Source organism: Paenibacillus sp. FSL R7-0340 (assembly GCF_038002205.1).
Classification (GTDB): Bacteria; Bacillota; Bacilli; order Paenibacillales; family Paenibacillaceae; genus Paenibacillus; species Paenibacillus polymyxa_B.
Genome location: NZ_JBBOBY010000001.1, coordinates 576,715 through 692,057, shown reverse-complemented (window position 1 = coordinate 692,057; position 115,343 = coordinate 576,715). Strand labels below are relative to the sequence as shown.

Sequence of the window (115,343 nt, the reverse complement as noted above, 5' to 3'; positions counted from 1 at the left end):
CTGTCCAATCAGCAGCGTTTTATTGCCCTTGATGGTGAAGCCTTTGAGCGTTCCTTTAGGAGCATTGGTATATACCCCTACTCCATTTACAATACTACGTTGCTCTGTACCATATTCTGTATTGAACGTAAGCCCCGCTGTCGTATCTCCCAAATCACGTGTCACCATAGTGGTAGAGCCGCCCCCGTCAAGGTTCATCCCCTTCCAGACGCCAATATCCTTCATCAGCGTTTGCAGCTCGCTCAGGGATACACCAACGCTGTTCCCATTCTTCTCAACAGCAATGACATAAGCGTAACGCTTGTCACGAGAATATCCCAGAGCTGTACGCGCACGTGTCCCGCCTATGCTTGTTGTGCTCCGGGAAAAAGAGGTTTTCTGGCCGTCATTTACTAATATGGTATGTCCACCAATCATCATCTGAAGGTTAGAAGGATCTACTTCACTCCCTGTCGATTTAACACGAAGATGATAGCTCGTTTCTACGGTTTGTCCCACGGTCAGATGCGCTTTGGCATAATCAGCGGCTTTACCATGAGTACGTAAAATATAGCCATCCTGCGGAACGGTCATATTCAACGTAGCATTGTCGGAGACTTGTGTAACTACACCATTTTGTACCAAGATCTCGGTGGGCGTTGTCGAACTGTTTTTGGGGCGCTCAATTGCTTTCCAAGCAGATGTATAAATATACATAGCATTAGAGTGACTATAGTTGCCCCCACTCGTCTCAGGGGAATACGAAGCCTTGTTCATCCCCGCCAAAGAGAAGGACGACCCATCTCCAGCTTTCACTGTACCTTCAAAAGTAAACTGCTCCACCATCGGAGAACCATCCTTGGTTACAGCAAAGGCATACATACCCGTTAAATCAGACGGAGTAGACATCAACACACCCTTGGATACTTGTCCACCGATCGGCGCTCCCTCGCTGGAAGTATTAAAATAATCCCCGTTTACACCAGCAACCGCCCCGGTCTCTTTTGCCATGCCACCTGTGCTCTGACGGGTCGTAAACTGTCCATTCTTCCCCGTCATGACATCCAGCTTAACGTACGGATTTTGCAAGTCCACTCGAATGATATCAGCCAGCGCTGTTCCTTTGGAACCTTTAAAACGATATTTCAATAATGTTGCACCCGAAGTAATGATCTCTTCGCCCAATTTTACAGTTGAACCAGAGGCTGCACTTGCGATTGGAGCAGACATCCAACCATTCAAGGGGATTAGAGCCCCAGTTCCAGCAACCGGACCGACCCATAATACCCCTGCCAGTGTTAACACGGCCCATCTTTTAGCCATTCCTCTGCCATTAACTTTCACTTCACTCTGTTTCTTATTACTTAAAAACATTTGGATAATAGCTCCCATCTTCAATGTATTCAAACGGTTTTGTTCCGCGCGTGTACTCTATCAATAAACAAAAAAATCCTCTTATGTTAATAGACTTATTATATAGGCAAAAGTTACGAAAATCCCGTCAACTAATTCATAAAATCTAAAACGATGAATTGACGAATGCAATATCGGCGCACTATAATACATTTGAACTTATTAGTTCAAATAATACTGGTTAGTTCACAACTCCAATTATGACCCTATCGGAAGGATTGATAATCATGAATAAACAACGGGCCATCATCATATTCACTTTATCCCTGAGCATCGCACTCACCGGATGTTCTACAGAAAAAAAAGATGCCGCTCTAGGTTCATCAGCACAGCCAACCGTTGTGCGCACTGCAATCGTCAAATCCACACCCCTTCATACCGTCTATAACTTGTCAGGCACTCTTCAGGCTTATGAGGAGAACACACTGGCTTTCCAAAATGGAGGCACTGTAGCCAGTGCATATCTCACTGTCGGTACTGCTGTACAGAAGGGCGCCGTTATTGCTAGTCTGGATGACGCTGACTACAAACTTCAGGTGGCACAGGCGACAGCCTCCATCTTGGAAGCACAGGCTGGTATTGATAACGCACAGGCTAATTTACAGGCTGCTACCTCCGCGATTCAATCCGCCGATGCAGGCATTACAGGAGCTCGCGCGAATGTTAACAAGGTCAATAAAGGCGCACGTGCTCAAGAGAAACAACAAGCGCAAGCTACTGTAGATAAGGCACAAAGCGCTTATAACAAGGCCAAGACGGATAGCGAGCGTACACAGAAGCTGTTTGAGGCAGGCGCTGCTACTGCATCAGATAATGAAAATGCTCGCCTGAATGCTACCGCAGCCCTGAAAGACCTGGAACAAGCCAAGGAATCCCTGTCCCTTTTGCTGGAAGGGGCCACAGCCGAAGATCATCAATCCGCCCAAGCTTCCTTTCAAGATGCGCTTGCAGGTAAAAGCAAAGCCCTTGCGGCCAGTGAACAGGCTGCGGCTTCCCAAAAACAAGCCCATGCCAACTACGAAAAAGCCCTTGTCGCCAAGGGTCAGGCAGAGCTAGCACTATCACGCACCCGTTTAACCTCTCCCGTGAACGGCGTAATCTTAGACAAAATCGTGAATACAGGTGATTTGGTCGCGTCAGGGCAAGCCGTCTATCGCATAGGCTCCATCGACCGCCTCAAAGTAATGCTTCCTGTACCAGACAGTGAAATTAAGGATTGGAAAAAGGGTCAACAAGTAGAATTGGCGCTCTATGAAGAGACTCGTCAAGGTACGGTGTCTAACGTCTATCCTTCAACCAGCACCGACACGGGAAGGGTTAACGTAGAGATTGTTATAAACAATCCACAGCGAGACTGGTTACCCGGTCAGGTCATTAAAGCTGCTCAACAGGTGACCGACAAGAATGGGATTCTCGTTCCTGCCGAAGCAGTCATTAACACGGGAAGCAAGCCTTTTATTTTCAAAGACATTCAAGGAAAAGCTGTTAAAACCCCTGTGGAGCTTGGTAATCAGGTTGTAGATAATCAGTTGCAAATCGTATCGGGACTTCGTGAAGGCGAACGTATTATCGTTAAAGGGGCAGAAAACCTGTTTGATGGAAATGCGATTCAGTCGGAGGAAGGCGGACGCCCATGATTGAGTACATCGTAAAAAAGCGAAAAATTACATTGCTGTTTTTTGTCATGCTGATTTTGGTCGGAATCTTCGCCTTTTTCCAGTTACCACAGCAGGAAATGCCGGATGTCACCATACAGAATGCTATGGTAACAACAGTCTACCCTGGTGCTTCACCACAAAAAGTAGAACAAACCGTAACTAAAGAGCTGGAGAAACGCATTAAGGAAGTTGAAGGTGTTAAAACGATTAGTTCGACTTCTGGTAACGGATTCTCCTCAATTTTAATCGAATCCAAAAACGGAGTTGATCCTCAAACGGTTTGGGATGATATGCGTAAAAAAGTGCAAGATGCACAAGCTGATCTTCCTCAAGGTGCTGAAGTGCCTGTTGTAAATGACAAACTAACCAGCTCTTTTATTGGCTCCTATGCCCTAACAGCTGACTCTTCCGCACCACTGTATAAACTAAATGATTTAACAACAACTTGGAAAGATCAGCTTAATACCATTTCTGGCGTATCTAGCGTCAAATTCAATGGTCTCCCTGATCAAGAAGTACGTGTCCATATTGACAACCAGAAGCTTCAGCAATACCAGCTGTCATGGGGACAAGTAGCTCAAGCGATCCAGTCTCAAATTGATCGGGTTCCTACCGGCAATATTGAATACAACGGACGTACCTATCAACTTATTGTTCGCGAGACCGAAAAAGCTGATGAATTGAATCAGGTCCTTTTGACACGCACCAAAGAAGGTAATCCTGTATATTTGAGAGATGTCGGCACAACGGAGCTAGCACATCCTAATGCAGAATACTTTGCCTATGTAGAGGGTAAACCGGCCATTACGCTAAGTATTGGAGCAGAAACAGGCACAGACATCCCTTCTATGAGTGAAAAGGTCAATACCAAGCTCAAAGAGCTGGAGAAAACACTCCCCGCAGGTGTCCACTTTCAAACTCTTTTTGCACAAAAGGATCAGGTAAGCCATATCTTTGACGACTTAAAGCGTGAAACGATTCTTGCGATTGCGGCCGTTATTCTCGTTTGTATGTTGGGGCTGAATTTGCTCACCTCTGCATTTGTTGCACTGGCCATTCCTATTTCGGTTTCGATTGCCATTATCTTTTTGCCTATGTTCGGCATCACTCTAAATCAGATTTCCGTTGTCGGTCTGATCATCGTACTCGGCATACTCGTGGATGATGCCGTAGTTGTAAATGATAATATTGAGCGTAGACTTACGGAATTAGGAGAATCACCCTCAGTCGCAGCTGTAAAAGGTACCAAAGAGGTCATGCTTTCTATTTTGGTTGCAACTCTGGCCACCATCTCAGCTTTCGCGCCATTGTTGTTTCTTCCTGGAAATGTAGGTGCCTTTATTAAACCCATTCCTGCTATTGTCTCCCTGACCATGCTTGCCTCTATGATTATGTCGCTCACCATCATCCCTATTTTTCGAGAATGGTATGAGAAGCGCAGACAGGCTCGTCACCCTCAGGGTAAGTCTAAACCAGCAGGCTTGCTCGGCCAGCAGATTCATTCTTTAAACAAGCTCTATTCACAAAAACTGATGCCTAAGGTCATTCAGCGTCCCTTGTTGACAGCCATGGTCGGACTCATGCTTGGAACAGCCGCCTATGGATTAGTCCCCTTTACCTCAGTTGAACTTTTTCCTGAGTCGGAAGATCCTCATGTTGCACTAAATGTAAAAATGCCTGTAGGCACTTCAATTGCGGAAACCGACCAGGTCGTTAAAGACCTTGCAGGCTGGGTGAAAAAGCAACCTGAAACTTCCAAGGTCGTCTACAGCGCTGGAGGGACTGCCCCACAACTGTTTAGTGACATTAATAGTATGGGTGGAGATATTAGTTATAACGAAACGGTGGGGCAGATTGCTGTCGTCGGCAAAGAAAACGTATTCGATCTCAATACGACAGTGGATGCTTGGGAACAACATGTTAAGAAATCCTACCCTGGAGTTACAGTGACGATGTATGTTCCTCGTCTCGGGATTCCAGTGGGTAAGCCCGTTTCTATTCGTATCTCAGGTCAGGATCTGAATGAACTGCAAACCCTTGCCCAAAAAGCAAAGGAGCAGATCGCGACAGTAGAGGGCACAACAGGCATCGTGGATGATATAGGAATTGAACGATATGCACTGGAGCTTGAGGTCAACAAGCAAGCAATGGATCAGTACCTGGTAAGCTACACAGATTTGACTCGTACCCTGCTTCTATTAAAAGAAGGAGCTCAAGTCAGCCAATTTGATACTGGAAACAGTCTGGTTGATATTAAAATGTATTTGAATCACAGTGACGAGGAGCCAAGTAAGCTTTTCCAACAATTAAGTGTAGTTAATACAGCTGGTAAGCAAATACCATTAAACCAGCTCGTCCAGATTAAGCCTTCATTTGCTATTCAGCAAATCAAGCATTACAATATGGAGCGGACGATTACGGTGGAAGCCGACTTGAACGGACGAACTGCAAGCGAAGCGATGGTTGACGTTGAAAGTAAGCTGGCGCAAATGAAGTTCCCAGAAGGCTACAAATGGGAGGTTGGTGGAGAAACCTCTGACCAATCGACCATATTCAAGGACTTAGGACAGCTGGCGATCGTTGTAGTCTTGCTCATTTTACTCTTGATTACCATGCAATTTTATTCCCTCTCCATTCCTATTATTATTATGACGACCGTGTATCTGGCAGCAGCCGGCGGGATTATTGGTATCTTCTTGACCGGTATGCCTATCGGTTTTATGAGCATCATGGGAATTATTGCTCTCGCGGGCATTGTTGTGCGGAATGGGATTGTGTTAATTGAATTTATCGAGGATGCACGCCATGAAGGAATGGAATTAAAGGAAGCCGTGATACAGGCAGCCGCCGCTCGCTTCAGACCGATTTTATTGACATCTTTGGCAGCTATTGTAGGTATGATTCCGTTAGCACTATTGGGAAGCCTGCTCTTTAAGCCACTGGCTTTTACCGTCATTTTCGGATTGTTATTCTCGACCTTGTTAACCTTGTTTGTCGTACCGTCCTTGTATATGATCATGGCCAAGTACAAGATGCGCCGTCAACTCAAAAAACAGCAGCACACAGTTATCACACGTGACCAACCTTTGTGAGGTATGAAGTGAATTCGCATGCTGTCGAGTTGGTCGGTCCCTAGGGGGAAGTATGTATGGAAAGTAAAAAAAATGATATTTTACAGGCGGCCATTCGGCTGTTCTCCAGAAAAGGCTATTATTCAACATCTGTTGAAGAAATCGCCAAAGAAAGTGGGATGGCGAAGGCATCCTTCTATAAATATTTTCAAGGAAAAGAAGAACTCCCTCTAGAAATGTGTATCATTCTGGAAAATAACATTGAACAAGACATCCGAGCTCTCTACAGTAAACCTGATCTTTCTAAGCACGATAAACTACATGGTTTTATTGTACTTTACTTGAAAAATCTCGTTGAAAACAAAGTGTATCTCATGATGGATCTTCCTGAGCCATCCATGCTTATTTTTCAGAATGAACATCTCAATTACGCGTTCGAGAATCATGAATACAAATTGTACAAATGGGTTCGCGACTGCCTGATTGATATTTTTGGACCGAGCATTGAAGATCATGCATGGGATATGACCTTTGTACTTAAAAGCATTGTGTTTGAATATATTCGCTTCTTTGCCGATCGGATGAATGATGAAACGATTGAACATCTAACGCAGTTTATCATCTTCTTATCCAGTTCCTTGGCAACCAGCCTGAACAATGCTGATTCAGCTCCACATTTGTTCTGGAGCAAGCAAGGCTGGTTGCCTGAAAGTGCTCTAAGTAATCCCTTTGACCAAGGCCGTCAAATTAACAGCCTTCTCCACTCCTTGGAAGACAGTATACTGCTGTCTTCGTGGAGTTCAGAGGAGAAACAGGAGTGTCAGCAAATCTACGCTCATTTAAAGGAAGAGGCTCTGAAATCGAACCCTCAGAAAGGCCTCCTGAAAGCCCTTTTTGCGTATTTGGAGCAGTACAAGGAACTGCAAAAGGTTTGTCGTTTACTTAAAAATTTATTGGACCATGCACCGATATCCGAGTAGTCACTCAGCATTCGGTACATCTGAGCAAATTCATACTTAACAGTGAAACACATCAAAAAAAGACTGTTCATGCAAAGCATGAAACAGTCTTTTTGGGTTATTACTTTTATTTTGATAACATACGAGGAGTTACAGCCCCGCTTGTTCTTTTAGAATTTCAGCTTTATCTACGCTCTCCCATGGTACATCCAAATCTGTACGGCCAAAGTGACCGTAGGCAGCAGTTTGCTTATAAATTGGACGACGCAGATCCAACATGCGAATAATGCCTGTTGGGCGCAGATCAAAGTTATTTCGGATCAATTCAACCAGCTTCTCATCACTCACTTTACCCGTACCGTATGTATCGACGTTAATCGAAACAGGCGTAGCTACACCGATGGCATAAGCAAGCTGAATTTCCACTTTGTCTGCCAATCCTGCTGCTACGAGGTTTTTCGCTACATAACGAGCAGCGTAAGCAGCGGAACGGTCCACTTTGGTCGGATCTTTACCGGAGAATGCTCCCCCGCCATGACGTGCATAACCACCATACGTATCCACAATAATTTTACGGCCTGTCAGACCTGCATCTCCTTGAGGGCCACCGATAACAAAGCGTCCTGTCGGATTAATGTAATACTTGGTTTGCTCATCCAATAATTCGGCAGGGACAATTGGCAAAATAACCTTTTCTTTGATGTCTGCTTGAATTTGCTCCAAAGTAGTATCCTCTGCATGCTGCGTAGAAACCACAATAGCATCAATACGAACAGGTTTACCATTTTCATACTCTACCGTTACTTGGGTTTTACCGTCTGGACGAAGGTAATTCAGTGTTCCATCCTTACGTACTTCAGACAAGCGTCGTGCAATACGGTGAGACATAGCGATAGGCAAAGGCATCAACTCAGGTGTCTCGTTCGTAGCAAAACCAAACATCAAGCCTTGATCCCCAGCCCCAATGTTTTCCGTTTCTTTATCTACTTCAGCAGGATCACGGCTTTCCAAGGCAGCATTAACCCCTTGAGCAATGTCAGGCGACTGTTCATTCAAAGAAGTCAATACAGCGCAAGTATTATAGTCGAAACCGTATTTCGCACGTGTATAGCCAATTTCCTTAATCGTATTACGTACAATGGATGGAATATCCACGTATTCCGATTTGGAGCTGATTTCACCAATGACAAGAACGAGACCAGTAGCTACCGATACTTCACATGCTACCCGTGCATTAGGGTCATTAGCCAGAAAGGCGTCCAATACAGCATCGGATATCTGATCACAGATTTTATCCGGATGGCCTTCTGTTACAGACTCGGACGTGAACAAATGACGGCCTTTTACAGACATGAATTTCAACCTCCCACAATTAAAATACATGAGGATTTATAAAAAAATCCTGACATGGCAATGGTATTATTCAGATACCTTCAAGCCAACAAATGGCGGGAGATATCTTGTTACACCTGATTAATAAAAAATGAACCTTTTCCGGTAGGAAAAGGTTGCGTACAAGCCTCAAATGCCATGATATCCTATTTAAAACAAGGTGTCAATTCATACAGCCCAATTACAACTTTCGAAATTGAGGTAAGTTTACATGCAGACCATTTTCGATTCACATGTAAATAACCCCAGTTTATACGCTAATATATAATCAAAAACTGTAAAATTATTGCAATTTACAATGTACCATATTCAGATAAGCTACGTTCAGCAGATTGTATCAATCGCTTAGTAATTTCACCACCAACTGAACCGTTCTGTCTTGAAGTTAAATCACGCCATGCTACATTTTCGCTCCCCGCAAACTCCCCCAATTCTGCAGCAAATTCACTGTCAGCCTTAGGTTGTATATGTGTATATTGGGGATTATAAACAGGCAGCCCAAATTCAGCAGCGATCTCATACTTCAAATCATCTAACCTGGCACGGCTTTCAGGAATTAATCGTCTTTGACCTCTTGATGCCATCGTATACACCCTCCACTAAACGTATTGTCTTTCATGGGGGTAGTGTGCAGCGATTAGGTTCAACTTAGCCAAGAACAATTTGCTATCCCAAGCAGTATTTAAGAAAAAGAGCCACCGAAAGCAGCTTATATACAAAACAGTTTACTGAACAGTATAACCGCCTCGTACCATAACGACCAGACCAAACTTCTGACCTTCTTTTACTTGAATACCTCTTCCTTCTCTAGGAAACGATAATAAATGATTTTTCTCGAGAGCCTGATTATGAACAATTTCCGTTCCAGAAGTAATATCAATAGCACCACTGGCATCCATACTATACACAACGGCATAACCATTACGTAAAATAAATTCCGAGCCTGCTTTGGCAATCAGTTTTTGACCAGGCTTTACATCAACAACCTTTAAAGCCTCTGTCTGCTCTGGTGTGGAAGCTTTTCCTGCACTAGAAGTTCCTGACGCCGTTGTGTTAGAAGTAGTATTTGTTGCTGGAGCATTCGAACTAGTCGTTTTACTACTCGTGTTACTTGCTGGTACTCCACCTTTAATTGCCTGAGCAATTTTTTGGTCGACATAGCTTTTGGTTACGACTGGATCATCAGCTGTACCAGGTTGTCCAGAACTGGAGGCACCATTAACTGAATTGTTCATTAAGGAGCCAGCAACAATTCCTCCTCCAAGTAAAACAGCAGCCAACGATACTTTATAGCATGATTTCATGAAGTCCTCCTACAGCAGGTTATAGCAAGTATAGGTTAAGCTTTAATTATTGTGCGCTAGCTCCAGAAGAACCCTGCATAGCCCAAGGCTTATCAAAAGCCAACTTCAAAGTATCAATATTTGTAACTATATCCTCAGCCTGTTGCTCAGCAGTAGTCACTTTCAAATTAGCTTCATAAACCTGAAGCTCTGTAGCCAACCCAACATCAAACTGCTTCTTAGCCATATCAGCTGCACTTCTTGCACTCACCAAACCAGCTTGAATCTGTGAGTACTGGCTTTCTAATGCTTTGATGTTGTTATAGATTGTTCTTACTGCTTCTTCGAGTTGTCTCTTTGTGCCTTCTGTTGCATACTGAGCTTTTTCAACATTAAGTTGCTCAGCTTCGTAAGGTGTGTTTCCTGGCGTACTAAAATTGTAGAGCTTCAGGCTCAATTCAGCTAAATCCACTTTTTGCTCGCTCAGCCAAATGGCCGTGCTACTAGTAAGTACTTGGCTTACTTTTGTCTCTACATTATCTTTAAATTCAGAATAAACAGGTTTATCCTTCAATTCATAACGTTGCTCTGGTTTGTAGCCAATCACTTGGTTCAAAGACACATAAGCACTATCAAGGTCCTTTTTAGCCTTCTCTAAAGCAGCTTGATTTTGAGTCAACTGATTGGTTGCTTGTGTAACCTCATAATCACTCGACATTTGATTATCTCTTTTAATTTGTGCGACTTTTAGCTTGCGCTCCGCATCTTCGATATTCAATGCAGCAAGCTTGACGGCATTCTGCTTTTGAAGGAGCTTGTTATAAAGATCCTTTACGTTATATTCAATACCTTCTTTGGTCATATCCAAGTTCTTTTTAGCAGCCTCATAGTTAAGGTTCGTTTGAGCATAACCTTTGAAAGCTTTATCAGAAGCCTCATCACCTGCTTCTGCTGGAACAAAGTCAATATTCTTGCCAGCTTCCTTCATGATTTTCCCAGTTTGATCAATATTCGTTGCTGCTGCTTTAACTGTAGTACTATCAGCTATAGCCAGTTTAACGGCATCATCATAGGCCAAGGAATCATTATAGTAGGTATCATAGGTAACCTTTGTCACAGGAGCTGTGAGAGGCTTACTGGACAAGCTATTGGCTTCGCCAGTTGTACTTCCATCTGCTTGGTTTGAAATAGTAATTGTACGTGTACTTTGATCCCAATTTACTTTGGCGCCTAATGATTGGCTCACAAAACGTAAAGGAACAAGTACTTGACCCTTTTGAATTTGAGTTGCCGCATCGAGTTGTACAGGAGCACTATTCTTATAAGCAAGCTTGGAACCAACATTCAAAGCCAATGTATCTTCATTTTTAGAAGCAGTTACTTTTTTAGCTTTGCTGTCCCAATCGACTTTCGCACCCAAGCTTTCAAAAACACCACGGAGAGGCACCAAGGTTGTATTTTGGCTAACAACTGGGGACTGGGTATATTGCTGAGTTACACCGTTAATAATAACCTTTATATCACCTGCTTGAGCTCCTGCAAAATTGGCAAATGCAGAAGAAAGAACTAATGTAGAAAGTGCTGCCACTCCAAAACGTTTCATAATTTCTCTCCTTTGTCAATATGACTAATAAAAGAAAAGGGCTCCAAAAGGAACCCTCTTCTCATCTAATTCAGTTAACTCAAAAGAGTTGCTCTTAAATTAGTTGTTGTTTTCAACAGTTACTGTTTTAGCAGTTGCATCGTAGTTGATGGATGCATCCAACGCTCTGCTCACCCAGAAGATAGGCAGTACAGTACGGTTTTTGTTAGTTACAGCTTTAACGTCCATACGAATCACAGAACCGTTAACAGTCAACAGGTTAGTGTTCAGTTTGATTTGAGCAACGCGGTCACCTTTAATCAGGGTAACTGTGGAAGTTGCTTTGTCAAACAGGATGTTTTGTGGGGATACACCCAAAGCTTCAGCTGCATAACGTACTGGCAAGTAAGTGCGTCCGTTTTCAGCATAAGCAGCTACATCAGAAGTTTTACTTTCGCCGTTCACAGTGTAGGAAGTGCTTCCCAGTGTGAAGACAGCTTTAGTTTTAGTAGCACCTGGAGCTGGAGTTCCAACAGTTGCGATTGCTACTTCAGCAGCTGCAGTGTTGTTGTCTTTCCAGTTTTGAGTGTTGTCAGTTGCGCCTTTGTAAGCAGTGTAAGAAACTGCGCTACCTTTCAGCTTAGCAACGATGTCGCCTTGAGCTACAGTACGGTCAACAGTCAGCTTAGGAGCCGAGATTGTGATTGTACTTGGAGTAGCACTTTCGCTATCGATGTAGAAGCTCAGACGGCCTTTGTTGCTTTCGCCGTAAGTATCAGTAGATACGCTCTTCACTTTAACGTCACCAGCTGTAACTTTTACTTCTGGAGTAGAAGCAAAACGTACGCCTGTTGGCAATTCCAAGATTACTTCACGGCTACCGTCTTTCTTAACGAAAGCTTCTTTAGCAGCTTCAGTGATTGTGATATCGCCAACTTGTTGGTCGCCCAGACCAATTGTCAGGGTTGGTTTGGAAGCAGCAGCCAGAGTAACTGCTTGTTTCACAGTTGCAACCTTAACAGTACCGCTCAGACCTTGGCTACCAGCAACATCAACGTTCAGATCGCCAGAGAAACCTGGTTGCGTAGCAACTTCAACGTTTTTCAATTTCAGACTACCAGCATCAGTTGTGCTGTTAGCGTTGTTGAAAGTCAATTTCAAAGTACGTTTGTCAGAGTCAGTATAGGAAACCTCTGCTCCACCCAAACCGTTAGTGTTCTCCATAGAACCGGAGAAGTTGCTTCCTGGGTTATTGCTTTCAAAAGTTGACTGCCAACGAGCACCTTCAGGCAGACGCAAAGTTACAGTACGTCCTTTTACGAAAGAACCAGCAACAGTTTCTTTAATTGTAACATCACCAATTTTTTGCTCATCATGACCAGCAAGAATTGTTGATGGAGTAGCAACGGAAACGCCACCACCGATTTGACCATAGCTACCAACTACGAGGGAGCTAACATCAGTTGTTGCATTACCAGAGATACTAACTGTAACGTCGCCTTCTTTTGCACTGTTTTCATCATCAACATAGAATCCTACAGGCAATTGGAAAGATGTTTGGTCGTCACTTACTTTTTTCAAAGACAAAGTAAGCGTATCGCCATCAGTAGAGTAGTTCACATCTGATGGTTGAATTGCTTTGTCTGTCTTAGAAGTAAACAAAATAGTGGCTGGGCTTTTAGGAGCGGAATCCCATTTGAAACCACTAGGCAATTTCAACTTAATGTTGCTATTACCCAAAGAACCAGCTGTTTCTTCTTTAACTTTCAAAGTTGCAGTAAAGTTTTCTTCACTGGATACTGTATCAGCAGCAGACAAAGATACTTGACCGGAAGAAACTACGTTTGCAATTGTTGCTTCACCGCTAGTGAAACCACTTGCAGAAGCTGCATCAAAAGTAGCTTTTACAGGTCCATTGCTAGGTCCGTTAACATTAATTTTACCAAAGTTCAGGTAAAGATCAACGCTATCTTTAGAGTTAGTAAAGTTGAAAATCACTTTTGCAGAGTTATTAGTGAGCTTCTCTACAGTCACACCTTCGCCCTTAACGTATCCAGTTTCTGCACGAGCTGCAGCATCTTCATCGTTATCGCCTGGAGCAATGTAAACACCCAAACCATAAGTAGAATCAATAGCAGTAGGGACAACACCAGGATTAGTAGCAAATTCAAAACCTTTAGGCAATGTAACAGTGAAAGATTCACCTTTACCAACAGAAGCTTGGCTTATGTTAACTTTTACTCTACCCAGAGTACTGTTAGTAGTTTGGCTTGAACCAATGCTAGGAGTATTAACAGCAGAGTAGCTAGAAGCTGCATGGATTGCAGTTGGTGCAGTCAATGCTGCGATTGGAGCTGCTACACCAGCAACCAATGTTGCTGTTGCCAGCACGTTGATCATTTTTTTGTTAAACTTTGTCATAACCTTTTTTTCTCCTCCTTGAATATAACCAGAAATATTATTTTTGTCTTTTTGTCGGATCTTGTCACTCATCAGTCGTTACACCTCCTTTCCGAGCTTTATGAGAACCCTTATAAAATGATATCTGTGACAATATCACAGAAGCTTGGAATCTAGTTGAAAGAAAGCGTCCATTTATGACGTACTCCAGTATTATACAATGTGATAACAATGCAGTAAAGATTTTTTTTAGCGAATTTTGTCTTTACGCTTTTGTACCCCTTTGTTTCATACTCACCCAATTAGACGTAGCATGGGTTCAAAAAGTTGCGCCTGTTTCAAAAAAATTTTTTTATTTTTTTGATTATGTATTCCGCTTTCCACAGTCATAATTATACTATTGAACCTGTTCCTCCGTCATCCTACAACTTTTACCTTATCAACCTTAAATGTACAAGGATTATTTCCGTACATCTGAGTCGGTCTTTAATGGAGTATATTCGTTAAGAATTATCCATAGAATATATAAAGTACATAAAGTCTATAGATTCTCTTGAAATCTAATACTCTAATACACTTTAAGTAGTAGGAATGACGGAGTAACAGTGATTTACAGTATATATAACCGAGACAAATTACTTCACTACATTAATCTTCGCGCCATCCGTAAGCAGACTAACGCCCTTAACGACAACATTTTGCCCTTCAGCAAGCCCCTTGGTTACCTCAACCTGTTTGGCACTTTCCTGGCCTGTCTGCACTTCTACCCGCTTAGCAACAGTTCCCTCCACTACATAAGCATACTTCTTCCCTGCCTGCTCCGTAATGGCATCCTGCGATACCAAAATGTTTTTAGGAGCTTCTGATTTCATGTATACAGTTACAACCATCCCTGATTTTAATTCGCCAGAACCATTAGGGACTGAAATCTCGACAGGATATGCCTTGAGATCATTATCCATTACCGGATTGACGGCCGATACTCTGGCCTCAATTCGCTTGTCTAAGGAGTCCACACCTACAGTCACAGATGAACCCACCCGCAACTTAAGAAGCTCAGATTCAGAAACGTTAACTTTGGCAATAATAGGATTGGTATTCGCTATTGTAGCAACCGCAGATTGTGCACTAACCATTTGCCCTTGGGTTCCTGTTACTACCGATATCGTGCCGGAAATCGGAGCTTTGACTACAGTATCCACTAATTGACTACGAGCTGTGTCTAAACTGGACTTAGCCTGATTGACAGAAGCACGAGCTACGTCAATGCCCGTTTTCTGTTGTGCAAGACGTAATGATTTTTGAGCATTATTATATGTTGTTTGCGCACTTTCCTTAGACGTTTGCGCATTATGAAGTGTGATCTGTGCATTCTCCACCGCAGTTACAGCCCTTCTATGCGCTATTTGAGACTGCTCTAACTCGGATTGAGAAAGAGCACCCGCACTAAACAGCTGTTGGTTGCGATTAAGCGTATTTTGAGCATCACGCACAGAACTCTGAGCATCTACCAGACTGGTCTGAGCTTGAGTGATCGTGTTGTCTTGCTGGACAAGCGCACTTTTGGCTTGATCCACGCTGGATTCTGCCTGCTGCACCGATTGCGCTGCACCTGACTCTGCCTGCTTTAAATTGGCCAGGGCAACCTGGTACGATTCCTGGGATTGCTTAATCGAGTCCCGCAAGTCCTTTTGGTCTATAGTAAACAATGTGTCGCCCTTATTTACTTTTTGCCCCACTGTAAGGTTAATGCTTTGAATTTTGCCACTAATTTTCGGAGACACCTGAGCCGTCTCTTTAGGAGCAAAGCTTCCAATAATACCTGTTGAATCGTTAATACTACCTTTGGTCACTTTTGCCACTTGGACCGGAATGGCTTGCTGCGCCGTAGTTGGTGCGGCAGGGGCCTCCCCCCCACCGCAACCCGCTAATGCAACTGATAAAAGCAAAGTTGTAGCAATCAGAGCACTTTTTTTATTCATTATGTTTCTCCACCTCACCTTATATATGAACACTTTTTTGTAGTTTCGCTTCTTTTTTTTGTTCTCTCTTTGCTTGTCTTTTTAATTTCCGATTCTTACGTTTTTCTATCATATTATCCATGATGACGTAGACTACCGGAATAAGAATCAATGTAATAACAGCTGCGAAGGATAACCCGAATACAACAACAACTGCCATCGGTGCTTGTGTCTCGTTACCACTGCCTGTAGCGAATGCCATTGGGAGTAAAGCTAGTACCGTAGCCAGCGTGGTCATCAAAATCGGACGCAACCGCTCAGACGCTCCATGAATAATAGCTTCATCCCGATCTTGGCCGTCTTTTCGGAGCTGAATTATAAAGTCAATCATAACAATGGCATTGTTGACGACCAAACCGACGAGCATGATGTAACCTGTCAAAGCTGAAACGCTGAGACTCGCCCCGGTTACAGCTAAACCGATAAGCACACCAATTACCGTAGGTGGAACGGAAAACATAATAACAAACGGTGTGAGCAACGATTCGAACTGTCCTGCCATAACCATATAAATGAGCACGACAGATAGCAAAATAGCTATCGCTAAGTTCATGAAAGACTCCATCATTTGTTCATTTTGGCCGCCACCCGTATCTGCACTGTAGCCCTCTGGGAAGTGAGTAGTCTTCAATAGAGCATCTATTTTTTGATTAATAGTAAGAATATCCCCTGTTCCATCAATATCAGCTGTAATCTGCACTTGACGCGTTTGGTCTTCACGAGTAACAGTATCGGGTACAGTCCGTTTATCAATACTTACTACGGAAGACAAAGGTACATCAATACCTTGCGAAGTGGTGATCCGTAAGGCTTTTAGATTTGACAAATCATGGCGGTTTTTCTCTGGCAACGATATCTTCACATCAATCTGATCTTCACCTGTACGATAGCTTGTGGCGACTGATCCATTAAAAGAAGTATTCACTGCAGATAAGATTTGGGTCGCTGATAAGCCATATCGACTTGCAAGTTCACGATTAACGGTAATCTCATATTCTTCGCGAACAGCACTCAAGGTACTTTTCACATTGACCGTACCCGGTATGTTTTTTACGTCCGCAACGAGATTGTCCGAGAGTTCTCTCAGGACGTCAATATCGTCACCTTTTAAGTTAATATTAACAGCCGCTCCGCTTGAAAGGCCTGTTGTAGACGCCATTGTAATCTCTGCATCTGGAATGCTATCAAATTTTTTACGAAGGCCATCAACTATAACATCTGTTGCCTGATGTCCATCCTTCAGTGTTACACTTAGATCTGCTGAGTTGGTTGGAGCTGCCCCTGAATAACCAGAATTGCCACCAGAACCAACAGTCACTGTCATTTTATCTAGATCCGGAACTTTCAAAATTTCTTTTTCTATATCTTGAACAACCTTTTCCGTTTCTTCCAAGACCGTTCCATTAGGAAGTTTCACATTAATTGTGAATTCCCCAGTATCGGATGCTGGGATAAATTCAGCCTTAACGAAAGGAACTAGAGCCCCAGCTGCCACAAACATTAATAAAGTAATAATTAACACAGATTTTCTATGGTTAATTCCCCACTTCAGTATACGGCGATACCCACTCTTAAATTTCTCGAAACCAATATTAAACCACACAATAGGGTTAACACCCTTATAAGTACCTGAAGAATAAATGGATTCATCTGGCACGGTAGGTAGCCAACGTGATCCCAGCATCGGCACAATCATAAGGGATACAAGCAAGGCTGCAATGTGAGAGAAAATAACTGTTAACGCCAACGGTTTAAATAGAACTCCCGCAATTCCGTCAACAAAAACAACTGGTAAAAATACTACGATCTGCGCAAGTGCAGATGCCATAACGGCATTACCCACCTGCTTGGAGCCATCAATAGCCCCTTGTAGCATGCTTTTCCCTTCATGTCGCTGTCTAAAAATATTCTCAATAATAACAACCGCAAAATCGACAAAGGATCCTAACCCCAGAAGCAAACCGCTCAGTGAGATAATATTAATGGTTTGTCCGGTGAAATACATCATCATAAACGTAGCTACGAAGGAAATTGGAATAACGATAGTAGCAATAATGGTAGAACGTATACTATTCAAAAATAACAGCAACACAATAGCTGCGATAATAAGTCCCAATATAGCATGCTCTACTAGTGAGTGTACGGAGTCGCTAATCGGTTTGGATGCATCTGTTACCATCTCCAATTGAGTTCCCGGAGGCAATTCCTTCCGTATCGAATCTAAACTATCCTTTACAGAATCGGCGATTGAAAGGGTATTCCCCCCTGTGGCTTTAGTAACAGAAATATTGATACTTGGCTTTCCGTTATAGGTAGAAATGGTTGTAACATCATCCAAGGAATCTTCAACTGTCGCGATGTCCTTTAGCTTAATGCTTCCCTTCCCTACTGGAATTGGCGTTTCACCCATTTCTGAAACAGCTTTGTATTCACCTTGAACCCGAAGTTGGATTTCTGTATTACCTCGGTACACCGAACCAGCAGAACCCGCTACGTTATTAGACGATAGCGCTTGGCTGATTTGATCTAGCGTAATGCCATAGCTTTGAAGTTTGGCTTGGTCTACAGTAATCTTCACAAGCCGAGCTTGCCCACCTGACATGTTGGCTGCAGCTACTCCCGCAATTCTTTCAAGCCGCGGCTCAATAATATCTTCAGCAATAGGCTTCAACTTGTTAATATCCTGGTCTCCTGTAAGAGAGAGCGTAATAACCGGCGTTGCGTTGAGATCCACCTTAAGGACACGCGGCGAATTAGCCGCCTTGGGAAGAGACCCTTTAACCCCATCAACTTTATCTCGCATGTCGAGGGTTGCTTGATTGATATCTACTCCCCAGTTAAATTGAATCATGACCATAGATGTTCCTTCTGAAGACTCGGACATGATTGTGTCCACGTTCTCAATAGAAGCCAGACTTTTCTCAATAGGTTTAGTAACCAATTCCTCAACTTCTGTAGGCGTTGCATTTGGAATACTAGTCACCACTGCAGCGAATGGCAGCTTCATATCCGGCATTTGCTCTACAGGAAGTCTTAACGCAAAAATACCGCCCCCGATTAACAAAGCAATAATTAACATAAATACTGTTACAGGACGGCGTATTGAAAACTGAGACATCTCATCACTCCCCACTCACTTCTCTATGTAATATTAAAACACACACATCCTCTACTACGATGAAATAGGCGTAAAGTTTCAGATAAATGTGCAAAAAAAACATATAGAAAAATAATAAACACATTTTGAGATAAATACTTAAAAAAAAGCAATTAATTACAGACGTTTAAGCCAAATCCAAAACCAAAACCATTGTAAGGCTAATCCACAATTTTTACCTCATTGATATTATGGCATAGGCCCTTAATCCCAGTCAAATAGCTGATTTATAAAAAACATCCCTCTCATGTATATGAAAGGGAATTACCATTTCGCATGGAGGGATGTTTAATAATTTCAGGTGTTTTGTTGATTAGATTTTAGGAAGCAGCTTTTTATCAGCCATAACTTTAGCTACAATAATCGCTGCATCTCCGCGCAAGGTCAAGGAAGTAGGATTAAACATATATCCCTTTTTCAGATCGCTTGCATCCACAGGTGACCCTGTGATAAAGCCTTTTTTGGCAATAGCCAATATAGATGCTTGCGCATAGTAATCAATCTTGTCCGCATCTTTAAAGGTCTTAGACAGGTTCTTCATGATCTTGTCATGATCTGTTTCCAGCTTCAAATTCAATGCCTTGGCAATAATGACTGCTGCATCTTGGCGTGTGATTACATCTTCCGGCATAAAGATTCTTGGTTGCGAACCTTTGACAATACCGGCGCGTGCAGCTGTTTCAATATAACGATAATCATAGAGCGCATCTGCTGATATCGTATTTGGAATAGACACGTCGTCGAAATGCTTCGCTCCGCTGAAATTAAGCGGAATTTGCAGACCTTTGACGATCATAGACGTAAATTCGCCTCTTTTAATGTAGCTGTCTGGTCCAAAGCTATTAATCGGATCCATTGGGTTCATAACACCTTTAGCCAAGATGGCTTCGATGTAATCTCTGGCGTATTTATGCTTAATGACATCACTATACGTTTCTCCAACTTTAGCAACTACATAGTAACCGAAACGATCAAACGGTACCTTAATGGTATGTTTTTTCGGATCCACCACACCACCAATGTTCTGCCAATCTTTAAGATCAGAATCAAAATAGAACACCGTCATTTGTTTCCCTGCATCCTGAGCGATACTGTTATCATACGTCAAAGTTAATGTTGCACGCTTGGATGGTACTAATTCATTAGAAGGATCACGCCAGTAGAAGTTTTTAATCTTGCTACTGTCATTTTGCGACTTGTTAGCCAATTGATAAGGATCGGCACCATAAGTTACCGGATCGTAATCATCTGTTTTAATGTCATCTGCTGTACCTGGGTCAATCCAGAATACTGGACTTGACTTGGTAAAACGATTTGGGAATTCTCTGTTAAAGTATCTACTTCCATCTGCAATCAAGCTCTGCATATCCGACAATGCTTTTTCGGTTTCAAATTCATGACGATCGACCACACCATCTTCGCTATTTGCTATCGCAAAGTACAAAGTGTGACCAGAGAAAACCTGGTTTTTGAACTGTTGCGGTTGATCGTAATCCCGACGAATCAGACTCGTTCCCTTTGCAAAAGCAAGTGTAAGATTGCCATCGAACACTTTGTGCGATGTTTTCATCGCTTCCATGTACTGCTCACCAGGAATATTAGTAGGCACATATTTAACAGTAATGGTCTGTTTCAATTTTTCTTTGCCTACAGTAACCACTACGTCAATTTTATTATCTTTGTTGGCTTTTAGACCTGTAACGATGGCTTTGTAAGTTGATGGATAATCAATGGTACCATCATAATCAGAGTCGAATCCCTCTTGAACTGCTGTTTCTTTACCTACCGTAACACTATCTGCATTACCTGCGTTTACAACAACTTGCACAAAGTTTTGATTCACGATTCTCTTTTCAGGGAGCGGACGCAAAATATCAAAAGATGTGGATTGACCTGATACTTGCAGTCGGAAAGTAGCAAATGGTCCGCTCTTGCCGCTATTGTACAAGGTAATGTTATAAGCTACTGGTGTTCCATCTTGCGAAATAGTTTGGTTTTTCAACACAAAGCTGAAATACTTTTTGTCCGGATGGTAGTACACAAGCAGGTCTTTTAAATCTTTATTTGTAAATTTATCTGTAGTAGAACCGGAATTGTATGTTGTCTTAGCATCTTCTGCTGAGAAAAACTCGTTACTCAGTGTCCAATTGACTTCACTGTCATCCGATCCCTTAATCTCCAAAATATATTGATCTTTATTAGCAATATCACTTAACGAACCATTTACCTGATCTGCTTTACCCAAATCAGCAATACTGAAAGTACCAAATACATTGATATTTTTCAGAGATGTATTGTAGTTAGTGTCATCCACTTTGGTGAAATTAGCATCTTTTGATTTCGGAGCAATTTCGCTGTATTTCGGCGTATTGCTCAAGCCGCTAACTGGTGTAAAAGGGATGATTCCTTGTGTATTCGGAACAGGAATTACTGGAATATTCGTCTGTGTAAAGTTTACTTTTACCGTATTGCTATACTCAATACCTGGCTTGTATACAAACTTGATTTCATTATTCCCGTTCGCCAAGGCATTGGCTGCGGCTGTTTCCGAGGAAGCAGCAAGCTTGAAGTCCGCTCCTGAACCATCCAAATCAACCAATACATTATTAACATACAGGAATACATTTCGGTTACTTCCAGTGTAATGAATATCTGCTGCGTTGCTCACATCAAGCAATTTACCTTTAAAGTAGCCCAGTTGAGTCAATTTATAGGTGTTCAAGTTTGAGCTGGATGTATTCAACGGAATTTGTTGCCCATCATAAATCGTATCGTATTTCATGAACGGACCCTGCAACAGATTCACCGTTGCTTTAATTAACTTGGTCGAGTCACCATTCAGATAAAAATTCAGTACATTTTGTCCTTCTTTAGGCAAAGTGTCTACATAAGCAACAATTTTCTTCACTTGCGTTGACTTACCATTGATTGTACGAATTACATCTTGAGGAGACCCTACAGTATGAACCGATACTCCGGAAAGCTCATTAATTGAAGAAGGTGCGCCATTAACAACGATAAACTCCATACCTACAGGTACAGATGCAGCATCTGTAGTCTTGTTCTTCATAGAGCTACCTGTTAATTTCATAGCTTCATCTAGAGCAGCTGCCTGATCAGACCCGCTTCCATTAATTCTGTTCAACAATTGAGTATTAAAATCAGGAAGATAGTTAACATCATCAATATACGGCTGAGTGCTACTGCGCAATGTAAATTGGACAGCCGATGGAGCTGGAGGTGTACTGCTATCCGTATAAGTTATGCCCAGGGATGCCCTGGTCAAATGATCAAGTACAGCTTCCGAAGGTACAGTCACCTGAAATGGATATACTTTATAGCCATTTGATGTAACTATATTTGCAGTATCAATTGTGGCATCAACCCCAGTTGCACTACCCACAGCACTACCATTGTTACTCACATCGGTAAAACGTGCATTGATTGTGGCCACTCCTGGATCGGTCGCACCAGCTGGTACCAAAACGTTACCTTTTAAAACCACACCACTTGTAGACGATACAGTAAAGTCAGGCGAAGTGGTCAGATCGGCAGAAACATTCCCATCCTTGTTCAAGGTCAAATCAGAGAATTCCGGTTTACCCGTATAAATCGTAATTTCACGTGTAACTGTGAGGGCCTGAGTTCCGTTGCCCACTTTAATAGTCACTATATTTTTACCTGGACTGAGTACCACACTACCTGTTAATTTATATGCGGTATAAGAGTTAACTGTGTACGTATTACTGCTTTTTGCAGACGTGAGCGTTACACTGTCAGCATTAGGAGCCGTACCTTGAATGACTACTTTTACATCATCCGTACCGCTATTGCGTGCGTCTGTCAGCACCGCTGTCTGATTCTCTAGCAACTGCTCGGTTGCACCATTCAGCGTAGCAGATAGATCATAAAGCTTAGGTCCATCCTGATACTCAATGTAAATGGAGTCCTTCATATCAGCCGAATTTTGGCTACTTTGAAATGTAATCCGGTTCAAACCAGGAAACAGTTTAATGTCTGTAACTTTAAGCGTAGAGCCACTGACCGTAATTCCGCCTTTTTGACTCTCGTTCTTATTAACTACGTTAAGGTTTGTTCCATTTTTAGAGAGTTGGAATACACTATAAGATATAGTACTTCCGTTCACTCCGTTAATCGTACCGTTAACTGTAACTCGGTCAGTGTTTACCATTCTAGCCGAATCCACATCATATTTTTCACTTGGAAAAATAAAATAAGTTCCCGTCGCAGCATGAGCCGTACCTACCAGGGCCGCCGGCACCAAGCCAATGATGAGACCAACCGTCAGCAACATGGATAGCAATCGTTTCAAATCATTGTCCTCCTTTGATTCTGTCGCACCTTGGGGTACGTAATCATTCAATACTTTTTTTATCGGTAGTAAACATACAAAAAATTAGTAAATTCTCAAAAAAGGAGGGAGTTTTTTTACAGCAAACATCAAAAAAGCCTTCAAACCCGCGGTATACCGCCAAGCTTGAAGGCTTACTTTTAAATTAAAATTATAATTTCGAACGTGTTTGGGAATCTGGCTTAGCCAGCAACCGAATCAGTGTGTTAATAACTGGGCGTTTGGTCTTGCCAACAAGACCAATAACCTCTGCACCGATCTGTAGGAAGAACATCATAATACAAATCACGACAAAGGTGACCCAGTTCGCTTCATTAAGCGCAGCAGACGATTGAATCACGGCCAATACACCGAAAAATGCAGCAATACCGTAGATAATCAACACCGTCTGTCTGTGACTGAAACCTAGTTCGCGTAAGCAGTGATGCAAATGACCTTTATCCGGAGAGAAAATCGGTTTTTTCTGCAACTTGCGACGAATGATAGCAAAGAATGTATCTGACAAAGGTACACCGATAATAATCAATGGCGTAATAAAAGATACGATAGCAATTTGCTTGAAACCAAGCATGGATAGCATGGCCAGACAGAAACCTAAAAATAATGACCCTGTATCACCCATGAATATTTTCGCAGGATGAAAGTTGAAAAATAAAAATCCGATAATGCTGCCCAGCAGCACAAGACAAAGCATAGCTACCATGTAATTGCCCATCAATACCGACATCACAAAGATAGTTCCAATCGCAATTCCTGAGACACCTGCAGCCAGTCCATCCAGACCGTCAATCAAATTGATGGCATTCGTTACACCTACGATCCAAAAAATCGTAAGCGGAATGGAAATCCAGCTTTCCAAAGATGAGTATGCATCCTGAAAAGGTACATTTACAAAATCTACACGAATATCAAAAGCAAACACGACCATACACGCAACGGCAATTTGAGCCAAAAATTTCAATTTTGCATTGAGATCAAAACGATCATCGAGAGCACCAATCAGTGTAATCAGCGTACCACCAATCAGAAAGGCTGCGATAAAGTTAATATCCCGAGAGGACAGCATTCCGTCAGGCACAAAAGGTAACACCGCCAATAAGGACAACAGAAATGCCAAGAAAATCCCCAGTCCGCCAAGACGCGGCATAATTCGGGTATGTACTTTTCGGGCATTCGGTACATCGACGGCTCCAACCTTCACAGCGAATTTCTTGACGAGCGGTGTCAGTAACAGCGCAAGTCCCAGTGCCATGATGAACCCAATAATATAGATCAATAACATTTGATCATTCGACCCCCAATTTTAAAGCAATCCCTTTTCAGATGTAACCGCATTGAATTATACTCTGATCAAAAATAAATACCAAGCTTCATATTCTGGCAAATTAGCGGGTTTTGTAGGCAGATTCAAGCTATTTATCACACTTTTGTGACGTTTTCTTTTTCGCGCATCACTTTCGCGGCGAATTTCGGCAGCGCAAGCATTCTTTTGTAACGGCTTGGCTCTTTAAGGAGTCTATATAACCATTCAGCCCGTAGCTTTTGAAACAATTTAGGTGCGCGTTTGGTTCTGCCTGATATAACATCGAAGCTACCGCCAACCCCCATCATCACCGGTACACCCAGCTGTTCCTTATATTTACCAATCCAGGGTTCCTGCGTGTCCGCTCCACGTGCTACAAACAACAAATCAGGATTTGCTTCACGAATGGCTGCAATCACGGCTTCATCCTCTTTAGGTCCAAAAAAACCATCACGCTTGCCACAAACCGTAATTGCGGGATAAAGCTCATGTACCCGCTTTGCGGTCGCTTGAATCACCTCAGATGTTGATCCCAGTAAATAAACCTTCCAATGATAGTTTTCTCCAGCTGCAAGTAATTCATGTAACAAGTCAAAGCCCGCTACCCGCTCAGGTACAGGATGTCCTACATAGTTTGCAGCCCAGACCACGCCAGTCCCATCCGGAACAATCAACTCTGCCTGTTTCATCACGTTCATGTACACTGGATCTTCCAATGCAGCCATTACCATAATCGGATTGGCAGTGATCACTTGATGGGGCTGGCGAGACTCCACTGCTTGAACTAATACATTTAATGTATCTTTCATATTAAGCCTTGATACCGGAACACCGAAAATCGGGACGGTAGGCACATTCGTAACCTTATCAACTGTCACTGTATCCATCATCCTTTGCGACACAAGTAATTAACGATATGCTGTGCCGGTAAGCGAGCCTCACTTTTTAACAAAGCAATGGCCGCTCCCTGGCTCTCGATCCATTGACTTCGCTGATCTAGCAACCGCATAGACTCATTAGCCAGTTTTTGTCCATCCAGTGCCTCTGTAGTGCCTACAGGCTGGCTACCGACACGGCTGAGGAAATGGTCAATTTTAGGATCGTAGGATATCCCCAACGGAGGCACCTGGTGGGATGCTGCATAGATCAAGCTGTGTAATCGCATCCCGATCATCAAACTGCAACGGCTGACTTCCAAAAGCATCTGTTGAGGATCGGTGACTTGATCACACATGCTGACAAGGCTCCCCGTCCCCCTAATATCCCCCAACAAATCCATTACCATCCTTGAAGCCTGCTCGTCATCAGGCAGATGGAAAGGTAAAAAGCGTAAGTGTACACGGCGCTCAGCAGCTAATCTTTTTAAGCCGTCCGCAATAGCCGTTAAATCGCGACGTTCCTTATCCCAATAACGTACAGATACGCCAACGATCGGAAGTTTATCCATATCAGTCTCAAATGCTGCTTTATGCAGCTCGGAACCCGGGGGCAATGGAAGCCCCATTACCGGATCAGGAACAACTTCGACAACCGGGCGCTTCAGTTTCATAGTACCCAGCAGTGCGGCAGACTGCTCATCTCTTACAGAAACATATTCACAGCGCTGAAACACAGAACGGATCATAGGATAAAATATCTTCCGTTGTACCGGACCAATGCCCTGAGCATATACAAACGTCGGCTTTCCAGCCCATTGGGCCAGTTTCAGAATTGCCAGATAATACGGAATGCTTTTAGGGCTTGTTGCATCCTGGAGCAAACTCCCGCCGCCACTTATTAGCCCATCGCTGTTTTTAATCGCTCTACGAACTTCCCCCAGACTCATCCGCGGTACAGCTTCTACTCCGTACATTTTCTGTGTCCAAGCGGGGTCAGAAGACAGAACAACAGGCTTGATTGTAATCCCCGCCTGACGACTCTCCTCCTCTAAAGCTGTCAAAATCGACTTAAGCACGGCCTCATCTCCACTATTGTGAGAGCCGTAATAACCCGAGATGATTATCGTTTGAGCTGTGGTGACCATTTCTTCCAACACCCTTCCAGCACTTGCCACACGACAATTGCGATGATTCCCAGCACCAGACCGAAGCCCAATCCTAACAGCCCGCGACTAAGCGACAGTGCCGCTGGAGAGTGAATGTGAGCAAAGGTATCCACCATAGAGGCTTGGCCAATAGCAGCTATAATCAGTAAATAGATTGCTTTGCGATATTTCAAAGCCAGGAACGCCCCTGCAATAAACAGTGGGTGAGCCATCAAAAATTCCTTATTGCGCGGACGTACACCAAACGCATTTTCAAGGAAGTTCCGGAAAACCAGCTCCGTGTTCGACACCGTACCCGCATTTCCGGTACGAGTCAAATAGTAATAGCCTGCGGCTGCGATAACAGCCAGTGCGATCACCCACAATACAGTAATCGGCGTACGTAGCAGCTTGGAAATTTCCTCCCGTATAGAAACACCACGATAAAAGAAAATATATATCGCTGCTAAGAAGATCGGCAGAATGTGAAGCAAGCTTACACCTCTAAATTGGTTCAGCACAAGGCTGTAAGCAATACTATTCAACAGAGCAATAACAAAAGGCACTGCAGCCAGCGACAAAATCGCTGTCTGTACGTACAGTATAAGCGTTTGAATCAAACGCTGACCTACAGAAAGTTCGGACCCCTGTTCACGTTTAATTCTAATCGTACGCACGGCGATAATCATTGCAACCGTAGGTCCGCTAATCGCCGCGAGTAGGGCTAGACCTTGCTCCATCAAGCTGGAGTTCAAAACATAAAGTCCTGCTGAACCTACCAAACCGAGTGAAAATGCCAGCAAAGTCAATGCCGGGACGAAATAGGACACCATAATGGAGAAGAATGCCAGTGCACCCAGTACGACAATCATTTTCAGATAGCGCTGAATGGACGAATCGACGACTTGGAACGGTTCAGCCTGTCCAAGTTCAAACCCCTTTTTCTCCATCCGTTGTACAGCGTTACCCGGCTTGTCCAAGCTGTGGATTAGGTTATCTACCGAATCCTTCACCTTGGCTTCAGCAATACTACGGCTAGGCGCGGTATTCAGATACAACATGCGAATATTACGATCCTTGGTAGCCAATGCAAAACGATCGGCCAACGTTTCCACATCGAGCGTTGAATCTTTATCGCTCAATGAGTATAAACGCACAACGTTATAGTGGATATCGTAAGCGAGCTTATTGAAGCCTGCTTGCGGTTTTTTTAAGTTTTCGATAGCAGCTAGGCCAATATCGTATTTGTTCAGCAATTTAGCAAATGCCGCCAAGCTATGCTCTTTCTCGTTATCAGTGAAGCCTTTGACTGAATCACCTTCAAACAAAATGCGTTTTACACCATTCTGCTGAAAGGAAGCAAGCATCTCTTCCGTCAACTCCTGGTTGTAAGGAAGACTGTCGCTCATCCGTGGAACAATAAAAAATCCTTTGCTCCGAAGCTGCTTCATCGCAATCGGGTCAGGCTGCATGGGCTTGAGATACGCATCCTCTGGAGATGTTTCCACAACTAACCCTTCCTGTCCCTGATAAGTCCAAGGTTTTACATTGATGTCCAGGCTTGTAAACGTACGTAAAATTAACGGCTTTAATGCCTCGGCATTTTCTTTATCAGCGAAAACAATATACGTAAAATTCTCATTTGCAGGTGAAAGCCGTTTTTCCATATCGGCAACGTTCTGAGTCGTATAGGTTACGACGCGACCCGCTTTACGGAAATCATCCAACGTACTTTCATACATAGCCATGCTGTTCACACCCGCTTGCTGTAAGCGGTCAAGTTGCTCATTCAGATAGTCCTGCGGGTGAGCCTGATACGAGGCTGCCTCCGTCAAATCCCGATAATCGAATACAATCTCTACTTTTTTACTCGAGGATTCTGTCTTCACACGATCGGCGATGACCGGAATGGAAGCCAGCAAGCCGACAGCCACCAAAATCCATAACCATTTTCGAGAAGCCGCATTCCAATACTGCCATTTCTGATACACCAAAGAACCTCCTTAATATTCGGGATTTTGCAAAATTCAATGCTGCCCACCTTGCCGTACTCAGCCTTTTGGTAGGTCACTCATTGAATTTTGCAAAATCCTCCGTTGCCGGAATAAGGCTATTTTCCCAAAGCCTCTTCCAGGTTATTCTGCAATACAGAAATGACCTCCACGGCGTACTGCCCTTTGCCGTGAGAGGTCACCGATTACTATATCTTATCCAATTACCTTAACCTATTCTATTATAAAGGGATTTTTCTCAAGCGTCTACGCGAGCCATAACAGCATCGACCAGGTGGCTGATTCTTTGCTCCGCGTCTGACAGCGAGGAACCGCGTACCGCAAAGTATACTTTGATTTTTGGCTCCGTTCCCGAAGGGCGCAGGCAAAACCACGAACCGTCCTCCAGTAAAAATTTGAGTACATTTTCCTGTGGAAGTCCGTCCAGACCTTGTGAGTAGTCCAGTACCTTGTCTACCTTCACGCCTGCAATCTCTTGAGGCGCGTTGCTACGCCAATCGGTCATTTTGCCCTGAATTTGTGCCACTCCATCCTTACCCTTAAGGGTACGAGACTCCAGCTTCTCAAGGAAGTAGCCAAACTGCTCATACAGCTCTTGTAAAACATCATAGAGCGTCTTACCTTGTGTGCTGTAATAAGCAGCAGCTTCAGCGATCAGCATAGCCGCCAAGACAGCATCCTTATCGCGAGCATAATTCCCTGCCAAATAACCATAGCTCTCTTCATAGCCAAACAGGTAGGTGTACTCGCCAGTTTCGTCAAACTGGTTCATTTTCTCGCCAATATACTTGAAGCCAGTTAGCGTGTTAAACACAGTTGCTCCAAAATGTTCGGCAATGACTGCACCCATTTCGCTGGTTACGATGGTTTTGATAACCGCCCCATTATTCGGAAGCTTGCCTGTTTCTTTTAGCTGATTCAATAAGTAGTAAACCATGATCGCGCCAGATTGATTGCCGGACAATACCACATATTCGCCATCACGGTTTTTCACAACTGCACCCATGCGGTCAGCATCAGGGTCTGTTCCGATCAACAGATCCGCACCAATTTTCTCACCCAGCGCGATTGCCAGTTTAAACGCATCACGTTCTTCCGGGTTTGGCGACTTGACAGTCGAAAATTCAGCATCTGGCAGCTCTTGCTCAGGCACTATATGCACCTGTTCAAAACCGATCTTCTTCAGCACACGACGAACCGGTTCATTTCCAGTACCATGGAGAGGTGTAAACACAACTTTGAAGTTTTTGCCTGGTCCGGCTGCAATCAGCTCACGGTTCACACTCACACTGGCTACCGTATCTACAAACGCTTCATCTTCCTCTTCTCCAAGCCAAACCAACAATCCCTGTGCCTCTGCTTCCTCACGTGTCAAACTGCGAATGTCGGCAAAAGAAGGAACCTCACGGATATAACTAATTACCTGTTCAGCCTGATCTGGAACAAGCTGACCCCCTTCATCGTTGTATACCTTGTATCCATTATACTCAGGAGGATTGTGACTCGCTGTCACAACGATCCCTCCACTGGCTCCCAAATGACGTACACTAAACGAAAGCTGTGGCGTTGGACGCAAGGAAGGGAACAACTTAGCCACGATACCATTGCCCGCCAGCACCAAAGCTGCATCCAGAGCAAATTCCGGTGAAAAATGACGCGAATCATGTGCAATGACAACCGAAGGTTTGCCTTCTTTACCAGCATGCTGTTCTAAAATATAGCGAGCCAGCCCTTGAGTCGCACGTCCAATGACGTAACGGTTCATCCGGTTACTTCCTGCCCCGATCACTCCACGCAGACCGCCTGTACCAAATTCCAGCTCTTTGTAAAAGCGATCCTCCAGTTCCTGCTCGTTGCCTTCCAATGCGCGCAACTCCTGTTTGGTCTCTTCATCAATATAAGGGTCTTGCAGCCAGCTCTCAATGCCTTCTAATGCTTTTCTACTCAACTGCGTCATACGGAATTTCCCCTCTCCATTTTTGGGTTGTCAAAACAGGATTTCTATGTACACATGCACTCAGTTCAGACGTCGTGCTTATGTCGGCAGAGCTTTATTTATTGGGGAGGGTCAGATAAAGCAAACATAATTTCGCCCTCAGCTACTACCGTATCGCCTACTTTAGCCGTAGCTTTCCCTTTGCCAAATGCGCCTTTGGAACGAGTGATTTCCACTTCAAGCGTCAGCGTATCCCCAGGAACCACCTGTCCACGGAAACGGAAACCATCCAACCCTGCCAAGAACCCGATTTTGCCACGATTGCTCTCTAGATGCAGTAATGCGACAGCCCCAACTTGAGCCAGTGCTTCGGTGATCAACACACCGGGCATAACGGGATACCCCGGAAAATGTCCAATGAAATGAGGCTCATTCATCGTTACATTTTTAATGCCCACTGCTCTTTTCCCTTCCTCCAGCTCAATAATACGATCCACCAATAAAAATGGCGCTCGATGTGGGATAATCTCCTGAATTTGATTAACATCCAATTGCAATTTGTCCATTTACCTTAATAACTCCTCCCGCTTGCAGGTTTGACTCTGTATCAGTCATGAGTTACTGCAAGCATAATATTACCCCGCCTGCGCTGCATAAAAACAGCTCTTGGCGGCAACAATGTTAGATATCCTTCACCTACTGCAGAAGTGGAGGTTGAGATAAGGGGCTTTTTCCGCCGGTTATGCAACCTGAGGCGCGAAGAAGCCCTTTTGCCCGTGCTTGGTTTTACCCCGCAGTGTTATAAACTTCCCCATCATTATACAGTTATCAGATACAAAAAGAAAATTACGCGGAAGTACCATATTGGGTGCTCCTATTATGGGGGTGAAGCGAAGTTTCATTTGAGTCAAGGGGGGAAAGGGCTACGGGGATGGATCATTCTTCCGATCGCTGTTAACCTCGGATTTTTTCATTGTATAAGAATTCAAAGGTAAAATCCGAGGTTAAAGGCGAACGCTATCGCTTCTTCAGAACGATTCCATCCCCTCCGCCGAGTTACTTTTGGCTCAAAAGGAAAGCCTCGCTTCAATAATACTCGCTTGCCGTGAAGGGCAGTGAAACAACCGAAGGCCTCTGCGATTGTGTCCAATGGCTGCAAGCTGCCCGTCACTGCGTTTGAAGGCTCCTGCCTGAAGGCATAACAAAACCCTGCGCCACTGGCACAGGGTTTTGTTATGCTATACTCCCCACACAAATTGCGGGGGGTTATTTTAATAAAAGTGGCCCTGATGGCGGGTAGCAGCGGAGCGAAGGATTTGAATTTGGAGAAGCGCGAGCGTTCGCCTTTGCAACGGGATTTTTACATCTGAATAATTTATCAAATAAGAAAATCCCGCTGCAACAGCGATCGTAAGATCAAATCATTCGCGGAGCGACCTTTTCCCGCCCCCACTCATTTAAAGTAAACTAAGGCGCAAATATAAGATCAATGACATGCTGCCAGGTTTTCCATTCGAATACACCTGACAACCCTTGCTTACCTACAATTACATATCCTGCAATTAAGCCGCCTAACAGCGAGAACAGGAGCAACAACGGAACTACGAAATAACGAGCAGTACGCCAGCGGGACTTCGTCTTTTCAGGCACCGGACGGGAATCAGATTGTTCTTCTTTCATCACCAAATCCTTAAGCCCTCAGATTGTTGGCCAGGTTCATCATCGTATCACTAGAAGTTAATGCCCGTGCCGCCATTTGATACATCCGCTGAACTTGCATCATATCCGTCATTTCGCCCGCTAAATCCACATTAGATTCCTCAAGATAACCGGAACGCAAAGATACGTCCGCTGGAACAGCACCTGCCACACCTGCAGCTCCGAATACATTTGCCTCTGTTACACCATTCAACAACACGAATAGGTTATCATCCCGCTGTTCCAGTCCTTCTGGACGCTGTACATCCATTAGCTTGATTCTCTGACCAACTGTCGGAGCCCCAGTTCCATTAGCACGAATCAGCAATTCGCCATCCGAGTTAATAGCCACCTTGGAACCCGCTGGAGCAGTCACAGGAACATCATTGTTATCCAGCACGGAATAACCTTCAGCAGTGGTCAACATCATCGTCGCACTATCATTCGGATCAGGAACAAAATGAAAGCTACCGTCACGGGTCCAAGCTTTTTGCCCATTTCCCTGAACTTCAAACATGGCATTACCTTGAATCGCCAGATCGGTAGGAAGTCCCGTCTCCTTGAGCGGACCTTGCTCCATATTTTTCATGATTGCGGCCGTTTTAACTCCGTAGCCCAAATTATAGCCGAGCGGCATGGCCCGTCCATTTTGGAGATACGTTGAAGGCTGTTGCTGCACATTGGCCAATACATCTTCAAAGGAACCCTGTTTACTCTTATAACCCACTGTATTGATATTAGCAATATTATCGGCAATTAAATCCAAACGCTGCTGCACACTGGCCATAGATACCATTGCGCCAATCATGGAGTTGTTCATCACTTACCCCCTGTTATACACGGCCTACTTCATTAACGGCCTTGTCCAAGCTTTTATCATAAAATTGAATTACCTTCTGATTCGCCTCATACGCTCTTAACGCAGCCATCATATCCACCATCGACTGTGAAGCATCTACATTAGATACCTCCAGATAACCTTGACGAACGGATACAGCATCGTTAGCAGTCATCATTCTAGCTGTAGCACCGTCAGTATCATTCAGGCGAAAATTTCCATTGCCCTCACGAACGAGCTGGTACGGACGATCAATGACACTAATACCGAGCGTCGTTCCCAATGTCTGGTTGGACTGGCTATCTACCAATTCGCCCCGCTCATTTACTTTAAGCTCTGAGACAGCCCCCGTCAATTGAATCGGGTTTCCATTCGTATCCAGCACCGCTGAGCCAGTCGATGAAAGCAATGCTCCCGCTCCATTTACTTGAAAATGTCCATCACGTGTATAACGAACGTTACCATTACTGTCCCGCACCGTAAAAAATGCTTCTGGACGGTAGGTGACTTCACCGTTAGCATTGATGAATTTCCCTGCCTGATCAAAAGCCATAGGTTGACCAGTAGCTGGGTCGTTCACATTAATATTGGACTGTATCGCAAAATCCGTCGCTTGTCCACTGTCCTTTAATGCTCCCTGAATGTAAGGGGAGAGGCTTTCCTCAGCAAAAACGCCAGTATTGAGCTTGCCGACCGTACGGTCCGGGTTATCAGGGTTACCACCCGTCATGGAAATAAGCATTTCGGGGAAAGAACGCTGAACACTGTTCTCCTGTTTGTATCCCGTCGTATTCATATTAGCAATATTTTGCGTCACGGTGTCATGGCGTCGTTGTTGTGTCATCAATCCGGCGGCCGCAGTATATAAACCTCTCAACATGTATCGTGCACCCCAATCCTATACTCTGCTAAAATCACATGCTCGCGCGGAGGCACGAAAGCCAAAATGCTAGGCAACCTGTCTGACCGCACACGAGTCTCTTATAGTCACTATCGGCAGATTAGAACTTTTTCTTAACCACATGATCCAAATTATCCAGCATAATTCCTGTACCTTTAACAACACAATGCATCGGATCTTCGGCAACCAGTACTGGAACACGCAGTTCTTCAGCAAGCAGCTCGTCCAATCCGCTAAGCAAGGCACCGCCACCAGTCAAAATAACACCACGGTCAATAATATCAGCTGACAGTTCCGGTGGGGTCTGCTCCAATACAAACTTGGCCGCAGCAACAATCGCCGATACAGGATCTCTAAGCGCATCCTGCACTTCATCCGCAGAAATACTTAACGTTTTGGGCAATCCGGATACCATATCCCGTCCACGGATGTCCATCTCTGCACGACGTCCGCTCGGATGCACGGTTCCGATAGCAATCTTGATATCCTCAGCCGTACGTTCCCCGATCAGAAGCTTGTACTTCGTTTTTACATATTTCATGATGGCTGTATCAAATTTGTCCCCTGCCATTTTAATGGAAGAAGCTGTTACGACATCCCCCATAGAGAGGACTGCAACGTCAGTCGTTCCGCCACCAATATCCACTACCATGTTGCCGCTAGGCTCAAAAATATCCATTCCTGCTCCGATGGCAGCCGCTTTTGGCTCTTCCTCCAAAAATACTTCCTTGGCCCCGCTACGCTCCGCCGCTTCACGAATCGCTTTTTGCTCCACTGAGGTAATGTTCGTCGGCGCACAAATTAGAATACGAGGGTGGCTGTACCAGCTTTTTCCCCCTACCCGATTGATAAAATATTTTAACATCGCTTCTGTTACTTCAAAATCGGCGATGACACCATCACGTAATGGACGGATGGCTATGATATTACCAGGAGTACGTCCCACCATACGGCGCGCTTCCTCTCCGACAGCCAGAACTCTTTTTGAATCGCTTTCTATCGCGACAACGGAAGGTTCGTCAAGAACAACCCCCTTCCCTTTGACGTGGATAAGCACGTTGGCCGTACCGAGGTCGATACCGATATCATTACTGAACATATTAAAAAGGCCCCCAAAGTGATATTTTAAAAAGCTAAGATTCGACAAGAAGCGGCAAATATATGTATAAACCTACGGTTACATGTCATTTTTCGTCTTGTACCATCTTTTAACATATCATACTTCAGGGGGTTGATTCAATGGCTTTGCCAGCCAATTCACTATATATTTTTAGGACTTGCCAGAAACGAGAATCTCCCTTCGTTTGCCACTCGTTTTTTTGTACTTAATTTTCGTCGCTTCTCCTCCCCGCAGATGGCGGATGGATTTATGGTATTCGAGAATGTGCTTCACCTGATCGGCAAGATCCGGGTTGATTTCAGGCAGCCGTTCGGTCAGATCTTTATGCACCGTGCTCTTGGAGACACCAAATTCCTTGGCAATCGTACGGACCGTATTCCTTGTTTCCACGATACAGCGACCGATTTTGATGGTCCGTTCCTTGATGTAATCGTGCACGCTCCCGCCTCCCTACTGTGGATAGTTTGGTACATTATATGAGGAGCGTGCCTATATATTCGCGGTTTGGCGGGAAGACATGCTTCCGAAGGCCTATTTATTTGGCAAAAGCAGCTTATGTTTACCTTATGAACAAAAACTACACAAGAAAAAAGCAGGGAATGTGGATTCCCCGCTTTGCATGCAAAGCCATGACCAAATTTATTTTTTAGGAAGCAGACCTGCTGGATTCACCGGCTTGTCATCCTGATACACTTCAAAATGCAGATGTGTTTTCAAATCCTTTTCAAGCTCGTTACGACCCGCTGAAGCAATCACATCGTTTTGTTTCACTTGATCGCCTTCTTTTACTTTCAGATCACTCAAGCTTTGATACACCGTTTTGAGATTATTATCATGCGTGATTTCTACGACACTACCTACCAGCGGATGTTGTTCCACACGAGATACTTTGCCACTCAGGGCGGCTCTCACTTCAAACGCCTGATCGTCGGCCCGGGAAAGATCAATCCCAGTGTTAGCGGTAAATGTTTTATCGTACTCTACCATAGCTGCCGCCTGCTCATCAGCGGTCGCGTTCTCATCAAAGAACGGCTTTACGACCTGTACTGCGCCAGCATCTGCTACTGGCCATGCGATATTTTCCGACTGGGCAACTACTTCCACGCTTTCTGGCTGTTGTCCGTTAACATCGGCATTCACTGCACTTGTGCTTTGTACCGATGGACTAGCTGGGTCAGGTTTGAAAGACTTCTGGCTGGCATCCTGATAGACCCACACTAAGGTTAGTATAATGGCTGCTGCGGCAATGTAGGCTGCCGGGTATGCCCACCTTTTGGACAACAGCTTTTTCCACGAAGACGGCCGTGAAGCTCTTCCACCCTGAAAGGTTTTGGGTGTTTCTTCATGGTTTTGGTTCTGGTTTTTATTTTGTTCATTCATTTGCTCATCACCTCAGTAACCAGTGTTACCGGGTGCAACTCTTTTATACTTCAAAGTTTCGAAATATTTACTAACTTAGAATACGAGAGGCTTGCGCAAAAGAAATGCCAGTATAATAGTGAAGGAGAATTTGAGTGGCAGTATGACCTTCCTTGGCCATTCCATTGGCTCCCCACTGACTCATACCAACACCATGACCATAACCATAGGTTGTTATAGCAATCCGATCCCCTTCAGCCTTCCACGTAAACTCAGCCGAACGCAGCCCCAGTTTGTTACGGATTTCCGGCCCTGTAAAGATTGAACCACCAACCTCAATCTTCTTGATGCGATGTCCTTCTGTCTTAGAGAGTATACGAATCTCTGGCATTCTCCCTCCTCCAGTAGAAGCAACTATCGCAGTACGACTCAACCCCAATCTATCGAACACACTCTGACGACTCAGTGTGACGGTTTCTGTATAACGCGGGGCCAACTGCTTGTCCCATGGACTTGACACACTTCGTAAATAGGGCACTGCCTTCGCCCATACATCCTCTGAATTTTCGGTGTAGCCATTGCTAGTAGAAAAAAAAGAGGCCGTAATGGGCTTGCCTTCATATACCATGATCGTATCCTTGGTGTCTCGTACGGCCTGCTGAATTTTAGCCAGCTCTGCGGATTTACCAGAGTGCCCCCATTCTCTAGTAAGTTTAGCTTTAGAGATATAAGCCTGATGTTTAACAGTATCCGTCACATCTGCTCCCGCCGGGGCACCGCTGGTGTCATCAGCCAGCAAACGCCGGGCAATGAAGGTACGCGCGGCAATGGCCTGCGCTTTCAGTGCCTCGCCCTCGAAGCTGGGCGGCATTTCGGCGGCTACTACGCCGACAATGTATTGCTCCAGCGGTAACGTCTCCGTGCGACCGGTAGACGTGACGTACACACGCACGTCCGGCTCTGCCACCACCGGCACGCTGCGCGTTGGAGCAGCGGGCACCGCCGGTATCGGCGGGACACCCGGCAGGCGCGTGACGGGCGTCCCGCCCTTTGCCGTTACGCTAGGTGCAGCCGGTGCTGCCATGCGACTGCTCGGTGGCACCGGCTGCGCCGTCTGGCGAGGCCACGCCATTAGCGCGGGCACAGCCATGGCAAGCACCAGCACCCCTGCCATGGCTGCGAATGGCAGCCATGGGCGGCGGTTGCCCCAGCGCGGGGCACGCCCGGCGGAAGGACGCAGGTGCGGTAGCGGCACCTGCAGCGGGCTTGCAGCGCGTGTGTCATGGACCGCTGCTCCAGCAATAGGCAAAGCCGTATCAACGGAGTTCACAGCGGAAGGCACGGCTGTTGTACGCCGATTGGGCTTGACGCCAATCGGCAATGTACCTCTTGTGTCCGGCTGCTGTTGCATAAGCTTATTTTTTTGTAACGAAGTAGCTATAGAGCCAGAACCTTCCTCCGCAAGTGAAGCCTGGCGATGTTCCTTAGGATGATGAATGGGTATACGGATGCGAACCTGTGAATCTTTCATAGGCTGAAACCTCCATCAAAGGGCTAAGTGTCCGGCTGGAAGTACAGATATACTCCAGCAGATATTTTCAATCATATGAAGTCGTCCACTTTGATAGAACCGTTTTAAGAGAACTGAAAGAATGAAAAAAACTGGTTGCAAACAACAAAAAAACCAAGCCCTTTCGGACTTGGTTCCTTATTGTTCAAGAATATACTTATGCAACATGAAGCGACATACGTTAAAGCTTAGGCGAGGGAAGGCTGGATCTTCTTAAACAGATTTCCCGACGTCTCTTCTGGCATTACGCGCTCTGTACTGGGCGAATGATTCAGTTTGGACTCTTCCACGGTCACTCTGTAAATGTCCGCTCCCAATCCAGTCAGCTTCTCAGCCAAATGAACGTAACCGCGATCGATGTGATGTACGCCGGATACCTCCGTTGTACCTTCCGCAATGAGTCCGGTCAGAATTAACGCAGCACCTGCACGCAAATCTGTAGAGGTTACTTTCGCACCTGTCAGCTTAGCATTACCAGTTACAATGGCGGAACGACCTTCAACCTTAATTTCCGCATTCATGAGATGAAATTCATCCACATGCATGAAACGATTTTCAAACACGGTTTCCGTAATAATGCTCGTTCCTTCAGCGGCAAGTTGAAGTGCCATCATCTGAGACTGCATATCGGTAGGAAAACCAGGATAAGGCAATGTTTTAACATCAACGGCCTTTAACGGCTTATCTGCAATGACACGAATTCCGTTCTCATCAGGTTGAATGGTTACACCCATTTCTTCCATCTTGGAAATAACCGGTCCTAAATGATCGGATATTGCGCCTTCTACATATACGTTCCCGCCTGTGATCGCAGCAGCAACCATATAAGTACCTGCTTCTACCCGGTCGGGAATGACCGTATGTTTTACACCATGCAGCTTCTCAACGCCTTCAATACGAATAACGCCCGTGCCCGCACCGCGTACTTTGGCACCCATTCCATTCAGGAAATTTGCGAGATCAACAATCTCAGGTTCCTTAGCAGCATTCTCGATGGTAGTTACGCCCTCAGCAAGAGTAGCGGCCATCATAATATTCTCGGTTGCTCCTACGCTGGCTACATCCAAATAAACTTTAGCTCCACGCAGACGCCCGTTACTTTTAGCTTCAATAAAACCTTGGCCCAGGCTAATCTCCGCGCCCAATGCCTCAAAACCCTTCAAATGCTGATCAATTGGTCGCGTTCCGATTGCGCATCCGCCTGGAAGCGAGATCCTTGTACGTCCCAAACGTGTAAGCAGCGGCCCCATAACCAAGAATGATGCGCGCATTTTCCTAACCCACTCGTAAGGGGCTTCACAGGAAATTATCTTCCGCGCGTCAACACGAATGACCTCATCTTGGTATGTAACGCCTGCTCCTAAGGACTCCAGCACTTTGTTAATGGTCATCACATCGTCTAGAGGAGGTGCATCAATAATAACACTTTCTCCTTCTTCTCCTAGCAGAGAAGCGGCGATGATCGGCAGAACTGAGTTTTTGGCTCCGCTGACTTTGACACTCCCGGTCAATCTGTTGCCACCGCGGACGATAAATTTGCTCATCTATGGTTCCCTCCGCGCGTCATTTCCCTTTTCCATTCTGGAAAAAAAGAACATATTCCGCTATTTTCATGCCTTGCTTTTTCATTACATAAAAAAACAAGATTTTACTAATACCCTAACTGCCATCATACCACTGATTAAAACAAGTATACAAGCGTTTTTTGTACTTGACGACCATTGTACTCTAACTGATTCAGCCAGCTATACATGTATGGTTCTTTTGTTTACCATTGTTAACAATATGATGCGATGTTATTCGACAATTCCCGCAGAGACACAGTCATAAGGTCATATAACCCGCCCACTTCATGTTAAAACAAATTCTAGAGCATCTGACTCCAAGAAATGTAGCTCAACAGGAACCCAGAAACCAACTGTCCCAAAATTATAGCAAGAAACAAGTGTAGCAATCTGCCTTGCGGTCCTTTGGGTTGCCGGATTAACAAATCCAGCTTAAAACTCTGTAAAGCCCACCAAGCTAACGCTATACAGATGAGCGACACGATCATGGAGATCAGCGCGGTCATACTCGCCGATTGACTTAGCTGTTCAGCCAATTGCTGTTTCCCGTTCAACCATAATTCCTCCCATCTGCGTCACAGACTTCTTTATAATACTCGGCGAACGCCTAATATGCCAGTGCTATTTCTGTTTTCAGGACATTTATTTCGACAAAATGTGATTAATCACTTCTGTTTCGTGAATTTAAAAGGTACTAAATACCTAGCAGCCGGGCAAGAAATAGGACTGTACATTTGGTAATAACAGCTAAAAAAGGGCCCGATCACAGTGATCGAAGGAAGCAAGGTTCTCCCTCACCTTCTACCGGACATTCTTTGGCAGAAATTATGAAGTGGTCTCCTTGTCGTTCCATCCGTATACTATGCCGAACCCTTTTAAAATTCCACTTAAAATCCAATATTAATTCTTATTGGTTCTGATGCTTGTAGCATTTAAACGGTTAAGCGCCCGTTGCAGAGCTACTTCCGCCCGATGATGATCTATCTGTTCCTGCTTGCTCTGGAGCCGCAGTTCTGCCCGCTCCCTTGCCGCACGGGCACGCTCCACATCAATTTCTTCGGAACGTTCCGCACTCTCAGCCAAAATGACCACTTTATCCTTGCGGACTTCAAGAAAGCCCCCATTGACCGCGATCACTTCGGTTTGACCACCGATTTTAATGCGTATCGGTGCAATCTTCAAGGGAGTGACCAAGGGAAGGTGTCCAGGTAAAATCCCAAGATCGCCTTCCGAGCCGCGAACACTGATGCTGTTTACCTGTTCTGTATAAACCAGGCGCTCCGGCGTCACAATCTCTAGTAAATACGTGCTCACTTGAATCCCTCCTGGAAGCTGTCCGCAGACAGCTCACTTCGTAAGGCTCGGCTATTCTTTGCCTGTTGTTTACAACGTTTTAGCTTTTTCAACTGCTTCTTCGATGGCTCCTACAAAAAGGAAAGCCGCTTCTGGAAGATGGTCATACTTGCCTTCCAAAATTTCTTTGAAGCTTCGTACAGTTTCTTTAACCGGCACATATTTACCTGGGAAGCCGTTAAATGCTTCGGCAACGTGGAAAGGTTGAGAAAGGAAACGCTGGATTTTACGTGCACGTGCCACCAACATTTTATCTTCTTCACTCAGCTCGTCCATACCCAGGATGGCAATGATATCCTGAAGCTCATTGTAGCGGGCCAAAATTTGTTTTACCCCTTGTGCTACATTGTAATGCTCTTCACCCACAACGTCTGGAGCCAAAATACGGGAGCTTGATGCGAGTGGATCAACCGCCGGGTAAATACCCATTTCGGAAATTTTACGTTCCAGATTCGTTGTAGCATCCAAATGGGCAAACGTTGTAGCAGGAGCCGGGTCAGTGTAGTCATCCGCAGGCACATAGATCGCCTGAATGGAAGTAACAGAACCTTTTTTAGTAGAAGTAATCCGTTCTTGCAATTGACCCATCTCAGTAGCCAGCGTAGGCTGGTAACCTACTGCTGAAGGCATACGTCCCAACAGGGCCGAAACCTCAGAACCTGCTTGAGTAAAGCGGAAAATGTTATCAATAAAGAGCAACACGTCACGGCCTTCTTGGTCACGGAAGTATTCCGCCATCGTCAGACCTGTGAGAGCTACACGCAAACGTGCACCCGGAGGCTCGTTCATTTGTCCGAACACCATCGCTGTTTTGTTGATAACGCCGGAATCTCTCATTTCATGGTACAAGTCATTTCCTTCACGTGTGCGTTCACCTACACCCGCAAATACAGAAATACCACCATGCTCCTGAGCGATATTGTTAATCAATTCTTGAATGGTTACGGTTTTACCTACACCAGCACCACCAAACAATCCGACTTTACCACCCTTAGCATAAGGAGCCAGCAAGTCGATAACTTTAATACCGGTTTCGAGCATCTCTGCTTGAGTTGTCAGCTCATCGAAAGAAGGAGCTTGACGGTGAATCGGATTTCTAGCCGTTTCACTCATATCAGCACCATTATCAATTGGCGTTCCAAGCACGTTAAATACGCGTCCAAGAGTAGCTTCGCCGACAGGTACTGAAATAGGTGCTCCCAGATCTATGGCTTCAGCCCCACGAACCAAACCATCTGTGGAAGACATGGCAATACAACGCACACGGTTGTCACCTAGATGTTTTGAAGCTTCGAGCGTCAGATCAATTTTGACTCCGCTCTCCAGCACAGTCCCAATATGAATGGCATTCAGGATTTCCGGAAGTTGTCCACGTTCGAACTCAACGTCGACAACCGGACCCATGATGCTCACTACGCGTCCTTTGTTCATCTTTTGGTTTCCCTCCTACAAGCTTGCACAGCCGCAAATCCGAACCACTCTGATTTGTTTTGCGCCCGCAATTTATCATAATAGTGTAGACCCTGCTATAAAACAGTCGCAACAAGCCTGATTAAGACTGAGCGCTTGCCCCTGCAACGATTTCCGTAATTTCCTGGGTAATAGCCGCTTGACGAGCACGGTTATAGGTCAAGGAAAGCTCACCAATTAACTTGGAAGCATTCTTCGTAGCAGATCCCATCGCCGTCATCTTCGCTCCCAGTTCACTAGCTTTACCATCCAGCAAAGCGCCGTAAATGAGCGTTTCCGCGTAACGCGGCAGCAATACTTCCAGCACTCCTTCTGGTGAAGGCTCATACTCATAGTTAATTGAGGATGAAGCTGTAGCTGAATCCGGTGTTGCCATTGGTAACAGACGGTCAACTGTTGGAATTTGAGTCAATGCGTTGACAAAGCGGTTATAGCATAGATAAAGCTCATCAAATTCTTTAAGTTCAAAGCCTTGTACAGCCTTGCTTGCAATTGTTTTGATATCTGCAAAAGCAGGTGTATCCGACAGATCTGTTACCGATTCAGCGATAGGAAATTCACGACGTCTGAAATAATCCCGTCCTTTTCGTCCAATGATGAAAATCACAAATTCATCCTGTGAACGGTGACGTTCAGAAATCGTCTGCGTAACCTGTCGTAAAATATTGGCGTTATAACCACCAGCCAGACCACGATCAGATGTAATGATGAGATAAGCAGTCTTTTTAACCGGACGCGTTTCCAGCATTGGATGCTTGATGTTATTCGCTCCAGAAGCAATACTACTCACAACTTCCTTAAGCTTTTCCGAGTAAGGACGAGCCGACTCCGCTTTCTCCTGAGCTTTTCTCAGCTTGGATGCAGCGACCATTTCCATCGCTTTCGTGATCTGCTTCGTACTCTGCACACTTTTAATCTGACGTTTAATCTCGCGCATACCTTTTGCCATGATTTCACCACCTTTAAGCTCCAGCAAAGCCAAAGCTAACTTCGTAAGCAATCCCTTAGCTTGGGCCAAGTCCAAGCACTTCGTAAGATTCAAATCCAGCCGGACATATGTTAAAGGGCCTGTTATTGAGGGTAAAACATGCCAAGGAAGCCAAAACCCGGAGGGCACGCTTCCTTAGTACATCTTTCATCATAAACAGGCAAATTCCAATGTATTAAACCGACGTGGCGAATGATTTTTTGAATTTCTCGATAGCCGCCTTCAAAGCCGCTTCGTTATCAGCAACCAGGTCTTTCGTGTCGCGGATAGATTGAAGCACGTCTTGATGGTCAGACACCATGAAAGACAGGAAGTCTTTTTCAAAACGTTTTACATCCGCTACAGGGATATCATCAAGGAAGCCTTTTACAGCAGTATACAAGCTCACTACTTGTTGCTCTACAGCAAGCGGTTGGTTAACACCTTGTTTCAAAATTTCCATCATGCGTGCGCCGCGATCCAGACGGGCTTTTGTGGATTTATCCAAGTCGGACCCGAATTGGGAGAACGCTTGAAGCTCACGATATTGAGCAAGATCCAGACGCAGGGAACCTGCTACCTTTTTCATCGCTTTAATCTGAGCTGAACCACCTACACGAGATACAGAAATACCTACGTTGATCGCCGGACGTTGCCCTGCATAGAACAAGTCAGCTTCCAAGAAGATCTGTCCATCCGTGATGGAAATAACGTTGGTTGGAATATATGCAGAAACGTCGGAAGCCTGTGTCTCGATGAACGGCAATGCGGTAAGTGATCCGCCGCCCAACTCATCATTTAGCTTCGCTGCACGTTCCAGCAAGCGAGAGTGAAGATAGAAAACGTCACCCGGATATGCTTCACGACCCGGTGGACGACGCAGCAACAGGGACAGTTCCCGGTAAGCTGATGCTTGTTTAGTCAAGTCATCATAAACTACAAGGACATGCTCGCCTTTGTACATGAAATACTCACCCATGGCGCAGCCAGAGTAAGGAGCAATGTACAGCAATGGTGATGGTTCGGAAGCAGATGCCGTAACGACAATCGTGTATTCCAGCGCACCGTGACGACGCAATGTTTCAACAACTTGAGCTACCGTGGATTGTTTTTGACCAATAGCGACATAAATACATTTCATGCCGTTACCTTTTTGGTTCAAAATTGCATCAATTGCGATAGAAGTTTTACCTGTTTGACGGTCACCGATGATCAACTCACGTTGACCACGACCAATCGGAACCATCGCATCAATAGCTTTAATCCCCGTCTGCATAGGCTCATGTACCGATTTACGGGCCATAACGCCTGGAGCCTGACTTTCAACCGGACGGAATTCTGTTGTAGCAATCGGTCCTTTACCGTCTACTGGTTGTCCCAGTGGGTTAACTACACGTCCGATCAATGCTTCCCCTACAGGGACCTGCATGATCTGACCTGTACGTTTTACTTGACCGCCTTCACGAATGTCGGAGAATTGACCTAAAATAACAACACCGACATTGCTTTCTTCCACGTTGAGCGCCAAGCCCAATACGCCAGTGTCGAATTCAACCAATTCACCGGCCATAACTTTTTCCAGTCCGTAGACGCGGGCAATACCGTCGCCGACTTCAACAACAGTGCCGACTTCAACGACCTCGATATCATTTTTATATTGTTCAATCTGACTTTTAATCAATGAACTGATTTCCTCAGGTTTGATACTCAAGTGTGTTCACCCCTATCTTCTATACTCGTCTGTTAAAGGATTTCTCGAGACGATCCAGCTTGCCGGCCAGACTGCCGTCGTACAGTGTATCGCCGATAACCACTTTCAATCCGCCCAGTAGACTCGGGTCCACTATATTTTCCACACGGATTGTTTTATGTTCACGGGCTCCGAATTCCTCGGCTACCGCTGTTTTTTCCTGATCACTTAAAGCATAAGTCGAATACACCTTTGCATGAGCAATTCCCAGCTTGTATGCCTGAATATCGAGGTATCCGGCAAGGAGAGATTCGAACAAATCTGCTCTACTACGCTGAATCAACAGCTTGATCGTGTTAATTAGCGAGGCAGAAAGCTTGCCTTCAAAACTGTTAGCCAGAACTTGAAGCTTGACCGCTTCCGTAATGTTAGGAGAATTAATGAATTTACGGATTTCAGCATCCCCCGATACAGCCTCTACAAAAGCACGTAGCTCCTGCTCGGTTTCCATAATGGTCTGTTCCTGCTCTGCCACTTCAAACAAAGCTTTCGCATACCGTTTGGCTACTACCGTATCCCGGCTCATGCTTTGCCTCCTACCTCTTTAAGGTATTGGTCGACAAGCTCTCCCTGGACTTGGTCTTCCTTGATTTCCTTTTGAATCAGTTTGGAAGCAATTTGTACCGAAGCTTTACCCACTTCGCTGCGCAGTTCGGCAACCGCCTTATTACGCTCGCTTGTGATTTCACGAACAGCTTCGTCTTTCAGGCGGACAGCTTCGTCTTTAGCCTGAACAATAATTTGCTCCGCTTGTTTGTTACCTGTTTGTTTTGACTGCTCGATAATGTCGTACGCTTCCTTACGTGCCTGCTGGAGAGCCTGCTTTTGCTCCTCAACATAAGCAGCAGCCTGTTCACGCGTCTGTGCCGCTTCATTCATTTGCTGTAATACAAGCTGACGCCGCTTCTCCATAACGGAAAAGAGAGGGCCGAATGCATAACGCGTCAGTAACCAGTACAAGATCAAAAATGCAATGATTGTGAAAACGATACTTGTCCAATTTAAACTCAATTGAAGTCACTCCTTTCCGGTGAACGTCGGTTCTGGATCTTTCATGTTCAAACGAACAAAGAAGGCGCGGATGGCTGTGCCTTCCCCGCCAAACCTTGCTTCCATTCAATTAAGCACCTGCGTAGAAAATGAATGCCAGAACGACCCCGATGATTGGCAGGGCTTCGACCAGACCTACACCGATAAACATTACCGTTTGCAACGTTGCTTTTGCTTCAGGCTGACGAGCGATACCTTCAACTGTTTTACTTACGATCAGACCGTTACCAATACCTGCGCCCAAAGCGCCCAAACCTACTGCGATTGCAGCTGCGATATATGCCCAAACTCCCATTTTAAAAATCCTCCTTAGTGATGTGTATTTATATTGTACATGTATTTGCAGTTAAGAGCGAAGCGTACTCCTGAACTTAACTAAAAACCGGAAAACGAGCTTGTCTAATGCTCTTCTTCATGCGTGTCAATGGACTGCGAAATGTATACAAACGTCAGAATCGTGAAGACGAACGCTTGAATACTGCCGACAAAGATACTAAATCCTTGCCAAACAACGAGTCCCAATACGGAAGCAATCCAGCCTCCTACACCAAGTGCTGTCAATTTCAGCAGAACACTGATCAAAACTTCGCCGGCAAAAATATTACCGAATAGACGCATACCATGTGTCAATAGTTTTGAGAACTGCTCAATCAAGTTAATTGGCAAAAAGAATGGAAATGGCTGAACGTAATGCTTGAAGTAAGCTTTGGTATTGCGGAAGATTCCCAGGAAATGAACCAGGACAAAGATCATTAAAGCGAGTCCAATAGATACCCCTGCATCTGCAGTAGGTGATTTCCACCAGCTGATGCCTACATGGGCAGCTTCGCCTGGGTGAGACGCCTGTGCTTGTTCTAATGCTTCTTTGACTGGAATGATTTCATGTCCAAATACTTGGGCACTTTGCGCATTATCGAATTCGGTCACAATCCCGAACGGTAAGCCCAGCATATTCCCCACGAAAATGAACATGATCAGCGTCATCCCCAAGGAGAGGAATGGCTTCCCTTTTTTCAAATCCATCGTGCTGGTAATCAGTCCTTGAACGAATTCTACGACCCATTCCATAAAATTTTGCAACTTGCTTGGATTGTCCACAGACAAATTGCGCGTTGCAGCAAATGCCAGTCCAAATACAATCGCACAAGTCACAATAAGCATAATAATGACGGACAAGTCAATGTTAAACCCGCCCAATTGGATAATCGGTGATTCATGCAACATGTTTTCTCACCCCTTTCTCAGTTGAGCCATCATTTTTCCTGAAGCGCGAATATGATGCCTATAATTAACAGAAGAAATTGCCCAGTCACCAGGCTTGCCATTACAGCGATCTCATGGAAATAGGCCGGAAATTCTATCGCCAGCACCACTGCCAAAATTGAGGTCCCTAATCGAACGCCAAAGCCAATACCAAACACTCTCTTCTTTCTTTCACCGGCGGCCGCACTCGCAACCTGTCGAATTTTGTAGGCCATATACAGCACATTTAGACAGCTTACTCCCGTTCCCAGAATGATTCCGTGAGCAATGTCACGATGTTGGGGCATGAAGGCGGAGACCAGGAAACACAGAGCCATAATACCAAGCGCTACGATCCATAACATTTTTTGCATACGGGTCATCTCATTCATGGTTATCCCTCAGTACCTTTCCGATCACAAGGGCAATACTTAATGCGCCTACAACCAAGCCTGCGAGAACGCTTACGCCAATCCAAATTCCGGAGCCACCAAGTTTGGCATCAAGCCATTTTCCTGCATAGAAACCACCCAGTGTGCATATCGCCAAATCAATGCCGATCGCGCTCACCAGTCCTATAGCCTTAAAGGCATTTCCGGTGTTATTTCGGTTGTTGTTTTGCTTGGAAGGTTTGACCACTTTTCCATGTCACCCCTGCAATTCCAGTCCATTTTACTTAAATATAAGATACTTTGTCAATTGAGATATTTTAGTGCCCTAAAGTATAAAATCAAACGACAAAGCATCTTAAATTGCTGTATCCCTTGGTAACCGTACAGTTTAACTGTATGCTTGCCTTGTAAAGAATAATTATATCGGACGAACACCTTTTGTGAACATTGTGTGAAATTCTTCAGGGCGTTCGGATTGAACACCATAATGGTGCAAAATCGCATTGACAATTCTTACTGATGCTTGGCCATCGCCGTAAGGATTCGCTGCTTGGCTCATAGATTCGTACAACGCGGAATCTGTCAAAAGTGCCTTGGTCCGATTGTACACGTTCTCTTCACTCGTACCCACCAGTTCCAAGGTGCCCGCTTCAATTCCTTCCGGTCTTTCAGTCGTATCACGCAGCACCAGAACAGGTACTCCGAACGAAGGCGCTTCTTCCTGAAGCCCACCGGAATCCGTAAGGATCAGATGTGTATGTGGGTAAAAATTGTGCAGATCCACAACATCCAGCGGATCAATCAGCTTAATACGCGGATGGTTGCCTAAAATCTCAAATGCAGGTTCCTTCACAGCCGGGCTCGGATGAACCGGGTAAACAATAGCGATATCCTCAAACTCATCCGCAATTCGCTTAACCGCATTAAAAATCTGACGATGCGGTTCCCCTTGGGATTCCCGGCGATGTGCTGTCATAAGAATCAGGCGTTTGCCCTGAGCCCAGTCCAGTACGGGGTGCTCGTAATCCTGGCGAACCGTATACTGAAATACGTCAGTTACTGTATTGCCTGTAACATATATTCGCGATTCAGGCTTATTTTCCTTCCGCAAATTTCCAGCCGATAAAGAAGTAGGCGAGAAATGCAGATCAGACAGCACGCCTGTGAGCTGACGGTTCATTTCTTCAGGATATGGAGAAAGCTTGTTCCACGTCCGCAAGCCTGCTTCCACATGCCCTACTTCAATCTGCTGCATAAAGGCTGCATAGCTGGCGAGGAAAGTGGTCAGCGTATCGCCGTGAACCAACACGATATCGGGCTTGGCCTCACGCAATACAGGTTCCAGACCTTGAAGTACCCGCATGGAGATTTCATTCAGTGTCTGGCGATCCTTCATTACGTCCAGATCATAGTCAGGGTGAATATTGAAAACTTCCAGAACCTGATCAAGCATCTGGCGATGTTGAGCCGTAACGCATACCACGGACTCGATATGCTCCGGGTGACGCTGAAGCTCCAAAATAAGAGGAGCCATCTTAATCGCTTCCGGACGCACACCAAAAATTGTCATCACTTTGATTTTGGACATTTTCTGTTGAACCCCTTTTCATAATAAATGTCCGCTTCACAGATCTTCCATTATTCAGAAAAATGACCTGTCATAACGTCCATAGATTTTGCCGAACCGCCAAAGGCAGTCTACTTGGTTCCGTACAAGCGGTCTCCCGCGTCACCAAGACCTGGAATGATGTATCCATGATCATCCAGACGCTCGTCCAATGCAGCGACGTAGATGTCTACATCAGGATGCGCATCCTGCACAGCTTTGACTCCTTCAGGAGCAGCAATCAGATTCATCATTTTAATTTGAGTGCAACCTCTCTTTTTCAACACATCAATCGCCGCAATTGCCGAGCCCCCCGTTGCAAGCATCGGATCAATCACGATCAATTCACGCTCAGTTACATCTGTAGGCAGCTTCGTATAGTATTCTACGGGTTGCAGCGTCTCAGGATCGCGGAACAGTCCCACATGGCCTACCTTTGCTGCAGGCAGCAGCTTTACTACGCCATCCAGCATACCCAAGCCTGCACGCAGAATCGGAATAAGACCCAGCATACGTCCTGAAATCACTTTACCTTCTGTCTCAGCAACCGGTGTCTGCACCGTAATGCTTTCCAGCGGGATATCCCGTGTAATTTCATAAGCCATCAATGTTGCTACTTCATCCACCAGCTCGCGGAAATCCTTGGTGTTTGTCCGCACATCGCGGATAAATGTAAGTTTGTGTTGGATCAAAGGGTGATCGCAAACCACCAGTTTCGCCATAATATATTCCCTCCGGTATTATCGTCACGTTCTTTCGCGCCAGCATATCGAACTATCCTGAGTCGAAAGGATCTATGTAACCTATTTGTACAAACCAAATAAGCACAGATGCAATGCGTGCCTGTAAATCCTGTTTATTATAACATTCCCTTGATTGATTTAACACCTGCCACCGCAACCTTTTGTCAAGGGAAAGATATGACATGTAAAATACTTATTAAGACCACTTCACGTGTGACTTTCGTCACATAAAAACACATCAAAAAGGCCCTGACGGCACTTGACCGTCAAAGCCTGTGGACTTTAAGCTTCCTGCCCGACCTATCCCCTTTGCATCCTCATGCAGCGCTATTCTTTTATCTATACTTCAAATTGTCCCATGCTCCCTGAAATTGCTGAAGCATTTCATCCTTCGTGATAACCCCTGCAATATAGGCTTGCATACTACTGCTTAAATCCTGATTCAGCCCCTTCGGGAAGCGTTGGAAGTTCCAGCTCCATATCTTGCCTTCCCTCACGTGCCGAGATATTTCTGCACCTAGATCGCCTGTCGTCTCGTCACTGGACGTGATACTTTTGAAGGCGGGAACAAACTTAAATTCCTTGGTGATATAATGCTTGCCTGTTTCTGATGTGACCAACCAATTGAGGAATTCTTTTGCCTCCTGCTTCACAGGCGAATTTTTGTTGACCACCCAGTTCGAGGCTACTCCGACAGCGAGTCTACCTCCTGTGGAGGGATCATTGTCTATAGGAGCAGGCAGAATACCCAAATTCAAGTTAGGATTAATTCCATCCATTTGCGGTTGCGTCCAGTTCCCCTGGTGCATCATAGCAGCCTTACCTGTCGAAAACAGTGTCACTTGTGTATTGTAATCCGTCGTGAGCGGATTGCGGTTCCCATATTTTATAGTCAGGTCAAGCAACTTCACCCACTGATCGAACACGGGGTTACCGGGGATGCGAGCCGTCCCTTTGTTTAAATCTGCAACATAACTTTCCGGGTTCGGCTGTCTGGCAAACGGGATATTGATAAAATGGTTTCCCAGAACCCACCATTCCGCATACCCGTTAGCAAAAGGTATAATCCCTGCTGCTTTCAGTCGCTTAGCTGCTTCTTCCAGTTCATCTATCGTCTGAGGCAGTTTGGTTATGCCCGCTTTTTTGAACAAATCCTTGTTATAAACAAAACCAAATCCTTCTAGGTTCATAGGCTGTCCATAAATCTTACCGTTAACCGTCATCGGCTTACGAGCGAAATCGTCCAGATCCTTCACCCATGGCTGATCCGACAAATCCTCCAAGTACTCCAGCCACGTATCGCGGTCCTGGTAGCCCTCATTTGTAAAAATGTCCGGCTGATCGCCTGATGCGAATTTAGCCTTCAACGAAGCACCATAGTCCGTACCACCACCGACAGATTGGATATCCAGCTTGATGCCAGGGTGGGTCTTTTCATATTCAGCCTTCAGCTTGTTTAACGGTTCCGAAATTTCTACTTTGAATTGATAAATGTGTATCGTTTTCGTCTCACTCTGTTGAGCCTTCGTATTTCCACAACCTGCAAGTGTACATGCGAGCAGCACCATCAAGGAGATGACAAGTAACGCTGTTTTTTTCATCGGTTATCCCTCCCATCAGCCTTTGACCGCACCGGCTGCAATGCCAGAAACGATGTATTTTTGCATCACCAGAAAAAACACAACAACTGGCGCGATCCCCAATACCAGTGCTGGCAGCGCCAAATCCCATTGCTTGGTGTACTGACCAAACAACATATAGGTTGCAATCGGAATGGTGCGCAACTCTGGAACATTCAAAATGAGTGAAGGCAACAGATAGTCATTCCAGATCCATAAGGTGTTCAAAATAAGTACGGTTACGAACATAGGCAGCAGCAGTGGACAAACGATGCGAAAGAACACCCCGTACCGGGATGAACCGTCCACCCTTGCCGCCTGCTCGATCTCAATAGGTACCGTTTTAATAAAGCCATGAAAAAGAAAAACGGACAAAGGCGCTCCAAAACCCAGATAACATAAGATCAGTCCCGGTATACTGTTGTTCAAGCTCAATACGTTGGACACTTCCATAAGCGGCAACATAATTGATTGAAAAGGGACTACCATCGCAGCCACAAGCAAACCGAATAGGCAACGATTAAAAAGAGTGTCATGCCGAACCATCTGGTAAGCGGCCATTGAGCTGATTAGCAGCAAAAGCGCATTACTGACGATCGTGACAATCAGTGAATTCCCCAGTGCTGTGGGAAAGTTTATTTTATTCCAGGCGTTAGCATAGTTTTCAAAACGGAAGGTTGTCGGCCACGAAGCGGAATGGGCCAAAATGTCGCCAAAGGATTTAACGGAGTTTACGAGCAAAAAATAGAACGGAACCAGAAAGATTAACCCGATCACAATAAGCAATAATTCAGCAGCCCATGTGCCCAAACGATAGTTTGACGTTTTTCCCATTACATTTCGACCTCCTTTTTCTTCGTGAGACGCACCTGAATGCTGGTAATGATCGCAACGACCACAAAGAAAATCATAGCTTTGGCAGTCCCTAATCCAAGTCGATTATTTGTAAACGCTTCATTATATATGTCCAACGCTACAGACTCTGTCGACTTGAAAGGTCCCCCCTTCGTGAGAGCCAAATTCAACTCAAATACTTTAAAGGACCAGGATATCGCCAGGAACAAGCAGACGGTCACCGCTGGCATAATAAGTGGCACTACAATATGACGCAAAATCTGTCTTCGGCTCGCACCGTCGATTTGGGCCGATTCAATAAGGGCATGCGGGACATTATTTAACGAGGATATGTAAATAACCATGAGATAACCTGCATATTGCCATACAAACACAATGACAGTCCCCCAAAAAGCAGTTGGCCCATCACCCAGCCACGGCAGTTTAAAAAAGGAAAGCCCTGTCGCCTCTCCTACCGCAGAAAAGCCTCGTACAAAAATAAATTGCCAGATAAAACCGAGCAGCAAGCCGCCAATCATATTGGGCAAAAAAAATACAGTTCGCAGTGCATTACGGGTACGCAGCGGTTTGGTAAGTGCATAGGCTAGGAAAAAGCCAATCAGGTTTGTCAGAATGACACCACATACGGTAAACCGGACCGTAAACCAGAACGCATTACGGAAATCTGGATCATCCCTAAAAATATGAACGTAATTCCCTAGTCCGAGCCATCGGATATTTTCAGATACTCCATCCCAGTTCGTCATGGAATAATACAGCCCCAGCAGGAACGGAATGACCATAATCAAGACGAAAAACAACGCCATCGGTCCCACAAATACGAGTTGCTGCAATAATTGCGCGGATTTTCTTTGACTCAATGCAATCACTCCTTTGTCGTAGATCATGAAGGAAAGCGCGCATAAACCCTTACTGTAATCGCTTATTACCCAAAAATGTATGTTTCGAGTCGTTCGGAAGCAAAAAAAGGCTGTTCTCCTCCGGCTTATGGAAGGAAAACAGCCTTTAACATAAAGATTATGAATATCGATGAATTAGTATTGAGTTCCTGGATAGATCGGGAACTTGTCTGTCAACTCGCCAACCGCTTGGCTTGCTTTGGACAATACAGTATCATCTTTCGGGTTTTTAAGGGTTTCAGCAATGATTTTACCGATTTTGACCATAGCCTCTTCATCCATACCACGAGATGTTGCAGCAGGTGTACCAATACGAATTCCGCTTGTTACGAATGGACTGGTCGGGTCAAAAGGAATCGCATTTTTATTGACCGTGATGCCCACGGAATCCAATACATGCTCCGCTTCTTTACCTGTGATATTCAAATTGCGCGTATCCAACAGCATCAGATGGTTATCCGTACCACCGGATACAATGTTAATCCCCTCAGCCAGCAGTGTTTCAGCCAGCACCTGTGCGTTGCGGACTACGTTTTGCGCATAGGTTTTGAACGATGGCTGGAGCGCTTCACCCAAAGCAACCGCTTTGGACGCGATCACATGCATCAGTGGCCCCCCTTGAGTACCAGGGAAAATAGCTTTATCAATCGCTTGCGCCCATGCTTTGCGAGTCAGAATCAGACCCCCACGCGGACCACGCAGCGTTTTGTGTGTCGTTGTTGTTACAAATTGGGCATGCGGAACTGGACTTGGGTGAATTCCCGCTGCCACAAGACCTGCGATATGTGCCATATCCACCATGAACAAAGCACCTACATCATTGGCAATGGAAGCAAAAGCTTCAAAATCAATAGTACGCGGATATGCACTCGCGCCAGCTACAATCAGACGAGGACGGTGCTTGAAGGCTGCCTTGCGCACTTCATCGTAGTCGATGCGGAAGTTGTCTTCGCGTACACCATAGGCAGCAAAGTTATACAACAAGCCGGAAGCGTTAACCGGACTTCCGTGTGTTAAGTGGCCACCATGCGCCAGATTCATACCCAGTACAGTATCTCCAGGTTTGAGAGCTGCCAGATACACCGCCATGTTGGCTTGTGCTCCAGAGTGAGGCTGCACGTTAGCATGCTCGGCGCCGAACAGTTCTTTCGCGCGGTCACGTGCGATGTCTTCAACGATATCTACATGCTCACAGCCACCATAGTAGCGTTTGTTCGGATAACCTTCAGCATATTTATTCGTCAGCACGGAGCCCATAGCTTCCATTACTGCTTCACTGACAATGTTCTCGGATGCGATTAGCTCGATATTGTGGCGTTGTCGTTTCAGTTCAAGTCCCATTGCTTCCATCACTGCCGGGTCACTTTTACGCAGGTGTTCCATCATGATTGATTACTCCCTCTCCATAGTCAATTGTCGGATATACAAGCAAACGCCTGCTCCTCTGTTGGGTACCTCATCATCAATGCAAAAAAGATTAGTACAAACATGCCGCCATGCCAAATGCTAATCGCAGTTTCCGCCGACTTCTTGCTCCAGACTGTACACCGCCCGTTGTCCGCCAATAAGTGGAGGACGGGTGAACGCTGCTGTCACACGTGCTTCGCCAATCCAGCGAAGGCTTGGGCGAAACGGAACAGCAATGGGTCGCAGATGCATGCCAATCAGCGTTTCGCCGATGTCTATCCCGGCATGAGCCTGCACGTTCGCCGCCAAACACGCGTCGCTCATAGAACGATAGGCGACGGTAGCCATAGAGCCTCCTGCTGTACGAACAGGAACAGCTGCAACCTCCATCAGTCCCAATCGCTCCAGCACAGCCCGTTCAACGACCAGCGCTCGGTTCAAATGCTCACAGCATTGAAACGCCACATCAAAGCCATACTCCCTGCGAACAGACTCTACTCCAGACAACAGTTGCTGAGCCACATCGAGCGCTCCCGCCGTACCAATCCGACTTCCAGCCACTTCACTTGTGCTAACGCCGATAACCAGCAGGCGACCAGCCTTGAGACTGGCTGCTTCTGCGATTTCCCGCACGACAGAAGTGGTCTGTGCTTCCAGCGGAATCTCATGATCTAATTGTTCCACCATTGGAACCTCCTTTGGTTGAACAGCCTCTCAGAGACTAGGCACGGTCTCATGCCCCAAGTTCAACACACTCTCTCCTGATCACAATCTGACTATATTATAGCCGATGTTTCAGATTTCGAGCAGAAAAAATGGAAGAATCTTTAATGGAATCAACTCTCAGCTAAAAATCTGGCATAACTTGTATATGAAAAAAAGAGCAGTCCACACCTATGTGGAATTGCTCTTTTGCCCAGGCGACCGGCCGTATATCCGATGCTCCATCGTGGTTAATCCCACTTTTGTCGCCAGTTACATCGGATTCTCATTTTTCCACCTTATCTTAACGGATTAACCGCCGAAAATCAACAGATTCCGTACAAAACAGATGAGTAATACCAATTTTATTCGGAAGATGCCTTTAGCTTGTCCAGCAGCTTATGCAGTGCCGTACGGATTTCCGCAGCTGTGACATCGTAATCTTCTCGCGAACCGCCAAACGGATCAGAAATATCAAAGCCCGGAATCCGTTGGTGTAATTCAATCATTCGTTCACGCTCCTGCGCCGATAGCTCTTGTCCGAGTGAAGCCATCAACTGCTGTGAAGCATATAAACTATCCAACTCCTGTACATCATTCAACACCGCATCCCGGTTCTCCACATATTCCTTAAGCGTAAATACTTTGCCCGCCGTTTGGGGAAAGCGCTGAATTACGTGCTGTTTATGTCCTTGCGTCAAGGTTAAGATCAGATGCGCCCACCCGGCAAGCCCGTCGCTCAAAGAGGTTGAAGTGATCTGATCGGATATATCATGATCACGTAGAACCGCCTCTGCATGTCGGGATATCGGCGTGCCTTCCATCGCGGCTACTCCCGCAGAACGCACTTCCAGTTCTAGCCCATGCTCAGCAGCCAACTTACGCAGCATCCCTTCAGCCATTGGACTGCGACAGGTATTCCCTGTGCATACGAATAAGATATTCTTCAACGTTTTCACCCCCCGTATGTTAAAAAAATATATAAACAGAGGATTACTATAGTTCTAATCCCTTACTATAATCCTGCATTTATTTTACACTGTCTACGCTAAAATCAAAACATAAACATAAAGCCGAATGCCAGCAAAATGGCACCGCCCACTGCTTCTCCGTAATCTCCTAGATTGCGGCTGACCTTGCGACCCAGCAACAGGCCCAACATCGCCATTGCTCCCCCGCAAAAACCAAACGCCAGAACGGACAGCACCAGATCACTCTGGAACATACCCAGTGACACTCCTACAGAAAATGAGTCAACGCTCACCCCAAGTGCAAACAGCAAAAGGCCTAAAGGCGAACGATGATCCAACACCTGTACGCCGTCCCCTTTAAAGGAATTATACACCATATGCCCGCCCAAAAGGATGAGTAACCCCCCTGCGAAGTAGGCCGTCACATGACCTAATAAAGAACTCATATAATGGCCTGTGAACATTCCCAGCAATGGCATCAGAATGTGAAAAAAGCCAATAACAGTACTGATGCGCAGCACGTCTCGCAGGCGTATCCCCTTCATGCCGATCCCTACGCCCAGCGATAACGCATCCATTCCTAGCGCTACCGCCATGATCAGAATCGTTACAACCTGCCCGGCATGGGCAGAGGCTGCCAGCATACTCCATCCCTCCATTATCCGTCTGTTCTTGTACACGTTATGCGGACAAGGGGGAAATCAGTACAAGCATACACTGAAAGTACCCAATACCGAGATAAGGAGGGAGGAAAATTTAATATAAGAGGCTCTGATTCGACAGAAGCTACAAGCGGACGATTCGGTGACCTGCCGCTTTAAGCAGGCGGTTCATGACGGCGTCTCCCAATCCTTTCGGCGGACAGGATTCCGACAAAATGTAGGTGACGCCGTCCTCGTCGCAGCGGCGCAGCACGCCGTACAGGCGCTGCGCTGCCTCATGGAGCGCGTCCAGCTTGCCTAACGTGTAGACGCGCTCTCCGGCGTAGCCGGCGGCATGCTCGTCGAACGCGAGCACTGCCGTGCGCTCCCCGCGCGCGGAAGCCTCCGCCAGCGCGGCGCGAATCCAGCCCGTCACCTCAACGGACGACGGGCCTTGTACCACGCTCAAGCGGCCTCGCGGCGCGTAGTGCGTGTACTTCATGCCTGGCGAGCGCGGCGCCGGGCTGTCCGCGTCTTCCCCGGGCGTAGCGGCCAACGCCGGGTCCAGCACGACAGCGCGAGCAACCGCAGCGAGCTGCTCAGCCGTCACGCCGCCGGGGCGCAGGATGGTGACGGTTCCGTCGTCACCCACCTGCACTACCGTGGACTCCAGCCCCACCCCCGTGGGACCTCCGTCCAAAATGCCGCCGATGCGGCCCTCCAGATCCTCCCGCACATGCTGTGCAAGGGTGGGACTGGGTCTTCCCGACCGGTTGGCGCTTGGCGCAGCCAGTGGACAACCCGCTTCAGTGATCAAACGAAGCGCTATCGGATGATCCGGCATGCGCACACCAACCGTGTCCAGCCCGGCTGTCACACGCGATGACAGTGCCTGCGGCACTACCGGCAATACGAGAGTCAGCGGTCCCGGCCAGAACATATTCATCAGCGCTCGGGCTGTATCGTTTATTTCTGCTACCATACCCTCTAATTGATCAGCATCAGAAATATGTACAATGAGCGGGTTATCGGAAGGGCGTCCTTTGGCAGCAAATACCGCCTCCACCGCTTTTGTACTACGCGCATCGGCCCCCAGGCCGTACACGGTCTCCGTAGGAAAGGCTACCGTCTCTCCAGCTTGGAGGAGTAAGGCGGCCTCGCGTATGCCCTTTTCCGCCGTGATCCGAGTCTGTTCATCCCAAATTTCGTCAGAAACATCCCCGTCAGTGTTGCTCAAAGGAACCAAACATCTTACATCCCACCATTGTGTATGGGAAGACTTCAATGCCTGCTTCAGCTCGCGAATTCCCTGTTCATCTAGCTTTTGCTCAGGTTTTTCCTTTTGCACAAATTCTCCGCGCAAGTCTTGCATTTGATTCGATTTATCGCTCATATCAGATCATCCCATATCTTATTGTCATACAGGCCAGTGATTTCGTTTGATCCCCATAAAGCTACTTTGAAAGATCAGTTCATTTGGCTCTGCCATGTGTATATCTATCGTAAGTTCCATTATAGCATATGGGGAAACTTACACTCCTCAACGTTTAGGCAAACAAACCACTCACCCAGCTACACAGTCCCGCAAGTGCATCCCACAGAAAAAAACGTACTTCCGGCTCCTTGTCAGTAGCATTCGTCCGACTATCTCCGTGATTCGTTTTTGCTGATACAGTTTGTGCCGTTGCTTCCCCACTGCCTGCATCAATAAAACATAGCGGAGGAAACAGCACGCACCACCAATTTTGACCTTTTCCTTGCCCCAGCGTAACCCGAAGTGCCTCATAATTCCCTGCCGGGTAGACAAGACCACCGTACATTTTCGTTGGGAAAGGTACGCTCGCCAGTTCCACCTGATGATCATACGCAATGCCGCGACGAGCCAGTTCCATACCTACCAAACGGCCAATTTCAGGTAAATGAGCATCAATCAATGATCTCGCTTGGTCTAAGCTTTGCGGGTTTTCCAGCTCACCCACCCAGGCATTCATCTGCTGTACAATAGCATCCCGTATTTCGCGTTTAACCAACTGATCCTCCGGGCGATCCGAATTGGCCAAAATACGCAGTCGAATGGAATCATGTGGAATCACTTTCAGCCCTGCTGTTGCCACTCCTGATGCTAAGGTTCCTCTTGTTCCAGTGGTCATAGCAGCATCCGTCTTTTGACCTTCCCAAGACATCATTAATATCGAAATACAAAATAGTATCATTGCGGCTTGCTTTACCCAACTTCTCATTTTCGTCCCCCCAAACCCAAACTCTATCATGTCTATCAGTCTGTCCGGTTTGGGAGAGTCTAAACCTATGATTCTTGTAAAAGATTCAGGACCACTTTACAGATTTTTTTTCAAAAATACCCTCAAATCATGCTACACCAAGCTTCTGACCCTCACCGAGGAATATGAAAAAGCCCAGATTTCACAATCTGGACTCTCTCGTTGCACCGTTTCAACTCACACAAATACCAATCATTATCTAGCCACATTCCACCTGTACTAGGCTTATTTCGCCTTCGTCAAGCTTAGTCTGGAAGGCTGTGGCAGATCATCCTCCAGCTCTTGGCCGTGCACCTTAATACTCATAACCAAGCCGATACTAGCCATGTTAATAAGCAACGAGGTACCACCATAACTTATGAACGGGAGCGTAATCCCCGTAAGCGGCATAATGCCCAGAAACGCACCAATATTCTCAAAAATCTGGTACAGCAACATGGACACAATCCCGACAATAATATACGGTCCGGCGCGATCCCGGCATTCCAGCGAAATCAGGATCATGCGGTGAATCAAAATAAAATATAACAATAGCAGCACTGAAGAGCCTACAAAGCCAAATTCCTCCGCTACGACCACAAAAATAGAATCCGCGTACGTATAAGGAACACGCCCGGACTGTACTGAGGTTCCTTGCAAAAAGCCCTTGCCCATCATCCCGCCAGAGGCTATCGCCAGCTTGGCATTTTTGGTATGATAAGACGCCTTCGCGGTTGCCTCTTCCGGTACCAACCAAGGGTCCAAACGCTCAACCCAGTGACTACGGCCAATCCCCTTCATAAAGGAATCAATCTCATCGTGAAACGAAATATAAGCTTTGATCCCGCCGCCAACAGCGACTGCAAATACGATGAATCCGATCAACGCATGGGATGCCTTCACATTACCAATCCATAGCATACCGATGACGATGACAATGTAACCGAGCGCATTACCCAAGTCATTTTGTGCCATAACCATGGCAAACGGGACAAAGCTCACCAGTGCGACCGGAAGAACATCCTGAATAAAATACAGCTTGCTCTTGCGCTTTTTGATCAGCATATAAGTCAGAAAAACGATAAGGACCAGCTTGAATACCTCAGCAGGCTGAAGATTCAAGCCACCAATTTTCAAAAAGCCCTGAGAGTTGTTAACCGTCCCGCCAAAAAATCCGAGACCCAACAAGAATATTCCGCCTCCATATACGTACAAGGCTTTTTTAATGAATATCCGAAAATCGACCATCGCTAAACCCAAAATCGCCACAAAACCCAATATATAATACCCGATCATCTTCTGGTAGTCATTGCCGTGCTCTGCCAAGTTCGTAGGGCCCCTACCTGCGCTGTATACCGTTATGATACTAATCGCCATGAGCAAAACCAGAATAAAGATAACCGGACCGTCAATTTTTTTCAATTTCTGAAGCATGATTTCCCCCTGAGCCGTTTCTCGGTCATACTCCTCTTATTCTAAAGGAAAGACTCGCAAAAAGAAAATGCAGCACTACTCCGAGACACCTAGGACATGTCGCTCGATCCCTGCAAGGTCAGGAACGATTATAATGTTCTTCCAATGACCTGCCTGTGCCAGCAGACCAGCCACGTCTCTGGCCTGTCCCATCCCCAGCTCAAACCCGATTAGCCGCGGCGGAGCCTGAAGGAGTCCGAGCTGTTCCAGCATTGCCCGATACGGGCCGAGCCCGTCAGGACCACCATCCAACGCCATCCGCGGCTCATGGTCGCGTACCTCTGGCTGTAAGCCAGCGATGTCAGCAGCCGGGATGTACGGCGGGTTGGACACGAGAATGTCCACCGCCGTTCCCACGAACGGCGCCAGCAGATCGCCCTCGCGGAATTCTACGGCTGCGCCGTTCGCAGCAGCATTATGAGTCGCTACTTTTAACGCGGCAGCCGAAATATCCCCTGCCGCCACGCGCCAGCTCGGTCGCTCAGCCGCCAGCGTCACGGCAATCGCACCGCTGCCTGCGCCGATGTCGAGCGCCTGCGGAGCGCCGCTTGGCCACAGCCGGTCGCCGTGCTGGAGTATCGCCTCGACGAGCAGTTCTGTCTCGGGGCGCGGAATCAGCACCGACGGCGAAACCGCGAACGGGCGGCCATAAAATTCCTGCCGTCCGATAATATACTGCGCCGGTTCACCCGCAGCTTTGCGGGCTATAATCCGTTCCCACGCCTCCTTGACGGAGGAAGGGAACGAATCACCCAGAGCAGCGTAAAACGCCGTGCCTTCCAACCCGAGCACATGCTCCAGCAGTAAGCGGGCATTGTGCTGCGGCTCCAGAACACCACAGCTTCCTAAAAAAGAAGAAGCCTCAACTAAGGCTTCTCTGACACTCATGTTCCGTTCCGGCGACATCCGATACACACAATCGCGTTCGTTCCCCAAAACTTAAACCTCTTGTTCCATCAAATCAGCCTGCTCTGCAATCGTGAGCGCTGATACGATTTCTTCGATCTCCCCGTTCATCACCTGGTCCAGCTTATGCATAGTTAGGCCAATACGATGATCCGTTACACGGCTTTGCGGGAAGTTGTAGGTCCGGATACGCTCACTGCGGTCTCCAGTACCTACTTTGCTCTTACGCTCGCCTGCATATTTGGCTTCCTCTTCCTGACGCAACATATCCGAAATACGGGCACGCAAAACTTGCAGCGCCTTCTCCTTATTGGAGTTCTGGGATTTGCCGTCCTGACAGGTTGCCATAATACCTGTAGGCATATGTGTCACACGCACCGCCGACTTGGTCGTATTAACGGACTGCCCGCCTGCACCGCTGGAGCAGAACGTATCCACGCGAATATCCTTGTCGGAAATTTCAATATCCACTTCTTCTGCCTCAGGCATAACGGATACTGTAGATGTCGACGTATGAATACGTCCACCTGATTCTGTTGTCGGAATCCGCTGCACGCGGTGTGCGCCGCTTTCGAATTTCATTTTGCTGTATGCACCACGGCCGTTAATCATGAAAATAACCTCTTTAAAGCCCCCGAGATCATTCATGTTCGCGTCCATCAGCTCTACACGCCAGCCTTGGGTATCGGCATAACGAGTATACATCCGATACAAGTCAGCTGCGAACAATGCCGCTTCGTCACCACCCGCTGCACCACGAATCTCAATAATAACGTTCTTATCATCATTCGGGTCCTTCGGCAGCAGCAAAATACGGATTTTTTCATCCAGCTCCCGCTTGCGAACACTAAGTTCATCAATCTCCATTTTGACCATTTCACGCATCTCGTCGTCCAGCTTTTCACCCTGCATGGTTTTTGCAGCTTCCAGCTCTTCAACGACATTTTTATATTCGGTATATGCTTCATAAGCAGGCTGTAAATCAGACTGTTCTTTGGAATAATCTCTAAGTTTTTTGCTATCGTTCGCTACATCCGGATCGCAGAGCAGTTCGCTCAGTTTATCGTAGCGGTCCGCCAATGATTGCAATCGGTCCAACAAGCGATTCACCTCTTCAGTTAAATTAATATGAAACCAGCTTCAATTTCACTGGCTACAGCTCTTTATTATACCAACTAATTCATGAATTAGCTACAAGAAATACTGACTAATTTAGGATTTTGCAAAAATCCACACAACATGCAATACAATAAAAAGTCGCCGCCCTAATATAGGCAGCGACCACATAATCTAGCACATTTCAGAACACACATACATTGAATCATCGTCTTTTATATATCCGAATCGAGTATTGTACTCTGGAAATTATATATTAAACATTAAAACGGAAATGCATAACGTCTCCGTCCTGCACTACATATTCCTTACCTTCCAGACGAAGCTGACCACGTTCCTTAGCCCCGTTCATCGAACCAGCAGCGACCAAATCGTTGTAGGATACAACCTCGGCACGGATAAATCCGCGTTCAAAATCCGTATGAATTACGCCCGCAGCACCCGGTGCTTTCGTTCCTTTGTGAATAGTCCAAGCGCGTACTTCCTGCACACCTGCTGTGAAATACGTATACAGGCCCAGCAAGCGATAAGCTGCTTTAATCAGACGGTTCAATCCGGATTCAGCTAATCCCAGCTCCTCAAGGAACATCGCCTTGTCTTCGCCTTCCAGCTCAGCAATTTCAGATTCTACCTTGGCGCTGATCGGCACCACTTCTGCATTTTCATCTATGGCAAAATCGCGTACCTTTTGCACATATGGATTGCTGTCAGCTTCCGTTACGCCATCTTCGCTGACATTAGCTGCGTACAATACAGGCTTCATCGTAAGCAAATGAAGATCGCGTACAATCAACCGTTCTTCATCCGACAATTCTAAGCTACGCGCCGGTTTATCAGCATACAGCGATTCCTTGATCCGCTCCAGCACTTCAACCTCTTGGGTGTACTGCTTGTTGCCACCCTTCATGTTTTTGCGGGAACGTTCAATACGCTTGTCTACGCTTTCGATATCCGCCAGAATCAGTTCCAGATTAATGGTCTGAATGTCGCTGATCGGGTCAATTTTGCCGTCCACATGGGTAATGTTCTCATCTTCAAAGCAACGTACCACATGTACAATCGCATCCACTTCACGAATATGAGCCAGAAACTTGTTACCCAGACCCTCGCCCTTGCTCGCACCGCGCACAAGTCCTGCAATATCAACAAATTCAAATGCCGTTGGCACCGTTTTATTCGGTACAACCAGTTCAGTCAGCTTATCCAGCCGCTCATCCGGTACTTCAACGACACCCACATTCGGGTCAATCGTACAAAATGGATAGTTTGCGGATTCCGCACCCGCCTGCGTTATTGCGTTAAACAGTGTTGATTTGCCCACGTTCGGCAGACCCACAATCCCCGCTTTTAAAGCCATAATCAGAACAACTCCCGTTTATATAAAATATGCGTTATGCCATCCGTTAGTTTACCAACCCACATTATATATGAGAACCTATACACGCGGCAAGCATACGGTTATGAAATTCAGGATTTTGCTATATCCCTATTTAGATTTCTTTGCTCATCTGGATATCCGTAACCCGATAGCCCGATTTGCGATATACATGCAAAGCTCGCTCATTATGCCCAAATACATGCAAACCGATGCGGACAGCTCCCAGTCTGCGAGCCTCCTTTTCCAAAGCCTCCATCGCCAGCGTACCTAGACCTCTCCCCTGGTATGAATCGTATACAAGAATATCCAGTAGAAAAGCTTCTTTTCCTTGCGCGCCGTCCGTAATATTGAACCAGATATAGCCAGCTTCTTCCTGACTCTGCCCCCCGGCATCGGAAAACATCAACATATACAGGTGAGCATGAGGTGTGTCTAGCCTCTGTGGCAGGTATCGAGCAAAACTTTCTGCCGCACGTTCTGGTGCTTCTTCTACCGTCCATGTACCTGCTTGGATTTTCTCATCCGCATAGTCGGCAAGCGAGCGTTGTTCAAATCGATCATATTGCTCCGCATTCATCTGAACCAATGTAATAAGTCCGCTCATCCATTTACCTTCTTTCTTAGTCGAGTCGTGTCTTTAAGCCCTTCTATTCCATCTACCCCAATCCCAAACATGACCGTTCGGAGTTCCAGCTCCACCTGCTCCAGGCGTGCTTCCAGCGCTTCGCTGGAGTCAACCGCCGAACCGAGCAAAGAACGCCCGAAGCCTGCCATGTCAGCCCCCAGAGCGAGCGCCTTCGCTGCATCGACACCGTCTCTCAGTCCACCGCTACCGATCAGAGCACCATGTGGCTGAGCAGCTCTAACTTCCACGATACAATCAGCGGTTGAATTTCCCCAATCCGCAAACGCCTCCGCCGCGGCACGACGCACAGGATCAGGATTACGAAATTTCTCCACTTGGCTCCAGCTTGTCCCACCTGCGCCAGCGACATCAATAAAGGCAGCACCCGCATCATACAGTCTCGATGCCGTCTCGCCATCTATGCCCCAGCCTACTTCCTTCACTCCTACAGGCACTGAAAGCTGACGACACAACTCCTCGATGCGCTGAAGCAGGCCGCTAAAATCCAAATTCCCTTCGGGTTGAAAAATCTCCTGCAATCCGTTCAAATGCAGCACCAACATATCTGCTCCGGCAATTTCCACTGCACGGCGACAATCGTCCACGCCAAATCCGTAGTTCAGCTGCACCGCACCCAGATTGGCAAGGACCGGGATGCTGGGTGCTAGACGGCGAACCGCAAAGGTTGAAGCTAATTCTTCCCTTTCCACCGCAGCCCGTACCGAACCGACGCCCAGCGCCCAGCCGCGTCTCTCCGCTGTCTCTGCTAATCGCTCATTAATCGCTCCTGTCTCGGCGCTGCCGCCTGTCATGGAGCTAATAAGTAGCGGTGTTCGTACAGCCTGTCCTAAAAAGGTAGTATCCAGACGAACCTCGTCAAAATGCAACTCCGGCAGAGCGCAGTGCTTAAAGGCATATCGCTCTAGCCCGCTGGTGATGCCTTGTCCGGCCACATCTTCTTGCAAACAAAGGCGGACGTGCTCAATCTTCCGTTCGCCTGTCCGTGCGGCAGGTAACAAAGAGCCGGATCTATTAAAACCGTCAGGTGCTCCTTTTTCATTTTCTGTACTACTCATCTATGTTCCACCTCATCCAAAGTCACTCTGTTTATTGTATCAAGTTCAAGAAGCACAAATAAGACCGTTCCCGAACACGGTAACCGATCTATTTATCGTCTCTTATATCAAATATCGTAGCCCTTAATATGGCTATTTTAAGATACTTTCATTGTATCATGGATGGAAAAATATATACACGATCGTGAACATTTTTTCTTTCGGAAACTCTACAGAAAAGCCGCTCCTAATTGAGCTGCCGCTTTTCTGCAAAATGCCTATTCGAAAGGACAATCCCTATCCCAGCAAGATAAAGGTCTTTACAATCTCCTTTATCCCTTCATCGAATCAGGTACAGATGAAATGCTTTCTGCTTGCTCCTTCGTACGCCCATGTCCAAATTTGAATACGAGAATACCACCGATAATGACCAATACTCCGATCAACTTATTAAAGGTAAACGGAATCTTTTCTAATCCCAGCCATCCTAACGAATCCCACAACAGGGCGGTACCTAATTGCGCCGTCAATACAATGGAGATCGCATAGGTCGGGCCAAGTCGCTTCATTCCTTGTACCAGACAGAACACAACACCGACACCAATCATGCCACTGAACCAGTACCACGGCTGCATATGCTGTAAAGCAAATGTATTTTTCCCTTCAAAAATAAGACTCCCGAGTAAGGAAGCCAAGAACCCTGTTCCCAGCACCAATGTTGTTGTGGCCCACGATCCTGTCCGTTCATTCACCTTATTATTGAATATCGTTTGCAGACTGACCAAGGCACCTGCGATAATCGCCAATACAATTCCTAATAACATATTTTAACTCTCCCTTGATGATCCCTGATATTCTTCTGCCTTTATCCTAAATGCTCCTATTACAATGATTCATAAATATTATGTCCTGCCAGTTCACTCAAACCTTTTCTGTCCCGAATGACAATGTAACCTTTGGTCCGTTCAACCCATCCATCTTCAATCATTTTGCGAATGACACGGTTGAGATGTCTATAGCTGGTTCCGATCAAATTCGCCACATCTACCAGACTAGATGCACGTAATTCCTCATGAAAAGCCGTATTCGATTCGTCAAAAGAAACCGATAGCAGGTAGCTCGCCAGCCTGACTTCCACCGGATACATGAGATTGAAACTGGAAAAGTCGGAGTCCAGGCAAAACTTTCGCGTGACAATATCCAATAGAAATTGCAGCAAAGGAGCATAGTCTCTGCCGTATTTGTTCATCCATTGGTGGTGAATACCGATCACATAGATCGGAGACACTGCCTCTACTGTGTTGATAACGTGACTACTCCGAATATATTCAACATCTCCTATGACCTCGATCGGTGTTTTGAAGCAAAGGATCAGGGTCTTCCCTTCTGTAGAACTGGTATAAATCTTGACCTTGCCCTGCACCAGTATATATAGATGTTCGATGGAGTCTCCCTGTGAACAGAGCCTTTCCCCTTGCTCCAAACGATGCAACGACAAATAAGGATGTAGTGGCTCGTAGAGTATGGATTCCAACTCATGCAGCTGCAAAAAATATTTTAGCTGCTCTTGATCCTGAATTTCTCTCATTCCTAAGCTCACCTTCAATTTCTACATACTAAGCTTTCTTTACAAGTTAAAATTCTATTTTAGAGCTTCAGAATAATTACACCCGCGATCATCATACCAATACCTATAAATTGTGGCAGTTTCATCTTTTGCTTCACTATACCGAACCATCCCTTGATATCTACCAGGAAGGTTAAACACAACTGCGCAATCAACAACGCCGAGATCGTGAACGTAACCCCAATATGTTGGATTGCCGTGACTTCACTAAATATAATAATAGCTGCAAAGGCACCGCCCCAAAGATACATTGGCTTTACCTGTTTCATTTCAGCTACATTACCATCCCTTGTAAACATCCAGACTAATGCTGCCAAAATAAAGCCTATTAGCTGAGTAACAGTGGCCGCCGGCCATGTACCGATATCCTGACTAATCCGTGTATTCGCTACCCCCTGTAGCGTAATACAAGCTCCTCCCAGAAAAGCAAACAAGATTCCTCTCATAAATCGTTATTCTCCCCATGTAAATGACTTTTCTATATATTAAAGTATAGGGCAGACTCTCTATAAAGGACATATGTCCTCAATGAATAGTAAAACATACTCCATTTCATTCCATTCAGTATCCGCGTCAATCCTGCACACTTGCGTTAATAACTTGACAGTATCCCATCATAAAACTGCATGTTCCGGCACGATAAAATGGAATGCAGTATTCAATTGAGGAGTTGATCGTCATATGACTACACGTGATCCGCTGCATTCTGTGCCGGAATATCAAAGAAAAACCGGGAAAAAGGGCCGTACTCTTAAAATCGCCATTCTGGTACTTATCCTCTGGCTGATTGCCGTCATGCTGTATCAGACCCATAAACCATTGCCTCCGTTCGTCTCTTATGAGAGTCAGGAGTATTCAACCCATGAGGTAAACTTCTGGACGGATTTGACCTATCCGACCGGGGATGGAAGCACTGCACAGCATGAAGGACAAATTTTGAATCGTATGCTCGGGATCATTGATGAAGCCCAACAATTTATCGTCATCGACCTGTTTCTGTTCAATGACTATAAGCATAAAGGTCAGCACTTCCCCCAAGTCAGCGCACAAATGACCGAGCATCTTATTGCCAAAAAGAAAGCTCATCCGGATATGCCTATCTTTTTCATTACAGATGAAGTCAATACCAACTATAATTCTGCCCCCAATCCTTTGTTGGAGAATATGAAGCGAGCAGGGATTCAAGTGGTGCAGACCGATGTAGACCCGTTGCGGGACTCCACCCCCATCTATTCGGCGGTGTGGCGTACCTTTTTCCAATGGTTCGGGCAGCAGGGCACAGGCTGGATTCCCAACCTGATGGCCAGTGACGGACCTGATGTAACGGCTCGCTCCTATCTTAAGCTGTTAAACGTCAAGGCCAATCACCGAAAATTGGTTGCCAACGAACAGACAGCGCTCATTTCTACAGGCAACGTGCACGACGCGAGCGCCTATCACTCCAATGTAGCGCTGGAGGTGAAGGGGCCTATCATCGGAGACATTTTACAAACAGAGCAGGCGGTGTTGGACTTTTCGGGCGGTGGGCAGCTTCCTGCCTATACACCACAAGCTGAACCCAAAGTTCCATCGAGTAAGGACAGCTACCGGATCAAATATCTAACTGAGGGCAAGGTGTACACCTCAGTTCTGGATGGCATTGCGCAGACGAAAAAAGGTGACAGCATTCATATGGGCATGTTTTATTTGGCTGACCGCAAAGTATTGAACAGCCTGCTGGATGCCTCTGCGCGCGGTGTAAACATCCAATTGCTGCTGGACCCCAATGAAAACGCGTTTGGTCAGGAAAAAATCGGCATCCCCAATCGTCCGGTTGCCCAGGAGTTGTCCGATAAATCGGGCGGGAACATTCAAATTCGCTGGTATCATACCACCCATGAGCAGTTCCATACCAAACTGATTTATATCGCCAAGGCACAAGGAGAGCATATCATTTGGGGTGGCTCTACCAATCTGACCCCCCGTAATCTGGATGATTTGAATCTGGAAAATGAATTGTGGGTGGCCGCTCCGGCGGACAGCAAGCTGACCCGACAGGTTGCGGCCTATTTTGATAAGCTATGGAATAATCAGGGGGCTGAATACAGTTTGGATCTAGCAGCTTACGAGGATCATTCAACATTTTGGAAAGATATTATATACCGTCTACAGGATATTTTAGGCTTTACTACATTTTAACTACGGGATACTGCTGTAGCGAATTCGTTTATGTTACAGCAGCGGTGAAAGCAGCCGCGCGAGTGATTCCATCAAACGTTTGAACAGACGTTTTTTCATGAATTCTTCGCGTACGATCAGACTGGCAGAGTGCAAATCTCGTTCGTAGTCTGTTACCATCTGCTGCACACTGTGCGTTTGAATTAACAGAGCGTTAACTTCAAAATTCAAATGAAAGCTACGCATATCCATATTGGCTGTCCCGATGGTCGCAACTTCCCCGTCAATGATGAGGAGCTTGGAGTGGAGGAACCCTTTTTCATATTCATATACCTTGACTCCAACCTCCAGCAACGACTGGAAGTACGAATGAGACGCGAGAAACGGTAGCCATTTATCCGGTTTTGCGGGAAACAGAATACGCACGTCCAACCCGGACAAGGCAGCCATCCGTAAGGCAGTCAGGATATCTTCATCCGGGATAAAATAAGGAGTGGCAATCCAGACTGATTTTCGGGCAGATGTGATCATGGAGAAAAAGAGATTTTTAAGTACTCTCCGCTCATTATCCGGGCCGCTGGCAATAATCTGCACGCCTCCATCCGTAATGGGTTCAATATTGGGAGACAGATATTCGCTATCGAGCACCGACTCGCCCGTCATGTGAAGCCAATCCTGTAAAAATATAAGCTGCAACGTCCGCACAGCTTCGCCCTTCACAATCATATGCGTATCACGCCAAAAGCCGTAGGCTTTGTTGCGGCTGAGATACTCATCCCCTACATTTAGTCCACCAATTAATCCGATATTACCGTCGATAACTACAATTTTACGGTGATTACGATAGTTTACCCGGCTGGAGAAAAACAAGATCCGAGCACCACCGTATGCAACGACCTCTACTCCTGCATCTCTCATTTCCTTCAAAAATGACTTCGACAACTGAATACTGCCCACCGCATCGTACATAAACCGAACCTTAACACCCGCTTTGGCCTTTTCGATCAAAATCTTCTGAATGCTGGTACCGATATCATCCGACCGGAAAATGTAATATTCCATATGGATATGATGCTGCGCCTTGCGCAGTTCTTCCAGCAAAGTGGAGAAGGTTTCATCTCCATTGTTCAGAATTTGAGTCTCTGTCGCAAAATAAATCGGGGAGCGGGCCAGTCTGCGGGCCAAACGCATCAACTGCTGCTGCTCATCTGTAAAGCAGGTCAGATCCCGTTTGACTCGCAAAGCATCCTTTTCAATGCGGTCGTAAGCCTGTTGGTCACGCAATGCCTTTTTGTCATACTTGCGACGCTTGAATACATTTTGCCCAAACAAAAAATAAAGAGGAAGTCCAACGACTGGCAGCAATGCCAGCAGCAAAATCCAGGACATCGTGGTGGAGGGATTACGATTCTCCGTAAAAATAATCAGACTGATGGAGATCACTGTCAGGGTGGAAAAAATACTGATGACAGTTCCTTCATTTTTGCCGATGTAATTAAACAAGCCAAAATAATAAATAATAAACACCATAGCCGCGATCAATACGGCCAGTAAGCTTCGCCTCATAACTAACCTCACTTCCAGTGGACTGCATTTGACAGGTATTCTTCATTATATTGTACATGAGCCCCTTATTTCTTCCCACTTTTTTATTAAAATGTTGATAAAAAAATCCAAAGAAAAGCTTTATACAAAACGCAATGATGCTGGGTTGACACTTACTTTTTTTCGTGTAAAAATAAACTAACGAACGTTAGGTAGGTGAAAATAATGGGGATGGAAGAGATTCGAAAGGCCGCTCTTTTTCAGTTTGCCACCAATGGGTATGAGGGAGCCTCCTTGAGCAGTATTGCCGCTGAGGTCGGTATCCGAAAACCGTCTATATACGCGCATTTCCAAGGCAAGGAGGATCTGTTTCTACAGGTGGCGAGGTACGCTTTTCAAGAGCAGAATTTACGTATTTTCGAATACTTTACGGAACGTAAAGATCAGCCGCTTAAGCATACCCTGCATGACTTCTTGTTTTGGATGGGACAGGAATATGAGAGCAACGACTCAGCCAAGTTTATGCTTCGCTTTTCCTTCTTTCCGCCTGTATCGTTGTATCACGAGGTGCTGGATATTGTTAATCCTTTTCTGGATAAAATGGAGCGAAAATTAACTCGCCGCCTCCGGAATACACGGGATCGGGAACCCTTTGGGCATATGGAGCCAGTGGATGTGGCTTTAGCCTTCATGACACTGGTGGACGGAATTATGGTGGAGCTACTGTACAGTGGAAGCATCAACTACCACCGAAGACTGAACGCTGCATGGCCTATTTTTTGGCGTGGGATTACGTTAACCTCACCTCATGAAGCGTGAAGCCGTCGAACTTATAAAATCTATTTTTGAGGAGAACATTCATCATGAATCGCAGTTGGATTTACGTTTTTGTTGGCGGCCTGATTGAGGTCGTATGGGTATCGGGTTTGAAGCATGCGGATTCTGCACTCGCCTGGGCTGTAACCGTGCTGGCTGTGATAGCCAGCTTTTATTTGATCATGAAGGCTGCGAAGCGTTTGCCTGTAGGCACGGTATATGCTGTATTCACCGGACTGGGGACAGGGGGAACGGTCGTAGGCGAAATGCTGCTATTTGGGGAACCGTTTCAATGGTCCAAAACGCTGTTAATTGCCCTTTTGCTGGCAGGTGTGGTCGGCTTGAAGTTAGTTACCGACCGTGATGTTCAGGAAGGGAGTGGTGCATAATGGCTTGGATTGCATTGGTTATCGCGGGATGCTCGGAAGTGTTAGGAGTCATCGGTATGAAGGGCGTTACGGTGGGCAAAGGCTGGAAGTCCTTAGTGCTTATGGTCTTATCCTTTGTTCTTAGCTTCTCTCTACTCAGCTATGCCATGAAAAGTTTGCCTATGGGAACTTCCTATGCGGTATGGACAGGCATCGGAACGGTTGGCAGCACGATTACAGGCATGTTCTTGTACGGTGAACAAAAAAGCGTACTGCGTGTTTTATTCATCGCCATGATTCTTGCCGCAGCATTGGGATTAAAGCTGATATCTTAGCATGAGCGAATGGCATCAAATGTTGCAAATTGCTGATCTTAAAGGAGTGATGCCTTGTGATTACCACCGTAACGCTTAACGCGGCTGTGGATAAAATCTACACGGTTGCAGGCTTCGGTTTGAATGCCGTCCACCGCATTGAAGGCAGCCTCACGGTGCCGGGCGGCAAGGGCGTGAATGCCGCTCGCGTCATTCGCACGCTAGGCGAGCCTGTACGAGCGACCGGGTTTGCTGCCGGACACACCGGACGGCTGCTCATTGACGGGTTGAGCGCAGAAGGCGTAAGTGCCGATTTCATTGAAACGGCACATGGGGAAACCCGTCTCGCCATTACCGTGCTCGACCCGTCCGCGCGCACGCAGACCGAGCTGATTGAGAGCGGACCGACCGTTGGTCCGCTTGAATTAGCCGCACTGCGGCGCAAAATCGAGACCCTTGCCGAGGATTCGGCTTGGGTCGTATTCTCCGGCAGCCTGCCACCCGGCTGCCCGCCCGATCTGTACGCCGAGCTGTGCACGCTGGCGAAGGCACGCGGCGCGCGGGTGGCGCTGGACGCGAGCGGGGAGGCGCTGCGCTTGGGGCTGCGCGGAAAGCCCGACCTCGTGAAGCCTAACGAGGACGAGGCCGCCCACTTCGCGGGAATCGACGCTGCGCGCCCGGATGCCGCTGAAGCGGCGGCAGCAAAGCTGCTGGAAGCCGGAGCGCAGCTGGCCGTCATCTCGCTCGGCGCGCGCGGGGCGCTGGCGGTAACGAGCGATGCGCGCTACCGCGTGAGCCTGCCAGAGGCGAACATTGTCAGCGCGCTCGGCAGCGGTGACGCCATGGTCGCCGGGCTGGTCACCGGCGCGGCGACGGGGCTGGATCTCCCTGCCATGCTACGGCAGGGAGCGGCCTGCGGCACAGCGGCAGCTCTGCACGCCATGGCCGGGAAGATCGAGCTCCAGGACGTGAAGCGTCTGGAGCAAGGCATTACGGTGACGCTGTTGTAATTCAGCGTCACTTTTTTATTTCATCCAAGCATTCGCTTGTCTTCATTTCACAAATACAGTTATTCCGAATGCTCTATATTCCAAATGTTCGGTTCTCCGATTGGCTTACAGCAAAACCCTGTTCTCCAGTATATTTTTCATACAAATATGCGACTTCGAAGGACCTAGCTTAACTAGGGAATCCTGAAGCTCTGCAATTTCCTCTACCGACGCGGTTTGTACCTTCATGAGATAATTAAATTCTCCACTAATGCGAAATAAATCGGTGACTTCCTTCGCCTCTCTACAAAATTCAACCAGCTCTTGGCAATGTTCTGTCTTTATTAGAATAAATGTAGTCGTCCCTCGATTCATTTCCCGTAAATTAAATACGGTGCTATATCCAGAAATAATCCCTCGTTCTTCAAGCTTGGTTATCCTTTCTTTAACAGACGGCTGTGACATCGAGATTTCTTTACTGATTTGGGAAATAGTTATCCGAGCGTCATGCTGTAGCAATTTCATGATTTTGTAATCTATATCGTCAATGTGATGCTGCATATCGAGCCCTCCTAACCTGAATTTAAAAAATAATATTTTTCACCCAAATTAACTTTTATTTAATAATTAATATAGTATAAAAACCTTACTTTAAATATATAAGCACCCCATAATTATTCATATAATAAGGTTCACTTACATATAAGGAGGATCTGAAATGAGCGTAAAGGGACTAGCGCATGTTGCCATACAAGCCCGTGACTATCAAGCGACCATTGCATTTTATACCAAGGTATTGGGATTTAAAAGAGGACATCACTGGAGTCTTCCGTCTTTTCGAATTCAAGAGGCTTCCATGCTGATCTCACCCGATCAGAGAACCTGTCTCGAAATTTTTGATAAAGATGCTGTCATTCCTGCCCAAGGAAAAAAAGCTTCATCCGAGCAAGAGATTGCTCACGGGGCTTTATTACACTTGGCATTTTACGTAGACAATGTAGATGAAATATATCAAAAAGCCCTTGCCCACGGAGCAAGAACCTTTGTGGAACCCAATCAACTTACACTTGGGGAACCTCCTCTGATTGTAACAAATGCATTAGTCCACAGCCCTAATGGTGAGGTTATCGAATTTATCAAGGATGTTGATTTTGATATGTCCCTATCGAGCAAAAAGTAATCCTCGCAGCTATTAAAAAGATCCACTTCCCGGTGAAGTAGGATCTTTTTATATTCCATACAGCTCTGCCGTTATCTCTATGGAAGAATTAAACTGTTTCTAAAAAAAGTCCGATATATTGATTATCGCTTTGTTTAAAGGAGTAGATTATCATCTCAATTGATTTCAATGTGTATTGGTTTCATTTTAGCTCCGATCTGCTGATGCCATTGTTCAGCTTGATTGGACTGCTACTCATCTATTTTGGATTCAGAACGATCCGTCGTCATCGTTATCGTAAACGCCACTGGGTCCGTACCAAGGGGCAAATCGTTGATGCGCATATCGAAGTAGATATTGATGTCGTTCCCTTTGACCGAGATGATCCGGTAGATACTAGCTACACCCGCCGATTAAAGGTGCGCTTCTATACAGCTTCAGGTGAAGTCGTAGAATTCTGGAATCCTTATAGCACCAACCTAAGCCTCAACCGGGTTGGCAGCAAGATTAAGGTATTATACAATCCATCCAACCCTCGGGACCGCCCGAATTGCAGGCGGTGTAAATGGTGCTGGCTGTCTGGCCTTTATGCTGTTTTTGATCGGTGTTCCCTTTGCTTTGAGCGGGGTATTCGCTGTTTTGAAGTTTTTCCTCTAACCAGGCTTGGATCACATACTGGTAATAAAATTTATCGCCATATACATTGCCAGGCCTAAAATAATCAGTGCCGATATTTTGTTGAGCACAGTCCCAAACTTCCCTTCTGAATCCATACGTCCCACGAGACACCCCGCCGTTGCCAGACCGATGAACCATATCCAAGATACGGACACGGCAGCCAGACCAAAGGCCCAGCGTTCCCCGCCGTCATAATGAAGGGAGCTGGTTCCAATTACCCCAACAGTGTCGAGTATGGCATGTGGATTCAATAGCGATACCGAAGCGGCAAAAATCATCTGTCGTTTCGGGCGCATCGCCTGACTTTCTCCTGAGGAAGCTGCCTTCGACCTCCATAGAGTCCAGACCATATACAGCAGAAACAAACAGCCCGCTGCATAGAGTACGTTCGTGAGCCATAGAAATTGCTGCAAAATAAGAGACACGCCCCCAACCGCAAGCGTGATCAGGATTGTATCACAGACACCCGCTGTAATGACAGCAGGCAGTGCATTGCGAAACCGCAACTGGGACGCTCCTTGATTAAACACAAATACATTCTGTACCCCCAAAGGCAAAATCAAACCCAGCGCCAATAAAACAGCATGGATAATAGCTTCCAACATGTTATGTACTCCCCTCAAAACCATTACACTTCTTCTGTCGCATCTTCCGTTATTTCCTTCCCGATCTTGATGTGGTTATCGTTCTGGATTTTCCAGGTTCTGTACACGTTCGGTACGTTTTTGTATATGCTCCAATTGCTCCACTATAGTCTGATAATCTTGCGGGTAGTTCATATTAAACACAGCTTGCCGCCACATCTCTAAGCTCGCACCTGGCCAATCGCCCGCTGTCTCATAATGAACGTTCAATGAATCTAGCCAGTCGATCAGACGAAGACGTCCACTACGCAGACATTGCTCGGCAGACGGCAACACACTTTGATGATATATGCCTAGCAGCGGATGTATACGTCCATCCACAGAGGCGATCACTGCCTGTAATGCTGGTTCTGCTGGCTGGAGCAATGAGCCATTTCCTGTCAAGGTTGTATGATCTCCTTGTACTTGTTGCTTTCCTTGTTCACTACTTGTCTCTTGCGCCGCTGCCCAGTTCGTTGCGTGAGTAAGCAAAGCACACAATATCTCTGGCTGCACGAAGGGCATATCGCAGGCAACGACAATGCCCCACTCCGTTCTGGAAGCAGAAAGCCCCGCATGAATGCCGCTCAAAGGCCCTAAGCCGGGATACAGGTCTTTTGTCGTTTCCAGATCAAGCTCCCTATACTGTTGTGCATCCCGGGTCACTACAATAACCCGTTTTGCTACCTGCCCTAGCACAGCAGCTATTCTCTCCAGTACCGTAATCCCTCCCAGCTGAAGCAGCGCCTTGTCCTGTCCCATTCTGCTGGAGCGTCCGCCTGCCACGATAATTCCAGTCACCTCCACCATCACCATCGCACCTCCTTTTTGCTATACAAATTCTATCATTAAACACGAATAAATCTAATAATATCATCTATATAAAGTATAAAAAATGGCGATCCACTGGATCGCCTAAAAAAGAGGGTGCCTATTCGTCTAGTTCGTTACTTTTAATTCGTGAACTTAATAAGTTGCAAAAATCGTTTTATTATGGAAGTAGCCTCCGCCCGGGCCGCCTGCTGTTTGGGTGCAAGCAAGTCGGGAGAGACACCCTTAATTAAGCCTTGCTCTGTAGCCTGCGCCATAGCATCTTGAGCCCAAGGAGAAACAGTAGATGCGTCACTGTAAATCTCTTTATATTTCTCATTAGCAGGACCAGCATTCAGTGTTTGAGCATAATGTACAGCCTTTTCTGTAATAACCACGATTTCCTCACGCGTAATTAACCTTTCTGGTCCAAATGACTGATCCCCATAACCACGAATCAAACCAGCTTCCACCGCAGCTCCAACACTACCAGCATACCAGGCATTTTCTTTCACATCTGTAAAATGTTCCGTTAACGGCTTTTCCTGCATACCAAGTCCGCGAACAAGCATTGACACAAATTCAGCTCTTGTTACAGCCCGATTTGGTTCAAAAATATCAGACTGAACACCTTGGACAATCAACTTGTTTGCCAGCATCTCTACATCTTTCTGCGCCCAATGATTTTCTAGATCCTTAAACTTTTTGTCTGCTGAGACTACAGCATAAATGCTGTTATGGTTTGACTTAATAATTGCCTCTAATTGCCCATCCACATTCTGTATCAACACGGGAACAGACGACAACACACCTGTCTTAGGATCGAACCAAACGGCCGCTATATGCTTAGGATCAACTTCATGATCGAGAATCAATTTCCGTTCCACGTAATGCCCGAAAAATTCAGTGATCTCTTGATCTCCAGCCATAAGCTTGAAATCAACCGGGTTTACGACAACATTCGCTAAACCCGTGTCTGCAATAGCTTGTCGCACTTGTGCACCGTTTTCGCCTGACAGCGCTGAAATTTCGACGATCAGGTTGTCTTCAGGATATAATGAGACCAATTTGCCAACCAATTCAGCAGAAAGAGTAAACTGGGCTACTGCTGTGTGAATGCTAATCGGCACCTTTGTATTTTCTTTCTCATATTCCTTTAAAAAGGTAGAAGGTATACTCACTTTTGCTGCTTTATTGTACCCCGAGGCGTCCACGACCAACTCTTTCTGCTCACCGATTGTAACATTCAGGGCTTGGCTGACGTCTCCATCATTCAAACCAATAAGTTGAATAGTGCGGCTCTTATCGGCTACTGTCTTAGCGTCTGTTGATACGGCACCCGTCTTAGTCTCTGTTTGGGAAGCCGCTGACGAAGTACCCTGAGCTGACGTTTCCTTATCCTTAGAACGATGTGAGCGCTCATCTCGTACGCGGAACGCCCATTCCTCTGGAGTATGCATCCCAACATACGGATTCATTGCATGGTCTGTCAGCGCTCCCGAGGTAATTTCCAGATAGTACGACTTTCCTTCTTCCAACCCGCCTGATAGCTCGATGTACGCTATATTTCCCTCGCCTTTTAACGTAAAATTCGAATTTCCTGCACCGGATACTCGCAGTTCGCGAACCACTGCCCCACCTGAGGCTTCGTGGAGCCTTACATAGCCTTGGTTCCACTTCATCGGCTCATTAAACTCCAGCATAAAGCCTGCATACTGGCCTGCACCACTAAGCTCTGAACCTTCCGGTGATACCTTCCTTACCAGCTTCGGCGCTGTGGTGTCTGCCGTCTGGAAGGTCCACATGTCCTTGTCCCAAATGGCATTTGTCCCCTGACACGCACGGTCTACAAACATACCCGAGCTGACCTCTACATAATACTGGGTACTATCTGCCAGTGGATGATCCAGTTCCATCCGCACATGCTGACCACTGATATGTACCGTGCCACCTACGACTGTACCTCCGCTCACGTTAATCCGGCCCGCTTCACTTCCATCCTTCTGGTGCACTACCAGATGGCCTGTGCCTAACTGCACCTCTTCACTGAAGCTCATGTGCAGGTTCGGGGTGAGCGTTTGACCACTCCCTTCTGGATACAGATTCGTATAACGAGGCCGCTCATCTCGTGTGCGGAATGTCCAGTCCTCCGAAGTATGCATCCCTACATATGGATTCATCACCAAATCCGTTAGTGCTCCCGAGGTGATTTCCAGATAGTACGACTTTCCTTCTTCTAACCCGCCTGACAGCATAAATTCGACTACATTATCGTGTCCTTCTAACGTACTGTTTAAATTTCCTGCACCGGATACTCGTAGTTCGCGAACTACTGCCCCACCTGATACTTCGTGAAGTCTTACATAGCCTTGGTTCCACTTCATCGGCTCATTGAACTCCAATATAAACCCTGCATACTGGCCTGCACCACTAAGCTCTGAACCTTCCGGTGATACCTTCCTTACCAGCTTCGGCGCTGTGGTGTCTGCCGTCTGGAAGGTCCACATGTCCTTGTCCCAAATCGCATTGTTGCCTTGACCCGCACGGTCTACAAACATCCCCGAGCTGACTTCTACATAGTACCGGGTACTATCCGCCAGTGGATGATCCAGTTCCATCCGCACATGCTGACCACTGATATGTACCGTGCCACCTACGACTGTACCTCCGCTCACGTTAATCCGACCCGCTTCACTTCCATCCTTCTGGTGCACTACCAGATGGCCTGTGCCTAACTGCACCTCTTCACTGAAGCTCATGTGCAGGTTCGGGGTGAGCGTTTGACCACTCCCTTCTGGATACAGATTCGTATAACGAGGCCGCTCATCTCGTGTGCGGAATGTCCAGTCCTCCGAAGTATGCATCCCTACATATGGATTCATCGCCAAATCCGTTAGTGCTCCCGAAGTAATTTCCAGATAGTACGACTTTCCCTGTTCCAGCCCACCCGAGAAGGAGAAGTAGGCTGTATTTTCCCAGACTGATTGGGATTTCCCCGTTCCCCACTGACCCGATATCGGTAACTCACGAACCACTGCCCCACCCGAGGCTTCGTGCAACCTTACGTAGCCGTGGTCCCATCTCACTGGCTCATTAAACTCCAGCATAAAGTTCGCATCGTAGGGACTTACGCCACTCATGTCTGGGCCCTCTGGTCCCTTCCTCACCAGCTTCGGCGCTATGGTGTCTGCCGTCTGGAAGGTCCACATGTCCTTGTCCCAAATCGCATTGTTGCCTTGACCCGCGCGATCTACAAACATACCCGAGCTAACTTCTACATAGTACCGGGTACTATCTGCCAGCGGATAATCCAACTCCATTGACACGTTCTGACCGCTGATATGTACCATGCCACCTACGACTGTACCTCCGCTCACGTTAATCCGACCCGCTTCACTTCCATCCTCCTGGTGCACCACTAGATGACCTGTGCCCAGTTGCACCTCTTCACTGAACGACATAGCCAGATTTGCGGACAAAGAAACGCCGCTTTCCTGAGGTGAAAGCCATGTATAGTATGGAGGCTCGTCCATTTGCGCCTGCATATAGACTGATAAGGCCACGGGGGATGAGGAAGCGTCTTGTATGAACCCGTCCGACACCGACACATTCTCCGTCGTATTGTCGCTTACGCTCTCCGATGCAAACGTCGCTGAAATATATGGGTTGGCTAGGTTGAGCACCTGTGTTGTCAGTACACTTACCTTAATCATTCGATTTACATGATTCTTATTTCTTTTCTTCTTACTCATATACGTGCTCCTTTTTATCTAGGTGTGAATGGAATGGTGAAATTCATGGATCTCATTCTTGATTTCCATATAATCCTGCTGGCATTTCCATATGAAATCCCCGAAGTACAGCAGAATTTGCTCCCCTCTGATTAGAGGATTCCTACTGCTCTGAATGGCGCCCATTTTACTGTACAAAAACTCATACAGCATACGATGGCGAGGAAGAACATATATTTTGAAAAAACAATTACCTAATAATGAGGCAAATAAGTCATCAAACTGTCCAAAGGACACGTTCAGCATATTGGCCTGCTTCAGACTGAGCTTATGTTTGATGCCGAGCAAAGCATGATGAATCTGTTCCATAATGGTTTGAAAAACCTCTTCATCCCGCTGAAGCTCTTCAATGCGTGACCTCAGAAACATGAGATCGTATTCCGAATTACTGCTGGTTTGCAGCCACGTATCGTCAATAGCACCTTTTAACCGCGTCTGGATTACCTCTTCCAAGTTCTGAAAAGATGTTCCTTTGATAACAGCGCCTTCACGCGTTGTGTTTATAAATTCAGTTCCCTTCACTGTACTAATGTAAAACTCCATCTCTATTTTCATTTTAATAAAAGAATGTCGTGTAACTACCTGTTGACCATGAACACCCTTTACACACGGCAAATCGGCACTAGCTGGAACACCTTGGGCATGAGTAATCCCCTCAGCATAATATTGTTCATCCCGATAAGCTAAATTTTGCCCTACCAACACAACAGGGTCTGCTTTCATCTGGATCAGACATTGGAGTGCAATGACCGCTACTGAAGGAGCATCGTTAATAATCGTTGGTTTATTTCCCTCCGGTGTACGCAATACGTGTTTGGAGAGTTCATCCTGAGAAATGATGATATGCATAAGACGACCTGGATAATGATCGAGTGTGTGCTTACCGACCGTACTGCCGAAAATAAGTGGAATTGAATCAATTCGCTTGTCGATCACCTTTTGAATTACATTTACGTTGTGTTCGTTCGGGTCATAACTGAACGTGCCGTGCGGATAAATGCCATGCTCCACCAGCGTGTTCACTGCCGATCCTACTGTAAACAGATAAGCAAGATTATTCTCACGAATATGTCGCAGGTGCTCAATTTCGTCGTTAAGCGAAGGGCCAGCGGATATTACTAAGGCTGGCTTACTCCTAATATGCTCTGAGCCCGCCTGCAGAAAATCCGAACTATGTAAAATATAAGGGAAATTATGAATACTGTTTAACGCCCATTTTTTTTCGTACACGTTATTGATAGCCATTTTGTCCTTCTTGTTAGAGACCATTTTGTACAATATTTCATTAAACTTCTTCAGTTCCGCAGCAAATAAAGAGCGATACGGGAGCCATGGAACAACTAGGATCCCAGATACACGGTCGATCAACCTATGCAGTGTACCGATTGTCTCTCCTGTCATTCCTCCTACCATTACCTCTTCGATCATCTCATCAGCCAGCCAATCGTTTTCATTCAGATGCTGCAAAAAAATATTCATCAAACCAGTGTCGGGCTCGACGATGGAGAAGCTGGTATTCGGGTACTTGCGTAGAAATTCACGAATATGGTACCCAAGTCCTACACCAAAAAAGATCACGTGCGCTTGAGGTTTAACCTCGTTAAAACCCAAAACAAATAATTCTGCTTCCCGCTCAGGCTGCTCAGGATCATGCAAATAATATGATTGTCCCTCACGAGTCAGTATTACATTGGGCTCGTTGGTTTCAGAAGTCACCAACGCACCTCGTTCTCCTGCCTGGAGCAAAAGAAGCCGAGGAAATCGGTGGTACAAGGAATTGTCTCTATGATGCTGCAATGCCGTTTTCCATCCCTTTCCACCCGATATTTCATAAAACCAACTATACAGGCCAGTCGATTAAACCTATATCATTTCTTATGAAGCATAGTATTCTGATTTTATGTAATATCTGCGACAATGTATTTTTATTCAGAAAAAAATAATCCTAAATTCTCCTGATTATGGATTAAGTATCGGCTATTCTATGTATAAACTTTAGGTCTTAAGAACCTATTTATAAATAAAGATTTTGTAACTAACCAAACATTTACTTGAACTAACCATATATAGTCTTAAACCCTGTAGTTCGTCTACATGTCGCCCCTTGGAGCAACAAAAACAATAACTAGTAAAATAGCGAAATAATCATTAAGTTTGCTTAAACCAATATCAAATTAGTATCTTCAAATATTTATTACATAATTGTTAATTTATTGGTTTGTTAACCCTTTCAACACATGATACATTGGAATAAGAACCTTCCCACAGATCGGCATCGATGCGTAGTTCTCTATCGGGCTAAGAAAGGAATGGCTTGTCTTGCAAAAGAGAGAAATTCAAGAGACTCCTCTATATTCCTTAAAACTGTATAATTTTTTTCTATATGGAGCTATGGTCATTTTCTCCAGCTTCTTCCCGCTGTACCTGCAAGATATCGGCATGGACAAGCTGGAGATCGGGAGTCTGATGGCCATCGGACCTTTTGTATCCGTATTCGCGAACCCTTTTTGGGGCTATACAAGCGACCGGAGCCGTAACCTCCGACGTATTCTGCTATTTATGATTATAGGTACCTTGTTATTGCTGCAAGCTTTATTTCATGTCCATACGTATATCATGATTTATGTGTCGATGATTGGTTTTTATTTTTTCCAAAGCCCTTTATTTGCGCAAAGCAACAGCCTAATTCTCAGCTATATTGAGGGCACAGACCGGAAATTTGGTTCATTCCGTATATGGGGTTCCTTCGGTTGGGCTGTGACAGCAGCAGTTGCCGGCATAGTTATTGACCAAACGGGGATATCCAGCATATCCACCATCTTTACGGTACTTCTTCTGGCTGCATTGATCTGCACCTTGTCGATTCCACCACTGAAAAGCACTGTGGAGACAGCAACTATTCATTTGCGTGGCTTTGGCAGCGTTTTAATGAACGGATACTTTATATCCTTTATTTTATTGGGCATCCTTGTATCCATCCCGAATTCGATCAACAGCGCCTTTATGTCCCTGTACATCACCGAGCTGGGCGGGTCCAAACAGATGCTTGGTTTTGCCGTTTTTATGTCATCGGTATTCGAAATTATTGTCTTTTTGCTGTTTGATCGCTTCTTGAAGAAAAAAATGACTGTGATGGTCGGCTGTTTGGCACTCGTCAGTTTGCTGTTTGCCTTACGTTGGGAACTGATGGCTCTGGCCACAGACCCGATTCAGATTGTGTTCATTCAGGCTCTTCATTGCGTCACCTTCGGTGGATACTTCTATGTAGGCACCCAATTGACCGTCCTGTTCACCCCTGCAGCTTACCGATCATCCGGACAGGCCGTATATACTTTGACCTGGAGTGGTATATCCGGTATCGTAGCAGGTTTTGCGGGAGGTTGGCTATTCCAGAACTTTGGCGGAGAAATGATGTACCATGCAGGGGTCTTCTTTGCCCTACTTGGCTCTGCGGGCTTCGCTATCATGTGGTATATGCTGTACAAGAACGGTTATCAGCCAGGACTGCCAGCGGGCACAAACGAATAGAAGAAGCCCCTTAACAACACTAGAGGAATGAGGTATCCCCTTCCCTTCTGGCTTGTTAGCAAAGGCAATAGAGTATCGTCAAGTCAATGATCATGTATAAAGAGCGTGCATGCGTAAAATAAAGGAGTCTGCCGACGGCAGACTCCTTTTCAACTTGGTCGCACGAAGCTACCATCTCTCCCACACTTTCCAACAACCTATTGCTTAGGCAATTGGAAAGAGCTTTTCAACAATACAACACGGTTAAATACAGGCTCACCCGGCTTGGAAAGCTTCGGATCGACACTGAAATAACCATGACGGAAAAATTGGAACTTGTCCTGCGATTGAGCTTCTTTCATGTTCGGCTCGACATAGCCATGAGCAATTTCCAAAGAGTTCGGATTCAATTGGTCAAGGAATGTTTTTTCCGATGCATCCTCTTCAATCTCTTCCGTGTCCTCTGCGTTAATCAAAGGCTCATACAAACGGAATTCGGCAGGTACAGCCTGAGTAGCCTCTACCCAGTGGATCGTTCCTTTCACTTTACGTCCAGTAAAGCCTGATCCGCTCTTGGTCTCTACATCATAGGTACAATGAATCTCCGTTACATTTCCGTCCGCATCCTTAATCACATCGTTGCATTTAATGAAGTAAGCATGTTTGAGACGTACTTCATTACCAGGGAACAAACGGAAGTACTTGCTCGGCGGATTTTCCATGAAGTCCTCACGCTCAATATAAATTTCACGGGAAAACGGAATTTGACGTGTACCGAGTTCCGGATTTTCAGTATTATTTTCCGCCTCCAGCATTTCAACTTGTCCTTCAGGATAGTTTGTGATAACCACCTTCAACGGATCTATGACTGCCATGGTGCGAGGTGCCTTAAGCTTCAAATCCTCACGTACAAAATGCTCCAGTACCTGCAAATCGATGACTCCGTAGGCTTTGGAAATGCCTGTCTCATATACGAAGCTGCGGATGGCCTCCGGCGTATAGCCGCGACGACGTAAACCGGATATCGTCGGCATACGCGGATCATCCCAACCATCTACATGCTTTTCATCCACCAGAAGCTTGAGCTTACGTTTGCTGGTTACGGTTTGAGCCAGGTTCAGCCGTCCAAATTCGTATTGATGCGGTACCTTTTCCATCTCGCATTCAGCTACAACCCAATCGTACAGCGGGCGCTGATCTTCGAACTCCAGCGAACAGAGCGAGTGCGTTACTCCCTCAATCGCATCTTCCAGCGGATGAGCATAGGAGTACATTGGATAGATGCACCATGTGTCGCCTGTATTATGATGTGCTGTGTGTGAAATGCGGTAAATAACCGGATCACGTAAATTAATGTTTCCTGAAGCCATATCAATTTTGGCACGCAGCACCTTTTCACCATTTTGGTATTTGCCTGCACGCATCTCTTCAAACAGCTTCAGATTGTCTTCAACACTTCGATCCCGATAAGGGCTATTTTGCCCCGGTTCGGTCAGTGTGCCACGAGTTTCGCGGATTTGGTCCGCGCTTTGGTCATCCACGTAGGCTTTACCCTTTTGGATCAGCAGGATGGCACGCTTGTACATTTCTTCAAAATAATTGGAGGCAAAATGTTTTTCCTCCCATTCATAACCGAGCCACTTCACGTCCTCTTGAATGGAGTTCACGTATTCCGTGTCTTCCTTCGCCGGATTGGTGTCGTCAAAACGCAGATTTGTGCGTCCTCCGAATTCATCTCCTAACGAGAAGTTGATCCAGATAGCTTTGGCATGTCCAATATGCAAATATCCGTTTGGTTCAGGCGGAAATCGTGTAACAACCTCCTTTACCTTACCCGTACGTAGATCCTCTTCAATAACATTTTTAATAAAATTGGGGGGAGTGATCGGCTTCTCCACGCTAATCAACCTTTCTTCCGTATAATCTGTGTAAAACCTGTTCCCTTAAATATACCCTTTCACACCGCATAACTCAATAAAATGAAAATCCTTATGCTCTCTTCAGCAAAAAAAGTGACAAGTTATGAAAAAGAGTTAACATTTTCGGCAAATAAATTCGTTATAGTGTATATATCTTTTATTTTGTCCGGAAAAGGAGACCCACCCGTGTTTAAGCTGCTCATTGTGATCCTGCTGTCTATGCTTTTGTCCTCTTCCGTCATGACTTCCGGTCATCCTTCATCGGACCCGGTGAACGAAACCGTACAATCTCGTCCGCTAGCCAGCGCTCCAGAAGACCCCTCCGTCCATTTATATGCCGTGAATCCGTCACAGGGACTATTCCATTCAGCTGTACTGGAAATCGGCCAGCAGCGTCGCACATTCCGCTGGTCGGGCTCGGCAGATATCTCCACCGCACCACAATTATATTACAGGGATGTAAACGAGGATGGTGTCCGTGAAGCCGTCGTGATCATCACACGCGCCTCGGGAACGGGTGTCGAATTGCAGGAGCTGCATATTATTAACGCACAGACGATGGAAGAATATGCGGTCGAATCGGCAGCATATGCTGTGTCCCAGCGCGTACACAGCTCAGTGGAGCTACGTGACCACAACCGCCAGGTGCATATTACTGTCACGATTGACGGTGCTACACAGACGATGGACCCTAAAGCATCAGTATTTTACGATGATCCAGTGCAATTTACAAAACATCTCGATTTTAACTCCGTCGTAATGTATGATGCCGAACAGCTCCCTCTGCAAGCCACTGTATCTGGCAGTGTATCCCCGACCGAATTTGTAGGGGATTTGGATTTGAAATATGTATACGAGCATGAACGGTTCCGGGTGGGACCTATAGAATTTGAAGCTTCCTCTCCCTTTTGACGACTCTCGCAGAATAAGGTAGCATGGGATTAAATGCTAGACTGGCTGGTTTAGCGATTTTCCGAGTGAAAGAGGGGATCAATCATGTTTACATATGCGTTGGACGAACGCACAGTCCTTCGGCCGCTCACCAAGGAGCATGTGCAGCCTCTGTTTGAGCTGATCGAAATGTCCCGTGACCGCCTGCGTCAATGGCTTCCATGGGTAGACTCCACCACGGAAATCAGCCACACAGAGCAGTTCGTACAGGGCGCCTTGAAACAAGCCGCAGAGAACGGTAGCCTGACCGCCGGAATTTGGATAGACAACGAGCTTGCTGGCATCATCAGCTACCATGAGATCAATTGGACTCACCGTTCGGTTAGCATCGGATACTGGCTTGGACATGGATACGAAGGACAAGGTCTTATGACCAGCGCCTGCCGCGTATTCGTTGAATATGCTTTGATGGAGCTGGACTTGCATCGGGTCGAAATCCGTTGTGCAACTACGAACCGCCGTAGCCGCGGTATTCCGGAACGTTTGGGCTTTGTGCTCGAAGGCATTGTACGCGAAGCGGAATTGCTGCCCGACGGCTACATGAACCACGCAGTGTATGGTATGCTTCAAAATGAATGGAAGCAACTTCGGTAATATTGATGTACAACAACGCCGCAGACCTGATCAGGTCTGCGGCGTTGTTTGTTTAGGCCGGGCATAAAACTGAATATTACTGTCTGTAGCCTCCCGCCTATTTTAAGAAATAGGCCATTAACACATCATCCACGAATTGGCCTGCTATGTAAAACTCCTCATGCAAACGTCCTTCAATCGCGAAACCGCTTTTTTCATAAAACATAAGGGCTTCCGTGTTGCATGAGAGTACACGCAAACTCAACTTGCGTATGCCCTCGGCAGCTGCAATGTCCTTCATGGAGTTCATGAGCGCCGTCCCAATACCTTTACGATGATAAGCTGGATGTACAGCTATATTTATTTCGAGTACATGACAATTACTAGCCAACAGCGTTGGAGAACGAAATCCAATATACCCGCAGAGTACTTCCTGTTCGATGGCGACCAGTTGAGAGCCTGGAGGCGTATTGCGCAGAAACTCTCCGCGCGACTTCCAGGACAGCGAAGCGGGAGCCGTGCGTTCATTCCATACCAATTCATCCAGCGCAATCAGATCAGGAGCATCCTTCATCTCCGAATGACGTATTGTCAAAGGTTGACTTGTAAACAATTCCTTTCAATCCTTCCTGTGAAGGCTTTCCTGAAGCAATAACTACAACCATTCGTCACTTATTGTACCATAATTACAGCATATTACTGCACTTTTATTAGGACTTAAGAACTGGGAGTATCTACCTTGGGTGTCGTAGTATCCAAAGTATCCGAATGATGCCGGAAACGGTTCAACCAGCTATGCAGGACGAAAAACAGGATCGACAACACCGCTACGCCTGATGCCAGCCAAAGTGTAGGCGGTAACCCACCGCCATCATACAACTTCCCCATAATATAAGGCCCCATTACCCGTCCGGCTGCGCCAATCCCCCCCACAAGCCCAATGTAAAAGGGTGCACCCCGACCTCCATGATCAGACAGGAATGCTGGAACCGCAGGTGCAATCAGCATTTCTCCCAGGGTCGCCAGAACCATAGCGAATATCATTCCAGTATAGTTCTGTGTGCCCAGCATGACAATATAAGCCGCCAAATAAAATCCTCCGGCCCATGTCATTTGCGCTGAAGCGTGATGAGCGTACAGTCGTTTTATCCAAAAAATAATGGGTTGTGCGGCAAAAATAAGGATACCATTCAGCGTCCATAGTAACCCATACATCGTTTTAGGCAAGCCCTGCTCAATAATATGGGGAGACACTCCTGTATTCCAGATCGAATTGCCGAACCATAAAAAAAGCGAGCCTACCCCCACAAAGAGATACAATCTGGTATCACGAAACAGCAAACGAGCTGGTATTTCCTCTCTTTTCTTCACGGACTTGCTAAGCTGTACTTCTCCCTCTTCCCGATCTACCCTGCTTAGATAAGACCAGAAGAACCCGGCAAATACCGCAGAAGTCACCCCGTTCATCACAAAGCTGAGCTGATAGGAAAGGTCAGCCAGAACGCCACTCAATCCCGTACCCACTGCAACCCCAATATTGTTAGCGACATAAATAATATTAAACAGCTCTCCACGACGGTCAGCGAAACGAAAACCTACAAAGGCCTGAATCGCAGGCACAGATACGACATTAAAAAAGCCTATAAAGCCCATCATGATGACAAACGCTACCCAATGACCACTGGTAAATGGAAGCGTGAGAAGTCCCAGCGCGTTCATCGCCAGTGAGCCAACAATCAATTTTTTGGCTCCAATACGATGATAGAGGGCTCCGCCCAGCACTTGACCAAAAATTCCGCCCAGAGACTGCACTAAAATCGCAATCCCTGCATCTCCCATACTACGGTTCAGTTCGTCAAACACATACATGCTGACCAACGGCCACATCAATGAACTTCCAGCGGAATTAATCAGGCTAGCAATGAGAAACACTTTCACTTCTTTCGGATAAGACTCCAACCATTTCATATCTTTTGTTTCTCCTTTTGCATCTGACGCCATAAATGGCATTATCTCATTGGTGCTTCACATTCACCACCGTTGAGAAGAAAGTAGCCCCCTGTCCCATATCCGACAGCCGATCAGAGGTTAACACATTGGCACGCTGTCTGCGTCCTTTGCCTTCCCACCATAATCCCTGGCTAATCACTGTACCGGGCAGCATCAGATCGGTGACTTTGGCTTTCAGCTCATACGTCCCCCGATCATTCCATACGGTAACCGGTTCCCCATCCGCGATGCCTCTTGTCTGAGCATCCTCCGGGTGAATTTGTAGCAAGGGCTCCCGCTCTAGCCGCTGATGCTTGGGCAAGTTAGCGAAAGTAGAATTCAGAAAATTATGGTTTGGCGGTGAAATAAACATTAATGGAAACCGCTCGTCCGCTTGCGGTCGATGCTCTCCATCATACCCTTCAATCAGCGGCACATATGAAGGCATCGCGGGCAGACCTGCTTGTTTCATTTTTTCCGAATATAGCTCAATCTTGCCTGAAGGCGTGGTTAGACGATCCAAATAAGTAGCCTTTGGCGACATATCGAGCTTTACAAAAGGTGACTTCTTTAAGGCTTCCAAGGTTACACCGTTGAGATAAGGGTTCGTTGGATTATCCAGCGCGCCTGCGATCATGTCCGCTTCACTTTCCGTAAAGGCAGCTTCGTCAAAGCCCATAGCCCGTCCGAGCAGGCTAAACAGCTCATAATTGCTTTTGCTTTCCCCGAGTGGAGCAATGACGGGTTCCTGCATCTGGACATAGTGATGCCAGTAGGATTTATATAGGTCCGTACCTTCAAAGGAAGACGCTGCAGGCAGCACAATATCGGCATAACGGGCCGTATCCGTAAGAAACAGGTCATGTACGACTGTGAACAAATCCTCTCGTTCAAATCCTTCAGTCACCCGTTCCGAATCGGGAGCTACAACTACCGGGTTACTACAGTATACAAATAACGCCTTAATCGGCTGTTCCTTCTGTAGCAGCGCTTCTCCGATCCGGTTCATGTTGATCACCCGGGCATCCGGGTTCTGTCGCAGATCAGGACGCGCCAGATTGGCGCCGTTAAATTTGCCATAAGCGCCATTAGAGCGTGACGCTCCCCCGCCGTGCTTTAGCCATTGTCCAGTGAGCGCAGGCAAACATGTAACTGCACGTACGTTCATACCGCCATTATCATGATGCTGAAGCCCATTGCCGATATTGATATACGCTGCTCGCGCAGTTCCGTACATTTCCGCTAAACGGATAATATTTGCTTCCGGCACGCCGGTAATCCGCGAAACTCGCTCTGGTGTATATGTCTTAACATGCTCGCGCAGTTCCTCATGGCCTACCGTGTAGCGATGTAAAAATTCGTCGTCCGTCAGTCCCTGAGCGAACAGCACATTCATAACACCCAGCGCGAGCGCCGTATCCGTCCCCGGATATAACGGAATGAACCAATCCGCCCATTGCGCCGTCCGGTTGCGATGAACGTCAATAACGACCACCTTAGCACCCTTTTTACGTGCTTTCTCAGCCAAAACGACCTGATGCATGTTGGTGCTAATGACATTGCCACCCCACACAATAATGAGGTCTGCATCCTCCGTGTCTTCCGGGCTGGTGCCGCCCTTAAAGCCCATAACGGATGCCCAGCCTTCATTCCCTGCCACGCTGCAAATCGTCTGATCCAGTTGGCTTGAACCCAGCGCATTAAAAAATCGGCGATCCATTCCATCCACACTCAATACGCCCATATTGCCATAAAAGCTGTAGGGGAGAATAGATTCCGATCCGTCCGTACGTATCAGCTCCTTGAACCGACCTGTAATGGTATCGACCGCTTCCTCCCAGCTAATTCGTTCAAACTTTCCTTCTCCTTTGGGGCCTATACGTTTCAACGGATAGAGCACCCGATCAGGATCATATACCCGCTCCGTCATATTGCGAACTTTGTTACAAATAGCCCCTTTGGTAATAGGATGATCCGGGTTCCCAGTCACCTTGACTATCTTTCCATTTTCCTTGTGAAGCAGGAGCCCACACGTATCCGGGCAATCTAACGGGCATACAGCCGGAAAAATACCGTCCTGCTGCTCCGTCATCCGCTGTCCCCTTTGTAAGTCTTGTTGAAGCGTGGCCTCAGGAGGCGCGCTATTGCGATGATCCATAGTGTTGATGCTCCTTTCCGTTACCGTTTCCAAAAATTACACTGATCTTATCATATCCACAGCTTTGGCCTATGGCAAGAGTAGGATTTTCCCACACAGCCGCTCTCCAAAATATTAAAAAAATCCGTCTGCTGCATACAGCAAAACGGATTTTTTTAAGAATCATATTTTTTTCGACATCCTGTTTCATCATATCTTACCGAGGGTAAAAGAGATCAAGGCATTATGGGACGAGAGCACACTCATCCTCCATGCCAAATCATGGACCACTCCCAAAAAAATCCGCCATGACAGGTTTCGTTCCCCCGGGCCTGTCATGGCGGATTTGCTTTGTTCATTGCTGTCTAAAGTGCCGTAATTAAGCAGGATCACTCAACGGATTTGATGTGCAACCGAAGAAGTGGTTGGAGATTCATTCACTGGATGTGCGTTGGCTTGAGGCTTTTTTAAATAGGCCAACCAGTAGGCTCCAGCCACAAACAGGCTACCTCCTACCAAATTCCCCAGCCAGACCGGAATGAAGTTCATAACATAATCTGCCCATGAAAAGTGGCCTGCAAAAATAGCCGCCGGAATGAGAAACATATTGGCAACAACGTGCTGAAATCCAATAGCGACAAAGGCCATGGTCGGGAACCAAATCCCCATAATTTTGCCGCCAATTGAGTCTGTGCTATAAGCCAGCCATACAGCCAGTGCTACGAGCCAGTTACATCCTATACCCGATATAAAAGACTGCAAAAAGCTTTCATGTAGCTTATGTCCTGCCATATCCACCACTTTGTCCAGGTAAGGACCCGTTTCTGTCAAACCCAGCACATGGCCAAAGAAAAAAGCAACGAATAACGCACCCGCAAAATTACTGAGCGTAATAATCGCCAAATTACGAAGCATGGCCCCTGTCTTAATCCGTCCTGCCCATCTCGCCAAAGGAACCGCCATCATATTGCCGGTCAGCAATTCTCCGCCGGCGATCAAAACTAATACCAGACCTACAGGGAACACCGCAGCTCCAATAAAGGTGGCAATGCTTCCCCATTCTTTAGGCGCACTTGCAATAACACGTATATCCAGCAAAAACCCGAGTGCAATAAATGCACCTGCCAAAAATCCCAGTACCACCGCCACAGTCCACGGGTTGTTCGCCTTGGCCACTCCTGTTTCCACCGTCTTTTCGGCAATTTGCCCCGGTTTATAGCTCGCCATATGTCCCCGCTCCTTTAATATCTTTTCACTAAAATGTTCTTCTTTCATATTTTATTTAAAATCAGTGATTATGTTTGTGAAAAAAATCACTTTATCGAACATTAAAAAACAGCCCTTGGAAAAAGGACTGTCTTTTCTGTATTATTACATCTACTGCGCTACTACGCACTTTACATTTAGTTATATTCTTCCTTTTCAACTGCTCTCAAGAACCAAATAACTCCACCGAGGCCTACCAGCGCCACGACTACAAGAAAAAGGATATAAAACAAATCCATAAGCTACTTACCCCCTAATCCTTATGCTACTCTATATTGTACTATAAGGATTCGTCCATACGTCTCAGATTGTTGACAAACTTATGAACAATGTCACAGACAAACCGAATTATACAGTAACTGGGTTCCGTTCGGATATTGTAGGCAATGCTTGTAAACCTGCTGCGTTCAGGAAATTCCAAGGCTTGTTATAATGTGGCTGGAAGAAGAAATCGACAAAGGCCAACTGGTCAATGGTCATATGATTTTGAATGGCTACGGATAGCGTGTTAATGGATTGCGTCAAATCCACCTTCGACATAATTTGTGCCCCCAAAATTCTCCGTGTCTCCTGCTCATATACCACTTTCAGTAATACCTTTTCGGAGGTTGGCATAAATTCAGGCCGGTAGCTGTCCTCAATGGTTACAGCTTCTACAGTCATGCCTTCGTCCGTTGCCGCCGCTTCCGTCATGCCTGTTCCTGCAATATTGTCTTCGTAAATTTTGATACCCGAAGTTCCTTGGGTTCCCATGTAGGCAATGGTTGGTTGTACCAGATTACGTGCTACCAGCGTACCCATACGAACTGCGTTGGTTGCCAAAGGGATATAAGCCGTTTTGCCTGTCGGATTATAGCGGATTGCACAACTGTCACCTGCTGCAAACACATCCGGGCAGCTACTTTGCATATAGTTATCCACAATGATCGCACCGTTAGGCAACATATCTACCTGACCTTTGAGCAGATCCGTTTGAGGTCGGAAACCGATGCAGAGAATAACAAGCTCTGTTTCATATTCTCCTTTAGAGGTCACGACTTTACTTACCTTACCGTTCGTACCCTCAAAACGACTCACCGTCTCGCCAAGTACCAGCTTAATACCATGTTCCTTCAGGGAACTTTCAATCCGGTCTGTATACTCATGGTCCAAATACTTATTCAATATACGATCAGCACTGTCGATCAATGTTACATTTTTACCGTTCATTTGGAACGCTTCTACCAGTTCAACACCAATGTATCCTGCTCCGACGACTGTAATGTTCTGTACGTGCTGGGCTTTCTCAATGATATCATTCGAATGATTATAGTTTTTACAGAGCAAAATATGATCAAGTTCAATGCCTTCCAGCTTCGGAATAATGGGCCATGATCCTGTAGTCACAATTAATTTATCAAATGTGTCTGTAAATTCTTCACCTGTTTGGAGATTACGTGCATGCAGCGTCTTGCCTGCCGTATCCACACTCGTTACCTCATGAAGCATCTTGGTCTCTACACCCAAGTCAGCCAGTTGATCTGGAGACGAATAAAACAGTCCGTGCGGATCTTTGACGACACCACCTACGTACAGAGCAATACCACAAGATAAGAATGAAATATTATCATTACGCTCATAAACGGTAATTTCGGCATCTGGATAACATTTAGCTGTATTGACGATAGCTGCCGTGCCTGCGTGTGTACATCCGATAACTGCTACTTTCATGTTAAATTCCTCCTTGGTGTGTGGGCATAAAATGTATAATAATTGTGAATAGTTTCACGTAAACAGCTCGTTTGCGTTTGTGATTTATTTCACTTCATGCGCTTATTATAGTGTGATATTTTTCACATTACAATAGCTTTTTAAGATATTCACAATTTGTCCACATTTAAAAAAGAAAGGATATACGAGTTCAGTCGTTTGCTGAAATGTTTCTTTGCTCCATCCAGTTTTCCCTGTAAGCCTCCTGATTATGCCCTTGGAACCTACCTTCACATGATGCAACACACCTTAGACAAATGCATATGTAGAGAACAAAAAAGGTCCGTTTCCCGGAGACATTCCGGAAATCAGACCCTTTTTAAACATATACGTTGGAATTAAAGCGAAGCTACTATAGCAATTGCTCAATAGCTGCTTTCATCGCTTCTGGTGACTCCTTCGGTTCAAAACGACCCACAGGTACACCTTCACGATTCACAATGAATTTCGTGAAATTCCACTGAATTGTCCCATCTTCCTGTTCTCCAGGTTGTTGCTTTTTTAAATATTCAAACAAAGGCGCTGTATCCGGTCCGTTGACGTCCACTTTGGCGAATATCGGGAAACTAACCCCATAATTCAATTGGCAAAATTCAGCCGCTTCCTCGCTGCTGCCCGGCTCCTGACCGCCAAATTGGTTGCAAGGAAATCCTAATACAACTAATCCCCGATCCTTATATTCGTCATAAAGCTTTTGCAAATCCCCATATTGCGGGGTAAGTCCACATTTACTGGCGGTATTCGCAATAACCAGAACCTTACCGGTGTAAGTATCCAGAGAAACCTCCTGATTCGCTGGTGTTACGGCATTATGTGAATAGACAGACATACAGCATCCTCCTTCGTGTCGCTTGGTTTAGGTTACATAACCTATTTTAACCAAAACGTGACGGACATGCCAACATCCACAGTGACTTTACCGTGATGCCATCACTTCGAGTCTGCGTTCTTCGCGTTCGGAAGCGGACATTTTTGGGCAAGCATAACAATACCGCTGGCCTCCACCTGTCTTGTAATATTGGCAACAGGACGGTTTCATGTAGGTATTTTCACCGGGGCGGTAAGGATTGTCTAATTCAATGAGACGAACCGTAAACGGATTTCTTTTACGCCCGAATACCTCTCCCTCCAGCTCACGTGTCACATACATATAATCTTGTTCAAAGCGCTCCACATCCTGAGGATCAGTCAACGATGGCTGTACTCTATCCTTAAAATACAGCAATGTCAACGGAAACTGTCCCCACATTTGCCCAATAGATGCGCTCCCCACTGCAGCTATTGCCTCCAATATGGGCCGCATCTGCAAACTGTAAAAGTCACGTAACACTTGCTGAGCCTGTTCGGAAGAATGGTCATCCCCATTGTTCCGCGTATTGTCCAGCTCTGTTAGGTCGATGACCTGGAGGCTAATAGAGGGATATTGACCTTCATAACAAATATGAAATCTGAGATTAGAAACGGACAGATCCAAACGGCGTTCACACAGTGACACCATAAAATGCTGTGCAAACACGAGACCACGCAACTGGTTCACAAAATAAACGGCTGCGGTTAAATCGTCTTCAGCACGCAGAAGATCGCCGTAATACTCCATCACAGAGCGGATTTTCTCTGGTTCAAGCCATTCGGCCACTGGGCCGGAATATACTGCATCCTCCGGCGTGACTCTCACTATTTTCGCTAATTGCTCAAGCTGATTGTAATCCAGTGGTCTCATGGTATGTCCCCTTTAACCTCTTGCCGCTACTTGTGGTCTGGCATCACGTCGCTCGGCAACAGAACCCACGGGTTGCTTCTCTTCCACATTCATTTCCTTTACTGCTTGGCTTACCGCTGGCTGTCCAGCCAAAGCATATGGAAGACAGAGCGGTACACCCGTACGAGGATCTGTTACAATATCCGCCTCAATCCCGAACACCTCGCGCAGCACATCAGGAGACATAACCTCAGTTGGAGTTCCTACCGCCTCGGCCTTCCCTTTTTTGATCGCAATCATATGCTGAGCATACCGGGCCGCATGGTTCAAATCATGTACGACCATAACAATGGTGCGCTCCGCCGAAGTATTCAGATACTCTAGCAAATGCAGCACTTCCAGTTGATGCGCCATATCTAAAAATGTCGTCGGCTCATCCAGAAACAAAATATCCGTATCCTGCGCAAGCGCCATAGCAATCCAAGCACGCTGACGCTGACCGCCAGAAAGCTGATCAATCGGACGATCGTGGAACTCGCTCATTCCCGTTACTTGAATGGCCCACTCTACCATTTTGCGATCTTCCGCTTTCATGGAGCCAAAGCCTTTTTGATAGGGAAAACGTCCGTAAGATACCAGTTCCGTCACGGTTAATCCTTCCGGTGCAGTCGGATTTTGTGGCAAAATAGCCAGCTGTTTAGCTACTTCCCGGGTGGATTGCTTATGAATGGATTTACCGTCAAGCAGAACACTGCCGCCCTTAGGATTCATGATGCGAGCCATCGTCTTCAGAATGGTGGACTTGCCAGAACCATTTGCGCCCACCAAGGCTGTGATTTTCCCTTGCGGTATTTCTACGTTCAGATCTTCTACAATCAATCGATCTTCATAAGCAATATCCAGATTTGCCGTTTTCAGACGAAACATTTGGAATCATCCCTTTCCCTTATCCAATATATATAGTCACGGGCTTAACGCACGACTTTCATCAAAACTTCATTCTATCTTTATATAATAAAGATATTGATAATCATTATCAAGTGTTAACTGGTTTATTTCCTATATCATACAGTGCATATCATCCAATATTCCCTCAAAAAATTCAAAAAAAGATCACAGCTCCTCGAAGCTGTGATCTTTTAAATCCGGCGAATCGCATTATGACTATACAGAAGACAGTCCAAATGCTTCAGCCATGAGACGTATAGATTTCATTTTGGCATCAAAGTCGTGAATAATGCTCGCAACCATGATCTCCTGTGCATTATAGTCCTTACTTAATTGCTCAATCTGACGCTTCACCTGTTCGGGCGAACCGACCACCATACGTTTGCGATTCTCACGAATACGCATCCGGTCAAACGGCGTATACGGATACGCCAGTGCCTTTTCGACGGAAGGTGTTCCAGCGGAGCGCATTCCCTGCTCTAATAGTACAAGAGACAAGTCCATACTGGAAGCCAACCGATTCGCCTCCTCTTCGGTGTCCGCACAGATCGCAAATACGGCAACAAGCGAACGCGGTTGGTCACTATGCTGGGAAGGCTGGAAGCTTTCCTGGTATTCCTTCATAGCCCCTGTGCCACCTTCACCGTTAATGAACTGCGCAAACGCAAAGCCCACGCCACGCTCGGCTGCCAGACCTGCGCTATCACCGCTGGAGCCGAGCAACCACATTTCCGGTACAGTTTCTATGAGCGGCATCGCCTGTAGCGAACCGAAACGGTGATCATTGCCTGTGCTGTCATGTAAATAAGCTAACAGGTCATCCAACTGCTCAGGGTATAGATCTACGCCACCTCGCATTTTGCCTTCTTGCAGAGCTCTGGTAGCAATGGGCATTCCTCCAGGCGCTCGTCCCAGACCCAGATCAATGCGTCCCGGATACAACCCCTCCAGCACACGAAAGTTTTCCGCTACTTTATAAGCGCTGTAATGAGGCAGCATCACACCACCCGACCCCACTCGAATGGTTGAAGTCCGGGCGGCCAGATGTGAAATCAGTACCTCCGGACTGGACCCTGCAAGATTTGCGGCAGAATGATGCTCTGATACCCAAAAGCGATGATAACCCAAGCGTTCCGCCTCTATAGCAAGCTCAGCGGTCTTTTGTAATGCCTGCGCATGCGTCATGCCTTCCGATACCGGAGATTGGTCAAGAATGCTGAGTTTTATCATAAAAGTCTGACCTTTCTATTTTGGAATAAGGATAGGCATTAATTATAGCACGCGTAGCCACAGTTACCCAAGAGGGGGCCATATCAATTTTATAGTGGAAAATTTTATTTCTCGTAAAGACTTGCGTTCTCTTTATCCGCCTCATAGAGATGCGAACGCTTTTTAAAGAAACTGTACAGATGTGTAACAATTACTTTCAAGACAGCATATCCCGGAACCGCCAGTACAATTCCCACCACACCAAACAAATTGCCTGCCGTCAGAATAACGAAGATAATCGTGATCGGATGTACTCGAAGAGATTTGCCCATAATTTGTGGAGAAATAAATTTACCCTCAATGAGCTGTACGACTGTCCATACGATAACCATCTTGAGCAGCATAATCGGTGAGGTGACCAAGGCTACAATTAACGCAGGTGTAATGGCAATAACGGGACCTAAGTAGGGGACAACGCTCGTAAAGGATGCAATGACTGCAAGCGTCAGAGAGTAGTCTAATCCAATGATTAGATAACCAATATACAACAGCGCCCCAATACAGAAGCTGACAATAATCTGCCCACGAATATAGGAACTGACCTGATGGTTCATTTCAGTCATAATGCGATCTGTTTCTTTACGAAACATAGGCGGGAGCATTTTCAGGATAAACTGTGGCAGCTTGTGTCCATCTTTTAGCAAGTAGAACAGAATAAATGGAACCGTGGCAATCGCAAGTACCGTTTCTGTAACCACGCCCAAGAAGCTGCCCACGCCCGTCCATGCATTATTAATAAAGCTAGATAACTTTTCAGAAGCTTTGGAGGCCAGCTCAGATGGATTAATTTGAATGGTGTTCTGGAACTGGTTTACAAAATCGCTGCCGATCAGTTTCTCGAATTGTCGTTGTACTTGCTCGCTATAGGCAGGGAAATTTTGGATGAGCCCCTGTATTTGATCGCGGATTACAGGTACCACCGATGTAACCACAATCGCAATAACCCCTATAATGAGCAAAAACAGTACAATAATGGAGTATATTCGTTTCACCTTATTACGCTCCAGTACATCAACCAACGGATTGAACAGATAGTACAAGACGCCGGATAAAATGACAGGGAGAATTATCGTTTTCAGCAGCACCATGACAGGTGTGAATATGTATGAAATTTTGGTAAGCACCAAGATATTCAAGCCGATCAGCAGCAGTACCAGCAGGAATAACACAAACTTGTTGTTCAGAAAAAACTTCTTGAATCGGTCTTTCCATGCCGGAGTTATTTCCACACCACATTCCCCTTCTCTTTACACAATTGAGTATACGTTCTTCATAGATACGATATATTTTTGGAACAAAATATACAAGGTTATACCCAAATACACACAAAAGCAAACAAAGTTGTACGTCATCGTACGAACTTCGCTTGCTTTCGAGGGTTATGGAGTATCATTTATCGTGGTTGCAGCATCCACCGTCGTGGTCACAGGTTTGTTCTCCTGTTCAAAAAGATTCTGTATGAAGCGCTTGAGCTTTCTTTCGTCCACACCCAACACCTGCGCACCCTTAATGGTTTCCCCGCGTACCAATTCATTTGGTGGGATTTGCTGCTTCGCTACTGTTGTTGCATCGATATTAAAGCCCAATGAAGCCAATTGCAGCATTTCCGTAGTACTGAGATTCGTTTCAATATAAGGAGAAATGCTATTTAAAATACTTGGCAGTTTGATTAGAGATGAGGTTGACTGAATTTTACCGCCAAGCTCGGTAATGAATTTGCGTTGCCGCTCCGTACGCGTAAAATCGGAAGTCGCATCATGACGGAAGCGTACATATTGCAAGGCTGTTTTACCGTCCATGTGCTGCATTCCCTTTTTCAAATCAATATCAAACTGGTGTTTATCTGCCTTGGAGGTATAGTGCATATCTTTTTCGACATCCAGGTCAATACCACCCACAGAATCAACCAACGCAATAAAGCCATTAAAATCAGTATATACATAATATTGAATCGGTATCCCCAACAGGTCGCTCACGGTCTGTCTGGTCAAATCCGGTCCACCGTAGGAAAAAGCAGCATTCAATCGACTTTGCCCATGACCTGGGATATTGACGTACGTATCACGAAGAATCGACATAAGTGTAGCCTTTTTCGTAACCGGATCAATAGAAGCAACCATAACGGAGTCAGAACGCCCTGAATCCTCTCCACGGGAGTCACCGCCTAGCAGCAGAATATTCACTCTTTCTGTCCCATCCCATTCTGGTGGGAGCGATACCTCTACTGGTTGTACATTGGTTTGAGTTTGTGCCTGCGGTTTGAATTTCGAATCCTGTCCCGAAGCAACCGAAATTTGATTCGTAAAATGATATATAGAATACGTATAATATCCGCCCACTAAAAGAACCGCCGCAGTCACAGAAATGCCTAACCATTTTAAAAATTTTCGCATATTTTCGGGTAACCTCGCTTTTATTCATCATCGTTCGGCTTTTAAAAGCATACCCTCCCTGCAAGTTATCTGTCAATTCGCGTCGTCTGTTCTAGTGGTCGTCCGGATACCATGGATTCAAATGGACAAGCACCTCATAAACCCGCGGTTCCTGCTTCATGACAGCCCCCTTAATCAGTCGGATAATATCGTGTCCCTGCTGAATCGTCAAAGAGGCATCCACTGAAGCGCGGATATCCACGATAATATAATGGCCGTGCTCACGGGCACGGATACGGTCAATACGTTGAACCTCGGCTACACTCAGTGCGGCTGCGGCGTAGCTTTCAATTTCCTCCGTTGCAATCGCTTTTTCCATAAGCACATCTATGGATTCACGGCCCATTTCCCACGCCAATTTCAGAACTAGCAATGCCACTACGAATCCCGCAATAGGGTCGCCGTAAGATAAGATTGAAATGCTCCAGTGCTCCCCAATCAGCCCCAAACCGATACCCAGTACAGCAGCCCCAGAGGCGTACACATCAGCGAGGTGATCTTTTGCCGTTGCGATAAGACCCTGACTATTGGCCGCTCTCCCGATACGAATCGTGTAGATATACAACCACTGTTTCCAGAGCAAGGAAATAATGGCGGCCACCAATGCCAGTATATGCTCCTGTGGCATCGGTTCGAACAGTGCTGCAATCGAATGATAGCCGATAAATATGCCCGCTCCAAACAATATGACCGCCACCACGCTTGCACCGATCACTTCTGCTTTGCCGTGACCATAAGGATGATCCTCATCCGGCGGCTGGCTGGATATGCGCATCGCTCCCAGTGCCGTTGCAGAGGCAATCACGTCCCCGGCATTATGCACACCATCGGCCACCAGCACCTTGCTGTTGAACATAAGTCCCGTAATAATTTTAATGCCGGTTAATAGGATGTTGCTAATCAGGCTGATCCATGCTGAGACCATGGCGCGCTTGCCCATATCCTGTTCCTGCATGATGTATAACCCCTCCAAATTTATCTTTTGAAAAATGTATCCTGAACGCTGATCATTTATTTCAAGGTAGCTCCGCTGCTCATGTCATCTTATGGTGCTGCTCCTTCAAGCGGTATGGGTGAAGATTACAATAGCCCCGGAAGATGAGCCTCCCCGGGGCTATTATGATAACCATAGTGGAGTATTCTATGAGAATACTCCTGTTTTATCTATCTGGACCGTCCGCGACGGCCGCCTTGTCCTTGACCACCACGCGGGCCGCCTTTGGCTTGTCCACCACGCTCGCTGCTTTGTCCTGCCGAGCGACCTTGGCCTCCGCGTGCAGAACCGCCGCTGCTGCGGTCATATCCACCACGCTCGCTGCTTTGCCCTACCGAGCGGCCTTGGCCTCCGCGTGCGGAACCGCCGCTACTGCGGTCATATCCGCCACGCTCGCTGCTTTGCCCTGCCGAGCGGCCTTGGCCTCCGCGTGCGGAACCGCCGCCGCTGCTGCGGTCATATCCGCCACGCTCGCTGCTTTGTCCTGCCGAGCGGCCTTGGCCTCCGCGTGCAGAACCACTGCTGCTGCGGTCATATCCGCCACGCTCGCTGCTGCCGCGGCTAGAACGACGTTCGCCGCCTGTGGCATCACGACGACCCGCCTGTTCGCGGCCGCTGCCCCGGCGTCCGCCGCCGGAGTCGTTGCCGCCGTAGGAACGGCGGTCGTTTCTGCCCGAACGGCGTTCTCGACCCTGTCGATCAGCCGTATCGGAAGCAGGTCTACGCTGTCCGCCGCCCTCACTGCTGGTGAATGTGACGCCAGCAACTTTCTGGATGTTCCGAAGCTCTGGAACATCTCTTGGCGTAGCGAGCGTCACTGCCACGCCTTTGCCTCCGGCACGGCCGGTACGCCCGATGCGGTGGATGTAGCTTTCGGCATCCTGTGGCATGTCATAGTTAAAGACATGCGTGACGCCTTCTACATCCAGGCCGCGCGCAGCTACATCAGTCGCTACGAGCAATTGGAGTTTCGCTTCCCGGAACGCCTTCATCACTTGCTCCCGCTTGTTCTGGGACAAATCTCCGTGAAGCTCACCGCTCTCAAAGCCCATCTCTTGCAGCTCTTCGTTCAGTTTGGCAGCCCGGCGCTTCGTACGGCAGAAAATAACAGCCAAGTACGGGCGATCCGTATTCAGCATATCCACCAATGCCTGTTGCTTACCACGGTCTGTTGTTTGCACAACGACCTGACGGATTTGGCTCACCGGAACGGAAGAAGCGGATTTCACTTTGACATCTACGGGTTCGTTCATATATACACGAGCCAGCTTGCGAATACCGGCTGGCATCGTAGCGGAAAACAGCATCGTCTGTCTCCGGTAAGGAACCTCCTGAAGAATCGTCTCCACATCGTTCAAAAAGCCCATGTGTAACATTTGGTCGGCTTCGTCCAGGACCAGCATTTTAATGCCACCCAGATCCAGCGTGCCACGTCTCAGGTGATCCAGCAGTCGCCCAGGTGTACCAATAATCAGTTGTGCGCCGCCTTTCAGTTTACGAAGCTGACGCTCTACGTCCTGTCCTCCATAAACAGCCAGTAATGACAAGCTTGGCTCTGTAGCGGCCAACGTGTTCGCTGCCTCTGTAATCTGGAGCGCCAGCTCACGCGTCGGTGCAATCACGAGCGCTTGTGGATGACGCTTGTCCAAATTCATTTTTTGCAAAATGGGTAGTAAGAACGCAATCGTCTTCCCGGTTCCCGTATGTGCCTCGGCGATAACATCCTGACCTTCCATCAACAGTGGAATCGACTCCTGCTGTACAGGAGTTGGGGATGAAATTCCCTGTTCTTTCAAGGCTTCTACCCAATGCTGCTCTACGCCTAATGCTGCAAAATTCTTCAAGTGGTATTCACTTCCCTTATCTGTATTCAATATGTGTCACGTAAAATAGGTTCATGTGCCATATGACATCTATCGTTCCATAGTTCAGAATTCCCATTTTTGTATCGGTTCTCATTCTACCCTTTTCAGGAAGGGAGCTTATCCGTTATCGTTGAATCTGTTCATGTAACCAACATACGGCCGCAATGCGGCTCAGGCCCGTTCCATCTATGACTTTCCTAGTATACGCGAAGTTGAACTGGTTTCCAAACGATTTTAATGAACAGTACCACAGTCAATGTAAAAGGTGAATTCGATCTTCATGTCATATATTATGGTATATGAATTGGTAATTCATGAATAAAGGATGGATGCTTGTGGTTAACAACCTGCATTATAATTTCATAATGACCGGTTCCTTGTCGGAGAAGCACACTTTGTTTGCCGAAGAGTGCTTTACTAACCTGTTCGATTGTTTTGAAACGCTCCTGAATATATCAGGAATCCGCAATACCCGTGTGTCAGTCTATCAAGCCGGGGCTAAAAAGGCCAAACACGGTAAGATTCGCTGGGACAAGCAGGAGTTGCTTCGTATTGTAACCGATGATGAATTGATTCCGCTTATGCTAGCTATCGAGGCTCCCAGTATCAAATCATCCTATAACAAAGGGACAACGCCGGAAGTGTACATTCTTTTGTCCAATGACCCCATGTGCCAATCTTCTAATCATTGCGGCATGCTCGTTTCAATCCGTCAGGACGTTTATGAAAGTATCGACCAAGCAATCGTCGAAGACGTTATGATGAAGCTGAGCCAGTGGTTAAAGGCAAACAAGCTGCTACACAGCTCGCGTAACTTTTATGCTGGCAGTAAAGCACGCGCTATTATGGATATTCTTCCATTTATGCTCGAACAGGATACCCCGGATATGAAGTATGTTTTTCAAACGTGGACTCCGTTCCCTTTACCACACACTTAAACAATCCGTCATACCATTTACCCCAGGAGGCTGCAATTTATGCAAATTCAAGTTCAAAAGGTTGAAAAAAAAGAGAACGAATATCTCATTCATTATCAAGCCGGGGGAGCGTTGCCGTTCGTTCCGCATGATATTGTTCTGATCCATGGCAAACAGTATTTTATAGGCACGATTTTGAAAGTAGAGCCGGAACAAGCCCTTGTACGTATCAATCCAGAATATGAAGACCAACTGGCAGGATCCATCGGACTGGAACTGGCTTTCTCTCCAACCGTTTCTATTCAAGGAGCAGACAGCATTGTCGAGAAGCTCGGCTATTTCCCTCCCTTTCATTATGACCGAATTACAGCTGCTAATATGACGAAAGACCAGATTACGCTGACGATTGAGCTATCCTACGCTAGCGTGCTTGTCCCTAAATCACCGGATCTGGAGCCTTCGGCTGAGGCACCTGTAATCCCTGAAGCTCCAGTAAAAGACGTCCCACGCTATGCAGTGACTTTTACATTTCTGGAAACCAAAGAGCATGTATTAACTCCTGTAGAAACAGAAAACATCATCTTGCAGCTTGATTTCCGCTATGAAGAAGCAGACATGGTCGTTGATATCGATGCCTTGTCGGGACTGTCAGGTAGCTTTCTGTGCAGAGGTATCCGCGCAGAGATTAAGGAGCTGAATGAATAAACAGGAGGCTCGCGAGCTGTTACGTTGTCATTCTTTTATTCACGATGATCTGGAGCATCCCAAAATGCAAAACGGATTTCTAGGGATGCTCCGCCCCTTTCAGGGAGAACTGATCGAGGACAACTTCCATGAACTGATGACCATCATTGAAGTTCTCGCAGATGAGTTGGAGAAACCATCCGTAGAACGGGAGCTGATTGCCGCTCTGTGGGGGATATGTCAATATACACGGGCATGGGCATTGTATCCTGAAGTATGCTGCAGCGAAACAACCTGCTGACCGTAGAGCAGATCAACACCCTCGACGATTGGATTGATACGATCTCCTATGCGGTTATGGTGCTGCTGGAGGGTGGCGGACGGGAAGAAGCTTTATCGAACTACAGACATGAGAGTTGATCCGCAGTGATACATATATCTTAGTCAAGGAGGCCGCTTGTGCACTGCTTCGCGCACATAAAAGCATGCCTTTCGCACAACATGCTCTGAAGCAATTATCGCAGCATGAGAATTCGGTGCATCTGCCAAACGGGAGCTGTCCACATAATCGACAACCAAAGGAGAATCACTCTACTTATGCGTGTAAGAATATTTATATTCATATTGATTATCGGGATTATATGTGTGCCTGCCTATTTCATCATGAGCAGCTTTGGATTATTTCAAAATGAAAAGGTGCTTTTACATTACAAGCTTGCCATTGAGGTAAAGGATAAAAAGTATGATGCCTGGCCTTTAATCAGCAGCTATACCGCTATAGATAAAAAAGGGGACAATCGTCAGCTCTACTATCAGGCGGAGGGCTCAGGCATAGAGTATCTGTTTCAACTGGCGTATGGACAATATGAACTCCGACCCTCCAAGGAAAATCCTTTTCTGGACGGGGGAGTCCACTACACCATGGACCATCCTGAGTATGTGCGTGAGGAAAAGCAGTATGAGAATGCTAACGACTACACGGAATTAACCCATTATTACAATCAGCAGGAACAGATTATTTATACCTATAATCCCAAAGCCAAGCTCGATAAAACATACGTCCGTTCCATCATCACCGCTGGGATGACTCGCACGACCGGTAGATCAAGCCGTGCGGTAAAGGATGACTATATCAATATCAGTAAGCTGTTTAAGGACAAGCTGGGAGTGAATGTGAAGGTAGATGTGGATGAGGACAACAAAATCGTCACCCTATCCATGACATGATCTCACAAACGATGCACCGCTGCGTCTTCTCATTTCCAAAAAGAGGTCTATGGTTTACTAGGATCAAGGAGGCTGGTTGTTGATGTCATTCGCAATTGAATCAGGGCTTTCGCCTGCCCAGATCGCGGCATTGGAGGAACAGATACAGCATATATTGCCCGCTGGCTATACACGTTTTCTTTCACAATATAACGGTTTTTATGTAGCCGCCCCTTTTTATTGCAATGTGCCCTTCGATCGCGTGGATAACGGAGACATTGATTTGACTTGTTTTTTCGGATATGAGGTATCCAACAAAAATCATGACCTTCTAGCGATTAATGATGAATTTCTGGATGAAATCAATCATGTCCAGAACGCTTTGTTGATTGGTGCAGATGCGGGCGACAATTTTTACGTTCTAATATGTAATGAATGCACCCCGTATGTGTACTACTGGGACCGCACACATCTTCATGCTTATGATGACAAACTGAACTATGATATTGCAGAGCAGGACGAATGTGGACATTTGTATCTGGTGGCAACAGACTTTACAACGTTTTTTAATCAGGTAATTGAACGACTCAACGAGCAGAAAGGGAGGCCTACTGATGACAGAAATACATAACCCTAATTGGGGACCGGCTTATTTAGAAGGTTGGGTTGTACCCGAAAACCCAGAGGCATGGGTCGAGCAGGAGTGGACAGGTACGCTTCGTTCACAGGCAGGACATACGAAATTCCACATTTTTTATTATGGAGAACTTATGGACGAGCTGATCACTGGAACTGAATTTGCCCCCCAACTCATTATTGCAGAAGAGGCAGTCACAGGTGAACAGATCGTGATTTTTGACGGAACCCGCCATGGTTACGATGCTCTGCTATGCGAAGTTTATACCAAGGAACAGCAGAACAATCGTACTCCCCTGCTGCCCTATCTGGACGAAGATGGTGAAGATACTTTCGAGGTAAGCTTGACCGCTTTTTATAATGTTGATTGGGATGACGAGTTTGCAGACGATGTGGATGAGAATGGACAGTTAGAGCTGATCAACGGCGAACGATGCGATTTTGAAGATGCGAAGCGGAACGGCTATGATGCGATCAGCATTACGATTACCAACGCTAAAGGTCTAAAAACAGAGATCATTCAGGAAGAGCTGGCCTGACGATGGTGTTCAAAAGAATCAAACATCGGGAAGGCGATATTTTTGTTATCCCCATGCATGACGGCCGATTTGCGGTATGTCAGGTGATCTGCGCACTGTATGGTAGATTCAAAAAAGCGTTCTCCTTCGGGGTTCTATCCATAGGCCAGAATCAAGCGTACAAGGGTGAAAAGACATATCTTCCGTTCACAAATTATCGCGGCCGATTTGAAGTTATATTCACCGCCACCCAAAACATGACGAAGGGAGTATGGCCTATTATCGATCAGCGCCCTCTATCCGAGGAACAACAGCAGCTAAAATATTTTAATTGTGCGGGCCATCTGTATTGCGGGGATGAATATATACGCAATCTGGAACTGGAAGAATATAATCAATATACTGTAATGGGCGTGGCTGGATATGAGTTGGTACAGCGATATTTAGCCCAATACGAAGACCACTAGCAGAAGAATAGCAGCACAAATAACCACCTTGAAGTTTGATACCAAGGTGGTTATTTACGCTGCTAAAAGGGCTCGAACGTATAAGAGAATGGTGTACGCTCTGTCCCTAATACTGACTTCACGCGCTCTTCATCCACCAACGCTTCGACGAGGCTATATAAATCCGAGGCTGCATACCGAAAATTGCCCCATGTGCATAGATTCAAAGCATAGATTGGGAATTCTCCCCGTTCATCAGGCGATTGAATATCCCAAATCAGCAGGTCATTCCCTTCACTGGAAGCGAAGGGAACCGCATGCTCCAAAAGCTCCGGAAAACCATCTGGCTCCAGCGCCGCTTCTTGTAGAACCTCTTCCGATCCCAGTAAATCATCAAACCAGGCCCGCCAGTTATGATAACGATGAAGCCATGAATCCGGGTGATCGCCAAGAGGAATATGAATGTTCCATAAGCCACATAGTCGCCCGTAACCAAGAGTTTTGACATAATCTATATAAGAAGGCGGAAAGCCCATACCATTTTTAAAACGATGCTCTATTAGAAAAACCTCATCATAATAAGCCTGAAACTGCGGACGTTGCAGCCCTGTAAAAATGCTCATGTTCGCCCTCTCCTTTTGCACGTCCTATTCACCTTTTCACCCTTCGGCGCATTGAAAAGGCCATTTTCAAGTGTTAAAATGGGAATAAGATGTATATTCTAAAAAAAGAGTGAAGATGCGTCAACATCCTCACTCTTTGGCAACAGCCGCTTTTAAGGGCGGTAGCCGTGTCAAAGGATGATCATTGAAATAGACCGCTTGCCTTTGTCGAGGGCGGTCTATTTCTTTTTATGGAAGGAAAGAATTAGGATCACCAACGTTGCGAATTGAATCATCAACATTAGGGTGTCTTTAACCTCCACAGGCCTCACCTCCTTTACAGGAGACTAGCCGACCGCCCATCTAAGCCATTCTGTTGTTGAGGAATATTATAACATAAGACTCGTAAAACGTACGTTTTTACGCTCTTTTCGAAAAAGGAGGAACGAATATGGAGCAAAAGCGCTTCAAAGATGAACATGGATATAAATATGACTTTAGCGCCGTGATCCGGAGAGGAGAACAAGTAGCTGTTCACTGTCCCCGTTGTCAGGGCCAAGCTTTTATTTCCAACTCAAAGGAAGACTGTCATTACGTCGTTCGATGTTCTCATTGTTACTACACGTATCAGCAGCCAGAATCTTATACATTCTATGCACGCGGCGTATGCAACCATTGCGAGCGGTATTTTAATATCGAAATCCATGATGACCGAACGAAACTCCATAAAAATACGAATATAAACTGTCCGCACTGTGAGACACGCAATCAGGTTCCGGTGCATCGTGTTCAATCACACGAATGGCATACAGACGTGGTCCAAAACGGAAAAGACCCTATTTTCCAGCTTCAGCTGTACTTCCTTGATTACTACCGGGGGAAACCTGTCTGGGCTCTTAACCGGATACACCTGAATTACCTGCTCTCCTATATCTCTGCCGAGTTGCGAGAAAAGCCTACATCCGGTATGATGCGTACGGCTTCCCATTCCATTCCCAAGTACATTAAGGATGCGAAGAATCGACAGGCCATCTTGAGAATATTACAAAAGCTACAGCATAAGCCAGCGACTAAGGGAGGGACCTCCATACATGAGCATACAAACTTTTGACAGCCTTGAAGCATTGATTCGTGCCGTTGGCCAAACAGAGATCAATGAATGGGTATTTGCCAATCTGGAACGTGTTCAAAGTAATCCGCTCAATTCTACCTATTACATCATCCCCGAGGAAGAATTGTGGGAACTGGAGGATGCCGGTCTCACCGTCACCAATCATCGTGATGAAAGTATACCTGCATCTCTACCAGACCATCACGTGCAATCTTGGTTGGAGGTGGCGACTGTACAGGATGTCATTGAAGTGTTACGCCACAGCGGAAGCGAGCCGGATATTGAACGCATTGCGCAGGGACTGCGATATTATCATGAATATGATGCTTTTATGGAATAAGCGTTTCCAGCAGCTCTTTTACCTCAGGGACAGCCTGCTTCAGGCTGTTTTTTAGTTTCTTCGCGCCACCCCATATACGATAAACAAGCACCTCTTGTTCATAGTCCTCCAGCTTCTCAAGCTCCTCCACCAGTACCTGTACCTGCTCTACAGTTTCGATTCTGGATGACTTCAGTGGTTTGGCAGACTCGTTGCCTGCCAGTAGAACCCTCGTCCAAACGGGGATCGTGTCCGGTGTCAGTCCGTGTGCGTCAGCAAATACAGCGGCGTAACCGTCCTGTACGGACTGATGTTCACTGTCCACCAGCTTCATATAACGATTCACTAATGGAAAATAGTTCTTTCCTTTTAGGCCCAGTCCCATCACCGCATAGGTTCCCGGCATCGCCGACTTTTCACCGGGCTCTACATCGTTATACCACTTGAACTCTTCCATCACGACCTCAGCATATTCAGCCAGCAACGGATGCAGCGACGGATACTCAAGTGCGTTGGCGAAGAAACGATGTAACGTAGATTTAGCCAACTTGGGTACAGGCAGGTAGTTTTTCACCTTGCTTTTGAACTTCATCCGATATTCCTTGGTAAAGCCCTTTCTTAAAATATCGCATAAATATACGAGTGCTTCTCTATAGCTCTCTTCTTCCTCTGAACGAATCTGAACCTCCAGCGTTTGCAAAATATCATTGGCTTGGCAGATGACTCGCTCACTTGTATATAACGCTGGGATGCTTCCTGATCCGCTCTCAAGCCACACGGAAGCCTGCTCCGAGCCTAGCTGTGCAGCAATCTCCAAATACTTCTGCCGTGCATCGGCATCGGTCGAGCCCACCCGCATCGCGGTAAGCAGGAGCATCTCCATGGCTGGCGCAGGAATTTCCGAAGGGAGAATATCAGGCTTCACTTTATAATCCAGCCCATAGCTTTTTTCCCGATCTGTATAATTGGCCAAAAATTCATCCTCTGCCCAATGCTTCAAGCCACTGCTGAGCTGATACCTCCATACTTCCTCACGCTTGCGGCTGACCTTCACTTTGGCATCCATTCGATTCAGCAGCTCATTCATCCACTGGGCGTTTACAGGGTACAAATGAGGATCAAGCAAGTGCCTTACTAAGAAAAAATCGTCCTCTTCCTTCGGCACAGCTTTACTAGAGGGGTTGAGTTTCTGCTCTACAAACTGTTGGATAGTGGCTAACAGTTGCTGCCGCTTATCTTCGTTCAGGAGTGAGAATGTAAAATGACTAGCCTTATTCTCCAAGACTACTTCCAGATGAAATTCCAGCCGATAACGAAAGAACATGGAACTAAATTCTTTCGACTTAAACAGAGCCTCTATCCGTTCCCTAAACACAGGCATCCATTCGTCCTGTACCTGCTGCAATGTTACCCCATCTGTAAACCCAGAAATTTTCGTATCCGGTCTACGATGATCCCAATCAAACGGTTCGTAGGTATCCACCCACAGCCCATCCTTCTTACAGGTAACTTTTAAGTATTCATGAATCCCTTCGTGAAGGACACTTTTGATTTGGAATTCGGCGATGCGCTTTTGCTCAGAAGCGTACGCCTCATCAATCGCCTCAAAAATTGGATCTATGTAGGCTTGTACCCCTGATGTCATAAGATGTGTTCCTCCTTCGTCCCCTCACAAATTGTAGTTCCTATGAAATTAAGATAGACTAATCTATAACTATTTTATTTCCTGATTATAGCATATCTCTCATTTACTTTTGGGCTCTATCCCTATAGATAGAGTGCCGGAAAGCAGGTGTATTCTACATGTATTGGGTTTCCACACAGCACACACCGATGGCTACCGATGAACTGACAAATATTGAGCATACCTATGGAATAACTTTACCACCTCCCTATGTAGCATTCCTCACCCGCTACGGGCCGGGCACCTATTGTGGCCTGCTGATAATCGAAATGCCTGATCCTCAACTATTGCAATCCTATACGGATTACGAACTGTGGACGCATGATGATAACTGCCCAATTACAGCGCGGCAGCTGGGTGAGTGCGTGGTCATTGGCAGCTCCATAGATGGTGACTTCCTAGCGATTCACCCTCAGGTTGAAGGCTTAATGTGGCTGCCACGACACTCGGAGATCATTACTACGAAGACTTTAGATGTTCAAGTTCCATTCACAGAGACATTAGGACATATACTACAGGATGAATTTGGAAGAATGGAGCCATTCCCCCGTTATTTCGAACCTGTCAGCCAAGACAAAACCGCTACATTCCTACTGTTTAGTCCCCTGGATACGGCCGAGGCCTACAATCCAGCCAATCCGAGCGATCAGGCGCTGAATTTTGCTCCGGCATCCTTACAAGCATTGGCTCAGCGATTTAAACAGCATTTTAACTCAAATCTATGGATTGAAAATGAGCATATCTGCATGGCTTTTCTTCAGACTCTTGGCGGATACGTGCGTTTTAACTATGCATATGGACGCGAAGTGGCGATCATTTATGAATCCAAAGCGATAGCACTTCGTGATGAAATTTTATCATTCTTGCAAAAAGAGCATTGCCGGGTTGTAGAGTAAGAGGAGGGCGAATACGAATGACAGTACATTTTACACAAACCTTAGAAAAACTGGAACAAGTCGTTGATCGTCTGAGACAAAGTGGGATGCCTGATGTGGTATACCAATGGACGGAAGGGATTTCTACAGGTGAACTAACTGAGCTGGAGGAACGGCTGCAGATGCATTTGCCTGCCTCCCTGTCTGAATTGATAAAGCGGTGTGGCAGCTTAAATTTGCTATGGTGTCTCCCCCAACACTGTATTGTAGCTGATGGACCAGAGTGTTCATATAAAAACAGCAAGGATCTTGAACAAGAGCAGTGTATCCTAGACGATATCACAGGAGAGTTTGGATGGAATCATGAGTATATTGGCTATTTTACATCCTATGGGGAAGATACCGACTCAGCAGCGGACGAGCAACGATATCTGATCCTTAATTATAATGGTGCGGGTGATCCGATACTGCTTGATATGGCAACATCCGCAACAGAGCCAGCGGTTTTCTGCTATCATCACGAGCTGGATCAGTTCACGCTGCTCGCGGAAAATCTACCCGCCTATATAGACACCATGCTCACCTTGCACGGGCTATGGCTATGGGATTGGTTTAAAGTGACCGATGAGCATGGCATTCAGCTAAACAGCCCACCACTGCAACTGTGGCAACGCTGGTTGAACATGTTTTGCACGATGAAGCTGGAGGATGCACAGTCGTTGGAGACGCTAATCCATTACACCACCATGCATGGCGTAGATTATCCTGCTGTGTTGCAGGCTTTTCAAGCCTATGATCCAAAGGATATTTTTCTTGCCTGGGAGCAGCACTGGCAGAACATTCAACATAGCCAGGTTCCATTCTCTACTTGGGCCGTTTTGGTAGGGGAGACTGCGGGGATTGGGGCTGCTGATTGGGTCCGCTCCTTGTGGGAACCGGAAACCGCGCAAGCATGGACATCTTTAGCTCAAAACAATACCCTACATGCTAAGGGTGCATTTGCGTCCACACGTGCTTATCTAAGCGCCCGCTGCCTACCCGAGCAGGAAGGCTTGGTATGTGTTTGCAATCACCTGCTACAGCATTCGGTCGCAGAAGACAAATTAGGAGGATACACCGCTAATGGGCAGCTACAACATTTTCGTTCACCACAGATCATTAACTGGATGCGGGATAAGGTCAATCATCCGGTGGATGGCTGGGCAATACTTTTCGCTCACTCCCGTCCTACAGCTGAGCAGTTGATTGAATGGCTATCCGATAGCGAGCTTCATCAAAAAATTGCAACCGAGGCGCTGGATATTATGATTCATCGGGATCCTCTTCCCGCTCTGGAAGCAGACGCTTGGGCCAATATCTCAGATCTACTTCTTGCTTCTTTGCAGCTCGTTATGCTCAAAAAAGATAAACGTCGTATTGAAGCCGTACTTAAGCAGCTTTCAGATTTGGAACTTCGTTAATCTTTCGGAATGGTTGTATGCGGATTCGCATGTACAGTGGTGTGAGGTAAAGAAAGTTAGCCGCTGCGTCAGCGGCTTAACCCCTTGAGGAAAGTATCTATAGTGAATGCGATCAATTCATCATTGGATTTTGCCATAGGAAGTTCAAAATTCAGGAGCAAAGAAGTCAATCCGTGCAGCATGCTCCATACGGATCTGGCGATCAGGTGCTCATCTCCTTGAATGATGCAGCCCTCCTCCATAGCAGCTTTGAGCCCCGCTTCAAGCAGCTCAAAGCCTTTAAAACTCCCACTGTCTATAAGACTGACCAAGCTTACAGATTCCAGGTTGCTGATAAACAGGATGTTGTAATATTCCGGGTTAGTCGTTCCAAAACGAACATACGCATCAGATACCGTTTTCAATGTGTCCAGCGTATTCAATCCCGCTGCCTGTGCTTCATCCACACGCTGCAGAAGAGCCTGCAGGAACAAGGTATTTCCTTCTAGCAGCAGTTCACGGACAACGGCTTCCTTATTGGCAAAATAATGATAAATAGTCGTTGGTGAATATTCGATCTGATCCGCAATTTTGCGCATGGAGACTTCGGCATACCCCTGATTCAGGAAAAGCGACCGGGC

The 115,343-nt window shown here is 46.2% G+C and carries 100 protein-coding genes, 2 pseudogenes and 1 riboswitch (2 of these 103 only partly in view); of the genes and pseudogenes, 24 read left to right on the top strand and 78 right to left on the bottom strand.

The window, feature by feature from the left end; genetic code table 11:
- A protein-coding gene (locus MKX59_RS03080; protein ID WP_076264496.1) for a stalk domain-containing protein crosses the window boundary here: on the bottom strand, window positions 1–1,353 show its beginning. The gene continues 1,365 nt to the left of window position 1, outside the view; the window shows 1,353 of its 2,718 coding nt (coding positions 1–1,353); the start codon lies at window positions 1,351–1,353; the stop codon falls past the left edge of the window.
- A 266-nt stretch (window positions 1,354–1,619) separates the two neighbouring features.
- Here MKX59_RS03080 and MKX59_RS03075 point away from each other — a divergent pair, with 266 nt between their 5' ends.
- Genes MKX59_RS03075 through MKX59_RS03065 form a run of 3 tightly spaced genes read left to right on the top strand, consistent with a single transcriptional unit; the run spans window position 1,620 to window position 7,101 of the window.
- On the top strand, window positions 1,620–3,029 hold the full coding sequence (locus MKX59_RS03075) for an efflux RND transporter periplasmic adaptor subunit (protein ID WP_023990682.1): 1,410 nt from the start codon (window positions 1,620–1,622) through the stop codon (window positions 3,027–3,029).
- Window positions 3,026–6,142 carry an efflux RND transporter permease subunit gene (locus MKX59_RS03070; RefSeq protein ID WP_071558135.1) on the top strand — a complete coding sequence of 1,039 codons (3,117 nt, stop codon included), beginning with the start codon at window positions 3,026–3,028 and terminating at the stop codon, window positions 6,140–6,142. Before MKX59_RS03075 ends, MKX59_RS03070 begins: the two co-directional genes overlap by 4 nt.
- A gap of 56 nt (window positions 6,143–6,198) precedes the next feature.
- Window positions 6,199–7,101, top strand: a complete 903-nt coding sequence (locus tag MKX59_RS03065; protein ID WP_028542162.1) for a TetR/AcrR family transcriptional regulator — start codon at window positions 6,199–6,201, stop codon at window positions 7,099–7,101.
- Window positions 7,102–7,230: 129 nt separating this feature from the next.
- Here MKX59_RS03065 and metK read toward each other — a convergent pair whose 3' ends face one another.
- The 53 genes from metK to MKX59_RS02800 all read right to left on the bottom strand — a co-directional run bounded on the left by metK (window position 7,231) and on the right by MKX59_RS02800 (window position 68,163).
- Window positions 7,231–8,433: a methionine adenosyltransferase gene (gene metK, locus MKX59_RS03060; RefSeq protein ID WP_023990685.1), complete on the bottom strand. Its 1,203-nt coding sequence runs from the start codon at window positions 8,431–8,433 to the stop codon at window positions 7,231–7,233.
- 332 nt (window positions 8,434–8,765) lie between these two features.
- On the bottom strand, window positions 8,766–9,056 hold the full coding sequence (locus tag MKX59_RS03055; protein WP_013312299.1) for an alpha/beta-type small acid-soluble spore protein: 291 nt from the start codon (window positions 9,054–9,056) through the stop codon (window positions 8,766–8,768).
- 141 nt (window positions 9,057–9,197) lie between these two features.
- Window positions 9,198–9,776, bottom strand: coding sequence for a hypothetical protein (locus MKX59_RS03050; RefSeq protein ID WP_028542163.1), 579 nt, complete (start codon window positions 9,774–9,776; stop codon window positions 9,198–9,200).
- A gap of 46 nt (window positions 9,777–9,822) precedes the next feature.
- Window positions 9,823–11,358 (bottom strand): stalk domain-containing protein, encoded by a 1,536-nt coding sequence (locus tag MKX59_RS03045; protein ID WP_340857565.1) that lies wholly within the window; start codon window positions 11,356–11,358, stop codon window positions 9,823–9,825.
- Window positions 11,359–11,457: 99 nt separating this feature from the next.
- On the bottom strand, window positions 11,458–13,830 hold the full coding sequence (locus tag MKX59_RS03040) for a copper amine oxidase N-terminal domain-containing protein (RefSeq protein ID WP_028542165.1): 2,373 nt from the start codon (window positions 13,828–13,830) through the stop codon (window positions 11,458–11,460).
- Window positions 13,831–14,372: 542 nt separating this feature from the next.
- Window positions 14,373–15,719: an efflux RND transporter periplasmic adaptor subunit gene (locus MKX59_RS03035; RefSeq protein WP_160788477.1), complete on the bottom strand. Its 1,347-nt coding sequence runs from the start codon at window positions 15,717–15,719 to the stop codon at window positions 14,373–14,375.
- A 19-nt stretch (window positions 15,720–15,738) separates the two neighbouring features.
- Window positions 15,739–18,876 (bottom strand): efflux RND transporter permease subunit, encoded by a 3,138-nt coding sequence (locus MKX59_RS03030; protein WP_053326259.1) that lies wholly within the window; start codon window positions 18,874–18,876, stop codon window positions 15,739–15,741.
- Window positions 18,877–19,228: 352 nt separating this feature from the next.
- Entirely contained in the window at window positions 19,229–23,248 is a 4,020-nt protein-coding gene (locus tag MKX59_RS03025; RefSeq protein WP_075154854.1) for an S-layer homology domain-containing protein, read from the bottom strand.
- 190 nt (window positions 23,249–23,438) lie between these two features.
- Window positions 23,439–24,569 carry a glycosyltransferase family 4 protein gene (locus MKX59_RS03020; RefSeq protein WP_013312307.1) on the bottom strand — a complete coding sequence of 377 codons (1,131 nt, stop codon included), beginning with the start codon at window positions 24,567–24,569 and terminating at the stop codon, window positions 23,439–23,441.
- A gap of 137 nt (window positions 24,570–24,706) precedes the next feature.
- Window positions 24,707–25,468 (bottom strand): WecB/TagA/CpsF family glycosyltransferase, encoded by a 762-nt coding sequence (locus MKX59_RS03015; protein ID WP_025724242.1) that lies wholly within the window; start codon window positions 25,466–25,468, stop codon window positions 24,707–24,709.
- An 8-nt stretch (window positions 25,469–25,476) separates the two neighbouring features.
- Window positions 25,477–26,613 carry a polysaccharide pyruvyl transferase CsaB gene (csaB, locus tag MKX59_RS03010; RefSeq protein ID WP_075154855.1) on the bottom strand — a complete coding sequence of 379 codons (1,137 nt, stop codon included), beginning with the start codon at window positions 26,611–26,613 and terminating at the stop codon, window positions 25,477–25,479.
- On the bottom strand, window positions 26,589–28,604 hold the full coding sequence (locus tag MKX59_RS03005; RefSeq protein ID WP_068938917.1) for a DUF5693 family protein: 2,016 nt from the start codon (window positions 28,602–28,604) through the stop codon (window positions 26,589–26,591). Before MKX59_RS03005 ends, csaB begins: the two co-directional genes overlap by 25 nt.
- A 259-nt stretch (window positions 28,605–28,863) precedes the next feature.
- Window positions 28,864–30,582: a phospho-sugar mutase gene (locus MKX59_RS03000; RefSeq protein WP_068938920.1), complete on the bottom strand. Its 1,719-nt coding sequence runs from the start codon at window positions 30,580–30,582 to the stop codon at window positions 28,864–28,866.
- Between the two features lie 98 nt (window positions 30,583–30,680).
- Window positions 30,681–31,127, bottom strand: coding sequence for a 3-hydroxyacyl-ACP dehydratase FabZ (gene fabZ / locus MKX59_RS02995; RefSeq protein WP_013312312.1), 447 nt, complete (start codon window positions 31,125–31,127; stop codon window positions 30,681–30,683).
- A 901-nt stretch (window positions 31,128–32,028) separates the two neighbouring features.
- Window positions 32,029–32,241, bottom strand: coding sequence for a DNA-directed RNA polymerase subunit beta (locus MKX59_RS02990; RefSeq protein ID WP_028542171.1), 213 nt, complete (start codon window positions 32,239–32,241; stop codon window positions 32,029–32,031).
- A gap of 10 nt (window positions 32,242–32,251) precedes the next feature.
- Entirely contained in the window at window positions 32,252–33,079 is an 828-nt protein-coding gene (locus MKX59_RS02985) for a flagellar hook-basal body protein (protein ID WP_028542172.1), read from the bottom strand.
- 13 nt (window positions 33,080–33,092) lie between these two features.
- Complete coding sequence (locus tag MKX59_RS02980) at window positions 33,093–33,977, bottom strand: flagellar hook-basal body protein (protein ID WP_023990702.1); 885 nt, start codon at window positions 33,975–33,977, stop codon at window positions 33,093–33,095.
- A gap of 121 nt (window positions 33,978–34,098) precedes the next feature.
- On the bottom strand, window positions 34,099–35,097 hold the full coding sequence (locus MKX59_RS02975) for a rod shape-determining protein (protein ID WP_013312317.1): 999 nt from the start codon (window positions 35,095–35,097) through the stop codon (window positions 34,099–34,101).
- A gap of 171 nt (window positions 35,098–35,268) precedes the next feature.
- Window positions 35,269–35,556, bottom strand: a complete 288-nt coding sequence (gene spoIIID / locus MKX59_RS02970; RefSeq protein ID WP_007432737.1) for a sporulation transcriptional regulator SpoIIID — start codon at window positions 35,554–35,556, stop codon at window positions 35,269–35,271.
- Window positions 35,557–35,757: 201 nt separating this feature from the next.
- Window positions 35,758–36,498 (bottom strand): M23 family metallopeptidase, encoded by a 741-nt coding sequence (locus MKX59_RS02965; RefSeq protein ID WP_075154856.1) that lies wholly within the window; start codon window positions 36,496–36,498, stop codon window positions 35,758–35,760.
- A gap of 70 nt (window positions 36,499–36,568) precedes the next feature.
- Window positions 36,569–38,008: a stage II sporulation protein D gene (gene spoIID / locus MKX59_RS02960; RefSeq protein ID WP_075154857.1), complete on the bottom strand. Its 1,440-nt coding sequence runs from the start codon at window positions 38,006–38,008 to the stop codon at window positions 36,569–36,571.
- Window positions 38,009–38,235: 227 nt separating this feature from the next.
- Window positions 38,236–39,591, bottom strand: coding sequence for a UDP-N-acetylglucosamine 1-carboxyvinyltransferase (gene murA / locus MKX59_RS02955; RefSeq protein ID WP_028542175.1), 1,356 nt, complete (start codon window positions 39,589–39,591; stop codon window positions 38,236–38,238).
- A gap of 323 nt (window positions 39,592–39,914) precedes the next feature.
- On the bottom strand, window positions 39,915–40,166 hold the full coding sequence (locus tag MKX59_RS02950; protein WP_013312321.1) for a DUF1146 family protein: 252 nt from the start codon (window positions 40,164–40,166) through the stop codon (window positions 39,915–39,917).
- 346 nt (window positions 40,167–40,512) lie between these two features.
- The gene (locus MKX59_RS02945; RefSeq protein WP_013312322.1) at window positions 40,513–40,926 is read right to left on the bottom strand and encodes a F0F1 ATP synthase subunit epsilon; all 414 of its coding nucleotides are present in this window, start codon (window positions 40,924–40,926) and stop codon (window positions 40,513–40,515) included.
- A gap of 69 nt (window positions 40,927–40,995) precedes the next feature.
- Window positions 40,996–42,396 (bottom strand): F0F1 ATP synthase subunit beta, encoded by a 1,401-nt coding sequence (atpD, locus tag MKX59_RS02940; protein WP_013312323.1) that lies wholly within the window; start codon window positions 42,394–42,396, stop codon window positions 40,996–40,998.
- A gap of 121 nt (window positions 42,397–42,517) precedes the next feature.
- Complete coding sequence (atpG, locus tag MKX59_RS02935; RefSeq protein WP_023990707.1) at window positions 42,518–43,384, bottom strand: ATP synthase F1 subunit gamma; 867 nt, start codon at window positions 43,382–43,384, stop codon at window positions 42,518–42,520.
- Window positions 43,385–43,598: 214 nt separating this feature from the next.
- The gene (gene atpA, locus MKX59_RS02930) at window positions 43,599–45,113 is read right to left on the bottom strand and encodes a F0F1 ATP synthase subunit alpha (RefSeq protein WP_013312325.1); all 1,515 of its coding nucleotides are present in this window, start codon (window positions 45,111–45,113) and stop codon (window positions 43,599–43,601) included.
- Window positions 45,114–45,132: 19 nt separating this feature from the next.
- Window positions 45,133–45,678, bottom strand: coding sequence for a F0F1 ATP synthase subunit delta (locus tag MKX59_RS02925; protein ID WP_023990708.1), 546 nt, complete (start codon window positions 45,676–45,678; stop codon window positions 45,133–45,135).
- Window positions 45,675–46,163, bottom strand: a complete 489-nt coding sequence (gene atpF, locus MKX59_RS02920; RefSeq protein ID WP_023990709.1) for a F0F1 ATP synthase subunit B — start codon at window positions 46,161–46,163, stop codon at window positions 45,675–45,677. Before atpF ends, MKX59_RS02925 begins: the two co-directional genes overlap by 4 nt.
- Before the next feature lie 109 nt (window positions 46,164–46,272).
- Window positions 46,273–46,497 carry a F0F1 ATP synthase subunit C gene (gene atpE / locus MKX59_RS02915; protein ID WP_007432750.1) on the bottom strand — a complete coding sequence of 75 codons (225 nt, stop codon included), beginning with the start codon at window positions 46,495–46,497 and terminating at the stop codon, window positions 46,273–46,275.
- Between the two features lie 104 nt (window positions 46,498–46,601).
- Window positions 46,602–47,426, bottom strand: a complete 825-nt coding sequence (gene atpB, locus MKX59_RS02910) for a F0F1 ATP synthase subunit A (protein ID WP_028542178.1) — start codon at window positions 47,424–47,426, stop codon at window positions 46,602–46,604.
- A gap of 29 nt (window positions 47,427–47,455) precedes the next feature.
- Window positions 47,456–47,836, bottom strand: coding sequence for an ATP synthase subunit I (locus MKX59_RS02905; RefSeq protein WP_013312329.1), 381 nt, complete (start codon window positions 47,834–47,836; stop codon window positions 47,456–47,458).
- Complete coding sequence (locus MKX59_RS02900; RefSeq protein ID WP_023990711.1) at window positions 47,829–48,083, bottom strand: AtpZ/AtpI family protein; 255 nt, start codon at window positions 48,081–48,083, stop codon at window positions 47,829–47,831. Before MKX59_RS02900 ends, MKX59_RS02905 begins: the two co-directional genes overlap by 8 nt.
- Window positions 48,084–48,254: 171 nt before the next feature.
- Window positions 48,255–49,424, bottom strand: a complete 1,170-nt coding sequence (wecB, locus tag MKX59_RS02895) for a non-hydrolyzing UDP-N-acetylglucosamine 2-epimerase (protein WP_023990712.1) — start codon at window positions 49,422–49,424, stop codon at window positions 48,255–48,257.
- 110 nt (window positions 49,425–49,534) lie between these two features.
- Window positions 49,535–50,164, bottom strand: a complete 630-nt coding sequence (gene upp, locus MKX59_RS02890; RefSeq protein ID WP_013312332.1) for a uracil phosphoribosyltransferase — start codon at window positions 50,162–50,164, stop codon at window positions 49,535–49,537.
- 356 nt (window positions 50,165–50,520) lie between these two features.
- Window positions 50,521–51,786, bottom strand: coding sequence for an ABC transporter substrate-binding protein (locus MKX59_RS02885; RefSeq protein WP_023990713.1), 1,266 nt, complete (start codon window positions 51,784–51,786; stop codon window positions 50,521–50,523).
- A gap of 15 nt (window positions 51,787–51,801) precedes the next feature.
- Window positions 51,802–52,638, bottom strand: a complete 837-nt coding sequence (locus tag MKX59_RS02880; RefSeq protein WP_023990714.1) for a carbohydrate ABC transporter permease — start codon at window positions 52,636–52,638, stop codon at window positions 51,802–51,804.
- Window positions 52,638–53,546, bottom strand: coding sequence for a carbohydrate ABC transporter permease (locus tag MKX59_RS02875; protein WP_372239080.1), 909 nt, complete (start codon window positions 53,544–53,546; stop codon window positions 52,638–52,640). Before MKX59_RS02875 ends, MKX59_RS02880 begins: the two co-directional genes overlap by 1 nt.
- A gap of 147 nt (window positions 53,547–53,693) precedes the next feature.
- Window positions 53,694–54,944, bottom strand: a complete 1,251-nt coding sequence (glyA, locus tag MKX59_RS02870) for a serine hydroxymethyltransferase (RefSeq protein WP_013312336.1) — start codon at window positions 54,942–54,944, stop codon at window positions 53,694–53,696.
- Window positions 54,945–55,064: 120 nt separating this feature from the next.
- Window positions 55,065–55,652: a TIGR01440 family protein gene (locus MKX59_RS02865; RefSeq protein WP_023990717.1), complete on the bottom strand. Its 588-nt coding sequence runs from the start codon at window positions 55,650–55,652 to the stop codon at window positions 55,065–55,067.
- 220 nt (window positions 55,653–55,872) lie between these two features.
- Window positions 55,873–55,954: riboswitch (ZMP/ZTP riboswitch) on the bottom strand.
- Window positions 55,955–56,032: 78 nt separating this feature from the next.
- Window positions 56,033–56,617, bottom strand: a complete 585-nt coding sequence (locus MKX59_RS02860) for a low molecular weight protein arginine phosphatase (RefSeq protein ID WP_023990718.1) — start codon at window positions 56,615–56,617, stop codon at window positions 56,033–56,035.
- 104 nt (window positions 56,618–56,721) lie between these two features.
- On the bottom strand, window positions 56,722–57,282 hold the full coding sequence (locus MKX59_RS02855; RefSeq protein ID WP_023990719.1) for a manganese efflux pump MntP: 561 nt from the start codon (window positions 57,280–57,282) through the stop codon (window positions 56,722–56,724).
- 142 nt (window positions 57,283–57,424) lie between these two features.
- Window positions 57,425–58,672 carry an L-threonylcarbamoyladenylate synthase gene (locus MKX59_RS02850; protein WP_340857551.1) on the bottom strand — a complete coding sequence of 416 codons (1,248 nt, stop codon included), beginning with the start codon at window positions 58,670–58,672 and terminating at the stop codon, window positions 57,425–57,427.
- Between the two features lie 154 nt (window positions 58,673–58,826).
- Window positions 58,827–59,519, bottom strand: a complete 693-nt coding sequence (gene spoIIR, locus MKX59_RS02845) for a stage II sporulation protein R (protein ID WP_340857550.1) — start codon at window positions 59,517–59,519, stop codon at window positions 58,827–58,829.
- Window positions 59,520–59,783: 264 nt separating this feature from the next.
- Entirely contained in the window at window positions 59,784–60,971 is a 1,188-nt protein-coding gene (locus MKX59_RS02840) for an FtsW/RodA/SpoVE family cell cycle protein (protein WP_034095109.1), read from the bottom strand.
- Window positions 60,972–61,046: 75 nt separating this feature from the next.
- Window positions 61,047–61,946, bottom strand: coding sequence for a peptide chain release factor N(5)-glutamine methyltransferase (gene prmC, locus MKX59_RS02835; RefSeq protein ID WP_023990722.1), 900 nt, complete (start codon window positions 61,944–61,946; stop codon window positions 61,047–61,049).
- A 3-nt stretch (window positions 61,947–61,949) separates the two neighbouring features.
- On the bottom strand, window positions 61,950–63,017 hold the full coding sequence (gene prfA / locus MKX59_RS02830; RefSeq protein ID WP_023990723.1) for a peptide chain release factor 1: 1,068 nt from the start codon (window positions 63,015–63,017) through the stop codon (window positions 61,950–61,952).
- Between the two features lie 271 nt (window positions 63,018–63,288).
- Window positions 63,289–64,389: a redox-regulated ATPase YchF gene (gene ychF, locus MKX59_RS02825; RefSeq protein ID WP_023990724.1), complete on the bottom strand. Its 1,101-nt coding sequence runs from the start codon at window positions 64,387–64,389 to the stop codon at window positions 63,289–63,291.
- A gap of 133 nt (window positions 64,390–64,522) precedes the next feature.
- On the bottom strand, window positions 64,523–65,014 hold the full coding sequence (locus tag MKX59_RS02820) for a GNAT family N-acetyltransferase (RefSeq protein ID WP_028542186.1): 492 nt from the start codon (window positions 65,012–65,014) through the stop codon (window positions 64,523–64,525).
- A complete protein-coding gene (fni, locus tag MKX59_RS02815) occupies window positions 65,011–66,111 on the bottom strand; it encodes a type 2 isopentenyl-diphosphate Delta-isomerase (protein WP_023990726.1) in 1,101 nt (366 codons plus the stop codon). The genes MKX59_RS02820 and fni overlap by 4 nt, the downstream gene beginning before the upstream one ends.
- A 311-nt stretch (window positions 66,112–66,422) precedes the next feature.
- On the bottom strand, window positions 66,423–66,914 hold the full coding sequence (locus MKX59_RS02810; protein ID WP_023990727.1) for a DMT family transporter: 492 nt from the start codon (window positions 66,912–66,914) through the stop codon (window positions 66,423–66,425).
- Between the two features lie 59 nt (window positions 66,915–66,973).
- A complete protein-coding gene (locus MKX59_RS02805) occupies window positions 66,974–67,678 on the bottom strand; it encodes a Crp/Fnr family transcriptional regulator (RefSeq protein ID WP_053326275.1) in 705 nt (234 codons plus the stop codon).
- Between the two features lie 59 nt (window positions 67,679–67,737).
- Entirely contained in the window at window positions 67,738–68,163 is a 426-nt protein-coding gene (locus MKX59_RS02800; protein WP_023990729.1) for a DMT family transporter, read from the bottom strand.
- Between the two features lie 235 nt (window positions 68,164–68,398).
- Here MKX59_RS02800 and MKX59_RS02795 point away from each other — a divergent pair, with 235 nt between their 5' ends.
- Window positions 68,399–69,895, top strand: coding sequence for a phospholipase D family protein (locus MKX59_RS02795; RefSeq protein ID WP_053326276.1), 1,497 nt, complete (start codon window positions 68,399–68,401; stop codon window positions 69,893–69,895).
- Between the two features lie 33 nt (window positions 69,896–69,928).
- Here the strand turns inward: MKX59_RS02795 and cls are convergent, their stop codons facing one another.
- Window positions 69,929–71,440 carry a cardiolipin synthase gene (gene cls, locus MKX59_RS02790; RefSeq protein WP_023990731.1) on the bottom strand — a complete coding sequence of 504 codons (1,512 nt, stop codon included), beginning with the start codon at window positions 71,438–71,440 and terminating at the stop codon, window positions 69,929–69,931.
- A gap of 204 nt (window positions 71,441–71,644) precedes the next feature.
- Between cls and MKX59_RS02785 the strand changes: the two genes are divergently transcribed.
- The 4 genes from MKX59_RS02785 to MKX59_RS02770 are packed head-to-tail and all read left to right on the top strand — an operon-like array spanning window position 71,645 to window position 73,927.
- Window positions 71,645–72,238: a TetR/AcrR family transcriptional regulator gene (locus MKX59_RS02785; protein ID WP_023990732.1), complete on the top strand. Its 594-nt coding sequence runs from the start codon at window positions 71,645–71,647 to the stop codon at window positions 72,236–72,238.
- Window positions 72,239–72,282: 44 nt separating this feature from the next.
- Window positions 72,283–72,624, top strand: coding sequence for a DMT family transporter (locus MKX59_RS02780; protein ID WP_028542189.1), 342 nt, complete (start codon window positions 72,283–72,285; stop codon window positions 72,622–72,624).
- A complete protein-coding gene (locus tag MKX59_RS02775; RefSeq protein ID WP_013312355.1) occupies window positions 72,624–72,938 on the top strand; it encodes a DMT family transporter in 315 nt (104 codons plus the stop codon). The genes MKX59_RS02780 and MKX59_RS02775 overlap by 1 nt, the downstream gene beginning before the upstream one ends.
- Window positions 72,939–72,994: 56 nt before the next feature.
- On the top strand, window positions 72,995–73,927 hold the full coding sequence (locus tag MKX59_RS02770; RefSeq protein WP_340857545.1) for a 1-phosphofructokinase family hexose kinase: 933 nt from the start codon (window positions 72,995–72,997) through the stop codon (window positions 73,925–73,927).
- 105 nt (window positions 73,928–74,032) lie between these two features.
- Here the strand turns inward: MKX59_RS02770 and MKX59_RS02765 are convergent, their stop codons facing one another.
- The gene (locus MKX59_RS02765) at window positions 74,033–74,467 is read right to left on the bottom strand and encodes an Lrp/AsnC family transcriptional regulator (protein WP_023990735.1); all 435 of its coding nucleotides are present in this window, start codon (window positions 74,465–74,467) and stop codon (window positions 74,033–74,035) included.
- Window positions 74,468–74,624: 157 nt separating this feature from the next.
- Here MKX59_RS02765 and MKX59_RS02760 point away from each other — a divergent pair, with 157 nt between their 5' ends.
- Window positions 74,625–75,086 (top strand): VOC family protein, encoded by a 462-nt coding sequence (locus tag MKX59_RS02760; protein ID WP_340857543.1) that lies wholly within the window; start codon window positions 74,625–74,627, stop codon window positions 75,084–75,086.
- Window positions 75,087–75,289: 203 nt separating this feature from the next.
- Window positions 75,290–75,781: a DUF3592 domain-containing protein gene (locus MKX59_RS02755; RefSeq protein ID WP_340858987.1), complete on the top strand. Its 492-nt coding sequence runs from the start codon at window positions 75,290–75,292 to the stop codon at window positions 75,779–75,781.
- On the opposite strand, the gene MKX59_RS02750 is transcribed toward MKX59_RS02755, so the two are convergent.
- The 4 genes from MKX59_RS02750 to MKX59_RS02735 form a co-directional block, all read right to left on the bottom strand.
- Complete coding sequence (locus tag MKX59_RS02750) at window positions 75,734–76,348, bottom strand: LysE/ArgO family amino acid transporter (RefSeq protein ID WP_340857542.1); 615 nt, start codon at window positions 76,346–76,348, stop codon at window positions 75,734–75,736. The two genes, MKX59_RS02755 and MKX59_RS02750, sit on opposite strands and share 48 nt — an antisense overlap.
- Before the next feature lie 75 nt (window positions 76,349–76,423).
- On the bottom strand, window positions 76,424–77,176 hold the full coding sequence (gene mobA, locus MKX59_RS02745) for a molybdenum cofactor guanylyltransferase (protein ID WP_340858986.1): 753 nt from the start codon (window positions 77,174–77,176) through the stop codon (window positions 76,424–76,426).
- Between the two features lie 143 nt (window positions 77,177–77,319).
- Complete coding sequence (locus MKX59_RS02740) at window positions 77,320–80,928, bottom strand: Ig-like domain-containing protein (RefSeq protein ID WP_340857541.1); 3,609 nt, start codon at window positions 80,926–80,928, stop codon at window positions 77,320–77,322.
- An 18-nt stretch (window positions 80,929–80,946) separates the two neighbouring features.
- Window positions 80,947–82,683, bottom strand: a complete 1,737-nt coding sequence (locus MKX59_RS02735) for a motility associated factor glycosyltransferase family protein (RefSeq protein WP_340858985.1) — start codon at window positions 82,681–82,683, stop codon at window positions 80,947–80,949.
- A 603-nt stretch (window positions 82,684–83,286) separates the two neighbouring features.
- Between MKX59_RS02735 and MKX59_RS02730 the strand changes: the two are divergent.
- A pseudogene (locus MKX59_RS02730) lies at window positions 83,287–84,509 on the top strand (MFS transporter).
- A 183-nt stretch (window positions 84,510–84,692) separates the two neighbouring features.
- On the opposite strand, the gene MKX59_RS02725 reads toward MKX59_RS02730, so the two are convergent.
- A complete protein-coding gene (locus MKX59_RS02725; protein WP_053326622.1) occupies window positions 84,693–86,372 on the bottom strand; it encodes a glutamine--tRNA ligase/YqeY domain fusion protein in 1,680 nt (559 codons plus the stop codon).
- 207 nt (window positions 86,373–86,579) lie between these two features.
- Between MKX59_RS02725 and MKX59_RS02720 the strand changes: the two genes are divergently transcribed.
- Complete coding sequence (locus MKX59_RS02720) at window positions 86,580–87,305, top strand: hypothetical protein (RefSeq protein WP_023990742.1); 726 nt, start codon at window positions 86,580–86,582, stop codon at window positions 87,303–87,305.
- Window positions 87,306–87,389: 84 nt separating this feature from the next.
- Entirely contained in the window at window positions 87,390–87,938 is a 549-nt protein-coding gene (locus tag MKX59_RS02715; protein ID WP_028540721.1) for a GNAT family N-acetyltransferase, read from the top strand.
- Between the two features lie 97 nt (window positions 87,939–88,035).
- Here MKX59_RS02715 and MKX59_RS02710 read toward each other — a convergent pair whose 3' ends face one another.
- From MKX59_RS02710 to MKX59_RS02650, 13 genes are all read right to left on the bottom strand, one after another.
- Window positions 88,036–88,530, bottom strand: a complete 495-nt coding sequence (locus MKX59_RS02710) for a GNAT family N-acetyltransferase (protein ID WP_023990744.1) — start codon at window positions 88,528–88,530, stop codon at window positions 88,036–88,038.
- 104 nt (window positions 88,531–88,634) lie between these two features.
- Window positions 88,635–89,885 carry an MFS transporter gene (locus MKX59_RS02705; protein ID WP_076156455.1) on the bottom strand — a complete coding sequence of 417 codons (1,251 nt, stop codon included), beginning with the start codon at window positions 89,883–89,885 and terminating at the stop codon, window positions 88,635–88,637.
- Window positions 89,886–89,931: 46 nt separating this feature from the next.
- Complete coding sequence (locus tag MKX59_RS02700; protein WP_340857538.1) at window positions 89,932–92,064, bottom strand: molybdopterin-containing oxidoreductase family protein; 2,133 nt, start codon at window positions 92,062–92,064, stop codon at window positions 89,932–89,934.
- 372 nt (window positions 92,065–92,436) lie between these two features.
- Window positions 92,437–93,270, bottom strand: a complete 834-nt coding sequence (locus MKX59_RS02695; protein ID WP_023990747.1) for a formate/nitrite transporter family protein — start codon at window positions 93,268–93,270, stop codon at window positions 92,437–92,439.
- Between the two features lie 387 nt (window positions 93,271–93,657).
- The gene (locus tag MKX59_RS02690; RefSeq protein WP_013312369.1) at window positions 93,658–95,019 is read right to left on the bottom strand and encodes an FAD-dependent oxidoreductase; all 1,362 of its coding nucleotides are present in this window, start codon (window positions 95,017–95,019) and stop codon (window positions 93,658–93,660) included.
- A gap of 391 nt (window positions 95,020–95,410) precedes the next feature.
- Window positions 95,411–95,887, bottom strand: coding sequence for a glutathione peroxidase (locus MKX59_RS02685; RefSeq protein WP_023990749.1), 477 nt, complete (start codon window positions 95,885–95,887; stop codon window positions 95,411–95,413).
- An 87-nt stretch (window positions 95,888–95,974) separates the two neighbouring features.
- Window positions 95,975–96,778 (bottom strand): hypothetical protein, encoded by an 804-nt coding sequence (locus tag MKX59_RS02680; protein ID WP_023990750.1) that lies wholly within the window; start codon window positions 96,776–96,778, stop codon window positions 95,975–95,977.
- A gap of 12 nt (window positions 96,779–96,790) precedes the next feature.
- Window positions 96,791–97,684: an ABC transporter ATP-binding protein gene (locus MKX59_RS02675; RefSeq protein ID WP_023990751.1), complete on the bottom strand. Its 894-nt coding sequence runs from the start codon at window positions 97,682–97,684 to the stop codon at window positions 96,791–96,793.
- 237 nt (window positions 97,685–97,921) lie between these two features.
- Window positions 97,922–98,935 carry an LLM class flavin-dependent oxidoreductase gene (locus MKX59_RS02670; RefSeq protein WP_028540726.1) on the bottom strand — a complete coding sequence of 338 codons (1,014 nt, stop codon included), beginning with the start codon at window positions 98,933–98,935 and terminating at the stop codon, window positions 97,922–97,924.
- 104 nt (window positions 98,936–99,039) lie between these two features.
- A complete protein-coding gene (locus MKX59_RS02665) occupies window positions 99,040–100,203 on the bottom strand; it encodes an AI-2E family transporter (protein WP_023990752.1) in 1,164 nt (387 codons plus the stop codon).
- Window positions 100,204–100,353: 150 nt separating this feature from the next.
- The gene (locus tag MKX59_RS02660; RefSeq protein WP_013312376.1) at window positions 100,354–101,367 is read right to left on the bottom strand and encodes an LCP family protein; all 1,014 of its coding nucleotides are present in this window, start codon (window positions 101,365–101,367) and stop codon (window positions 100,354–100,356) included.
- A 91-nt stretch (window positions 101,368–101,458) separates the two neighbouring features.
- Window positions 101,459–102,361, bottom strand: a complete 903-nt coding sequence (locus MKX59_RS02655) for a cation diffusion facilitator family transporter (RefSeq protein ID WP_023990753.1) — start codon at window positions 102,359–102,361, stop codon at window positions 101,459–101,461.
- 209 nt (window positions 102,362–102,570) lie between these two features.
- Window positions 102,571–104,244, bottom strand: coding sequence for a DEAD/DEAH box helicase (locus tag MKX59_RS02650; RefSeq protein ID WP_340857537.1), 1,674 nt, complete (start codon window positions 104,242–104,244; stop codon window positions 102,571–102,573).
- Window positions 104,245–104,594: 350 nt separating this feature from the next.
- On the opposite strand from MKX59_RS02650, the gene MKX59_RS02645 reads away from it, so the two are divergent.
- The 7 genes and pseudogenes from MKX59_RS02645 to MKX59_RS02615 all read left to right on the top strand — a co-directional run bounded on the left by MKX59_RS02645 (window position 104,595) and on the right by MKX59_RS02615 (window position 108,693).
- Window positions 104,595–105,203, top strand: coding sequence for a hypothetical protein (locus MKX59_RS02645; RefSeq protein ID WP_226887729.1), 609 nt, complete (start codon window positions 104,595–104,597; stop codon window positions 105,201–105,203).
- A 39-nt stretch (window positions 105,204–105,242) separates the two neighbouring features.
- Window positions 105,243–105,887 (top strand): immunity 50 family protein, encoded by a 645-nt coding sequence (locus MKX59_RS02640; RefSeq protein WP_023990756.1) that lies wholly within the window; start codon window positions 105,243–105,245, stop codon window positions 105,885–105,887.
- Window positions 105,880–106,286, top strand: a pseudogene (locus tag MKX59_RS02635) (hypothetical protein). Before MKX59_RS02640 ends, MKX59_RS02635 begins: the two are co-directional and overlap by 8 nt.
- Before the next feature lie 177 nt (window positions 106,287–106,463).
- On the top strand, window positions 106,464–107,093 hold the full coding sequence (locus MKX59_RS02630; RefSeq protein WP_053326290.1) for a hypothetical protein: 630 nt from the start codon (window positions 106,464–106,466) through the stop codon (window positions 107,091–107,093).
- 82 nt (window positions 107,094–107,175) lie between these two features.
- Window positions 107,176–107,703, top strand: a complete 528-nt coding sequence (locus MKX59_RS02625; RefSeq protein WP_316244356.1) for an SMI1/KNR4 family protein — start codon at window positions 107,176–107,178, stop codon at window positions 107,701–107,703.
- On the top strand, window positions 107,687–108,247 hold the full coding sequence (locus MKX59_RS02620; RefSeq protein WP_023990760.1) for a hypothetical protein: 561 nt from the start codon (window positions 107,687–107,689) through the stop codon (window positions 108,245–108,247). The genes MKX59_RS02625 and MKX59_RS02620 overlap by 17 nt, the downstream gene beginning before the upstream one ends.
- 2 nt (window positions 108,248–108,249) lie before the next feature.
- Window positions 108,250–108,693: an immunity 26/phosphotriesterase HocA family protein gene (locus tag MKX59_RS02615; RefSeq protein ID WP_023990761.1), complete on the top strand. Its 444-nt coding sequence runs from the start codon at window positions 108,250–108,252 to the stop codon at window positions 108,691–108,693.
- A 62-nt stretch (window positions 108,694–108,755) separates the two neighbouring features.
- Here MKX59_RS02615 and MKX59_RS02610 read toward each other — a convergent pair whose 3' ends face one another.
- Together MKX59_RS02610 and MKX59_RS27555 are read right to left on the bottom strand one after the other, a co-directional pair.
- Window positions 108,756–109,295, bottom strand: coding sequence for a hypothetical protein (locus tag MKX59_RS02610; RefSeq protein WP_023990762.1), 540 nt, complete (start codon window positions 109,293–109,295; stop codon window positions 108,756–108,758).
- A 218-nt stretch (window positions 109,296–109,513) separates the two neighbouring features.
- Window positions 109,514–109,597, bottom strand: coding sequence for a putative holin-like toxin (locus tag MKX59_RS27555; RefSeq protein WP_223822146.1), 84 nt, complete (start codon window positions 109,595–109,597; stop codon window positions 109,514–109,516).
- A gap of 128 nt (window positions 109,598–109,725) precedes the next feature.
- Here MKX59_RS27555 and MKX59_RS02605 point away from each other — a divergent pair, with 128 nt between their 5' ends.
- Complete coding sequence (locus tag MKX59_RS02605; RefSeq protein WP_340857535.1) at window positions 109,726–110,385, top strand: hypothetical protein; 660 nt, start codon at window positions 109,726–109,728, stop codon at window positions 110,383–110,385.
- Window positions 110,366–110,725, top strand: coding sequence for a DUF7716 domain-containing protein (locus MKX59_RS02600; RefSeq protein ID WP_023990764.1), 360 nt, complete (start codon window positions 110,366–110,368; stop codon window positions 110,723–110,725). The genes MKX59_RS02605 and MKX59_RS02600 overlap by 20 nt, the downstream gene beginning before the upstream one ends.
- Here MKX59_RS02600 and MKX59_RS02595 read toward each other — a convergent pair.
- Entirely contained in the window at window positions 110,715–112,349 is a 1,635-nt protein-coding gene (locus tag MKX59_RS02595; RefSeq protein WP_071558114.1) for a DUF6138 family protein, read from the bottom strand. The two genes, MKX59_RS02600 and MKX59_RS02595, sit on opposite strands and share 11 nt — an antisense overlap.
- Window positions 112,350–112,507: 158 nt before the next feature.
- On the opposite strand from MKX59_RS02595, the gene MKX59_RS02590 reads away from it, so the two are divergent.
- Together MKX59_RS02590 and MKX59_RS02585 are read left to right on the top strand one after the other, a co-directional pair.
- Complete coding sequence (locus MKX59_RS02590) at window positions 112,508–113,284, top strand: SMI1/KNR4 family protein (protein WP_053326292.1); 777 nt, start codon at window positions 112,508–112,510, stop codon at window positions 113,282–113,284.
- 17 nt (window positions 113,285–113,301) lie between these two features.
- Entirely contained in the window at window positions 113,302–114,723 is a 1,422-nt protein-coding gene (locus MKX59_RS02585) for an SMI1/KNR4 family protein (protein WP_076264509.1), read from the top strand.
- A gap of 68 nt (window positions 114,724–114,791) precedes the next feature.
- Here MKX59_RS02585 and MKX59_RS02580 read toward each other — a convergent pair whose 3' ends face one another.
- Window positions 114,792–115,343, bottom strand: partial view of a TetR/AcrR family transcriptional regulator gene (locus tag MKX59_RS02580; RefSeq protein WP_023990768.1) — the 3' portion only. It continues 63 nt past the right edge of the window; 552 of the gene's 615 nt are visible here — the last part of the coding sequence; the start codon falls outside the window, past its right edge; it ends in the stop codon at window positions 114,792–114,794.

Coding starts and splice junctions, on each gene's coding strand:
- MKX59_RS02875 (WP_372239080.1), bottom strand. CDS start 53,546: ATGATCTACGACAAAGGAGTGATTGCATTGAGTCAAAGAAAATCCGCG.
- MKX59_RS02810 (WP_023990727.1), bottom strand. CDS start 66,914: ATGTTATTAGGAATTGTATTGGCGATTATCGCAGGTGCCTTGGTCAGT.
- MKX59_RS03075 (WP_023990682.1), top strand. CDS start 1,620: ATGAATAAACAACGGGCCATCATCATATTCACTTTATCCCTGAGCATC.
- MKX59_RS02670 (WP_028540726.1), bottom strand. CDS start 98,935: ATGATAAAACTCAGCATTCTTGACCAATCTCCGGTATCGGAAGGCATG.
- MKX59_RS02600 (WP_023990764.1), top strand. CDS start 110,366: ATGAGCATACAAACTTTTGACAGCCTTGAAGCATTGATTCGTGCCGTT.
- MKX59_RS03070 (WP_071558135.1), top strand. CDS start 3,026: ATGATTGAGTACATCGTAAAAAAGCGAAAAATTACATTGCTGTTTTTT.
- MKX59_RS02975 (WP_013312317.1), bottom strand. CDS start 35,097: ATGTTCAGTAATGATATCGGTATCGACCTCGGTACGGCCAACGTGCTT.
- MKX59_RS02840 (WP_034095109.1), bottom strand. CDS start 60,971: ATGCTTCAGAAATTGAAAAAAATTGACGGTCCGGTTATCTTTATTCTG.
- MKX59_RS02595 (WP_071558114.1), bottom strand. CDS start 112,349: ATGACATCAGGGGTACAAGCCTACATAGATCCAATTTTTGAGGCGATT.
- MKX59_RS03050 (WP_028542163.1), bottom strand. CDS start 9,776: ATGAAATCATGCTATAAAGTATCGTTGGCTGCTGTTTTACTTGGAGGA.
- murA (WP_028542175.1), bottom strand. CDS start 39,591: ATGAGCAAATTTATCGTCCGCGGTGGCAACAGATTGACCGGGAGTGTC.
- MKX59_RS02820 (WP_028542186.1), bottom strand. CDS start 65,014: ATGAGCGGACTTATTACATTGGTTCAGATGAATGCGGAGCAATATGAT.
- MKX59_RS02610 (WP_023990762.1), bottom strand. CDS start 109,295: ATGAGCATTTTTACAGGGCTGCAACGTCCGCAGTTTCAGGCTTATTAT.
- MKX59_RS02795 (WP_053326276.1), top strand. CDS start 68,399: ATGACTACACGTGATCCGCTGCATTCTGTGCCGGAATATCAAAGAAAA.
- MKX59_RS03065 (WP_028542162.1), top strand. CDS start 6,199: ATGGAAAGTAAAAAAAATGATATTTTACAGGCGGCCATTCGGCTGTTC.
- MKX59_RS02645 (WP_226887729.1), top strand. CDS start 104,595: ATGCTTGTGGTTAACAACCTGCATTATAATTTCATAATGACCGGTTCC.
- MKX59_RS02800 (WP_023990729.1), bottom strand. CDS start 68,163: ATGAGAGGAATCTTGTTTGCTTTTCTGGGAGGAGCTTGTATTACGCTA.
- MKX59_RS02905 (WP_013312329.1), bottom strand. CDS start 47,836: ATGAATGAGATGACCCGTATGCAAAAAATGTTATGGATCGTAGCGCTT.
- MKX59_RS03000 (WP_068938920.1), bottom strand. CDS start 30,582: ATGACGCAGTTGAGTAGAAAAGCATTAGAAGGCATTGAGAGCTGGCTG.
- MKX59_RS02620 (WP_023990760.1), top strand. CDS start 107,687: ATGACAGAAATACATAACCCTAATTGGGGACCGGCTTATTTAGAAGGT.
- csaB (WP_075154855.1), bottom strand. CDS start 26,613: ATGGTCACCACAGCTCAAACGATAATCATCTCGGGTTATTACGGCTCT.
- MKX59_RS02640 (WP_023990756.1), top strand. CDS start 105,243: ATGCAAATTCAAGTTCAAAAGGTTGAAAAAAAAGAGAACGAATATCTC.
- MKX59_RS02925 (WP_023990708.1), bottom strand. CDS start 45,678: ATGAGCCGGGATACGGTAGTAGCCAAACGGTATGCGAAAGCTTTGTTT.
- MKX59_RS02780 (WP_028542189.1), top strand. CDS start 72,283: ATGAATCGCAGTTGGATTTACGTTTTTGTTGGCGGCCTGATTGAGGTC.
- cls (WP_023990731.1), bottom strand. CDS start 71,440: ATGAGGCGAAGCTTACTGGCCGTATTGATCGCGGCTATGGTGTTTATT.
- MKX59_RS03045 (WP_340857565.1), bottom strand. CDS start 11,358: ATGAAACGTTTTGGAGTGGCAGCACTTTCTACATTAGTTCTTTCTTCT.
- MKX59_RS02695 (WP_023990747.1), bottom strand. CDS start 93,270: ATGGCGAGCTATAAACCGGGGCAAATTGCCGAAAAGACGGTGGAAACA.
- MKX59_RS02680 (WP_023990750.1), bottom strand. CDS start 96,778: ATGAGACCACTGGATTACAATCAGCTTGAGCAATTAGCGAAAATAGTG.
- MKX59_RS03020 (WP_013312307.1), bottom strand. CDS start 24,569: ATGTTATTGATCTATATTATTGGGTTCATCATGGCACTGGGACTTGCG.
- upp (WP_013312332.1), bottom strand. CDS start 50,164: ATGGCGAAACTGGTGGTTTGCGATCACCCTTTGATCCAACACAAACTT.
- MKX59_RS02760 (WP_340857543.1), top strand. CDS start 74,625: ATGAGCGTAAAGGGACTAGCGCATGTTGCCATACAAGCCCGTGACTAT.
- MKX59_RS02585 (WP_076264509.1), top strand. CDS start 113,302: ATGACAGTACATTTTACACAAACCTTAGAAAAACTGGAACAAGTCGTT.
- ychF (WP_023990724.1), bottom strand. CDS start 64,389: ATGGCTTTAAAAGCGGGGATTGTGGGTCTGCCGAACGTGGGCAAATCA.
- MKX59_RS02865 (WP_023990717.1), bottom strand. CDS start 55,652: ATGGTGGAACAATTAGATCATGAGATTCCGCTGGAAGCACAGACCACT.
- MKX59_RS02765 (WP_023990735.1), bottom strand. CDS start 74,467: ATGCAGCATCACATTGACGATATAGATTACAAAATCATGAAATTGCTA.
- MKX59_RS02785 (WP_023990732.1), top strand. CDS start 71,645: ATGGGGATGGAAGAGATTCGAAAGGCCGCTCTTTTTCAGTTTGCCACC.
- MKX59_RS02590 (WP_053326292.1), top strand. CDS start 112,508: ATGTATTGGGTTTCCACACAGCACACACCGATGGCTACCGATGAACTG.
- MKX59_RS02740 (WP_340857541.1), bottom strand. CDS start 80,928: ATGAGTAAGAAGAAAAGAAATAAGAATCATGTAAATCGAATGATTAAG.
- MKX59_RS02850 (WP_340857551.1), bottom strand. CDS start 58,672: ATGAGCGATAAATCGAATCAAATGCAAGACTTGCGCGGAGAATTTGTG.
- MKX59_RS02965 (WP_075154856.1), bottom strand. CDS start 36,498: ATGAATGAACAAAATAAAAACCAGAACCAAAACCATGAAGAAACACCC.
- MKX59_RS02660 (WP_013312376.1), bottom strand. CDS start 101,367: ATGCGAAAATTTTTAAAATGGTTAGGCATTTCTGTGACTGCGGCGGTT.
- MKX59_RS02855 (WP_023990719.1), bottom strand. CDS start 57,282: ATGCTGGCAGCCTCTGCCCATGCCGGGCAGGTTGTAACGATTCTGATC.
- MKX59_RS02985 (WP_028542172.1), bottom strand. CDS start 33,079: ATGAACAACTCCATGATTGGCGCAATGGTATCTATGGCCAGTGTGCAG.
- MKX59_RS02715 (WP_028540721.1), top strand. CDS start 87,390: ATGTTTACATATGCGTTGGACGAACGCACAGTCCTTCGGCCGCTCACC.
- MKX59_RS02615 (WP_023990761.1), top strand. CDS start 108,250: ATGGTGTTCAAAAGAATCAAACATCGGGAAGGCGATATTTTTGTTATC.
- MKX59_RS02705 (WP_076156455.1), bottom strand. CDS start 89,885: ATGAAATGGTTGGAGTCTTATCCGAAAGAAGTGAAAGTGTTTCTCATT.
- MKX59_RS02700 (WP_340857538.1), bottom strand. CDS start 92,064: ATGGATCATCGCAATAGCGCGCCTCCTGAGGCCACGCTTCAACAAGAC.
- MKX59_RS02690 (WP_013312369.1), bottom strand. CDS start 95,019: ATGAAAGTAGCAGTTATCGGATGTACACACGCAGGCACGGCAGCTATC.
- fni (WP_023990726.1), bottom strand. CDS start 66,111: ATGAGTAGTACAGAAAATGAAAAAGGAGCACCTGACGGTTTTAATAGA.
- MKX59_RS03030 (WP_053326259.1), bottom strand. CDS start 18,876: ATGTCTCAGTTTTCAATACGCCGTCCTGTAACAGTATTTATGTTAATT.
- MKX59_RS02750 (WP_340857542.1), bottom strand. CDS start 76,348: ATGTTGGAAGCTATTATCCATGCTGTTTTATTGGCGCTGGGTTTGATT.
- fabZ (WP_013312312.1), bottom strand. CDS start 31,127: ATGGACAAATTGCAATTGGATGTTAATCAAATTCAGGAGATTATCCCA.
- MKX59_RS02885 (WP_023990713.1), bottom strand. CDS start 51,786: ATGAAAAAAACAGCGTTACTTGTCATCTCCTTGATGGTGCTGCTCGCA.
- mobA (WP_340858986.1), bottom strand. CDS start 77,176: ATGGTGGAGGTGACTGGAATTATCGTGGCAGGCGGACGCTCCAGCAGA.
- wecB (WP_023990712.1), bottom strand. CDS start 49,424: ATGTCCAAAATCAAAGTGATGACAATTTTTGGTGTGCGTCCGGAAGCG.
- atpD (WP_013312323.1), bottom strand. CDS start 42,396: ATGAACAAAGGACGCGTAGTGAGCATCATGGGTCCGGTTGTCGACGTT.
- atpE (WP_007432750.1), bottom strand. CDS start 46,497: ATGGGAGTTTGGGCATATATCGCAGCTGCAATCGCAGTAGGTTTGGGC.
- MKX59_RS03040 (WP_028542165.1), bottom strand. CDS start 13,830: ATGAGTGACAAGATCCGACAAAAAGACAAAAATAATATTTCTGGTTAT.
- atpB (WP_028542178.1), bottom strand. CDS start 47,426: ATGTTGCATGAATCACCGATTATCCAATTGGGCGGGTTTAACATTGAC.
- atpG (WP_023990707.1), bottom strand. CDS start 43,384: ATGGCAAAAGGTATGCGCGAGATTAAACGTCAGATTAAAAGTGTGCAG.
- MKX59_RS02625 (WP_316244356.1), top strand. CDS start 107,176: ATGTCATTCGCAATTGAATCAGGGCTTTCGCCTGCCCAGATCGCGGCA.
- MKX59_RS02980 (WP_023990702.1), bottom strand. CDS start 33,977: ATGTTGAGAGGTTTATATACTGCGGCCGCCGGATTGATGACACAACAA.
- spoIIR (WP_340857550.1), bottom strand. CDS start 59,519: ATGAGAAGTTGGGTAAAGCAAGCCGCAATGATACTATTTTGTATTTCG.
- MKX59_RS02990 (WP_028542171.1), bottom strand. CDS start 32,241: ATGAAAGAAGAACAATCTGATTCCCGTCCGGTGCCTGAAAAGACGAAG.
- spoIID (WP_075154857.1), bottom strand. CDS start 38,008: ATGAAAGATTCACAGGTTCGCATCCGTATACCCATTCATCATCCTAAG.
- MKX59_RS03055 (WP_013312299.1), bottom strand. CDS start 9,056: ATGGCATCAAGAGGTCAAAGACGATTAATTCCTGAAAGCCGTGCCAGG.
- MKX59_RS02605 (WP_340857535.1), top strand. CDS start 109,726: ATGGAGCAAAAGCGCTTCAAAGATGAACATGGATATAAATATGACTTT.
- MKX59_RS02675 (WP_023990751.1), bottom strand. CDS start 97,684: ATGTTTCGTCTGAAAACGGCAAATCTGGATATTGCTTATGAAGATCGA.
- MKX59_RS02880 (WP_023990714.1), bottom strand. CDS start 52,638: ATGGGAAAAACGTCAAACTATCGTTTGGGCACATGGGCTGCTGAATTA.
- MKX59_RS02685 (WP_023990749.1), bottom strand. CDS start 95,887: ATGTCTGTCTATTCACATAATGCCGTAACACCAGCGAATCAGGAGGTT.
- MKX59_RS02655 (WP_023990753.1), bottom strand. CDS start 102,361: ATGCAGGAACAGGATATGGGCAAGCGCGCCATGGTCTCAGCATGGATC.
- glyA (WP_013312336.1), bottom strand. CDS start 54,944: ATGATGGAACACCTGCGTAAAAGTGACCCGGCAGTGATGGAAGCAATG.
- metK (WP_023990685.1), bottom strand. CDS start 8,433: ATGTCTGTAAAAGGCCGTCATTTGTTCACGTCCGAGTCTGTAACAGAA.
- MKX59_RS02775 (WP_013312355.1), top strand. CDS start 72,624: ATGGCTTGGATTGCATTGGTTATCGCGGGATGCTCGGAAGTGTTAGGA.
- MKX59_RS02805 (WP_053326275.1), bottom strand. CDS start 67,678: ATGAGAGAAATTCAGGATCAAGAGCAGCTAAAATATTTTTTGCAGCTG.
- MKX59_RS02755 (WP_340858987.1), top strand. CDS start 75,290: ATGCCATTGTTCAGCTTGATTGGACTGCTACTCATCTATTTTGGATTC.
- MKX59_RS02630 (WP_053326290.1), top strand. CDS start 106,464: ATGCGTGTAAGAATATTTATATTCATATTGATTATCGGGATTATATGT.
- MKX59_RS03035 (WP_160788477.1), bottom strand. CDS start 15,719: ATGAATAAAAAAAGTGCTCTGATTGCTACAACTTTGCTTTTATCAGTT.